We start from the raw sequence: 84,460 nt of genomic DNA, 5'->3' as shown, positions 1-84,460 counted from the left end.
AAGATGGGGGCGATCAAACTCTAGCTCGGCCCGGCATTCGCAAGAACGTCGACCTGCCATTTCACGATCCGTCCCCCATCGCCGGAGAAGGATGGCCGTCCTCTCCGGCGCTTCTTTATCTCAACAAGAAGCGTGGAAATCATAAGACAAGCTTTTCCGGGTTAGATTGAAGCATTCTGCCGGAGCAGGTTTTCGTCAGGGCGAAGGCGATTGGTGACGGGCATACCCCAGGTACGTCCGAGCCAATCGCCTTTGATCCTGGCGGAAACATGCCCGGCCCACCGGCCGCACCGCTTCGCCGTGGGCGAAGCGACAAGTGCGTCCGGCGATTCCAAGGTCTTGCAGATTTGCCAAGCAAATCTGCGGGAGGGTTGGCTGAAACGTGCCGGCTGATCGACCGGCCGGCTTGGCCGTAGAACTGGGCTACGACGCGCGCCGGCCGGTCGACCATCCGACTCCGTTTGAGCCAACAGAATGATTCAATCTAACCCGGAAAAGCTCTAGTGGCTGCCGGTTTAACGCGCCCCTGCCAAATCGGCACTCTCGAAATCACCGCTCTGCGAGCGCCGGTTCGCCCTTTTTCTCGCGCACCATGTTGACGAAGCGGCGGAAGAGATAGTGGCTGTCCTGCGGGCCGGGTGAGGCTTCCGGATGGTGCTGGACGGAGAAAACCTGCTTGCCGAGCACGCGCAGGCCGCAATTGGTGCCGTCGAAAAGCGAAATATGAGTCTCTTCAACGCCATCGGGCAGCGACTTCGAGTCGATCGCGAAGCCGTGATTCATCGAGACGATCTCGACCTTGCCCGTCGTGTGATCCTTGACCGGGTGATTGGCGCCGTGATGGCCCTGATGCATCTTTTCGGTCTTCGCGCCCAATGCGAGGCCGAGCATCTGGTGGCCGAGGCAGATGCCGAAGACCGGGATATCGGTCTTAACAAGCGTCTTGATGACAGGCACGGCATATTCGCCGGTTGCCGCTGGATCGCCGGGACCGTTCGACAGGAAGATACCGTCCGGCTGCAAGGCGAGCACGTCTTCGGCGCTCGTTGTTGCCGGCACGACGGTCACCTTGCAGTCGAGGCCGGCAAACAGGCGCAGGATGTTGCGCTTGACGCCGTAATCGAGGCAGACGACGTGATATTTCGCATCCGCCGCGCCGAGTTCGCCGTAACCTTCGTTCCAGACCCACGGCGTCTGCGCCCATTGTGAGGACTGGCCGGACGAGGCGATCTTGGCGAGATCGAGACCTTCCAAGCCGCTCCAGGCCTTGGCTTCGGCCTTCAGCGCCTCGATGTCGAAGACGCCGTTGGGGTCGTGGGCGATCACCGCGTTCGGAGCGCCGTTCTCGCGGATCCAGGCGGTGAGCGCACGCGTGTCGATGCCGCAAAGGCCGATGATACCGCGGGCCTTCAGCCACTGGTCGAGATGCTTGGCGGCGCGGTAGTTTGAGGGGTCGGTAATGTCGGCCTTGAAGATGACGCCGACGGCGCCGTGGCGGGCCGCAGGGGTCAGGTCCTCGATATCTTCGTCGTTGGTGCCGATATTGCCGATGTGGGGAAAGGTGAAGGTGACGATCTGGCCCAGATAGGAGGGGTCGGTCATAATCTCTTCGTAGCCGGTAAGCGCCGTGTTGAAGACGACTTCGGCCTGGACCTTGCCGGTGGCACCGATGCCCCTGCCTTCGATCACCGTGCCGTCGGCAAGAACGAGCAGGGCGGTCGGCTTTTCAGTTGTCCAGGGTGCTGTTGCGGTCATCTTCATCCCGTTTCCGGCGGCCGATGCGCCTAGCCGCGCTCGTCGCCATTTGATCTCGCAGGCGTGTGGGCACGGCAATGCCGCGCGCTTCAGGCCTGATCACGAATTTTGGTGCAGGTGGCGGTAAATAGCCACGCAATCGCTCAGCGTCAATCTTTGTAGCCGGGATTGCGGCCGTTTTCCTGCGCTTTATCGCGACGACGGCGCAATTTATTTGATCCGTCGCATCGGCGTGGTTTATGAAGCGGCATCAAAAAAGGAGTGAAGACATGCTGCGCGATCAACTCGCCACCCAGCTGAAAGAGGCGATGAAGGCCAAGGATTCGGAGCGGCTGTCGACCGTTCGGCTGATTCAGGCGGCCATCAAGGACCGCGACATTGCCAATCGCGGCGCCGGCAAGGAGCAGGCGAGTGACGACGAGATCCTGCAGATCCTCGCCAAGATGGTGAAGCAGCGCGACGAATCGGCAAAGATCTATGAGGAGAATTCCCGACCGGAGCTCGCTGCCAAGGAGCGTGCGGAAATCGCCGTCATTCAGGACTTCATGCCAAAGCAGCTTTCCGACGGCGAAGTGCGCGCCAATATCTCGGCGATCATCGCGGAGACGGGTGCCGCCGGCGTCAAGGACATAGGCAAGGTGATGGCGGCGCTCAAGGAGCGTTATGCCGGCCAAATGGATTTCGCCAAGGCATCGGCAACCGTCAAGGAGCTTTTGAACGGATAAGCATCAGATGGCCCGTCTCGCCTGCGGCTCTCGATGGACCGCAGGTCCGAGCACAGCCTCGGCGGCGGCATCGACGATGGCAAACTTCGCCGCCTGATAGTTCCAATATTCGAGGATGAAGCGGCGCGACAGCCAGAGGTCGCCCTTGCGCGAAGGTTCTGTCCAGCCGACGCTTTCCATGGTCGCGGCCTGGGTCAGAAGCCGCTTCAGGTGGGTATTGGAAATCATGAATTGTTCGCGGAGCTCCCGGAGCGACAGGGGACCGATAACGACGCGCTCGGCCGTGCGAGGAAATTGCGGAAGGCGGGAGATCAGGTAATCCATCACGAGTCCGCCGGAATTCGCCCGGTTGAAGAGGTTGAAGGTGGGGCCGGGATTGCGCACGGACTCACTGCCGATGATCGCCCTTGCGATCCGCGGCTGAATCGCAGCCATTGTTGCGGAGGGGGCGGCGGTGATCTGGTCGGCGCGTTCGCCGCCGTCGAGGCTGTCGAGGATCATCATATGGGTGACGAGCCATCGGGTGAAATGCTGTTCGGCAATTTCGGTCGGTTCCAGATAGCGTGTGCGCTTGTCAGGTCCGGGCACCACACGCAGGAAACGATAGGCCAGCATTTCCTGCATGAAGGCTGCGGCCGTGTTGCGGCTGGCAATGTCATTCTTGACTGCGAAATCGACAAAGCGGCCGGAATAGAGGCCGCCGCTCTGGCCGTCGTCGGGATGACCGTAATGAAGTGCGAAGCCGGCATGGGCCATCAGCCAGCGCTGCTGCGCGGCGAAAATCGATGCGATGCGCGGGCTCTCGCGATAGATCGCAAGCAGTTGATTGACGCACTGTAGGATCGCAGCGAGAAAGCGATCGTCTGCTGCAAGATTTTCCGCGGTGAAAGCCATTGGGGAAGGGTCCAGGGGTTCGGCGCATACATCTTTCATGCACGCGCCGTCTGTCAACGGTTTTGTCGATAAGCGGTTAATTTCAAAGGGAGAGTTGGCAAACAGAGCCTAAAATTTAAGAAGGCAGGAGCTGGGGGCGCTCCTGCCTTCTTGCTCTTTGCTCCCGCCGGCAATGCAGGGCTGAGGCCCAAGCCGGAGGGTATTTGCAAAGGCACCCTTGCGAAGCGGCGCCGGGGGTAGGGATGGTGCTTCGCTCGGGGATCGCTTTGTTGGGATCGAACCTATGGCGGTGCGGTTCTCCGTTCAAATTACAAAAAAATAATGATTGCCGGAAACGGCGCTTCGAGCGACCTTGAGGCGAAGGTTCGGTTGGCGCCGCGCGGATCAAGAGGCGCGATCGACCTTGGTGATAAAAGGCTGTTTTGAAACATTTTAATTCGATTTCGTGTTTCGCCAGCACTTATGTCGCAACTGTTGCGGTGGCCGACCCCAGGCTGTTCGGCGACTATAATGTCGCACCCCTGTCGCAGGGGTGGTCACGCGTTGTTGATTGGATAACCGACGCCGCCACCGTTGGATGCACTTGCCTGTGAATAGCGGGTTTTCCCGACGAGTTTCGTGGCATGGTGCGGCAAAGCAGCTTATATGGAGTTTGGCCAAGAGGGATAAATGCGCTTTTCCAACACCTTTCTCGATGAGATCCGCGACCGCGTTCCGATTTCGAACGTGATCGCGCGCCGCGTCAGCTGGGACAAGCGCAAGACCAATGTCTCGCGTGGCGACTACTGGGCCTGCTGCCCGTTCCATGGCGAGAAATCGCCGAGCTTCCACTGCGAGGACCGAAAGGGTCGGTATCACTGCTTCGGCTGCGGCGTCACCGGCGATCACTTCCGCTTCCTGACGGAGCTGGAGGGCTTGAGTTTTCCCGAGGCCGTGCAGCAGATTGCCGACATGGCGGGCATGCCGATGCCGCTTGTCGATGCCGCGATGGAGAAGCGCGAGAAGGAGCGCGGCTCGCTGATCGACGTCATGGAAATGGCGACCAGCTTCTTCCAGGACCAGCTGCAGACGGCCCATGGCGCAAAGGCGCGCGCCTATCTGCGCGATCGCGGGCTGACGGGGCGAACCATTGAGACCTTCCGTCTCGGTTATGCGCCTGACAGCCGCAATGCGCTGAAGGAATTCCTCGCCGGCAAGGGTGTTTCCAAGGAGCAGATCGAGGCCTGCGGCCTGGTCGTTCATGAAAACGTGCCGGTCTCCTACGACCGCTTCCGCGACCGCATCATGTTTCCGATCCTCTCGTCGCGGGAAAAGGTGATCGCCTTTGGCGGCCGCGCCATGTCATCAGATGCACCCGCGAAATATCTGAACTCCAACGAAACCGAGCTCTTCCACAAGGGCAATGTCCTTTACAATTTTGCCCGCGCGCGTCGCGCCATACAGGGGCTTGGCCGCGGCGATCAGGACGACAATGCGAGCGGCACCATCATCGCCGTCGAAGGTTATATGGACGTGATCGCGCTCTATCAGGCGGGCATCGAAAACGCCGTTGCGCCGCTCGGCACGGCGCTCACCGAAAACCAGCTCGAGCTGCTCTGGAAGATGGTGCCGCAGCCGGTGCTCTGCTTCGATGGCGACGGCGCCGGCATCCGCGCCGCCAATCGCGCCGCCGAACTGGCGCTGCCGCATCTGAAGCCCGGGCGCTCGGTCCGCTTCGCGCTTCTGCCCGACGGCAAGGACCCTGATGATCTCGTACGCGATGAGGGGCGCGCGCCGTTCGACAAGGTGATGAGCCAGGCAAAGCCGCTTTCGGAGATGTTGTGGAGCCGGGAGATCAACACCGGCAAGTTCGATACGCCCGAGGCGCGCGCCGAGCTCGAAGCGCGGCTGAAGCAGCTTGTGGCCGTCATCGCCGACGAAAATGTGCGCCGCCATTACCAGCAGGATATTCGCGACCGGCTGAACGCCTTCTTCCAGCCGCAGTTCCAGAACCGCAACAATGGCGAGCGGCGCGGTTTCAGCGGCAATTCCCGGAACGGCCGTGACAATGCGGCCAAGGCAGGACCGAAAAGCCCCAGCCTGATTTCCGACCGGCTCGCCCGCTCGGGCCCCGTGCGCGGACACCGGGACAATACGGCGCTGCGCGAGAGCGTGCTGGCGCTCACCATCGTCAATCATCCGGCCCTGATGATCGACGATTATGACGAGATCGCCGCGATTGAATATGACAGCCGGGAGCTGCAGCGGCTCTGGTCGGCGATGCTCGGCGCAGCCGCTGCCGTCGCCGGGCCGCATCTGACGCGCGAATATCTGACTGAACGGCTGGAATTCGAAGGCTTCGGTCCGCTTATCAAGAGCCTCGACCAGCAGGTGCGCAATGCGAGGCTGTGGACGGCGACCGAGGAGGCGGCGATGGAGGATGCCCGTGAGGGCTATCGTCAGGCGCTCGCCTTCCACAAACGGGCGAAGGCGCTGCGACGGCAGAAGATGGAACTCGAACGCGAGATCGCGCTGGCGACCGAAGCCGGCGACGGCGAGGCGATCGTTCAGCTGATACGGGCGCAGCAGGAAGTGCATCTTGAAGGCGTACGCCTCGAGAACCAGGAGGCGATCATCGACGGCTTCGGCGTGCTTTCCGGCCGTGTCAAAGGGGCGGCGAGCCACTGATGCCGCTCAGCGAACGCAATGAGCCAGGCTTTTCCGCTTCCGATGCGCTGTTTTCCGCCGGCCGCTCGCCGCTCGACGTCCTGAAGCAGGTCTATGGTTATTCCTCCTTCCGCGGCAAGCAGCAGCAGGTGGTCGAGCATATCGTTTCGGGCGGCGATGCCGTGGTGCTCTTTCCGACAGGTGCGGGAAAATCACTGTGTTTCCAGATTCCGGCGCTTTGCCGCGACGGCGTCGGCATCGTCGTCTCGCCGCTGATTGCGTTGATGCGCGATCAGGTGGAGGCGATGAAGCAGCTCGGCATCAGGGCTGCGGCACTCAATTCGTCGCTGTCGCGCGAGGAGTTCGTCGAGGTTCGCCGGGCGCTTTCGGCGGGAAAGCTCGACCTCCTCTACGTGACGCCCGAGCGCATCCTGACGGACGGTTTCCGCGAGCTGATCGCCAGTGAGAAGATCGCGCTGTTTGCGATCGACGAAGCCCACTGCGTCTCGCAATGGGGCCATGATTTCCGGCCGGAATATCGCGAGCTCGGCCGCCTCGCCGAGCAGTATCCTGATGTGCCCCGCGTGGCGCTGACGGCAACGGCGGACCCGCATACGCGTGACGATATCATCGAGCGGCTGGGGCTCGGCAATGCCGAAATCTTCACAACCAGCTTCGACCGGGCGAATATTGCCTATGAAATCGTCGAGCGCGACCAGCCGCGCCAGCAGCTCCTGCGTTTCCTCTCCGGCCACAAGGGCAACAGCGGCATCGTCTATTGCCTGTCGCGCGCCAAGGTCGAGGATACGGCCGACTGGCTGAACGGGCAGGGCATCCGTGCGCTGCCCTATCACGCCGGCATGGACCGGGCGCTGCGCGACGCCAATCAGGATGCTTTCCTCAAAGAAGAGAACCTCTGCCTGGTCGCCACAGTCGCCTTCGGCATGGGCATCGACAAGCCGAATGTGCGCTATGTCGCCCATCTCGACCTGCCGGGTTCGGTGGAGGCCTATTATCAGGAAACCGGGCGCGCCGGCCGAGACGGGCTGCCGTCCGAGGTCTGGATGGCCTATGGCATGGCCGACGTCATCCAGCGCCGCCGCATGATCGACGAGGGCAATGCCGCAGACGAGATCAAGCGGATCGAGCGCGCCAAGCTCAACGCTTTGCTCGCGATCTGCGAAACCGCCTCCTGCCGCCGGCAGGCGATCCTTGCCCATTTCGGCGAGGCGCATGCCGGCCAATGCGGCAATTGCGACACCTGCCTGAAGCCGGTCGAGACCTGGGAAGGCACGGATGCGGCGATCAAGGCGCTCGCCGCCGTCTACCGCACCGGCGAGCGTTTCGGCGCCGGTCATGTCATCGATGTGCTGGTCGGTAACATCAACGAAAAGACCGAGCGTTTCGGCCATGTGAATATGCCGGTCTTCGGCGCCGGCAAGGACATTCCGGCGCGCACCTGGCAATCCGTCTACCGCCAGCTGCTCGCCATGGGGCTGATCCGTATCGATCATGAGGCCTATGGGGCGCTGAAGCTGGAGCCGGAGGCGCGCGCCGTCTTCAAGCATGAACGGCAGGTTTTCTTCCGCAAGGATCGGCCGGCCTCGGAACGGCGCACGAAGAAGGCCGAGCGCAGCGAGCGCAAATCGGGCCTGACGGGCGCCGACGGGACGCTTTTCGAGGCGCTGAGAGCCGAGCGCATGGCGATCGCCAAATCGCTCGGCGTGCCGCCTTATGTCGTCTTTCCCGATACGACGCTCATTGCCTTTGCGACGGAGCGGCCGCGCAGCCGCAAGGAATTGCTCGGCATATCCGGCGTCGGGCAATCGAAGCTCGAGCGTTATGGCGACGCTTTCCTGGAGATCATTCTTTCGCATGACACGGATTGAACGGACCTGCTGATTTTGGTGCAGCGAGAAGACAAGCAAGCAGCGATATGCTAACCCGATTGCTATAAAAAACGTCAGGAAGGGCCGCCCATGACCTCGCCATTTCTTTCCCATCTCCGGGCCGAAATTTCGGCGCTCAGGGATGCCGGCCTCTACAAGTCAGAGAGGGTCATCAGTTCCAAGCAGGCGGGCGAGATTGCGATTTCCACCGGCGAGCGGGTGCTGAATTTCTGCGCCAACAACTATCTCGGCCTTGCCGACAACGAGGAACTGGCCGAGGCCGGCAAGAAGGCGCTCGACCGCTACGGCTACGGCATGGCTTCGGTGCGCTTCATCTGCGGCACGCAGGAGGAGCATAAGCAACTCGAAGCCCGCATTTCCTCCTTCCTCGGCATGGAGGATACGATCCTCTATTCCTCCTGCTTCGATGCCAATGGCGGCCTGTTCGAGACGCTGCTTGGCGAAGAGGATGCGATCATTTCCGACGCGCTGAACCATGCCTCGATCATCGATGGCGTGCGGCTCTCCAAGGCCAAGCGCTTCCGTTACGCCAACAACGACATGACGGCGCTGGAAGAGGAGCTGAAAAAGGCCGAAGGCAGCCGCTTCAAGCTGATTGCCACCGACGGCGTCTTCTCCATGGACGGCATCATCGCCAATCTCGGTGGCGTCTGCGATCTCGCCGAGAAATACGGCGCCATGGTCATGGTCGACGACAGCCATGCGGTTGGTTTCGTCGGCAGGAACGGTCGCGGCTCGCCGGAACATTGCGGCGTCGAGGGCCGGATCGATATCATCACCGGAACGCTCGGCAAGGCGCTCGGCGGCGCGTCCGGCGGTTACACTTCGGCGAGAGCCGAAGTCGTCGAATGGCTGCGGCAGCGTTCGCGGCCCTATCTGTTCTCGAACACGCTGGCCCCCGTCATCGCTGCCGCCTCGCTCAAAGTATTCGACCTGATCGAAAACGGCGATGCTCTACGCAAGCGCCTTGCCGACAATGCCGATCTCTTCCGCAACGAGATGACGAAGCTTGGCTTCACCCTTGCCGGCGAAGGCCATCCGATCATTCCGGTCATGTTGGGTAATGCAAAGCTCGCCCAGGACATGGCGGGTCTGATGCTGAAGAAGGGGATCTATGTCATCGGCTTCTCCTTCCCCGTCGTGCCGAAGGGCCAAGCCCGCATCCGCACACAGATGTCGGCGGCGCATTCGAAGGCGGATGTGGAACGGGCGATCGCGGCCTTTGCGGAAGCTGGGCGGGAACTGGGTGTGATTTGAGGAGGCTTCTTCTCCCTTCTCCCCACCGGGGAGAAGAAGTCCGTCAGGACAGATGAGGGGGCGAGCGAAGCGAGGTTTCGAGCGGTAAGCGAGAAACAATATTGGATTTGGGCGGCGTGCCGTGTGGCCCCTACGGGCACCTTCTCCCCGCTGGGGAGAAGAGGGAATAGCGAAGTCTGCGCCAAGCAAAGGTGGGGTAGTTGAATGTCGAACATGATGAAGGCGCTGGTCAAGTCGAGGCCCGAGGTCGGGCTCTGGATGGAGAATGTGCCGGTGCCGGAGGTCGGGCCGAACGATGTGCTGATCCGGGTGAAGAAATCGGCGATCTGCGGCACCGACGTTCATATCTGGAATTGGGACCAGTGGGCGCAGAAGACTATTCCGGTGCCGATGGTCGTCGGTCATGAATTCTCCGGTGAGATCGCCGAGGTCGGTTCGGCGGTCACCCGCTATCATGTCGGCGAGCGGGTCTCCGGCGAGGGGCATATCGTCTGCGGCAAGTGCCGCAATTGCCGCGCGGGCAGGGGGCATCTCTGCCGCAACACGCTGGGGGTCGGCGTCAACCGGCCGGGTTCCTTTGGCGAATTCGTCTGCATTCCCGAAAGCAATGTCGTGCCGATCCCGGACGATATATCCGACGAGATCGCCGCGATCTTCGACCCCTTCGGCAATGCCGTGCATACCGCGCTTTCCTTCGATCTCGTCGGCGAGGACGTGCTCGTCACCGGCGCCGGCCCGATCGGCATCATGGGGGCGCTCGTCGCCAAGCGTTCCGGCGCTCGCAAGGTCGTCATCACCGATATCAATCCGCATCGTCTGGACCTGGCGCGCAAGCTCGGTATCGACCATGTCGTCGACGCATCGAAAGAAAATCTCGCCGACGTGATGAAGGCGATCGGCATGACGGAAGGGTTCGACGTGGGGCTCGAAATGTCGGGCGCAGCACCCGCCTTCCGCGATATGATCGACAAGATGAACAATGGCGGCAAGATCGCCATTCTCGGCATTGCACCGGCCGGGTTCGAGATCGACTGGAACAAGGTGATCTTCAAGATGCTCAATCTCAAGGGCATCTATGGCCGTGAGATGTTCGAGACCTGGTACAAGATGATTGCCTTCGTCCAGGGCGGCCTCGATCTTTCGCCGATCATTACCCATCGCATCAAGATCGATGATTTCCGCGACGGTTTCGAGGCGATGCGGTCGGGCAATTCAGGCAAGGTCGTGATGGATTGGATGTGAGGAGGACGACATGCTCTATGGAAGCTGTCATTGCGGTCAACAGGCACGTCATCCGGCATCATTTCTGCGCCAAATGCGGCATCGCACCCTTCGGCGAGGGCGTGGCCCCTAATGGCTCGGCGATGGCTTCGATCAATCTGCGCTGCATTCCCGCTGTCGATCTCGGCGCACTGAAGGTGACGCCCTATGATGGCGCTGCGCATTAGCCCGCCGATACCCGCCCGGAAAGAGGGAAATATATCCCCGTCGCAACTGCGTCAAAAAGCTGAAACAACGGGCGCGGCGAGCAAAATCTCGGCCGCCCTTGTCTTTTGTTTGCTGCTTCTTAAATAAGGTTCGCAATCGCAGCCGCGGTTCAAAGCCTGTGGATAAGGCTTTTTCCGAGTTTTCGCGGGCTTTTTTGCTGGAAAAGCTTGACGAGAACAAAAAATGTGGGAATCACCGTTCGACTTGTTGAAGCGGTGAACAGGGTCAAGGCGGATCGCGCAACCATGGCCGGAAATCCAAAGGCAAGAAAACTTTGCTGTCCGGTGCCGGCGATCGTGGTTAATCAGACTTTAAATGTCATCCCGTTAGGTGGGCTCAGGTGATTGAAGGGCGACGCGAGCGGCGCGTCAGGCCCTGAGACGGCCCATTCACCGTAGCGAGATTGGATAGCGTCAGGAAGGCGACGATATAAATGGCAACCAAGGTCAAAGAGAACGAAGACGCGGAAGTCGAACGCGACGGCGCAAGCGACGGCCCTCTTCTCGATCTTTCCGACGACGCGGTCAAGAAGATGATCAAGGCCGCCAAGAAGCGCGGCTATGTGACGATGGACGAGCTGAACGCCGTCCTGCCGTCCGAGGAAGTGACCTCCGAGCAGATCGAAGACACGATGTCGATGCTGTCGGACATGGGCATCAACGTTATCGAGGACGAGGAAGCCGAAGAGGCTGGTGCTTCCGGCAGCGGCGATGACGATGACGCCGGCGGCGATGAGGACAGCGAAGGCGGCGAACTCGCGCCTTCGGCTGGCACCGCGCTGGCGACCGCCAAGAAGAAAGAGCCGACCGACCGTACCGATGATCCGGTGCGCATGTATCTGCGCGAGATGGGCTCGGTGGAGCTTCTGTCGCGCGAGGGCGAAATCGCGATCGCCAAGCGCATCGAAGCCGGCCGCGAGACGATGATCGCCGGTCTCTGTGAGAGCCCGCTGACCTTCCAGGCCCTGATCATCTGGCGCGACGAACTCAACGAAGGCACGACGCTGCTGCGCGAGATCATCGATCTCGAGACGACCTATTCCGGTCCGGAAGCCAAGGCCGCGCCGCAGTTCCAGAGCCCCGAGAAGATCGAGGCCGACCGCAAGGCGGCGGAAGAGAAGGAAAAGACCCGGCGCGCCCGCTCCGGTGACGACGACATTACCGATGTCGGCGGCGAAGGCCTGCCTCCTGAAGAGGAGGAAGAAGACGAGGACGAGTCCAACCTCTCTCTCGCCGCGATGGAAGCCGAGCTGCGCCCGCAGGTCATGGAAACGCTCGACATCATCGCCGAGACTTACAAGAAGCTGCGCAAGCTGCAGGACCAGCAGGTGGAGCAGCGCCTCGCGGCCACCGGCACGTTGTCTTCCGCCCAGGAGCGCCGCTACAAGGAGCTCAAGGACGAGCTGATCAAGGCGGTCAAGTCGCTGTCGCTCAACCAGAACCGCATCGACGCGCTGGTCGAGCAGCTCTACGACATCAACAAGCGCCTCGTGCAGAACGAAGGCCGCCTGCTGCGCCTGGCCGAATCGTACGGCGTCAAGCGCGACTCATTCCTCGAGCAATATCAGGGCGCCGAGCTCGATCCGAACTGGATGAAGTCGATCGGCAATCTGGCCGCCCGCGGCTGGAAGGAATTCGCCAAGTCCGAGAATACGACGATCCGCGACATCCGCCAGGAGATCCAGAATCTGGCGACGGAAACCGGTATTTCGATCTCGGAATTCCGCCGCATCGTGCATATGGTGCAGAAGGGCGAGCGCGAAGCTCGCATCGCCAAGAAGGAAATGGTCGAAGCGAACCTTCGCCTCGTCATCTCGATCGCCAAGAAGTACACGAACCGCGGTCTGCAGTTCCTCGACCTCATCCAGGAAGGCAATATCGGCCTGATGAAGGCGGTCGACAAGTTCGAATACCGTCGCGGCTACAAGTTCTCGACCTATGCGACGTGGTGGATCCGTCAGGCGATCACCCGCTCGATCGCCGACCAGGCCCGCACGATCCGCATTCCGGTGCACATGATCGAGACGATCAACAAGATCGTCCGGACCTCGCGTCAGATGCTGCACGAGATCGGCCGTGAGCCGACGCCGGAAGAACTGGCCGAAAAGCTCGCCATGCCGCTCGAAAAGGTCCGCAAGGTCCTGAAGATCGCCAAGGAGCCGATCTCGCTCGAAACCCCGGTCGGCGACGAAGAGGATTCACACCTCGGCGATTTCATCGAGGACAAGAATGCGCTGCTGCCCATCGACGCCGCCATCCAGGCGAACCTGCGTGAGACGACGACCCGCGTTCTCGCCTCGCTGACGCCGCGCGAAGAGCGCGTGCTGCGCATGCGCTTCGGCATCGGCATGAACACCGACCACACGCTGGAAGAAGTCGGCCAACAGTTCTCGGTCACCCGCGAACGTATCCGCCAGATCGAAGCGAAGGCGCTGCGCAAGCTGAAGCATCCGAGCCGCTCGAGAAAGCTGCGCTCCTTCCTCGACAGCTGACGCTTCGACAATGCCGTCATGAATTGGAAAAGCCGGGTTTTACGCCCGGCTTTTGCTTTTATGATTAGTACCAATGATCCCGGCGGCTTCTTGTCGCCTGGTGGTGACAAGCCTATAATCCGGCCGCGGGGGAAGGATCGATCGCAACGTGCGAGGGGCGACATCTGCCTGCATGGCCAACTTCCGTCGGGTCCAGATGATTGCAGGCCTTGCCGGCCTGAAATCCGAATCCGGATCTCATCCAGGAGAGAGCATGATGTCGTCTGCTCACCTTTTCGGCACCACGCTCTGGGAGGTGCGATATGACCACTTATATTCTTTTGATCGATTGGACGGACCAGGGCATCCGCAATGTCCGAGACTCGCCGAAACGGCTGGACGCGGCGAAGAAATTGCTCGCCAGCGTCGGCGGCTCCTTCAACCAGTTTTTTCTGACAATGGGCGGGCACGACATGGTCGCCGTCTGCGAGGCGCCCGATGATGCCGTCATGGCGCATTTCACCCTGTCTCTGTCCATGGGCGGCAATGTCCGGACCGAGACGCTGAAGGCCTTTCCGGAGGCGGCCTATCGGGATCTGATAGGTTCGATCAGCTAGACCGAGCCACAATCAGGTGGCGACAACGGCCCCGCCGGCCCATCAGCCGGGCGGCGATCACGAGGTTTTTTGCTTTTGCGGCTTGATGCTGCCGGCTTTAAAGGCCACATCGCTGCTGTGACAGACGAAGTGGACCTGGCAGAGACGACTCACGAGACGGTAAAACGGCGGCCCGAAATCCGCTGGGGGATCGGTGTGTCCGTGCTTCTGCATGTCCCCATCGTTGCGCTCCTGATTTTCGGCCTGCCGAAAATCGAGCCGAAGCCGCCGGAGGACGAGAGCGTGAAGGTGGAGCTCGTCCCGCCGCCGGAGGAAAAGAAGCCGGAAGAGAAGAAGCCCAAGGAAAAGCCGCCGGAGCCGAAGCCGCCCCAAGAGGCTAAGAAGGCGCCTCCGCCACCACCACCGCCACCTCCGCCGGCAAAGAAAGCTGTCGAGCCAGCCAAGCCGAAGCCCATGCCAACCCTCAATCCCGTTACCGAATTTGGAATTAGGAATAGCGGTCCTGACAAAGCCTTGGCAGGGAATTCTTCTCAAGGTGAAAAGAAAGCTGCAACAACTCTACCCCGGCACGATGATGCATCGGCGCAGAAGTCGACGCAGACGGTAGTGGCAGAACCAAAAACTGAGGAGCCGCCATCCAAACCCGTGCCAGAGGATGTGAAACTGCCCGAGGTGGCTGCGATGGACGTTTCTCCGAAGCCCACAGGGCTGCCGACGGAAGCCTCCGGCGAAGCCAATACGACGATCGAGCCGGCCAAACCGCCTGAGCAGAACATTGCCGATAAGCCGACAACCCTGCCTGAAACAAAGGTTCTCCCCGAGGCGAAAACGCTGTTTTCTCGGGCGGCGGATAGCAGTTTATTTGCGCAAACGGCGATGGACGGCCTTTCGCGCAAACAGCGAGTGGCGACGCTTTGCACCACCGAGCTGCAGGGCCAGCTTGTTCACGGCTCGCCGCCGTATTTCCCCTCCGCATTGCCGAGTTTCGGCTTGCGGGCGGGTACGATTCTCGACGTGAAGGATGCAGCCTTTGGCACAGCCAAAGGCTGGTTCCAGGTTCGTTTCCGTTGCGAGGTGGATGAGGGAGCGACCAAGGTGGTGTCCTTTGCTCACCAGGTGGGTGGACGAGTCCCCCGCAGCCAGTACCCGAAATATGATATCGATGACTAAAGCGCGCCGCGATCTTCGTCGTCTCGCAACCAGCCACGCGCAAGGAACCCTGCCTAACCTCTCCTCGTTGGCCGTGATGGTACGGTGAAGAAGGGACAATGATATGTCGAACGAGATCGAGCGTTTTCTTGAGCGTCAGGATGAAGCCATCAGCGCGCTGTTCCTGGAAAACAAGGGTGACGAGCTGACCGATATCCTGGTGGCGGCGCTCGAAGAGGCGTTCGAGATCCTGCTCGAAGCAGCCCCCGCCGAAACGCTGCATTGACATCTTTCGAGAGATTGCCACGTCGGCTTGCTGCCCAGCTGGCCCGCTACCGGATGGAGCGGGCTGCGCTCGGCCGTTCGGCGGCGAGCGTCTTTCGCCTGGAAGGCGAGGGGCTGCCGGCGCTTTATCTGAAGGTCGAGGCGGCGGGGCCGTTCGGCGAACTTGCCGACGAGGCGGCCCGGCTCTCCTGGCTCAAGGCTTGCCGCCTGCCATGCCCGCAGGTGATCGCCCGGGAAAGCGACGGCGAGCACAATTGGCTGCTGGTGAGCGCGCTGCCGGGAAGCGACCTTGCCTGCGCCTCGGCGCTGACGCCGCTTGCGCGCGTCGAATTACTGGCGGAGGCACTGCTCGATCTTCATCGCCTGCCGATCACCTCCTGTCCGTTCGACCACCGCCTGGAAAAACGCCTGCCGGTAGCCAAGGCGCGCATGGAAGCGGGAATCGTCGATGAAGAGGATTTCGATGCGGCCCGGCTTGGCAAGAGCGCTGCCGAACTTTTCGCTGAGCTTGAGAGCTTAAAGCCGGGCAGCGCGGATCTCGTCGTCACCCATGGCGACGCCTGCCTGCCGAATTTCGTCGCCTCCGATGGCCAATTCTCAGGCTATATCGACTGCAGCCGCCTCGGCGTCGCCGATCGCTATCAGGATATCGCGCTCGCCTGCCGCAGCATCGCCTATAATTTCGGCGAGGCGCTGGTTCAGCCCTTTCTCGATCGTTACGGCCTGCCGGCGCCTGATCCGGCAAGGCTCCATTACTATCAGCTGCTCGACGAGTTCTTCTAAAGCATGTCGCGCAAAAGTGTGCAGCGGTTTTGCGAGAACGACATGCGTAAAAACAAAGACCTAAAGCGCGGAGAGCGAATCTGAAAGATTGCGACGCACTTTAGACGGTTGCGTCATCAAGGCGCGGCTGGCAGAGTTGCCGGCATCGGACCTGCGGGTGTGAAATGCCGAAAAACCAGTTCAGGATGCTGCGCTCTGCGTTTCCAGGTGTCGAAGCGGTGGAAGCCGAAACGCCTCACAGTTTCGCCAGGCACACGCATGAGCAGTTCGGCATCGGCCTCGTGTCATCGGGGGCGCAGAAATCGCTGAGCGGGCGCGGCGTGGTGGAGGCCGAGGCCGGCGATATCATCACCGTCAATCCGAACGAGGTGCATGACGGCGCGCCGCTCGGCGAGCGTCGGTCGTGGCGCATCCTCTATTTCGATCCCGAGATCGTCACCGGCCTCTCGCAAGAGATCGGGCCAGGGCGCTCGGAAATCCCGCATCCCGTCATTCGCGATGCGGCGATCGCCGCCCGCTTCGAAACGCTGTTTCGCGCGGCGACCGCGAGTGCTGCCGACGGGCTGCTTTGCGAGGAACTGCTTCTTCAACTCGTCGCCGATGTCATGCGGGAAGGCGGCGACCGCGAGGAGAGGCCGCCGGTGCCGGCATCCATCCGCGCGGCGCGGGACCTGATCGATGACGATCCTCTTGCCGCCGTCTCGCTTGCCGATCTTTCCAGGGAAAGCGGCCTCAGCCGCTTCCAGGTGCTGCGCGGCTTCGCCAGGGCGACGGGACTGACGCCGCATGCCTACCTCGTGCAGGCCCGCATTCATATCGCCCGGCGGCTGATCGCACAGCGCACGCCGCTTGCGGAAGCCGCCTTTGCCAGCGGCTTTGCCGACCAGAGCCACATGACGCGTGTCTTCGTGCGCAAATACGGCCTGTCGCCGCGGCTTTACGCCGGCGCTTTTCTCTGAGCGGTGAGACCCAGCCACCGGCCGTCGTCCTTCGAGGTGCTTCGGCCTGCGCGCCTCAGAGGACTGGTCGTGGGTGCCGCGGCCCGCGACCTCACTCCAGCCTTATCCTGAGGTGCCCTGCAAGGGGCCTCGAAGGACGGGGCTGGCCACCTTGCTTTGGTTCGTACGCCTGCAATTTCGTTCAAGACCCCGACCGGTCGCTGCTGTTTCCTCGGCGCATCCAATCGGAGGCACAGAATGTCGAGACAGGTTCAAGGTTATTTCTATCTGGCGCTGGCCATGCTGACGGTCGGCAGCACTGTCATTGCGAGCAAGATCATCGCGTCAGGACTGCCGCCCTTCACCGCCACCGGCTTGCGCTTCGCCTTCGCTCTTCCCGTCTTTTTCCTGCTGATGCGGGCAAGCGGTGCGCGGTTGCCGAAGCTCTCCGGGCATGACCGTCTCATTCTCGTCATTCAGGCCGGCGCCGGCAGTGTCGGGTATACGACGCTGCTGATATCGGGTCTCAGCCTGACCTCGGCCGCCGATGCCGGCGTCATTATCGGCACGCTGCCGGTGGTCTCGGCGGCGGTTTCGATCCTGCTGCTGCGCGAACGGCCGGGTCGCGCCCTGCTGCTGGCGGTCGCGCTGGCAAGCGCCGGCCTGTTTTCGATCGCCTTCACGCCGGGGGCGACCGGCGGCTCGCTTGCCGGCAATCTGCTGATTTTCCTCGCGGTCATCTGCGAGGGCTTGTTCATTCTCTTGAACAAGCGGCTGACGGCCGAGATCCCGCCCGTTGCCCAGTCGATGCTGATGACCGGCATCGGCTTCGTCGTCTCGATCGTTCCGGCGATTTTCGAGGCGCCCCTTCATGGGTTTTCCGCAAGCGCTGCCGCTGCCGTCGTCTATTACGCCCTGGTGCCGACCGTCGGCGGCTTCCTGCTGTGGTATGCAGGGGCAGAGAGGGTGAGCGGCATGGAAGCCGCGCTCTTCACCGCGCTTGCGCCCGTTTCGGCCGTCATGCTCGCTTTCGTCATTCTCGGCGAGCAGGTCGGCTTCAGCCAGATTGCCGGCATCGCCTGCGTGCTGGCGGCCGTGTTCGGGCTCGCCTTTGTAGGAAACCACAGGAAATTCATCGAAGGAAAATGATCATGCAGTTCAGCCATTCCAACGCGATTTGGCAGGCTTTTCCGCAGCTTCGCGCCGGAGCGCTTTATGCCGAAGGCATTCATGCGTCGGCAGACGTCGAAGAGGCGGTCGCAAGTTTCAGCGCGATTGCCGATGCTCGCCTCGCTGAAGCCCAGGAAAGCGAGTTCCCGGAGATCCAGGCCTGGCGGCGCGGCTTTTCCCGCATGGGCTTGAAGCCGACGCAGTATCGCTCGGCCTCCGAGGCGCTGCTGCGCCGCTTCCGTCAGGAGCGCGCGCTGCCGCGCCTTCATCCGCTCGTCGATCTCTGCAATGCGATTTCACTCGCCTTTGCCATTCCTGTCGCCGTCTTCGACACGGAAAAAATTGTCGGCGATCTGCAGGTGCGGCACGCAACGGGACATGAGACCTATCTCACTTTCGGCGGTCAAAGCGAACATCCGGAGCCTGACGAAGTGATCTTCGCGGATAGCGAAGGCAGAGCGCATGCGCGCCGCTGGACGAACCGGCAGAGCGGGCTTTCGGCGGTGCGGGCGAGGACGCGCTCGGTGCTGGTCGTCGCCGAGGCGCTGCACGCCGGCGCCGGCGAGGAAAGCGCCAGGCTGGTTGCGACGCTCGCGGATGCGCTCGCGCGTCACTGGTCGGTGACAGTGGCGACCGCCGCCCTCAGCCACGCATCACCGCGTTTCGAATTCCAGGCATGAGGGGAGGAAAGGTCAGGGGCTTGGGCCGGCGGCATGCGCGCCCTATCTCAGGGGCATCGCCATCTTCTGGAGACGAACCCGATGTTGGACAAGTCGATCAAGATTCCGGGGCCGGACCATCCGATCACCGTTGAGCACAATCCCTGCCGCGTTGTCATCACCGTCGGCGGCCGGACGATTGCCGATAGCCGCAACGCGCTGACGCTGCGCGAGGCTTCCTATCCGCCGGTCCACTATATTCCGCGCAGGGATATCGACATGTCGCTGCTTCAGCGCACCGATCACGCCACACATTGCCCCTACAAGGGCGATGCCTCCTATTATAGCATTGCTCTGGGTGGCGAACGCTCCGAGAACGCGGTGTGGACCTACGAAGCCCCGCATGCCGCCGTCAGCAACATCAAGGACCATCTCGCCTTTTATCCCGACCGTGTCGACGCAATCGAGGAATTGGCTTCGCCCGAGGCCGGCGCCTTCTGAGGATTGCCGGACGGCGGGCGCTGAAAATCGTTCGGGCGGAACCTGTCGCCTCCAGCATCGTTAGGGGCATCATCGAAGGAGCATGCCGTGCCGAAATTCCACTTCCAGCTCTTCGATCGCGATGGTGTCGGCACCGAGACCGGATACGAATTCGAATCCGTCGAGGCTGCCAAGGCAGAGGCGCGAAGGGTCCTCGCGGAAATGGCAGCCGAAGGCCTGCCGACTGCGCCTTTGAACATGCTTTCGGTCGAACTTTTCGACGAAAGCCGCAAACCGCTTGCCGAAATTCGGCTGATTCTGGAAGAGATCGCGAAATAGAAGCGATCGGAATTCGACAGGAGGAATGGCTGTCGACGCCTCCCGGGCAATCGCGGAACTATGTCAAATTTAATTGCCGCCTGCCGGCGCGGGGTCTTAATGCATGTCGCACGGAAGTGTGCGGATGACGACATGCATGAAAGCAAGGAGCTAGAGCGCATTTATCGACCGAGTCGATGTGATGCCTATAGGGGACCCGGCGGCAACCAGAGGCCGTCATCGGATGACGTCGAGCCATTCATTGCTGAAGACGAGACTGGCGACTGTGACAGGATCGCCGCGCTCGTCGCGGACCGTGACGGCAATCGTCATGCGGTCACCTGCGGGCAACTCGTCTCGGGCCACGTCCAGCAGGATGCGGGTCACCTCTTTGGGGATGTCTTCACGAGATTTGAGCTCGGTGCCGTGCTCGTCGCGGGTCGGACCTTCCCCGTTATGTAGATCGAAATAGTAGCGAGCCATGTTCTTTCCTGCGCGTCAGAGAAGAAATAACCAATGAAGACAATTGTTCCCGAGGCTAGACGTTGATTTTTATAGAAAATACAGGTCGCACCGAGAGGGTCCCGAGCCATCGCGATAGCGGGAGACAGGACCGTGATTGAGTCCCTGTTGCTGAACCTTGGAAGCCGTGATGTGCTGTCGAGCGAAGAGGAAAACCTTCTTCGGTCGATCCTCGTCAAGGACAGGCAATTCGCCGTCGGAGAAGATCTCGTTTCCCAAGGCAGCCGGCCGCCCTTCAGCACGCTGCTGCTCGATGGGTTCGCCGCGCGCTACAAGGTGATGGCGGACGGCAGCCGGCAGATCACCGCTCTTCATGTTGCCGGCGACTTTGTTGACCTTCATGCTTTTCCCGTCAAGGTAATGGATCATGGCATCGTTGCGCTCTCACCCTGCCACGTCGCCTTGGCCGATCATGCCGACTTGAGGGCGATCACCGAGCGCATGCCGCATTTGACGCGGCTGCTTTGGCTCGACACGCTGGTCGATGGCGCTATTCACCGGGAATGGATCGTCGCCATGGGGCGGCGCTCCAAACGCGCCCAGATCGCCCATCTCGTCTGCGAACTCTTCATGCGGCTGAAGGTCGTCAGGCGGACCCAGGGCGAAAGCTTTCAGTTTCCGCTGACGCAGATCGAGATGGCTGACGTGCTCGGCATATCGGTGGTCCACCTCAACAAGACGCTGCAGGCGCTCAGGCGCGAGGGCGTCTTCACCTGGGAGAACCGAACGATCACCATCGTCGATTGGGAACGTCTGCAGGAGATCGCCGAATTCGACCCCGCCTATCTCAGCATCTCCCGGGAGCCGCGCTGATATCACCGGCATCGCATGCGCGTTGAAAGGGAGGAACGGCGCCGTTAGGCTGGCGGAAATCACTTGATGGGGCGGTGCGTGACGAAGACTTTTCTACCCTACGTATTGGCGGCGGTTTTCGCGGCGGGACCGGCTGCGGCGCAGACCGAATGGCAGGCGGTCGAGGAGGTGCGGCCTTATTCGATTTCAGGCAAGACCGGTGCCGAACTGTATGAATCGATCGGGGCACAGGGCCCCAAGGCCGGCGATACCGGCAGGGTCATTGCGCATACGACGTTCAAGCTTACCTGGACCCGCAAATACGAGCCGCAGGGCAATGCCTGCGTCATCGTCACCAACCGGCCGAAGCTCATCATCACCTACACGCTGCCGAAGCCTTCAGCCGCGCTGCCGGCAGACGTCAAGAGCAACTGGGATGGCTTCATTTCAGGCGTTGCCGCACATGAGCGGGTGCATGGCGAAACCATCAAGGACATGGTTAGGGAAATCGAGGCGATGAGCGTCGGCCTCACGGTCGCCGACGATCCGGATTGCCAGAAGATCAGGGTCGAGCTGACGCGGCGGCTCGGCGAGATTTCCGCAAGGCAGCGCCAGCGCGGCCGCGACTTCGACAAGGTCGAAATGGGCGACGGCGGCAATATCCAGCAGCTCATTCTCAAGCTGGTGAATGGACCCTGAGAGGGTGGCGGGCATGGATCCCCACACGAGCATGCGCCTGCCCCATGAGGCCATTGACTTGGCAGTCATGGGGCACCAACTCGCGGGGATGTCATTGCGAGACGGAGAGCGCCCGTGCCCCAGACAATCCTCACCGTGTCCACACGCGGCCAGGGACTTTACGAATTCACCAATCAGGCGGGGGCCTTCGTCAGCGCCTCGGGACGGGAGGAGGGGCTTCTCACCGTCTTCGTGCGCCACACATCCTGTTCGCTGCTGATCCAGGAAAATGCCGATCCCGACGTGCGCAGCGACCTTCTCACCTTCTTCCGCCGCCTCGTACTGCCGACCTCGGATCCGTCGATGGGCTGGGTCCTGCACAGGGCCGAGGGGCCGGACGACATGCCGGCGCACATCAAGGCGGCGCTGACGCAGGTGTCGATCGGCATTCCCGTCGCCAGGGGGCGTCTGACGCTCGGCATCTGGCAGGGCCTCTATCTCTTCGAACATCGCGACCAGCCGCACCGGCGCGAAATCGTGCTGCATCTCGGGAGCTGAGAGCGCCCCGCGCCCTCGCCGAGGCTATGGCATATCGATCAACCCACCAGCCACACGGCATACCGATAAGCCCTCATCCTGAGACGCCTAGGCCATAGGCCGCAGCATCGAAGGACGGGGGCGGATGATGAACGGTCTCCCACGGACGGAGATCATGCGAATCCCGATCGGAAGGAGAGCCGTCGAAAACCGCTCATCTTCTTGTGAATGCAAACTGAATGACCGGTTTGAACAGCATTCAGCTTGCCGCGTTTAGTGTCGAGGCAATCCCTGAAGGGAGAGCTTAAAAGACCAATCGACGGAGACACTCCATGACGCATTTCCTCGCCAAGGCTTGCCTTGCCGCAGTGCTCGCCCTCTCATCCATTCCGGCCACTGTTTCCACGGCGGAAGCCGCGGGGCCGCAGACGAACTTCATCGTCGAGGCGCAATATTATCGTCCAATCCGCGGCTGCTCGCCGATGCACGCCGTGAACAAGGCGCGCGATTTCGGCCTGCGCCGAGCCCATATCACCCGCATGTCGCCACGTGTCGTCGTCGTCGCCGGGCGCGACCGGCGCGGCTGGGACAGGATGGTCTTCGCCAATGTTCGCGGTTGCCCGCTGATCCGGCGCTGACGATGATGCGGCAGGCACCGACGGCGCTTGCCGCCCCTTTTGCCTTGACGGCGGCACTTTCAGCCGTCTCTTCTCAGGTTTGTCTAAGTGATTCCACTGACGCTTCGGCGTGATGCGGAGAGTGGGGAAAGCGGCTCGACCGCAACCGACTATAGAACGAAAGGTTTTTCGACGATGCAGTTTCTGGCAAAGGCGGGCCTTGCCGCCATGCTGATCGCCGGCACACTTGCCGGCACGGTGGTCCCGGCGGCCGCCCAGTTTAGTATCATTATCGGCGATCAGGATCGTGATCCGCCGCGCGATTATCGCCGTCCGCCTCCGCCGCCGGGCTTCGGCCGGCGCCCGCGCGGCTGCGACCCGCGTCTGGCGGAAGATCTCGCCCGCGATTGGGGTTTCCGCCGCGCGCGCGTCGTCGACATCACCCCGCGCCGCGTCATCGTCCAGGGCTGGACCCGCCGTGGCCCCGATGAAATGAGCTTCGCCAACGTCCGCGGCTGCCCCGCTTTGCGCCGCTGATCGTCCAGCGCCCGTCTCGCTGAACCGGCACGGGCGGTTTCTTTGTGAGATTCCAAAGCCGCGCGCCTGGAAGGACGTGCGGCTTTCAGTTTAATGGCAGGAGCTCCCTTTCCTGGGCCTTGTGCCGCGGCTGTCCTGCCGATGAAAATAACAAGACCAGCCCCTCATCCGCCTGCCGGCACCTTCTCCGCGCTCTGGCGGGAGAGAGGGTTAGGGTGAGGCGCAGCAGTCGGCGCTCGCAGGCGACGCCAGCAGTCAGCATGCCGCGCGCCTCTAAAAAAGACGCGCGGCGCTTCCGTTTACTGCTCGATGGCGAAGGTCACGGTGACGCTGACAGTGTAATTGTTCTCGCCGCCCTGGACGGGAACGGCAGCGTCGGCTTCCTTCATCATCGTGGCGCGATAAGCGGGCTGCGGCAGCGGACGCGGCTCATTCTCGTTGATTTCGATGATACGGCCGAGCTTGACGCCGGCGGCTTCGCTCAGCGTTTTCGCCTTCTTGACGGCTTCGGCGACGGCGTTCTTGCGCGCCTCTTCGAGCGCCGCCTCCGGCTTGTCGTTGGTGAACTGGATGTCGCCGCCCTGGTTGATGCCGAGGGTAACGGATTGGTCGATCACCTGGCCGAGCTTGGAAAGGTCGCGCAGGCGCACGGTAACCGAGTTGATCGTCTGGTAGCCGATCAGCTGCGGCTGCTGCTGCTGGCCGTCGACCGGCTGCGGATAATTGAACTGCGGCTGGATGGAGAAGCCTGAGGTCTGCAGATCGCGCTCGGCGATTCCGCCGTCCTTCAGCGCCTTCAGCACGTCGTTCATCGCCTTGTTGTTCTCATCGAGCGCTTCACGGGCGGTCTTCGCCTGCTTGACGACGGCGAGGTTGACGACCGCCATGTCCGGCGCCAAGGACGATTCGCCATCGCCAGTCACCGAAATCACCGCCTCACGCGGCTTTGCCTCCTGCGCCAATACAGGCGCGGCGCTGCCGAGCGGCAGAGCAAGAAGGGCAGTCATCACAAGTGTCTTGGAAAAAATCGGCGCCATGTTTCATTCCCTAGTTGTCGTTTCCCGATGAGCTTTCTGTCGGTTGATTGTGAAGCTATTGCGGCGGAAGGGAGGAGCGGTGGCGGAACGGGAGAAAAATGTGAGGGTGCGGGAGGAGAGGGGTGCTGCCCCGGCCCCGCTAGGGTCTCGCCCCGTCATTAGGTTCCTCATGGGGAGGTTGGTTGGGGTGAAGGTCCCCTCCTTCTCATCCCTCATTCCTGACGAGCACAGGAATGAGGGAGGTTGAGGGTGACGCGCTGATCAATCGCCGATGGCTCGGCTTTCCGGCTCCGAAGCAACCTTCGGGCCGATGATTGGCGCAACACCGTTGAAGAACGGCATGACGATCTGCCGACATATGGCGCCCGCCTCCAGGACCGAGACCGGCACGAACTTTGTGGGCCTGGTCGGCAGTTCCACGATTTCTGAGGACAATCGGCGGTTCTCTTCATCGGCAATCTATGGGTCACGCAATCTGAACGGCCCAACGGCATCGGCACGAAGCTGATGGCGGCGGCGGAGGAGGGGCGCCGCCGCGCCGCAGTCGTGGCCTGCGTCGACACGCTCTCGACCCAGGCGCCGAGCTTCTATCCGAAGCTCGGCTATATCGAATTCGGCAGGATTGGCGGCTACGCCGAAGGCCGGCCGATCGACAGAATCTGGTTCAGGAAGGAGTTATCCGCCGCTTGAAAAGATTGGTCAGCGGCGGCTTTGCGCCGCGCGTCAGGCGCCGAAATCATCCATGAAGGAGGGATGAATCGCGGGCTTGCGCTCTTCGCGCGCTTCGCGAATGCGCTGGGGAACCGCACCGAGACCGGCGACAAAACGGGTCAGGAGGTTGCGGTTGAAAAGTTTCTGTAGGCTCATGGCAGTTCACTCATTGTTTTTTTTGTTAGCTGGCGGCATATATTTTGCGCAGGCTGCCTTAACAACGGGCAATTTTGCATGACAGTTATGTGACAGCGCATAGTCTTGAAAAGATGGGCTGAAAGGCGATCACTTTAGCGTGACAAGAACCTACCGGAGGCAGTCGATTGCCGCAGATCAATGCTCTCTGCACCGCGGCGTGTAAATTGTACGGCTTGGGTTGAAGCCATGCCCGAAGGAGAAGCTCAGATGAACCGATTTTTCGCATTGATCGCGACCGGAACGCTGATCAGCCTTGCCACGCTCATTTCGGCCTGCACATCATCAGGATACATCGACCAGACTTCGTCGATCGACGGCGGTTACTACTACGAGAGTCAGCCGCTCAATCCGGCCTGCGGTGGTGGGTTCAGGCCAAGCGATGGGCGTTCATGCAGTTATTAGAGGGTGCGCTACTTGCCATGACCGCTTCGGCGGATATGTTCTCTACCGTGCAGTTATGCGAGTGTGTCTTTGGCGTTACAGCTATTTGTTGAACTAGGCTGTACCCTCCAGTTGTGTTGCAAGACATGGGGTCACGAACATGAAGCTCACGATCGCCACAACTTTTCTAGCACTTGCCGCAACGACCGCCTTTGCAGCGGATGCCGTGCAGGATGTCCCGACCGCACCTGTTGCGGCTGCGCCAGTTTTCACCTGGTCGGGCCCGTATCTCGGAATCGATGGCGGCGCCAGTTGGCTAAACGGTGACTTCAGCGCCGGCGGCGCCAGCGATTCCCAGGATTTCAACGGTGGCGTCTTCGGTGCATTTGCGGGTTACAATTTCCAGTTCGACAACAACATCGTAGTCGGCATCGAGGGCAACCTCGAATACAACTGGAACGAAGAGGAAGCGCTGGGGGCGGATGTCGGCACCGATTGGGCCGGTGCAGTTCGTGGTCGTGTCGGCTACGCCTTTGACAGAGCGCTGCTTTATGGCGCGGCCGGTTGGACCGCTGCGCGTGGATACGTTGACCTGCCGGGATTCGATAAGGAAACGGAGACCTTCAACGGCTACACTGTCGGCGCTGGCGTCGACTTTGCCATCACCAACAACATCTTCGCCCGTGGCGAGTATCGGTATAATGACTTCGGCGAGAAAGACATTCTCGGCGTTGATGTCGACCTCAACCAGCACGAACTCAAGTTCGGAATCGGTGTAAAATTCTAAGGACTGCCGTTGGATCAGCCGTAGGAGAGTCCCGCCAAGCTTAATCTCGGCCACAGGCTTCCGCGCAGTCCAATTTGCTCAGATATTCACCCGGCGTCACTTGGCGAGGTTGCCGATGCCCTTGTCGCGGCCTGGCCGACAGACGACAGCAAGGAATACATCGCCGCCGCAAAAACATGCCTGTGCCGTTCAGGGCAATATCCCCGCAAAGACAGCGCGTGCCGCCCTCATTCGCGCTGCAGAGGAAGCGGAATTCCTGTGATTGCTATCGTCCACTGACGGGATGCCTGGCGTGACGTGGCGCCATGCCGGCGTCGCGGAGCGCTTCGGTCCAAACTGATCAAACCTCATCGCAACGCAAACGGGAGGGAGGGGTTAGCACTTCCTTTCAGATAATCTTCTTCCGGATGGCTGGCATACCTATCCCTTCTACGAAAGTAGAGGGGGCTACGTCAGACCAAAGTCCGTTGCGCCCGCAGATCAAAGTTGGAGAGTAGGCGTTTAAGGCGATCGTCTAAAGATGTCGGCGGCTGAGATTTTCCCGCTTCCGAAGTGAATGTAGAAGAACGCCGGAAATCAATAATGCAGTTCCTTCATCCGTACGAAAGTATCTTTGTCGTTGACGTGGCGAGAGATCTGCAATGCTGTCATGTACAGAGGAGGATCGACGAGGGACCACTAATTCTGACCAGCCCTTGGTCTCTGTGGTCATCCCGGCCTTCAACGCTTCCACCTATATTGAGCGCACGCTTCGGTCCGCCCTGCGCCAGACCTACACTGTCCTGGAGATTATTGTCGTCAACGACGGCTCCACAGACGACACGGCAAAACTCGTCGCGCAGATAGCGATGTCGGATTCGCGGATCCGCCTCCTGTCCACGCCTAACCGCGGTGTCGCGGCCGCAAGGAATACGGGCATCGAGGCATCATCAGGTCGATTTGTGGCATTCCTCGACGCCGACGATCTCTGGCACCGGACGAAAATCGAAAAACAGGTGAACGCTCTCAACCGGTTGTCCTCGCGGTGGGCTGCGGTCTACGCGCAGCATTGCCTCATCAACGAGGACGACGAAATTATTCGCCCTGGCACTTCCCATGTCGCAAGAGGATATATCTATGCCCGGCATCTGTCTTTTAAGTACGTGGGCAATGGAAGCGCGCTTCTCGTCCGGCGAAACGTTGCGCTTGAGATTGGTGGATTTGATAGCTCATATGCAGCAACGGGTATCGGAGGCTGCGAAGACCTTGATTTCGAGCTCAGGCTCGCGGCACGCTACTGCATCGAAGTCGTTCCCGAGCAGCTGGTGGGATACCGACAGCATCCCGGCAGCATGTCTTCCAATCACCTGCGAATGGGCAAAGGTGCTCTGGAAGTCGTCAGGCGTTCGCTGGCCGCAAATCCGCACCTCCCCCGATACGTGGTTCGAAGTGCAATCGACGCCACGCAAAAATTTGCGTTCTGGGAATTCCGACAAGATCGGAGAACATATCTGTCACTCGTGACCATTGGAGTGATTTTACGAATCGACCCCTGTTACGTGGTTCGGCTCGTGCTTCAGAAGGGTCTGCGCGGGATACAACACTGTCTTCGTCTCCGGACGAGCACCGCAGGCGGTGAAGATCCACCGCGAAGGAACAGGTCGAAATTCGACGAACAAATTGTCCCTTCGTTTCTTGAATGCACAAAGGAGACGCCGCGGTTAAGACGTCACCTGACGCGGCTGACCGCGGTGGATGTAATTCTGAATCAACTGTTTGCCCCGAGCGAACGGAGCCTGACGCGGACGAAGGTGGAATGATAGAGGAATCGCGGGCCTTGGAACCGGGCCCGCGATGCTTTCAGCTTATTGGATGACCTCGATCACCGCGCGGGCCTTCGGATTGACGAGCACACGACAACATAGCCGTAATCAGGTTGATCTGGGATTGTGGATCTCGACTGTGTCAGGAAGGGTCGTTCCGACTGCAACGTCACCTTCAAGCGTGACAGCGAACTAGAAAAATGGTGGGCCCGGAGGGACTCGAACCCCCAACCAAGCGGTTATGAGCCGCCGGCTCTAACCATTGAGCTACAGGCCCTCAGCGTCGGATGTCCGACGCCTGGTTGCCGGGGCAATGGTTCCCACGGCATCGGTTCGCTCTAGCTCATATTGCAGGGAGCCACAAGCGGGCAGGGCAACATCTGTGGATGATGCATATTTCATGGGCAGAGGCACTGGAACCTTCGCATGGCGGATACACTTATTCGAATCATATTTCGCACGGAAAGGGCGATTGCAGATGACTTCGAACAGTGCCGTGGTGCTCATCGTGGAGGATGAGCCGCTGATCCGGTTCAATATCCTCGATGTGCTGGAGGACGTCGGTCATGTGGCGCTGGAGGCGGCGAATGCGGATGAGGCGCTGGTGGTGCTGAAGGGGCGGCAGGATATCGATATCCTGTTCACTGACGTCAACATGGCCGGTTCGATGGATGGCATCCAGCTTGCCAAGCGGGTGAGGGCGATGCGGCCGAATATCGGCATCATTATCACCTCCGGCATGGTGCGGCTCGATCCGATGGCGCTGCCCGCCAATACCGCCTTCCTGCCCAAGCCCTATCTGCACGACACGCTGATTGCGACGATCGATTCCCTGATGGCATAAATGTCCTCCCCGATGAGGTGACGACCTCGGCTAACCGGGGCGCGCGGCCGCAAAACGGGGACAGGTTTTGCGGCCGCGCGAGGCGCTGCGAGGCGAGCCCCTCTTCAGGCGCGGCGGAGGGGACCGCACCCTCAGCCGAAGCTGCTCTTCAGCGCCTCATTCTCATGCTGAGCCTTCTTTTCGTAGATTGTGAACAGCGCCATCGAAAGCAGATAGGAGAGGAACGGATCCCCTATCTGCGTGGCGATGTCGCGGGATGCGAGGACATGGCGCTCCAGGGCGGAGATGTCTTTCGGTGTTGCGGTTTCAACGAGGCGTTTCATGCTGCCATCTCCAGGAATTGCGTCACGACCGAGCGGGCCGGAACATGTCTGACATAAAGGGGTAGGGTCAGGCCGAGGGCGGCGCGCATCTTGCGCAGCACGCGGTCCGACACTTCGAAGGCGCCGCAGCAGACGGGATACTTGCCGTAGCCGTCGGCGCGGCCGAGTTCTTCCACTTCGGCGCCTGCGCGTTTGTAGACGCGCTTGAGATAGGGTTCGTAGTTGGAAATCATCGTATGGATGCCGTGGTCGAGCGCGCATTCGCACAGCGCCAGCAGCATCATCGAGAAGGCGCGCCCGGCATCGATATTGGGGAAATCCTTGGCGATCGCCTCCTCGTCGATGCACATGCGCGTGCCTTCCCAGATGCCCGGGGCGACGAGATCGGCGGCAGCTGGAAAGGTCTCACGGAAGACGTCGTAGAGAAGCGTCGGACCGGTCGTCGGCATCAGCCGCATGCCGCCATAAAGGCGGGTGCGGCTGTCGTTGCACCAGACGAGGTAGGCCGGTGAAAGCGAATCGTAGCTGTCGCGTTCGTAAGGGCCGATGACAGGAACGTCCCAGCCGAGCTGGTCGGCGAAGACCTTCTTTCGCAGGCGGAACATCTGCTCGAGTACGGCGGCGTGTTTCTGATACTCATGTGCCTGAATGATAACGAACATTTTGCCCTCCAGCGTTTGCAGTTCGTGGAGAGCACAATGGTTCAGGCGGGCCGGATCGGAAATTCCCTCAGATGGGCCCCCTCAGATGGGGGGATTAGCCCAAAAGTATCAGGATTGGGTGGCAACGGGCAAAGACGAGGCGCGGCCGGGAAGGATCGCGATCCTCCGGCTGTTGAATCAACACGTATTTTCGGAAATCGATTCCGATTCTCAGGGATTGATGATGCGCAATTGCACGGCCCGCGAGGCCGCGGCCGAAATCGTGGCGCAGCCGAGCTTGAAGCGGGCAGTTTTCAGGTAGTCGCGCGTCGTGTGCTCCGATATGCCCAATATGACCGAGATATCCTTGTAATCCTTGCCGAGCGCCGTCCAGTGCAGGCACTCGATCTCGCGCGGCGACAATGTCGGCACCGGATCGTTCTCGCCATGCAGCTCATAAACGGCCTTGCGGTGGATCAGATGGGCGATCTCAATCCATTCATTGCGGCAGCGGCGCACGAGCTCGGCCCAGTCGTCGGCCGGAATGCGGGCGTTCAGCGACAGGAGCGCGCGGCGCTGCGCCTTGTCGGCGACGGGAATGGAATAGCCGTTGCCGCCGATGCCGTGCTTCTGGGCGTCGACCAGCATGGCATAGGCTTCCGGCGTCGGCTCGACCTCGCTCCAATCGAAGGGCAGCTGGCGCTCGAAGCCCTGCTTGACGATCGGATCGACCTTCACATAGCTGTTCAAGAGGTAGCGGGAGACCCAGGCATCCGGATAGGTGGTGCGCACGAAGGGGGAATCGATCTTGCTCGCGATCGTCTGGGCGAGATGGTAAGTCACGAAATCGAGGCCATATTCCGCCTGGAGAATACGGATGGCGGCATCCACATTGGTTGCGGCCTTGATCTGTTCGAAAGCGGGTTCGAACTTGTCGCTGTAGGTATTCTCGATCATTTCCGTTGTCCCAGTTCCCTCAATCCTACCGTGAGGACCGTCATAAATACAAGGCATCCCCACATATGCGGGGAATGACAATCCGGCCGCCGCCTGCTAGCGCCTTCATGAGGAGACCTCATATGGACAGCAAGAGACCGTTCGAGATTGCCGAATGCCGACAGGCCGCCAAAGGCCTGAAATCCAGCTGGCAGGACATGGCAGGTTCCGAAGCGTTGATCCGCGCCCTTGTTGCCGAGCGCAACGGCGACACCCCGCTGGCACTGTTCTGGACCGAGGTCCACCGGGCGCTTTGCCAGGAAAACAACGCCTTCTGACATGGCCCGCCCCGGCGGGCGGCGTGAGGCTTCCCCGACATGAGAGGCTCGGCCGGGCATCAATCAGCGCCGCGGCCGGATGGAACCACGCTTCGCGCATGCGCAGTTTTTCATCCCCGTTCCGTTTCCGATTTTGCGAGGAGAGTGTCGAGGGGCAATGTCGGGGGCGGGTGAAAGAAAAACCCGTACTCCGTGGATTTGTGCCAATATGCTTGACGAAGTGTTTCAAGCGGAAACAGCGGCGTTCGGGGAAGGAGGTTGGACTGTGCCATTTATTGACGCTCCGCCGTGCGCCGTTCTCCGGTGAGCCAAACCGCGCCCTCTATCCGCCCTCGGCTGAGGCACCGCATCCCTCTCTCCGCCATCCGTGAGGCAAGCTGCCCCTCTCTCCGCCCTCATCCTTGTCCGTTGCCGTTGGTGTATAAACGGGTTGCGCGACGGGGATACGGTCATAGGTTTCGGTAAAGACGAGGTCGACCGGGAGGCGCTTGGCAGTGTAGCCGGCATGGGTCCCGGCATTGTGCTCCACACGCGTGCCTCGATCTCCTGCTTGGTCAGCCCGGTATAATGGGAGGCGTCGCTGCAGTGTAGGATACAGACGGTGACTTCCCTGGCGGCAGGCTAGCATGGCGAGCGCAGCGCGCCGGCGCCAGGGTGCTCCCGCGCCGGTGAGGCAAGCCGCACCCTATCTCCGCCCATATCCTGATGTGCCCCGTCGCGGCTCGAAGAGCGAGGGCATCGGCATCCGGGGATGCAGTGCAATTGAACGGCGCCGTGCAAAATCTCGCGGCTGGCCGCTGGGGTCAACCGGCCTTGGCCGGCGGGGTGAGCCAGCCGTCGCGCGGCAGTTCCGGCCGTGGCGGCTTCGGGCGAAACTTCACCAGCACTTCACGTCCGTCGACGGAGGCCTGGGTGCGTTCCAGCGCGTCCCGCTCGGCGACCGCCTGGCGCCAATGTTCGCTATCCCGGCCGTCAGGGCGGCCCTGTTCCTCCCAGATCGCATAGGCCCGCTTGCTAATCCATTCGTGGCGTCTGTCGCTCATCCGTCGGTTCCGTCCGTGAAAGGCGTTATTCGGCAATTCTGTCCGGCAGAACAGGCGCGCGGCGCTTGGCTGCCATCAGCAAATCGAGTTCGATCGAGGAAGGCCCGAAACGGGTAAACAGGCTCTCGGCCTGGTCGCTGCGCAGGCCATATTTTGAGGCGAATTCATCAAGGCTGTAAGGACGGCCGCGCAGGACTCTGGCCCGCCGCTCCGGTTCACGGATTTGCGTCATTGCTGGTAACCCCATCTGCTTTTGCGAAGTGCGCGAACAAAACAGATTACAGCCGCAAAAGTTCCGTGATTTTTCAGGGTTTTTCCGCCTCCCGCACCATGCTCACGCGGCTGGCATGGATTTTCATGAACGCGGCGTACTGAGAAAATTTCGCCTAAAACATGCAGGAATTTCATGCGTTTAGGAAAACGGGTGCCACCTCGGCCGAGAAATGGGCTTTATTCACGAAAGGTTACTCTATAGAATCAATCGTGTTATTCGGTCCGCAGGGGCAAAAAAGACGCTGTGTTCCCCGCGTTCATGCCGACCGATCCAGGAGGATTTTGGCTTAATCCATCAAGAGGAGACAGACATGATGAATGCCCTGCCGCCACTTCATAACGGCCACGCGCCGTTTACCCTCCAGCAGCTGTTTCGCGAAGCACTTTACGCCTTCGAGGAGTGGGACAGCGAATTGACCGAACCGATCGTGACCCATGAAGGAAGGGTCATCCCGATAAGCTTCGTTTTCGAAGCCATGCGCGAATGCACCGATATCGTGCCGATGAATATCGTCGGCGCCGTCACCGAGCGGCTGACCAAGCCGTGGGAGGGCGAAGGTCCGCTCGACCAGATGACCTTCTCGACGGCGGCACGCGTCATGCGCGTGCTGGTGCGCAAACGCCTCCTTGCGAACGGCACAGCGGACCTCGTGGCCGTCTCGGCGCATGCGGCCGAGGACCAGAGCCGCGATTGACGGGAAAGAAATCGCGGCCAAAGCATGTCGCGCAAAAGTGTGCTGCGGTTTTGCGATAAGGACATGCGTCAAACAAAGACCTAAAGCGCAAGAAGCGAATCTGAAAGATCGCGTTGCGCTTTAGGAGCTGCGATCCTTTTCCGCTTCGTCGGAACCTCCCCCAATTCCAGCCGTTTACTGCATGATCCCAGTTCGTATCGGATTTGGGAATTATTCAGTTATTCAGCGCGTTACAGCGTTCTTGCTCGTCTTGAAATACGCGGCCGCTGGAATGCGCAGTCACAGCCCGTGAGATGACGGCGAGGAATAGCACCATGCTGAGATCCATCGTTCATGAAATCATCGGCACACCGCGACGTGAGCCGGAACTCCCGCAATCGCTCGAGCAGTTTCGAGGCAGCAAACGGGTGCTGATCATCTTCGCCGATGCGCAGGACGACCGCCCAGCAATCCAGGACGAATGGTTGCGGAACGCACAGATGCGCCTCATCGAGGAAGACGTCGAAGTTTTCATCATCGCCGGCGGCGGCGCCTTCTCGCTGTTCGACGATGCTTGGGAGCTTGATGCGGACGATATTCGCGAGCGGCTGCAGGGACCGCCTTACAGCGAGTTCGGGCTGATCCTGATCGGGCGTGACGGCTCGGTGAAGCTGCGTTCGGGCGAGCCGCGCACGGTGGAAGAAATTTTCGCCGCGCTGGACAAGCTGCCGAAGAAGGCGTCGTGATAGCTGCGGGCGACGTGCGCCCACCCGTTCAGAGTTCGAAGGCTTCCTTGAGACCGAGGCTCTTGCGTTCGCGCAGGTCAAGATCGGACTCGATATGGGCGATGTGATGCAGCATCAGCCGACAGGCGCGGTCGAGTTCGTTGCCTTCGATCGCCGAGATGATGTCGCCATGTTCGGAATGGCCGCAACTGGAAGCGGTCGACTGGCCGTAGAGCGCGATGACGAGGGATGAGCGGGCGACGAGCTCCTCCATGAAACGCTGCATGATGGCGTTGCCCGAAATTTCCGCCAGCATCAGGTGGAAATCGCCGGATGCCTTGATCTCGGCGCGCCGCGCCGTCTGGCCGCGCTCGTTCATCAGGCGGCCTTCTTCCTGCAAAAGCTCTCGCAGATTCCTGATGTCATCGGGGGTGATCCGCGCCGCCGCCTCGCGCAATATGCCGGGCTCGACGAGGCGCCGGGCGGAAAAGATCTGCCGCGCCTCATCAGGGGAGGGATAGGCGACGAAGGCGCCGCGGTTCTTTTCGACGCTGACGAGGCCCTCATAGGAAAGCGCCTGCAGCGCCGCGCGGGCAAGTGTGCGGCTGACGTTGAAAAGTTTGCCGACATCGCCTTCGGAAAGCTTGGTGCCGGGGGAAAGCCTGCGCTCGACGATTGCCTCGCGAATGGCGTCGCGGATCTGGTGCGCGCCGGTTTCGGCGACTTCTTCGGCCTGGATGGCCTTGGCGGCGGATTTCATGAAGACTATTCCCTGATGGCGGGCAAACCATACCCGGCTTCGCGGCAAAAGTTAAACGGAATTTGTCATCGAAACGCCGGTTAAATTGTATACGATTTTCTGCGTAAATTGCAGACGATAGCCTAAATGATGTGCAGACGATGCGGTGCCCATAAAATGTGCCTGCACGGTCTCGAGTATTAAAATCCTTTCCTGTTAATAGCTTAGTCGAGGTTGGATGCGATTGGCACGGCAGATGCATCGTCTTTCCCGAACAAGGGGAAGGCATGATGTCGAAAGCGGCAGAGATCGATATAGTATCCGTTTCGAAGGTTTACGGAACGACGACGGCCGTGCATGGGATCAGCCTGAAGATTCCGGCCGGTTCCTATTGCTGCTTCCTCGGCCCGTCGGGCTGCGGCAAGACCTCGACGCTGCGAATGATCGCCGGCCATGAGAGCATTTCTTCGGGCGACATCAGGCTCGGCAAAACAGTCGTCACCGATCTTCCGCCAGCCAGGCGCGGCACGGCGATGATGTTCCAGTCCTACGCGCTTTTCCCGCATCTTGACCTGGTCGACAATGTCGCTTTCAGCCTCAAGATGAAGGGCGTCGACAAGCCTCAGCGGCGGGCCAAGGCGCTCGAGATGCTGAAGTTGATGCAGATGGAGCCCTATGCCAACCGGCGTCCGGCTCAGCTTTCCGGCGGCCAGCAGCAGCGTGTGGCGCTGGCCCGCGCCTTGATTACCGATCCGGAGGCGCTGTTGCTCGACGAGCCGCTGTCGGCGCTCGATCCGTTCCTGAAGATCCGCATGCGCGCCGAACTGAAGAAGCTGCAGAAGTCGCTCGGCATCACCTTCGTCCACGTCACCCACAGCCAGGAAGAGGCGATGGCGCTCGCCGACGTCATCGTCATCATGAATGACGGCCGGATCGAGCAGGCGGCGGCACCCCGCGAGGTTTTCGAGAAGCCGGCAACCGCCTTCGTCGCCCGCTTCATGGGTGATCACAACGTCTTGTCCGGCCGGGTGACGTCGAGCGCGGACGGCATGCTCGTCATGACCGTGCCGGAGGGGCAGAGCTTTTCCGTGCGGGGCGAGGGCAGGGAAGTCGGCGAGCCGGTCGATATCGGCATCCGCACCGATCGCGTGCGCCTGCAGGTGGCGACTGAGTGGACACTCGGCTTCAACGGCATCGTCGCTAACGTCGAATATCGCGGCTCCTCGGTGAAGATCACCGTTCTCGGCGCCGGCAGCGACGACTTCACCGTCATATCTGACGATAGCGACTATTTCGCCCGCCCGGTCGCCGTCGGTGACGCGGTCTCACTCAGCTGGGAACGTGAGGATGCGGTGCTTCTCGGCCGCGCCTCTGCATGAGCAATCAAAAACATCAACTTCCACATCAAGAAAAGGGGAACTGACATGACGACTGAAACGACATCGACCAAGGCGGAAAAGGGTCTTTCCCGCCGCACGCTCTTGAAGACGGGTGCTGCCGCCGTCGGCGCCATCGCCGGCTCCGGAGCTATCTCCGGCTTTCCCACCATCTGGGCGAAGACGAACATCACGCTTCGCCAGTTCGGCACCGGCGTTTCCAACATCAATGCCATCGCTGAAAAGTGCAAAGCCGACCTCGGCATCACGCTGGAGATGACGGCGACTGATTCCGACGCCGCGGCCCAGCGTGCCGTCACCCAGCCCGACAGCTACGATATCGCCGACATCGAATACTGGATCGCCAAGAAGGTGTTTCCAACAGGCGTGCTGCAGCCGATGGACGTCAAGAAGCTCAAATATTACGACAAGATCGTGCCGCTGTTCATCAACGGCAAGCTGAAGCCGGACAGCGTCATCGCCCAGGGCACTGCGCCACATACGGTCGGCTGCGTCGAGGCGCAGGGCGCCAAAAAGTTCGCCAAGGAGCCGACGCAGTGGATGACGATGGTTCCCACCATCTACAATGCCGACACGCTCGGCATCCGCCCCGATCTCGTCGGCCGAGACATTACCAGCTGGGCCGACATCATGGATCCGAAGTTCAAGGGCAAGACTTCGATCCTCAACATCCCGTCGATCGGCATCATGGATGCGGCGATGATCATGGAAGCCATGGGCAACATCAAATATGCCGACAAGGGCAACATGACCAAGGAGGAGATCGACAAGACGATCGAATTCCTGATCAAGGCCAAAGGCGACGGCCAGTTCCGCGCCTTCTGGAAGAGCTTCGACGAGTCGGTCAACCTCATGGCCTCGGGCGAAGTCGTCATCCAGTCGATGTGGTCGCCGGCCGTCGCCGCCGTCCGCTCCAAGGGCATCGCCTGCAAGTATCAGCCGCTCAAGGAAGGTTACCGCGCCTGGGGCGGCGGCCTCGGCCTCGCCTCGCATCTCAAGGGGGCACAACTCGATGCGGCGTACGAATATATCAACTGGTATACGTCGGGCTGGGTCGGTGGCTACCTCAATCGCCAGGGCTACTATTCTGCCTGCATGGAGACGGCCAAGAACTTCATGACGGCAGACGAATGGGGTTACTGGATCGAAGGCAAGCCGGCACAGGGCGATATCCTCTCGCCCGAAGGCAAGGTCATGGAGAAGGCCGGCGCTGTGCGCGACGGCGGCTCCTTCGAAGCCCGCATGGGCGCGGTCGCCTGCTGGAACTCGGTCATGGACGAAGACCGCTACATGGTCCGCCGCTGGAACGAGTTCATCGCGGCGTAAGCGGTTGCCGCTTTCCCCTCCCCAACCCTCCGCACAAGGGGAGGAGTCCGGAGGTGGCGCGGCACAGAAACTCCCTCCCCTTGTGGGGAGGATTGGGGAGGGGTCTTTCGAGCCCTCCCATGCGGATGATGAATGACTTCCGAAAGGGCAAGGAATGGCGACGATCGTTTCAGAGCAGACGGATCAGGCTTCGCGGCCGGCGAACCGCCATACCTTCCGCGTCTCCCCCTCGGCCATCTCCTATCTCCAGGCGACGCCGCTCATCGCCATCCTCGGTTTCTTCTTCCTGCTACCGATCGCAATGATCGCTGTCGTCAGCTTCTGGGACTACGACTTCGCCGGCCTCTATCCCGCTTTCCTCACCATGAACTACACCGACACGCTCGGTTCATGGGTGACTTGGAAGACCTATCTCAACACGCTGAAATTCACCGCCATCGTCTGGGCGCTGACGCTGGTCATCGGCTTCTGGGTCGCCTATTTCCTGGCCTTCCACATCCGCAAGACCTCGACGCAGATGATCCTCTTCCTCGTCTGCACGGTGCCGTTCATGACCTCGAACATCATCCGCATGATCTCCTGGATCCCGGTGCTCGGGCGCAATGGCCTGGTCAATTCGGCGCTGATCAAGATGGGCATCGTTCCGCAGCCGATCGAATGGCTGCTCTATTCCGATTTCGCCGTCGTGCTCGCCATGGTGCATCTCTATACGCTGTTCATGGTGACGCCGATCTTCAACACGCTGATGCGTATCGACCGGTCGCTGTTCGAGGCGGCCCGCGATGCCGGCGCCTCCGGCTGGCAGGTGCTCTGGAACGTGGTCATTCCGCTTGCCAAGCCCGGCATGGCGATCGGCACGATCTTCGTGGTCACGTTGGTGATGGCCGACTTCTCGACGGTGCAGGTGATGTCCGGCGGCCAGAGCGCCTCGGTGGCGCTGATGATGAAGAACCAGATGTCGTTGCTGCAATATCCGGCCGCCGCCGCCAATGCCGTGGTGCTGCTTGCGGTGGTGCTCATGATGGTCGCCGCCATCCTGCGTGTCGTCGATATCCGCAAGGAGCTTTGAGATGAACCACGAAAAACGCGGCCTCGAATTCTATCTGCTGGCGACCTTCTTCGTCCTCTTCGTGCTGTTCCTCTACGGCCCGCTCTCGGCGATCCTGATCCTCTCCTTCCAGGGACCGGACGGCGGCCTGACCTTCCCGATGAACGGGATTTCCACCCATTGGTTCTTCAACCTGTTCGAAAAGCAGGCGGTCGGCGATTTCGGCGCCTCGTTCCGTCGCTCCTTCACCCTCGGGCTGATGGTGATGGTGGTAACCGTCGTCGTGTCGCTGCTGGCCGGCCTTGCCTTCCGCCGCCGTTTCCGCGGATCGACGGCGCTGTTCTACGCCACGGTCGCAAGCCTCGTCGTGCCGTCGATCATCATTTCGCTCGGCATCGGCGTCGTCTTTCAGGAGGGCGGTCTCAAGCCCGCATGGTATTCCTCGGCCTTCGGGGCGCATCTGACCTGGACGCTGCCCTTCGGCGTGCTGATCATGTTTGCCGTCTTCAACCGTTTCTCGCCCGCTTACGAGGAAGCGGCCCGCGATCTTGGCGCCACCTCCTGGCAGACGTTCCGGCATGTCGTGCTGCCGATGATCGCCCCGAGCCTGATCGGCGTCGGGCTGTTCGGCTTCACGCTTTCCTATGACGAATTCGCGCGCACATTGATGACGTCGGGCAGCTACAATACGCTGCCGCTCGAAATCTACGGCATGACGACCAATGTCACGACGCCGGTGCTCTATGCACTCGGCACGGTGACGACGCTGTTTTCCTTCACCATCATTCTCATTGCGCTCGGCATCATGACGATGCTGGGGCGGCGGCAGGCAAAGATAGACTGATATGCGCATCCTCATCGTCAATCCGAATACCACGGCCTCCATGACCGAGAAGGCTGCGGCCGCCGCGCGGGTGGTCGCAGCATCCGGCACCGAGATCATCGCCGCGACATCCACCATGGGGCCGGTCTCCATCGAGGGGCATTACGATGGGGCGCTGGCGATCCCCGGCCTGCTTTCCGAACTCCACGCGCGGCAGGCGGCGGGCTACGATGCAGCCGTCATCGCCTGCTTCGACGACACCGGGCTCGACGCGGCACGGAACTTCGCCGATGTGCCGATCCTCGGGCTTTGCGAATCCGCCGTGTTCACGGCGGGCTTCCTGGCGCAGCGCTTTACCGTGGTGACGACGCTGGAGCGGTCGCGGGTGCTGATCGACAATCTGGTGCGCCGCTACGGCATGGGCGAGCGCGCCAAGGTGCGCGCCTCCGACATCCCGGTACTGGAGTTGGAAAATGCGGCCTCGGGCGCGATCGGCAAGCTGAGGGCCGAGATCGAGCGGGCGCTTGCCGAAGACGGCGCCGAGGCGATCGTGCTTGGCTGTGCCGGCATGACGGATCTGGCCAGGCAATTGCAGGAGATGTACGGCGTGCCCGTCGTTGACGGAGTGGCGGCCGCCGTCAAGCAGGCCGAGGCGCTGGTGTCGCTCGGGCTTTCCACCAGCAAGCGCGGCTCCTACGCCTCGCCGCTGCCGAAACCCTTTATGGGCGCGATGAGCGGTTTCTCGCCGGCCCCGGAAATCGGCTAACCCATGGCCGTCTCCTTCGATTTCAAAGAGCTTTCGGAGCGCGAGCGTTACAAGCTGATGATCGGCACGATCATCCCGCGGCCGATCGCGCTGGTGACGACGGTCGACGAGCATGGCCGGATCAACGCGGCGCCCTTCAGCTTCTTCAACTGCCTGTCGGCCGAACCGCCGATCCTGGCGATCGGCGTCGAGAACAATGCGGATATGTCGTTCAAGGATACCGGGCACAATATCCGCATGACCGAAGTCTTCACGGTCAACATCGTCTCCTTCGCCATCGCCGAGGCAATGCATGTCTGCGGCAGCAGTTATCCGCGCGGCATCGACGAGTTGAAGGAAGCCGGGTTGACGGCGGTGCCGGGCGAGAAGGTGGCGTCGCCGTTCATCGCCGAGGCACCGGCCGCCTTCGAATGCCGGCGGCATGTGACGCTGGAGCTTGGCCGCTCGCGGCAGATCGTCATGGGCGAAATCCTCTACGCGCATTATCGTGACGGCGTCGTCGATCCCGAGAGGCTGCATGTCGATCCTGCGGCGGTCGATGCCATTGCGCGATTGGGCGGCGATACCTGCGCCACCATCCGCGACCGTTTCGAGATGCTGACGCCGAAGCTCTGATAGACCCAAGTTTTGCTTTACTTTTTCTCTTCTGATGAGAATGGTCTGCAGCGGATCATTGCAGGAGAGGAGCGCCTATCATGACAATCGACAACGATCTCAGTCGGATCGCCGAGCAGGAAAAGGCGCTGAGCTTCGACGCCTTCGATCTCACCACTGCCTGGCAGCTCGGCAAGCTTCTGCAGGAACTCGCCAGCGAGCGCGGCCTCGGGATCGCGATCGACGTGACGCTGCATTCGATGCCGGTCTTCTACGCAGCATTGCCGGGCGTGACGCCTGACAACGTCAACTGGGTCCGCCGCAAGCGCAACATGGTTCTGCGCTATTTCCGCAGCAGCTATGCCTCCGGCCTGAAGCTCAGCAAGGATGGCAAGACCGTCGAGGACAACGGGCTTGATGGCGCCGATTATGCGCCGCATGGCGGCAGTTTTCCGATCAACGTCAAAGGCACCGGCTGCATCGGCGCCGTGACCGTTTCCGGCCTGCCGCAGCGCGACGACCACAATCTTGTGGTCGAGGCCTTAGCGCTGATGCTGGCGAAAGATCTGGATACGTTGCGGCTCGCTCCGCTCTGAGGTGGCGCGCGCCGCCCTAATTTCGACAGAAAAAAGCCATGAAAAATGCAAAATCGCGCCGCCGCTCCGGTGACGCGGCCTTGTCCTGCAGTTAAGGTGCGGCATCCGCCCTCCTTAACCTTCCCGGGACGCTATGATCCGCTTGTTCTTTGCGCTTGCCGCCGCCATCGGTTTCGGTCTTTTGCTTGCCTCCTGCAATACGCTGTCCAAGGAGGAATGTGTTGCCGCCGACTGGCGGGTGATCGGCGAGAGCGACGGGGCCGCAGGCTATGAGCCGCAGCAGCGTTTCGCCGCGCATGCGAAATCCTGCGAACGCGTGAAGATCGTGCCGGATCAAACGATCTGGTTCCAGGGATACCAGTCCGGCCTGGTGCGTTACTGCACGCCCCTCAGCGGTCTGGCGCGCGGCCAGGCGGGCAGTGGCTACGCCAATGTCTGCCCGCCCGAAACGGCATCCGCCTTCCTGCGCGGCTTCAACCTCGGCAGCAAGCAGCACGGGCTACAGGAGCGACTCAATTCGATGCAGAACGATTACAGCTCCAAGGAGGCTGAAATCGACGAGCTGTCCGACAGGCTGAAGGATGCGAAGGACGGCGACAGGTCGGAGTTACGCCGGCGGATCGAGGATCTCGAAGACGACATGCACGACATTCGTCGCGACCAGCGCGACGTGCAGGACGAACTCGACCGTGTAAACGAGGATGTCGAGTGGTTCCAGCGCAACCCCACCGCAGAGTTGAGGGCACCGGGCTATTGAAGTTTGCAGCCCAGCGCGTCTTTTCAGACGCGCTGGGGGGACGGTGAACTTTGGATCGATGTCTCAGAGCCTGCCGCCGACGTCGGCAATGCCCTTCGTCAGGCTGCCGGTTGCCGGAAAGAGCGGGATGAGGCAGGCCTGCAGGGCGTGGTAGATATCGCCCTTACCTGGGAAAAGCGAGTGCGACGGGATGAGATCCTCCGTCAGTTCCTCATGCCAGCCGCCGTTCCTGTGATCGATGAAGGCGCGCTCGATAACGTTCCAGATCTTGCGGTAGCATTCCTCGTGGTAGTCGCTCGGCAGGTGCTCGTTGAGGAAGTGTGCGGCGGCAGCACCTTCGCAGGCCGGCCACCAGAGCTTGTTGCGCTTGGCCGGTTTATCCGCCCAGTCGAGGGTGTAGAAGAAGCCGCCCTTGTCGTTGTCCCAGCCGAGGACCATGGATTGCTCGAAAAGGGCTTTCGCCGCATCCGGCATCCATTCGATGCGTTTGCCGCCGAGCGCCCAGAGCTGCAGGATGAGGCGGGCCCATTCCAGCCAATGGCCGGGCGTCGTGCCGGCCGGACGGAACATTTCGTTCGGATGATAGTAATCCTTATCGAGGTTCCATTCGGCATCGAAATGTTCGGCGACGCGCCAGTCGACCGAACCGGCCGCGCGGCGGATGACGAGATCGGCGATGCTTTCGGCCTTGGCGAGGTATTCCTTGTCACCGGTGGCTTCGAAGGCGGCCATCAGCGCCTCGGTCAGGTGCATGTTGGAGTTCTGGCCGCGATAGGCGCCGCCCTCGAGCGGCTGCCAGTCGGCGGTGAATTCCTCGGCGATGGCGCCGTGGCGCGGCTCCCAGAACCTGGTGTTCAGGATCTCGGTGATATCGGCGAGCATGCCGTCGGCAAGCGGATGGCCGATCGTCTTGGCCGACGAGGCGGCGAGCAGCACGAAAGCATGACCGTAACCCTGCTTGTTGGAATCGACCGGACCATTATTGTCGAGCGACCAGAAATAGCCGCCATTCTTGCGGTCACGATGGTGGTTCCAGAGATAGTCCATGCCGTGGTCGACGACATTGGAGGCGCCGGGACGGCCGAGCAGGGCGCCGATCGAAAAACAATGGACCGCGCGCGCCGCGATATGGATGCCGCGCACCTGGCCCTCGGCATCGAGGGGCCGGCCGGCGTCGTCGAGATCGTAGAAGCCGCCCTTGGGATTGATCGAATCATGCTGGAAGAAATCGAAGAGACCATTAGCCTGCGCCAGCAGCCAGCTGCGGTGATAGGCGCGGCTTGTCCAGTTTCCAAGCGCGGCGTTGCCGGTTGCGGGTGCCATGATACTCCTCCGATTTCGTGCACAAGCCTGGCAAATGCCTATATAGGGCTCGGGCGAGCCTGTCATCGGCGAAGCTTTGCGAAGCACGAAATCGATAGTCATATATTGACATAAAGATATCTTTATGTGATCTGGAAGTCTGGTCTTACGACGTCAAGGAGCCCGCCCGTGTTTGACAATCTCTTTGGTCCGGAAACGGGCAAGCGTGACGGCAGTGAAGTTTTCGCCGCTTTGAAAAAGGCCGCGAGCGAGCGCATCCTTGTTCTCGACGGCGCCATGGGCACGCAGATCCAGGGGCTCGGCTATGACGAAGACCAGTTCCGCGGAACCCGCTTCATCGGCTGCGCCTGCCATCAGAAGGGCAATAACGACCTTCTGATCCTGAGCCAGCCGGATGCGATCGAAGAAATCCATTACAAATACGCCAAGGCCGGCGCCGATATCCTCGAGACCAACACCTTCTCCTCGACTCGCATCGCCCAGGCCGATTACCAGATGGAAGGCGAGGTCTATGCGCTGAACAAGGAAGGTGCGGAGATCGTCCGCCGCGCGGCGATCCGCGCCGAACGCGAGGACGGCCGCCGTCGTTTCGTCGCCGGCGCCATCGGTCCAACCAACCGCACCGCCTCGATCTCGCCCGACGTCAACAATCCTGGCTTCCGCGCCGTCACCTTCGACGACCTCAGGGAAGCCTATGGCGAGCAGATCGACGGGCTGATCGACGGCGGCGCCGACATCATCCTGATCGAGACGATCTTCGACACCCTGAATGCCAAGGCCGCGATCTTCGCCTGCGAGGAGCGTTTCGAGGCCAAGGGCGTGCGCCTGCCGGTGATGATCTCCGGCACGATCACCGACCTTTCCGGCCGCACGCTCTCCGGCCAGACGCCGTCGGCTTTCTGGAACTCGGTGCGCCACGCCAATCCTTTCACGATCGGTCTCAACTGCGCGCTCGGGGCTAACGCGATGCGCCCGCACCTGCAGGAGCTTTCGGGCGTCGCCGATACCTTTATCTGCGCCTATCCGAATGCCGGCCTGCCGAACGAGTTCGGCCAGTACGACGAAACGCCGGAGCTGATGGCGGCACAGATCGACAGCTTCGCGCGTGAAGGCCTGGTCAATATCGTCGGCGGCTGCTGCGGCTCGACGCCGGAACATATCAGGGCGATTGCCGAGACCGTTGCGAAATACAAGCCGCGCCCGATCCCGGAGCATCGCCCCTTCATGTCGCTGTCGGGTCTCGAACCCTTCGAGCTGACCAAGGACATTCCTTTCGTCAATGTCGGCGAGCGCACCAACGTCACCGGCTCGGCGAAGTTCCGCAAGCTGATTACCAATGCCGATTACACGGCGGCACTCGACGTCGCCCGCGACCAGGTCGAAAACGGCGCGCAGGTGATCGACATCAACATGGACGAGGGCCTGATCGATTCCGAGAAGGCGATGGTCGAGTTCCTCAACCTGATCGCCGCCGAGCCCGACATTGCCCGCGTGCCTGTCATGATCGACTCGTCGAAATTCTCGATCATCGAATCCGGCCTGAAGCGGGTGCAGGGCAAGCCGATCGTCAACTCGATCTCGCTGAAGGAAGGCGAGGAGAACTTTCTCGCCCAAGCGCGGCTCCTGCGCAATTACGGCGCTGCCGTCGTCGTCATGGCCTTCGACGAAACCGGGCAGGCCGACAATTACGACCGCAAGGTCGAGATCTGCACGCGCGCTTACAAGCTGTTGACCGAGAAGATCGGTTTTCCGCCCGAGGACATCATCTTCGACCCGAACATCTTTGCGGTCGCGACCGGCATCGAAGAGCACAATAATTACGGCGTCGACTTCATAGAGGCGACGCGGACGATCCGTGAGCGCATGCCGCTCGTGCATATCTCTGGCGGCGTCTCAAACCTGTCCTTCTCGTTCCGCGGCAACGAGCCGGTGCGCGAGGCGATGCATGCGGTGTTTCTCTACCACGCCATCCAGGCCGGCATGGACATGGGCATCGTCAATGCCGGCCAGCTCGCCGTCTACGACAACATCGATCCCGAGCTGCGCGAGGCCTGCGAGGACGTGGTGCTCAACCGCCGCGCCGACAGCACCGAGCGGCTGCTCGAAGTGGCCGAGCGTTTCCGCGGCGCCGGGGCAAAGGAGGGTCGTGTCCAGGATCTCTCTTGGCGCGAATGGAGCGTCGAGAAGCGTCTCGAACATGCGCTGGTCAACGGCATCACCGAATATATCGAGGCCGATACGGAAGAGGCGCGCCGGCAGGCCGCCCGGCCGCTGCACGTCATCGAAGGACCGCTGATGGCCGGCATGAACGTCGTCGGCGACCTGTTCGGTTCGGGCAAGATGTTCCTGCCGCAGGTGGTCAAGTCGGCGCGCGTCATGAAGCAGGCGGTCGCCATACTGCTGCCCTACATGGAAGAGGAAAAGCGCCTCAACGGCGGCGAGGAACGGCGGTCGGCAGGCAAGATCCTGATGGCGACGGTCAAGGGTGATGTGCACGATATCGGCAAGAACATCGTCGGCGTCGTGCTCGCCTGCAACAATTACGAGATCGTCGACCTCGGCGTCATGGTGCCGGCGACGAAGATCCTCGAAACAGCGATCGCCGAAAAGGTCGATATCATCGGCCTTTCCGGCCTGATCACGCCGTCGCTCGACGAGATGGTGCATGTCGCGGCCGAAATGGAGCGGCAGGGCTTCGAGATCCCGCTGCTGATCGGCGGTGCCACGACCAGCCGCGTGCATACCGCCGTGAAGATCCATCCCGGCTACGACAAGGGACAGGCGATCTACGTGACCGATGCGAGCCGCGCCGTCGGCGTCGTCTCGGCGCTGCTCTCGCCAGAAACGCGGCAGGGTTACGTCGACGACGTAAGAGCCGAATATGCCAAGGTGGCCGCCGCTCATGCCCGCAGCGAAGCGGAGAAGGTGCGCTTGCCGCTGGCACGAGCCCGCGAGAATGCGCATAAGGTCGACTGGTCGGCCTACAAGCCGACGAGGCCTGAGTTCTTCGGCACGCGGGTGTTCGAGGATTACGATCTGGCCGAGCTTGCCAGATATATCGACTGGACGCCGTTCTTCCAGACCTGGGAATTGCGCGGCCGTTTCCCGGCCATTCTCGAAGACGAGAAGCAGGGCGAGGCGGCGCGTGCGCTCTGGGCCGATGCGCAGGCCATGCTGAAGAAGATCATCGGCGAGAAGTGGTTCCGCCCGCGCGCCGTCATCGGCTTCTGGCCGGCCGGCGCTGTCGGCGACGATATCCGCCTCTTCACGGATGAAAGCCGCAGCAAGGAGCTTGCCACTTTCTACACGCTTCGCCAGCAGCTTTCGAAGCGGGACGGGCGGGCGAACGTGGCGCTTTCGGACTTCGTGGCGCCTGTCACCAGCGGCGTTCAGGACTATGTCGGCGGCTTCGTGGTAACGGCCGGCATCGAGGAAATCGCCATTGCCGAACGGTTCGAGCGGTCGAACGACGACTATTCCTCAATCCTCGTCAAGGCGCTGGCCGACCGCTTCGCCGAAGCCTTTGCCGAGCGCATGCATGAGCAGGTGCGGCGCGAATATTGGGGCTATGCAAGAGATGAGCACCTCAGCAACGAGGATCTGATCGGCGAAGCCTATGCCGGCATCCGTCCGGCGCCCGGTTATCCCGCCCAGCCCGACCACACGGAAAAGGCAACGCTCTTCAAGTTGCTCGATGCGGAAAAAGCCGCCGGAGTGAAACTGACTGAAAGCTATGCGATGTGGCCCGGCTCCTCCGTATCCGGCATCTATATCGGCCACCCCGACTCCTATTATTTCGGCGTCGCCAAGGTCGAGCGCGATCAGGTGGAGGACTATGCCAAGCGCAAGGGCATGGAGGTTTCCGATGTCGAGCGTTGGCTCGGGCCGGTACTGAATTATGTGCCGCGCAAGGCGGATGAGGAGATTGAGGACGCGGCGTAGAGACGTTCGCCGCCGCTGTTAATACAATGAATCAAGAGACGATGAAGCCGGCAAGTGATTCAGTTTCCGGCGCCATGCCTCTGAAATTGAACGTGAAAGCTATGCCGCAGCTTTGATTTTGCCGCATGTCGTCCCTCGAAAGCCGCTCTTGAGCGATAGGCATCAGCGGCGGACGGGATCGCTCTTCCTGGCTTGGGCAAGATCAAGAAATTTCCCTTTGATCGTTGCGAACAGACCGGGCGGAATGAAGCCGTAGGCGAATATTCCCTCGCTGCCCGGTACGGGCGAAAGCCCGCCATTCGGCCATTCATCGATATTATGTTCGGAGACGATGACCCAACTCGGCGCGTCGTCCAGACCGATTGCCTGCTTCACTTTCGGCGGGATTTCTATTCCGACCGTGTCGCCGGATGGCGGCGTATGCGTGATCGGCAGCAGAACGACGTAGCGCGGATTGGCGAGGCTTTCGCTTGCCGCGACGAGGCAGGCGGGCCTGTCCTTGCCTTGGTCGCGACCCGCCGATGCTTCGCGCGACCAGAGGTAATCATAGCGCACGACGAGGCCGGGCTTAGGTTCGGGAATTGCGGCCATGCGGCTTTATTTCAGCAGTTCATCGAGAGGGGCATGCGCGGCATCCATCTCCGCTCTTTCGACGGCATCGATGACGACGGACAAGGCGTCGGCTGTGACGTGCGTCCGCTGCGCGGCGGCCCTCAGCCAATCATAGTGCTCGGCCGACATCAGCACGAATTCGCGGCGGCCATGACGGGTGATTTCGACAGGCTCGCGCTGTGCCTGATGCTGAAACTCACCGAATTTTCGCTGAAACTCCAGAGACGTGGTTCGAGTCATGACAGATTCCAAACTTCAATACGCGGATTATACGTATAATTTGGATAAGCTCAAGCCGTCAGCTCACCCCGATCGTCAGCTCGGCCACGAAGTCGTAGGCATCGCCGCGATAGAGCGAGCGGGTGAACTCCACGGCACGGCCGGAGCCGAGATAGGAGATGCGTTCGATCGACAGGCCGGCCGCACCCACGGAGACGCCGAGAAGCTGGGCGTCGGCTTCCTTCATATTGGTCGCCGAAATGCGCTGGACGGCGCGCACCGGACGGACGTTGAGGCGTTCGAGTTCGGCGTAGAGCGAATTGGTGACGGAGGAGGGATCGGGGAGGAATTCGCCGGAGACGCTGGCATTCTCGATTGCCAGCGGCTGGTCGTCGGCGATCCGCAGGCGCGAGAGGCGCGAAACCTTCACGCCCGCGGCGAGGCCAAGGATCATCATCTCGTCGGGCGAGGGGGTATGGATGCCCTTATGCAGCCATTCCGAGCGGGAGGACATGCCGCGGCGTGCCATGTCTTCGGTGAAAGAGGTGAGCTGCGACAGGCGCTGCTCGACCTTGGAGACCGGCTTGGCGACAAAGGTGCCCGAGCCGTGGCGGCGCACCAACAGGCCGTCGGCGACGAGTTCGTCGATCGCCTTGCGCACGGTGACCCGGCTGACGGCGGCAAGTTCGGCGATGTCGCGCTCCGGCGGCAGCGCGTCGCCGTGACCAAGCGTGCCGGCGCGCACGGCCTCTTCGAGCGTGCGGCGCAGCTTGACGTAGAGCGGGCCGGTGCCGGCCGCCTGCAGGCGTTCCAGGGAGAGGATTGTGGCGAGATCATCGGTCATGCCGCACCTCTCTGTCGCTCATTCAGGAGCTTGACCGCAAGTTCCACCGCGCCTTGAAGGGCATCGTTTTTCGGTTTGGCAAGCAGCGGCCTGTAGCGTTGGGGAAGCCAGGGCTCATAGGCTACCGCAAGACCGCCAAGCAGGCAGATTGACGGGCATCCGGGCCAGAGCAGCGCTTCAAGGCTTTCGCCGATCGCCGTTGCCGCGTCCGTGACGATGGCGACCGCGACCGTATCGCCCCTCGTTGCATGTTCGAAGACTGCAGGCGCGTAACGGGCAAAATCCGTCGGTCTTGCCGAATGCGCAAATTCGACAATGCGCTCGGGATCATTGCCGTATTCGGCCATGACCGCTTCGGTGATCGCGGAAGCCGGGCGCACGCCGTCATGGGCGAGCAGCGATCGTTCCATGAGGTCGCGGCCCAGGCGGGCGCCGCTTGCCTGGTCGCCGACGACGAAGCCCCAGCCGCCGATGCCGTTCAGCCGACCGTCTTTCCGGGCGTTATAGACCGAGCCGGTGCCGAAAGCACCGACAATGCCGTCGCCATCGCCGAGCGCGCCCTGGAGCGCGATCAGCGCGTCGGTAACAACGCGGCCTTCGGCAAAGGGCAGGGCCTTTTCGATTCGCTGGCCATAATCCGTGACGTTGGCGCCAGCGACGCCGACGACCGCTGCGACGGAGGAAATTGTTTCCGCGGCGAGCCCGGCATCGCGCAAAGCCTGCCGGGCGGAGTCGACGATATTGAGAAGAGAATTGTCCAGATCGGACAGGATATTGGCAGGCCCCGATTTGCCGCGGCCGATGATAGTGCCGTTTCTGTCCGCGACCGCGGCCCGGCAGCTCGTTCCGCCGCCATCTATGCCGATTGCAAGCTCTGTCATCGGACCTCCGAATACGCCGTTCCCACCTGTTTTTCCTACAATACCAAAAAAATACCATTTACCAAGTGGGAATGGCTGAGAAATTGCGCCTTTTTATCTATTTGATTTTACTTGATAAAAATTTTTAATGAAGCCGTGGAGGCCAAAAAGTTAAAATTCGTCTGGACAATTGGTATTTTTTTGGCCTTAATTCGACAAAAGGGAACAGCGTTTCGAAGCCCACGAAAACCGGCAGCAGAGCCAAGCCGGAACCGCTTCGAGGATGATTGCCAGAATGCCAGCGGCCCTGTTGGTCCGGCGATGGAATTCAGGCATCCATTGGCTTTCCCATGATTTTCGGCGCGTCCGGTGCAGTCACCGAAAAGCGCGCAGTCCGGCCGCAGGCGATCCGCCTTCGTGTCCGTCGAGCTTTCGGGACCGGCAGCCGCTGGCGGTCCTCCAAGGGGCGTTGGGTGTTTCCTCATACACGCCAATTGCTTGTTTCAGATCGAAAACGGCGCTTTCCGGCGCTAAAAACAGGAGAGGGAAATGAAAAACACTGCTCTGAAAAGCCTGCTGCTTGCCTCAAGCCTGCTGACGTCGGCAGGTCTCGTCCATGCCGCCGATGTCACGCTGACCGTCGAAAGCTGGCGTAACGACGACCTGCAGATCTGGCAGGAAAAGATCATTCCGGCGTTCGAAGCGAAAAACCCCGGTATCAAAGTCGTCTTCTCGCCGACCGCGCCGACTGAATACAACGCTTCGCTGAACGCCAAGCTCGATGCCGGTTCCGCAGGCGATATCATCACCTGCCGTCCATTCGATGCCTCGCTCGAACTCTTCAATAAGAAGCAGCTCGTCGATATCACCAGCCTGCCGGGCATGGAGAATTTCTCGCCGGTCGCCAAGGCCGCCTGGACGACCGACGACGGCAAGTCGACCTTCTGCGTGCCGATGGCTTCGGTCATCCACGGCTTCATCTACAACAAGGATGCCTTCGACAAGCTCGGCATCTCCGTGCCGAAGACGCAGGACGAGTTCTACGCAGCCCTCGATAAGATCAAGGCCGATGGCACCTATATTCCGCTTGCCATGGGCACGAAGGATCTCTGGGAAGCCGCCACCATGGGCTACCAGAACATCGGCCCGAACTACTGGAAGGGTGAAGAGGGCCGCGAAGCCCTGATCGCGGGCAAGCAGAAGCTGACCGATCCGGAGTGGGTCAAACCGTTTGAGGAGCTTGCCAAGTGGAAGCCTTATCTCGGTGACGGTTTCGAAGCCCAGACCTATTCGGACAGCCAGAACCTCTTCACGCTCGGCCGCGCCGCGATCTATCCGGCTGGTTCCTGGGAAATTGCGCTCTTCAACACGCAGGCGCAGTTCAAGATGGGCGCCTTCCCGCCGCCGGTTCCGAAGGCCGGTGACCAGGGCTACATCTCCGACCATCCCGATATCGGCGTCGCCTTGAACGCGAAGAGCACGCATGCCGAGGAAGCCAAGAAGTTCCTCAGCTGGGTCGCTTCGCCTGAGTTCGCCGATATCTACGCCAATGCACTGCCGGGCTTCTTCAGCCTGAACTCCAACCCGGTGAAGATGTCCGATCCGCTTGCTCAGGAATTCGTCTCCTGGCGCGGCCCGTACAAGTCGACCGTGCGTTCGACCTACCAGATCCTGTCGCGCGGCACGCCGAACCTTGAAAACGAGACCTGGGTCGAATCGGCCAATGTGATCAACGGCACGGATACGCCGAAGGTCGCCGCCGAGAAGCTGCAGAAGGGCCTCGACAGCTGGTACAAGCCGGCCAAGTGATGTGATACCCCTCCCCAACCCCTCCCTACAAGGGGAGGGGTTTAGCCTGCCGCAAATAAGCGGTTCCGGCAGGGAGGGAATCGCTCCGCGAGTCTTCTTCCCCCTTGTGGGGAAGATGGCCGGAAGGCCAGAAGGGGTCTTTCGTCACGCAGAGGCATGGCGGTTCGCCTAGCGAAGAAGCACCCTGACGGTGCATAAAAGTCCAGCTTCCCGGCTCCAAGATCTATCTAGCAACAAGGCAAAAGCCATGAGCGAAACCCACAACGCGGCCGAAATCGTCCCGATCAAGCGCCCGGTGCGCTGGCACATCTTCGTCTTCATGCTGCCCGCCGTGATCGTTTATTCCGCCGTCATGGTGCTGCCGCTCATCGAGACGCTCAGGCTGTCGCTTTACAACACGGTCGACGGGCAATCAGCTTTTGTCGGACTTGCGAATTTCAAGGTTCTGTTCGGCGATCCGCGCTGGGCGCATGATTTCTGGAACGCGCTCGTCAACAATCTGATCTTCTTCGCCATCCATATGTGCGTGCAGAACCCGATCGGCATTGCGCTCGCAGCCCTGCTTTCGGTGCCGAAGCTGCGCGGTGTCGCCTTCTACCGCACGGCGATGTTCCTGCCGACGCTGCTCTCCTTCGTCATCGTCGGTTTCATCTGGAAGCTGATCCTTTCACCGATCTGGGGTGTCGCGCCCTGGATGCTCGATCTCATCGGCCTGAAATTCCTGTTCGCACCTTGGCTCGGCAAGCCGGGTTCGGCGCTGATCGCCGTGTCGCTGATCTCCAACTGGCAATATATCGGCATTCCCATGATGCTGATCTATGCAGCGCTTCTCAGCATCCCCGAAGAGGTGATCGAGGCTGCCGAATGCGACGGCGTCACCGGCTGGGCGCAGTTCTGGAAGATCAAGCTGCCGCTCATCCTGCCGGCGATCGGCATCATCTCTATCCTCACCTTCGTCGGCAATTTCAACGCATTCGACCTGATCTACACCGTGCAGGGGGCGCTTGCCGGGCCTGACATGTCGACCGACATTCTCGGCACGCTGCTCTACCGCACCTTCTTCGGTTTCCAGCTGCAGCTCGGCGACCGCTCGATGGGTGCGACGATCGCCACCGTGATGTTCCTCATCATTCTCGCCGGCGTCTCGCTTTATCTGTTCGTCATCCAGCGGCGCATGCGTCGCTACCAGTTCTGAGGAGCGCGCATGTCCAAGGCACGCACATCTCCCATCCGCACCGGCCTCGTGCACCTGGCGCTCAGCACCTATACGCTGGTCGCGCTGTTTCCGGTATTTCTGACGATCGTCAACTCGTTCAAGGATCGCGCCTCGATCTTCCGTGAGCCGCTGATGATCCCGACGCCGTCGACCTTCAGCCTCGTCGGCTATCAGACGGTGCTGGGGCAAGGCGATTTCGCCACCTATTTCCAGAACAGCTTCGTCGTCACGATCGTCTCGATCCTCTTGGTGCTGCTCTTCGGCGCCATGGCGGCCTTTGCGCTGTCGGAATACCGCTTTCGCGGCAACTTGCTGCTCGGGCTCTATATGGCGATCGGCATCATGATCCCGATCCGCCTCGGCACGGTGGCGATCCTGCAGGGTATGGTGGCGGCCGGCCTGGTCAATACGCTGACGGCGCTGATCCTCGTCTACACCGCGCAGGGCATACCGCTGGCGATCTTCATCCTGTCGGAATTCATGCGCACGGTTTCGGACGATCTCAAGAATGCCGGGCGTATCGACGGGCTTTCCGAATATGCGATCTTCTTCCGCCTGGTGCTGCCGCTGGTGCGCCCGGCCATGGCGACGGTCGCCGTCTTCACCATGATCCCGATCTGGAACGACCTCTGGTTCCCGCTGATCCTGGCGCCTGCGGAAAGCACCAAGACGGTGACGCTCGGTTCGCAGATCTTCATCGGCCAGTTCGTCACCAACTGGAATGCGGTGCTGGCGGCCTTGTCGCTCGCGATCCTGCCTATCCTCGTCCTTTACGTCATCTTCTCGCGGCAACTGATCCGCGGCATCACCTCGGGAGCCGTCAAATGAGCCAGGAGAAACCGATCCGCGTCCTCGTTGCCGGCCTCGGCAATATGGGCCGCAGCCATGCGCTTGCCTATCACAACAATCCCGGCTTCGAAATCGTCGGTCTCGTCAATCGCTCGACACCGGAGCTGGAGCCCGCGCTGCAGGGCTATGCTGTTCATCCTGACTTCACGACGGCCCTTGCCGAGCTGAAGCCGGACCTCTGCTCGATCAATACCTATTCCGACAGCCATGCCGATTATGCCGTCGCCGCCTTCGAGGCCGGCTGTCATGTCTTCGTGGAAAAGCCGCTGGCGACCACCGTCGCCGACGCGGAGCGGGTCGTCGCAGCAGCTGAGAAGGCGGGACGCAAGCTGGTGATCGGCTATATCCTCCGCCATCACCCATCCTGGGTGAAGCTGATCGAGGAGGCGCGCAAGCTCGGGCCGCCTTACGTCTTCCGCATGAATCTCAACCAGCAGTCCAACGGCCCGACCTGGGCGACGCACAAGTCGCTGATGCGCACGACTTCACCGATCGTCGATTGCGGCGTGCATTATGTCGATGTCATGTGCCAGATCACCGATGCGAGAGCCGTCGAGGTACGCGGCATGGGGTTGCGTCTCTCGGACGAGATTGCCGCCGGCATGTATAATTATGGCCATCTGCAGGTGTTCTTCGAGGATGGTTCGGTCGGCTGGTACGAGGCCGGCTGGGGGCCGATGATTTCGGAGACCGCCTTCTTCGTCAAGGACGTGATGTCGCCGAACGGCGCGGTGTCGATCGTCATGGATCCGAACGCCAAGTCCGACGATATCGACACCCACACCAAGACGTCGGTGATCCGTCTGCACACGGCCGAGACCGGCCCCGACGGCAAATTCATCCGGCCAGACCAGGACATGAGGATGACGGGCGAGCCTGGTCATCAGGCGCTCTGCGACCTGGAACAGGCCTTCATGCTGAGGGCGATCCGTGAGGATCTGAACCTCGACCGCCATATGGCGGATGCGGTGGCGTCACTGCGCATCTGCCTTGCCGCCGACGAGAGCGTGCGCACCGGCCAGCCGGTCAGATTGTAAGGGAAAGACAGTGGGATCACTTCAACTCAAATCCATCCGCAAGACCTATGGCACGCATGAGGTGCTGAAAGGCATCGACCTCGAAGTCAGGGACGGCGAATTCGTCATCTTTGTCGGGCCGTCGGGCTGTGGGAAATCGACGCTGCTGCGCAGCATTGCGGGCCTTGAGGATGTCACCTCGGGCGCCGTGGTCATCAACGGCCGCGACGAAACGCTGACGCCGCCGGCCAAACGCGGCATCGCCATGGTGTTCCAGTCCTATGCGCTCTATCCGCACCTGACGGTCAAGGACAATATGGGCCTCGGCCTCAAGCAGGCCGGCACCTCCAGAGAGGAGATCGACAAACGCGTCGGCAAGGCGTCCGGCATGTTATCGCTGGCACCTTATCTCGCACGTCGGCCGGCAGAGCTTTCCGGCGGCCAGCGCCAGCGCGTCGCGATCGGCCGCGCCATCGTGCGCGAACCGGAACTCTTCCTGTTCGATGAGCCGCTGTCGAACCTCGATGCGGCGCTACGCGTGCAGACTCGCCTGGAAATCGCTCGGCTGCATCGTAGCCTGAAGGCGACGATGATCTACGTCACCCACGACCAGGTCGAGGCGATGACGCTTGCCGACAAGATCGTCGTGTTGAATGCCGGCGCGATCGAACAGATCGGCTCGCCGATGGAACTCTATAATCGCCCGGCCAACGTCTTCGTTGCCGGTTTCATCGGCTCGCCTCAGATGAATTTCATCCCGGGCGAGAAGGTCGGCGATCACAGCGCCAAGACGATCGGGGTGCGCCCCGAACACATGACGCTGTCGCGCGAGCAGGGGAGCTGGGCTGCGAAGGTCGTGCATGTCGAGCATCTCGGCGCCGACACGATCATCTATCTGGAATCCGACCAGTGTGGCCTGCTGACGGCGCGCCTCTTCGGCGAGCACCAGTATGAGCCCGACGAAATCGTCTATGCGACGCCGGACCAGGCGCGCGTGCATCGCTTCGATGCCGACGACCGGGCGATCCGCTGAGCGGTTGACGGAACGAATAGCCCCGCCAGCGTGCGGGGCTTTTTGCTTCCAGTCGGCGCGGGCTCGATCAGCCGAGGACGGGCCGCATGAAGCTGCGCTCATAGCTGACGATGCTGCGGTTTCGCTTGGCGAGTTCGAAAGCCGCCTGACATTCCGGATCGCTTGCCATGCGCGTGCGGTAGTCCTCGTAGGTGGCAAGGCTTGAGAAGGAAAACAATGCTACGGCAATGTTGTTGGCGCCTTCAGAGGGCAGGAAATAACCGTGATGGGTGCCGCCCATCCTATTGACGATCGGAATCCAGAGCCGGGCATATTCCTCGAATTCGGCAAGCTTGTATGGATCGATCACATAGCGCAGGTGGCAGGTAATCATTGAAATATCCCCTCGCGCAAAATACCGGGCCGCGGGCTGCCCGGCTCGTTTGGTTTATTCAACTTCTGGCACGAAGCTGGGAGAGTTCAAGCGCTTTGTCGTGATGGCTGCATCACCTTTTCTGACAGTTCGGGCGGCCTGAAATGAAAAAGGCGCTGCGTCGGCGGCGCCTTTCGCACGAGTTGCGTTTCCGGATCAGTCGCGGATGATCAGCAGGTCGGCTGCCATGAAGCGCAGCGTCACGGTTTCGCCGGCCTGCGGTGGCGTGGTGCCGGGGCTGTTGAACATGTCGAAGGAGATGACGTTGCCGCCGACATCCATTCGGGTGCGGATGACCGAGCCTAAGAAGTGAGCCGAGACGACTTGGCCCGTCAGCGCGGTGTCGCTTCTGGCGCTGTCGGAGAGGGAGCCGGCTTCCGGGCGCAGCGCCAGCGAGATGGTTTCGCCGGCCTTGTTGGCTGCGACCGACTGCTTCAGCGTGATCTTCTGATCGCCGATCTGGATGAGGTTGGCATCGGGATCGACGACCTTGGCCTCAATGAGGTTCAATGTGCCGACGAAGGAGGCGACGAAGCGCGTGGCTGGCGTGTTGTAGATCTCGAAGGGCGAACCGATCTGATCGGCCTTGCCGGCATTCATGACGACGATGCGATCGGAGATCGACAGCGCCTCTTCCTGATCGTGGGTGACGAAAACAGTGGTGATGCCGAGCTGTTGCTGGATCTGGCGGATTTCCTCGCGCAGCGACACGCGGATCTTGGCGTCGAGTGCGGAGAGCGGCTCGTCGAGCAACAGCACCTGCGGCTTGACGGCAAGCGCGCGGGCGAGCGCCACGCGCTGCTGCTGGCCGCCCGACATCTGGTAAGGGAAGCGATCGGCAAGGTGATCGAGCTTAATGAGGCCGAGCATTTCCTTGACGCGGGCGTCGATCTCGGGCTTGGCGGCGCCGGCGACCTTGAGGCCGAAGGCGACATTGTCGTGCACCGTCATGTTCGGGAACAACGCGTAGGCCTGGAAGACCATGCCGATATTGCGCTGGTTCGGCTTCAGCGAGCTCTGGTCCTTGCCGTTGATGGTCAGCGTGCCGCCGGTCGGTGTTTCAAAGCCGGCGATCATGCGCAAAACGGTCGTCTTGCCGCAGCCCGACGGTCCGAGGAAGGAGACGAATTCACCCTTCTCGATGTTCATGTTGAAGTTCTTGACGACCTGGACCGGGCCGAAGGATTTCTGAATGTTGTTCAGTGCGAGAAAGGACATGAGCCAGTTACCTTAAGCCTTTGCCGGGCGGGCTTTGCCGAAGCGGGAAACGAGGTTGAGCAGGCCCATGCTGAGCCAGGTGATCGAGAAGGCGATGACGGCGAGCGCCGAAGGCTCGTAGGCCTTGTTGGCGCCGACGAGCTGCAGGTACGGACCGAAGGCCGGGCGGTTGAGCAGCGCGGCGAAGGTGAATTCGCCCATGACGATCGCCAGCGTGATGAAGGCGCCGGAGAGTACGCCGCTCATCACGTTCGGGAAGATGCAGCGGAACATGATGGTCGTCCAGCGGGCGCCGAGGCTTTCGGCCGCCTCCGTCAGCGTGCGGACATCGATGGCGCGCATGGCGGTATCGACGGCGCGGTACATGTAGGGCAGGGACAGCGTGATATAGGAGAAGACCAGCAGGGCGTTAGTCCCTGTCGTCGAACCCGTCAGCGGCAAGTAGGATGACGAATTGTACATTCTGAGGTAGCCAAAGACAATGACGATCGCCGGAATGACGAGCGGCAGCAGCGTGATGAACTCGACGACCGGACGCATCTGCGGCAGGCGCAGCCGCACCCAATAGGCCGTCGGCACCACGAGCAGCATGCCGAAGACGATGGTGAGCAACGCCATCAGCATGGAATAGCCGAAGGTCTCGCGGAACTGAATGTCCGAGAAAACCGACTGATAGGCGTCGAGGCTGTATTCGCCGCGGCGCATGCGCAGCGAAAATTCGACGGTGCCGATCAGTGGGATGATGAAATAGGATGCGCCGAGAATGATGGCAGCCCAGGCTCCGAGACGTTGTGTTTTCATTTCTGCCACCGCTCGGCGCGCATGCGCAGCATGAGATAAAGGATGTTGGATACGCCTGTGATGACAATCATGCCGAGAGCGATGGCGTAACCGAGGTTGGCATTGTGCAGAACGTCTCCGCGGATCTGCGCGTAGAGCAGGATCGGCACGATGTTCAGCGAACTGCCGGTCAGCGCGAAGGCGGTGGCGATGGCGCCGAAGGCGTTGGCGAAGAGCAGCAGAGTCGTGCCGAGCAGGCTCGGCCAGAGGATCGGCAGGGCGACCATCGTCCAGTATTGGCGGTTGGTGGCGCCGAGGATTTGCGATGCTTCGCGCCATTCCTTCTTCATGCCGTCGAGCGCCGGCGTCAGGATCAGCACCATCAGCGGGATCTGGAAATACATGTAGGTGATAGTGAGGCCGAGGAAAGACAGCAGGTTGAAGCCTGTGCCATAGAGATTGAAGCCGAACCATTCCCGCAGGAAAACCGTCACGAGCCCGGTGCGGCCAAGTGTTGCGAGAAAGGCGAAGGCGAGCGGCACGCCGGCGAAATTCGAGGCGACGCCGGAGAAGGTCAGAAGCGTCGAGCGCACCGAGGCGGGCAGGCCGCCGAGCACGACGGCCCAGGCGAGGAAGAAGCCGATCAGCGCGCCGCCGAGAGCGGAGGCGACGGACACGCGAATACTGATCCAGTAGGCGCTGATAATGGATGGAGTGAAGAGATCGCCGATATTCTTCAGCGTGAAATCGCCCTCGGGCGTCAGGAACGCGCCGGCCACGAGATAAAGCGTGGGGATGATCAGGAACAGCAGGGAAAAAATAATGAAGGGTGCAATACCCAGCCAGTCGATCACGCGGTCTTTGTTGATCAAGGGGGCGCTGCTTACCATCGGTGTTGAAACGGTACTCATGGAAAGCTCATCCTGGGGCGTCGGAGTGAGAAAGCCTCCCCGCCTTTTGGGCGGGGAGGCCGGATCGGAGATTACTTGACGGCTGCGCCGACGACGGAATCCCAGTTCTTGGTGATGGCTTCCTTGCCGGCAGCCTGTTCTTCGAGCGTCGGGAAGACAGCCTTTTCATAGGCTGCTGCCGGCGGCAGCTTGTCGAGCAGGTCCTTCGGGATCTTGTTGTTCTTGGCAAGATCGTTGAAGCGGATCGGGTGGCAATAGCCCTTCAGCCAGCCGAGCTGACCTTCGTCGGAGTAGAGGTATTCCATCCAGAGCTTGGCAGCGTTCGGGTGCGGAGCGAAGGCGGAGATCGCCTGCACATAGACGCCGGCAACGACGCCGGTCTTCGGAACGACGACTTCGAACGGAGGATTGCCCTTCAGGCTTTCACCCCACGAAAGTGCGTTGTAGTCCCAGGCGACGATGATCGGCGTGGAGCCCTGCGCGAAGGGGGCAGCCTTGCCGACGACCGGCACGAAGTTGCCGGCCTTGTTGAGTTCGGCGAAGAACTTCAGGCCTTCTTCGCCTGCCTTGGCTGCATCACCGCCGGACGCGGAAAGGCCAGCGGCATACACGCCCTGGACGGCCTGGTTGGCCGTGCGCGGGTCGCCGGCGAGTGCGACGGTGTTTGCATAGTCGCTCTTCTTCAGGTCTGCCCAGTCTGCCGGCGATTCCTTGACGAGATCCTTGTTCACGAGGAACGAGAGAACGCCGTAATAGTCGCCGTACCAGTAGCCTTCGGAATCTTTTGCGGAATCCGGGATCGAGTCCCAGGTGGAGACCTTGTAGGGCTGGATCAGGCCGTCCTTCTTGGCGGACGGGCCGAAGGAGAGGCCGACGTCGATGACATCGGGAGCCTGCGGGCCGGTGTTGCCCTTGTTGGCCTTGATGGCTTCGATTTCGTCGCCCGAACCGGCATCCGGGTTCAGTTCGTTGACTTCGAGACCATACTTGGCCTTGAAGCCGGCAATGACGTCGCCGTAGCCGCACCAGTCATGCGGAAGGGCGATCGTGGTCAGCGTGCCTTCCTTCTTGGCGGCGGCGATGAGTTCAGCGCTCGGTTCTGCGGCAGCAATCGCGGTCGAAGCCACGATCATCGCAGTAGAAAGCGACAGGAGTCGAGAAAGATTAGAGATCACTGTTGTTCTCCTTCGGGTTTTCAGTGTCTGGCGATGCTGTTAATCAGCTTACATGAAGCTTGTGTGACGGTTGGATGACGTTAATTTTGCCGGGATAGCAGGCGCTTGCGACAGATGTTTCGATTGCGACTGCATCGCTCACTTCCGCCAAATCCGTCATTGTTTTTCCTCTCCTTTAGTCTTGTCCTCCTAACCGAGTTTGCGGAAAAGCGTGGTCTGCTCGAACAAGCCCTCCAGGGTCTTCATGCGTTCCTTCGTCTCATCCCAGGTGGAATTCTGAATGGCCTCGATCAGCGCCTCGACGATGAAAAGAGTAACGACGGACGAATCCCAGGCTGAGGGCGCCTCGATCCGCACACGGAAGGCATGCCTGGCCAGCTTGGCGGCGGGCGAGCCCCACTGGTCGGTGAAGACGACGATTTCGGCGCCGCGCTTTCGGGCGGCGGTTGCCAGGCTCACCATCTCCTGTTCGTAACGGCGGATATCGAAGATGATCAGGATATCGCCGGCATTCATGTTGAGGACATATTGCGGCCAGCTGCTGGAATTGGAGGACAGCAGCGTCGTGGCAGGCCGGATGACCTGCATATGCGTGAAGAAATATTCGGCAAGGGCGCCGGTGATGCGGCCGCCGACGAAGTAGAGGCCGCGCTTGCGGTCCGACAGCAGCGAGGCGACGCTGTCGAAGGTCGCGGTGTCGAGATCGGTCAGCGTCTGGCGCAGATTGCCCATGATGGCATCGGCGAAACGGTTGAGGATATGGGTTCCCGGTGCATTCTGCGCCCAGCGATCATGCTTGGCAATTGGGTTGGAGATCGTCGCTTCGACCTCCAGATGCAGGTGCGCCTGAAAATCCGGATAGCCTTTGAAGCCGAGCTTTTGCACCATGCGCACGACGGTCGGCGTGGACACGCCGGCATTCTCGGCGATGGTGGTAATACTGCCGAGGCCGGACACCGGATAATTGTCGAGAAGGCTTTCAGCCAATTGTTTTTCGGCGCGCGTCAACAGCCCGAAATGCGAGTGTATGACGTCCGAAACCGTCTTTGACGCAACTGTCACCTAATCTTGCTCCCCGGGATGGTCTAGCGCCACTTTCCCAACCAAAGTTAACAACGCTGTCATAATCCATGTCAACCGGTGTCATGAAAAGAATTTTTCAGAGGATGCTTGACAGTGATGGAAACCTGAAGAATTCTTTTCTTATAACATTTTATTAATGGATAGGAGTGGCGCCTTTGGTGCTGGCCCGGCCGAAAATCCTCAGCGAAGCGGACGGCAACTGCGTCGGGATCGAGCGCGTCGGCGGCCAGAGCCCGGTGTTGCTCGTCTGCGAGCACGCTTCCAATGCGCTTCCTGCCTGCTTCAGCGATCTCGGTTTGCCGAGCGAAGCGCTGTCGAGCCATATTGCGTGGGACCCCGGCGCGCTCGCCGTTGCCCGCGCCATATCGCAAGCACTCGACGCAACGCTCGTCTACCAGCGCTTCTCCCGACTCATCTACGACTGCAACCGGCCGCCGAGTTCACCGGGCGCCATGCCGGAGACCAGCGAAATCTATGCCATTCCCGGCAACAAAGATTTGACCGCCGAAGAACGCCTGGCGCGCACCGATGCGCTCTACGTGCCATTTCACGACGCCATTCGCGAGCTGATCCGCGATCGCAGGGCGAGGGGGCAAGACAGCATTATCGTGACGATGCACAGCTTCACGCCGGTCTATCACGGCCGGCAACGCGCCGTCGAACTTGGCATACTGCACGACGAAGATAGCCGGCTGGCCGACCGCATGATGGATGCTGCTGCTGAAGCGCCGCTTTACAGGACTGAACGCAACCAGCCTTATGGGCCGGAGGACGGCGTGACCCACACGCTGATCCTGCACGGGCTTTCGAACGGCTTGCGCAATGTGATGATCGAGGTCCGCAACGACCTCGTCGCAGACGATGGCGGCCAAAGGGTCATGGCCGACTATCTGACAGGGCTTCTCCAGCGCAGCCTGGAAGCCTGAATAAAAAAAGACCCGAGGGAGCAGTTTATCTGCGGACGTCCGCACGGCGAAAATGCCGCGGGCAATTGGCACTGAACCGGCCTGCAATCCCGCGGCCGGTTCGTCAACAGGGGGAAGTCATGTCGGACTACACCGAACTGGACAAGAAGCAGGATGTGCACATCCTGCATTCCATGGGCTATGCCCAGGAACTCGAACGGCGAATGAGCTCATTCTCGAATTTCGCCGTCTCATTCTCCATCATCTGCATTCTCTCCGGCGGCATCAATTCGCTGGCGCAGGCGACTTCGGGCGCCGGCGGAGCGGCGATCGGCATCGGCTGGCCCGTGGGATGCTTCATCTCGCTCGTTTTCGCCGTCGCCATGGCGCAGATCAGCTCCGCCTATCCGACGGCGGGCGGACTCTATCACTGGGGCTCGATCCTCGGCAACCGCTTCACCGGCTGGCTGACAGCCTGGTTCAATCTGCTCGGTCTCGTCACCGTTCTCGGCGCCATCAACGTCGGTACCTATTACTTCTTCATGGGCTCCTTCGGCACCACTTATCTCGGGCTGACGGACACGATCACGGTGCGGATCATTTTCCTCGTCATAATTACCGGCGCGCAGGCGCTGGTAAACCACATGGGGATTGGCTTGACCGCGAAGCTCACGGACTTCTCGGGCTACCTGATCTTCGCAACCTCGATCGCGCTGGCGGCCGTCTGCCTTATCGCGGCCCCTTCCTATGAGTTCGGCCGCCTCTTCACGTTCGCCAACTATTCCGGCGAAGTCGGCGGTAGCGTATGGCCGTCGACCTCGGGCGCCTGGGTCTTCCTTCTCGGCCTGTTGTTGCCGATCTACACCATCACCGGCTATGACGCCTCGGCGCATACGTCGGAGGAGACGGTCAAGGCCGCCCATTCGGTGCCGCGCGGCATGGTCGCCTCGGTCCTGTGGTCGGCGCTGTTCGGTTATATCATGCTGTGCGCCTTTGTGCTCATGCTGCCGAACATGGACGACGCGGCCAAACAGGGCTGGAACGTGTTCTTCTGGGCGATGGACAGCCAGGTAAACCCCGTCGTCAAGGACATCCTCTATCTAGCGATCTTCGTCAGCCAGTGGCTGTGCGGCCTTGCGACCGTCACCTCGGTCTCGCGCATGATCTTCGCCTTCTCGCGTGACGGTGGCCTTCCGGCCGCCAAGGCGCTGTCGAAGGTCAGCCCGCAATACCGCACTCCGGTGGCCGCGATCTGGACGGGATCGATCCTGTCGGTTCTGTTCGTTTGGTTCACCTCACTCGACTTCGTGAAAATCGGCGATACGCCGGTTTACACGATCGTAGTTTCGTGCACGGTCATCTTCCTGTTCTTCTCCTTTGCGATCCCGATAACGCTCGGCCTCTTCGCCTGGGGTACGTCTAAGTGGGACAAGATGGGCCCGTGGAACCTCGGCGAAGGCCTCTTCAAGCTCTTTGCCGTGCTCTCGATCATCGCGATGGTCCTGATCTTCGTTCTCGGAGTCCAGCCGCCGAACGGTGCTGCGCTTTACGTTACCGTCGGGTTCCTCTTGCTGACGGCGATCGTCTGGTTCGGCTTCGAGAGCCGGCGCTTCAAGGGGCCGCCGATCGGCGCCGAAGTGGCGAAGCGCCAGGCCGAAATCGCGGCGGCAGAAGCGGCCGTCGGCGAAAGCGGCGAACGTTAAGCAACGAGGCTTCCCTCTCAAATGGCGGGGCCGCTCCTGCGGCCCCATCACCGGTTCAACGAAAAGGCATCGGGCCGCCACACTAGGCCGGGCGCATGCGATTTTGTTGCCCCGATTTTTTCAATCCCAATTTCAGGCGGATCACTCATGAGCAGCAGCTATACAATCGACGATCTCAGGAAGGATGTTGCCGAAGGGCGCATCGACACCGTTCTGGCCTGCCAGGTGGACATGCAGGGGCGGCTGATGGGCAAGCGCTTCCAGGCCGAATATTTTGTCGAAAGCGCCTGGAAGGAAACGCACAGCTGCAACTACCTGCAAGCCACCGACATGGAGATGGAGACCGTCTCCGGCTACAAGGCGACGAGCTGGGAGAAGGGTTACGGCGATTATACGATGAAGCCGGATCTTGCGACGCTGCGCCGCATTCCCTGGCTCGAGGGCACGGCGCTCGTACTCTGCGACGTGCTCGACCATCACACGCATGAGGAAGTCGCCCATTCGCCGCGTGCGATCCTGAAGAAGCAGGTGAAGCGCCTCGAAGACATGGGCATGAAGGCCTATATGGCCTCCGAGCTGGAATTCTTTCTGTTCGACCAGAGCTACGAGGCGGCGCATGCCTCGGGTTACCGCAACCTGAAGCTCGCCAGCGCCTACAACGAGGACTACCACATCTTCCAGACCACGAAGGAAGAAGAGGTGATGCGGGCGATCCGCACCGGGCTGCAGGGCGCCGGCATTCCGGTCGAGAACTCCAAGGGCGAGGCTTCCGCCGGTCAGGAGGAGATCAACGTGCGCTATGCCGACGCGCTCGCCATGGCCGACCGGCATGCGATCATCAAAAACGGCTGCAAGGAGATCGCCTGGTCGAAGGGCAAGGCCATCACCTTCCTCGCCAAGTGGAACTACAATGCCGCCGGCAGCTCCTCGCATATCCACCAGTCGCTCTGGAGCCTCGAGGAAAAGCCGCTGTTCTTCGATCACACCGGCAAATACGGCATGTCGCCGCTAATGCACAATTACATCGCCGGGCTTCTCGCCCATGCGAGCGAGATCACCTATTTCCTGGCGCCCTACATTAATTCCTACAAGCGCTTCATGGCCGGCACCTTCGCACCGACCAAGGCGATCTGGAGCAAGGACAACCGCACTGCCGGCTACCGCCTCTGCGGCGAGGAGACCAAGGGAATCCGTATCGAATGCCGCGTCGGAGGCTCCGATCTCAATCCTTATCTCGCCTTCGCCGCGCTGCTTGCCGCCGGTATCGACGGCATCGAGAACAAGCTGGAGCTCGAAGCTCCGTTCGTCGGTGACGCCTATGGCGGCAAGGACATTCGCGAAATTCCGCGCACGCTGCGCGCGGCAACGACTGAAATGACGGAATCGGCGATGCTGCGCAAAGCCTTCGGCGACGACGTCATCGACCATTACACCCGTGCTGCCGAATGGGAGCAGGAAGAATACGATCGCCGCATCACCGATTGGGAAGTGGCGCGGGGTTTCGAAAGAGCTTAATACGGATTTCGCGGGATTGCTCCTCACCCTAACCCTCCCCCCGTAGAAACGGGGAGGGGACGTGCCCTTGCGGGGCTGGCGGTTGAGGAAAACGGTGCTGCATATCCCTTCTCCCCGTAAGCGGGGAGAAGGTGCCGGCAGGCGGATGAGGGGCTGCGGCCTCACTCAATTTTTGATGAATACGAGGACAGGAAATCGATCATGGCAATGATCCAATGCATTTCACCGGTCGACGGATCGGTTTACGCGGAGCGCCCGGCACTTTCGCTCGACGCCGCCAAGGACGTGGTGGCGCGCGCCCGCAAGGCGCAGAAGGCCTGGGCGAGGCGACCGCTTGAAGAGCGTGTCCAGCTTGTCCTGAAAGGCGCCGCACGGCTGAACGAAATGTCCGACGTCGTCGTGCCGGAGCTTGCCTGGCAGATGGGCCGGCCGATCAAATACGGCGGTGAATACAAGGGCTTCAACGAGCGCTCCAATTATGTCGCGTCGATTGCGGCGGGTGCGCTGGCACCTGTTGTCGTCGAGGAGAGCGACCGTTTCGAGCGCCGTATCGAACGCGAAGCGCATGGCGTCGTCTTCGTCGTTGCACCCTGGAACTACCCCTATATGACGGCGATCAACACGATCGCGCCGGCGCTGATGGCCGGCAATACGGTGGTGCTGAAACATGCCTCGCAGACATTGCTCGTCGGCGAACGGCTGGTGCAGGCCTTTATCGAGGCCGGTGTTCCCGAGGATGTGTTCCAGAACGTCTTCCTCGACCATGAGACGACCTCGGCGCTGATTGCCGCCGGCAGCTTCAATTTCGTCAACTTTACCGGATCGGTCGAAGGCGGGCGGTCGATGGAGCGGGCCGCCGCCGGCACCTTCACGGGCCTCGGCCTCGAACTCGGCGGCAAGGATCCGGGCTACGTCATGGAAGACGCCGATCTCGATGCGGCCGTCGACACGTTGATGGACGGCGCGACCTATAATTCCGGCCAGTGCTGCTGCGGCATCGAGCGCATCTATGTGCATGAGTCTCTTTACGATGCCTTCGTCGAGAAATCGGTCGCCTGGGTGTCGAACTACAAGCTCGGCAATCCGCTCGATCCTGAGACTTCGCTCGGGCCGATGGCGAACAAGCGCTTCGCCAAGGTCGTGCGCGAGCAGATCGCCGATGCGGTTTCCAAGGGCGCCAAGGCGCTTGTCGACCCCAAGCTTTTCCCACAGGATGACGGCGGCGCCTATCTCGCGCCGCAGGTCCTCGTCGATGTCGACCATTCCATGGCCTTCATGCGCGAGGAGACCTTCGGCCCGGCGGTCGGCATCATGAAGGTGAAGAGCGACGAAGAGGCACTGGCCTTGATGAACGACAGCCAGTACGGGCTGACCGCTTCGCTATGGACCAAGGATGTCGAGCGGGCGGCGCGGCTTGGCCGCGAGATCGAAACCGGCACCGTCTTCATGAACCGCGCCGACTATCTCGATCCGGCGCTCTGCTGGACCGGTGTCAAGGAGACCGGCCGCGGCGGTTCGCTCTCGATCATCGGTTTCCAGAATCTGACTCGCCCGAAATCCTTCCACCTGAAGAAAGTCACAGCATGAGCAGCAACATCACTGCAAACTGGAGCTATCCGACATCGGTCAAGCTCGGCCGGGGCCGCATCAAGGAACTGGCCGACGCCTGCAAGAGCCTTGGCATCAAAAAGCCGCTGCTCGTCACCGACCGAGGCCTCGCCTCGATGGCGATCACCAAGAACGCGCTCGATATCCTCGAAGATGCCGGTCTCGGCCGGGCGATCTTTGCCGATGTCGATCCGAACCCGAACGAGAAGAACCTCGAGGCCGGCGTCAAGGCTTTCAAGGATGGCGGCCATGACGGTGTCGTCGCCTTTGGCGGCGGCTCCGGTCTCGATCTCGGCAAGTGCGTCGCCTTCATGGCCGGCCAGAGCCGGCCAGTCTGGGATTTCGAGGATATCGGCGACTGGTGGACACGCGCGAGCCTCGAAGGCATCGCCCCGATCGTCGCCGTGCCGACGACGGCCGGCACCGGCTCGGAAGTCGGGCGCGCCAGCGTCATCACCAATTCCGTCACACATGTGAAGAAGATCATCTTCCATCCGAAGTTCCTGCCAGGCGTCGTCATCTCCGATCCGGAACTGACGGTCGGCATGCCGAAGATCATCACCGCCGGCACCGGCATGGATGCCTTCGCCCATTGCCTGGAGGCCTATTCCTCGCCCTTCTATCACCCGATGTCGGCCGGCATCGCGCTCGAAGGCATGCGCCTCGTCAAGGAATTCCTGCCGCGCGCCTATAGAGAAGGGACCGATCTCGAAGCCCGCGCCAACATGATGGCCGCCGCCGCCATGGGCGCGGTCGCTTTCCAGAAGGGGCTCGGCGCCATCCATGCGCTGTCGCACCCGATCGGCGCGGTCTACAACACCCATCACGGCATGACCAATGCGGTTGTCATGCCGGCGGTGCTGCGCTTCAACCGCGCTGTCATCGAGGAGAAGATCGGCCGGGCGGCCGCCTATCTCGGCATTTCGGGCGGTTTCGACGGCTTCTACGATTATGTGCTGAAGCTCCGTTCCGATCTCGGTGTGCCGGATACGCTGACGGCAATGGGAATCGCGCCCGACCGCATCGACGAATTGTCGGCCATGGCGATCGAAGATCCGAGCGCCGGGGGCAATCCGGTTGCCATGACGCTCGAAAACACCAAGGCGCTTTTCAGGGACTGCTTCTGATAAGATCAGCTGGACCTGCAGATTGGCCCGGAAAGCTCTTGCTTCCGGGCTTTTTCATTTTGGAGGCATCCTGAATTTTAGGGATGTGAAAAATACCGCCTGCAATTTCGCCGCGCGCGTTCGCAATTTGTTAACCATGATTGTAAAGGATGGGTTAACCGCACGATGCTCCGACAGTGCGCACAAGAGCGATGCCGGCTCGCGCCATTTCCTCCGAGGACCGAACATGCCAGTCATTACATTCGCAAATACCAAGGGCGGCGCCGGCAAGACGACCGCTGTTCTCTTGCTCGCGACCGAGCTTGCCCGTCAGGGCTATCGCGTGACCATTCTGGATGCCGATCCGCAGCATTGGATTTCACGTTGGCACGAGATATCGGGGCACGTGCCTAATATTTCAGTGATCGATTTCGTGACGACCGCCTCGCTGCCGCAGCATATCAGCGAAAACAAGCATAATACCGACTATTTCATCGTCGACCTGCCGGGCGCGCGCAATCCGCTGCTTGCCACCGCCGTCGGTCTTTCCGACCATGTACTGATCCCGATCCAGGGCTGTGCCATGGATGCGCGCGGCGGCGCGCAGGTGCTCGAACTGCTGCAGTATCTGGACGAGAAGGCAGGCATCAAGATCGGCCATTCGGTGGTGCTGACCCGCGTCAGCTCGATGGTGACGACCCGGGCGCTGCAACTCGTCAAGTCGCTGCTCAGCGAGCGGCACGTGCCGGTGCTGGACACGGCGATTATCGAACGTTCGGCCTTCCGCGACATCTTCGACTGTGGCGGCACGCTGCAGACCATGGACCCCACGCGCGTCAGCAATCTCGACAAGGCGCGTGAGAACGCCGCCTGTTTCGCCCAGGAAATCATGCGCAAGGTGCCTGTTCGGTTGACAGCCTCGGCTCGCATGGCGACGGCGGCCTGAATACCCAAGCATTGAAACAGAAAGGCCGTCGGGGCGATCCGGCGGCCTTATCGTTGGTGACCAGTTTGGCTTTGGCTCAGTCGACGAACTCGACCGTCACACCGGGCTTGACCATTTTCGCAAGCTCGGTTGCATCCCAGTTGGTCAGGCGAATGCAGCCGTGGCTCTGGGTGCGGCCGATCTTGGAGGGCTCCGGCGTGCCGTGGATGCCGTAAGTCGGCCTGGAAAGCGCCATCCAGACGGTGCCGACCGGGCCGTTCGGGCCTGGGGGAATGTTGAGGATCTTGTCGTTGGCGCCCTGCTGAAAGTTGATCTTCGGGTTGTAGGTATAACCGGGATTGAACGCGACGCGCTCGACCGTCACCGTGCCGGACGGGGAGGGGGTGTCGGTTGAGCCGATCGAAGCCGGGTAGGCGGCGATAAGATTGCCGGCGCCGTCATAGGCGAAAACCTGTTTGCGCCCCTTGTCGGCGATGATGCGGGCGACCTCGCCGGTCTTCATCTCGCCGGGATTGACGACCTTGATCACCGTGCCGGGAACACTGAAATCGGCGCCGGGATTCATCTCCTTGAGGAAGGCCTCGTCCATATGGAAACGCTCGGCCAGCATTTCAGTGGTCGAGGTATAGGCGAGCGACGGCAGCAGCGCCTTATGCGAATAATCTTCCGGGATCTCCGCGACGAAGGGGCCGGCGGCATCGGCCGGCGTGATCGTATAGCTGACGACGGGCAGGCCGCCGTTCATGCGCAGCTCTTCCAGAATGGCATCGGTGTCGTTGGGGTCGAGCTTTGACCCCGTCATCTGGTCGTAAGCATAAATGCCCTTGGTGACGTTCGAGCCCATGTGCCCGTCGATGACGCCGGGAGAGATGCCGGCGCGGTCGAGGAAGACCTGCAGCGCGACGATCTCGGGCTTCGATTTGTTCTTCAGCGTGATCACGGGCTCGTCGGGTGCTGCCTTCGGCGCATCGGCGGGCGGGATCTGCTGATCGGGATCGATCGAAGCGTAATCGTCGCCCGATTGCGGATTGCCAATGCTGTTGTCGTTCGGATAGGGCTCCTCGCCGAGCGGCAGGCGCTCGATTGCAGCGTCGCGCGGAATGCCACCGGTGACGGCGCCGCGTTCGGAATAACGCGTATCGCCATAGGAATTGTCGTCGGCATAATAGGGATCGTTGCCACCCTGGTCGGTATAAACCTCGCGCGGGCCGGGCCGTGGTGGATAGTAGCCGCGGGCGCGCATTTCGGTGGCGACGACGTTGCCGTAGGCGTCGATCAGCACGCGGTTGCCGCTGCGGTCGCGGGCATAGGCAAAGCCGCGCGGGACATAATCGAGGATTTCGCCGTTCGGCGTGACCAGCACGACATCGCTCTGGCGACGGTCACGAAACTGCTGCGCGCCGGCCTGCGGTGCTGCAGCCGCAACGGCTGCCAGCACGGCCGCAAGCGAAAATGCCGACTTCAAAAAGCGATTCACGTCTCACACCTCGAACAGTGACTGGGCCGACACACACCCGCGAATTTTGACGCTAGTGTGGAATTTATGAAAGCGTGCTGAACAAAATATGAAAATCCCTAAGATTTCCTTTTACTCATAAACGTTTGCATCCTTGTGTCCGTTCCGCAAAATCCACGGTTGCGGCAAAAGCGCAAGAGGAGAACGGCGCGATTGACGAAAGAGGGCGCGAAACTTAGAGCTTTTCCGGGTTAGACTGCGGCATTCTGCCGGAGCAGGTTTTCGTCAGGGCAAAGGCGATTGGCGAAGGGCATACCCCAAGGTACGTCCGAGCCGATCGCCTCTGATCCTGGCGGAAACATGCCCGGCCCACCGGCCGCACCGCTTCGCCGTGGCGTAGCGATGTGCGTCCGGCGATTCCAAAGTCTTGCAGATTTGCCAGCCAAATTTGCGGGAGGGTTGGCTGAAACAGGGCGGCTGATCGACCGGCCGGCTTGGCCGTAGAGCTTGGCTACGACGCGCGCCGGCCGGTCGACCATCCGACCGTTTGAGCCAACAGAATGCTGCAATCTAACCCGGAAAAGCTCTAACGCTACGGCGGCCGCTAACCTTGAGGAGACCGAGATGATCGAATTTGCCGCTGCAAGCGGGCCGCGCCTGATGCTGGATGAAACATCGGTGCTCGATATCGGCGGATGCATTGTCGACGGCGTCGATATTGCGCCAAAGCGTGCCATTCCGGACGATGGCGATCCGCGAATCGATCACTCGCTCGAAGGTTTCCTCTTCACCTGCGGCCCGGACCATATCCGCCATCGCCAGCCGATCGCCGGCCGTGCCGACGGCAAGGTCTATCCGCTGCACGGATCGGCCTCCGGCCACGCCGCCAAGATCCTGTGGACGAAACACGAGAATGGCAATGCCGAATGCCGCGCCGATATCGACATTACCACGGTCGAGGGACTGCCGCAGCGCATCGAGCGGCTGTGGCGGATCGACGGCGCGAACGGCGAGGTGCGGCTCGAAGACCGGGTTATCAATACCAGCGATCAGGCGGTGCCGACCTTCCTGATGTACCATATGAATGTCGGCGGCAAATGGCTGGACGACGGCACGCGGCTCGAAGGCCGGATGCTGGAGAATGGCGGCTTCCCCTGGACATTCGGCGAGGAGCCCGGCGGCATCTTCTGTGTGCCGGCGACGGCGACGGAGGAGGGCTCGGCGGAAGTCCGGCTCGGGCCGATCGCCGCAATTGGCGGCAGGACGCTCAACGTGCGCTTCCGCGCCGATACGCTGCCTTATCTGCAGGTTTGGCGGAACCAGAAGGCGCCCGCTCATATTATCGGCATCGAGCCGGTGTCGCATCGCTGGGTATTGCGCGACGAGCTTCATGCGGCCGGTGAATTCAACATGCTCGCCCCGGGCGAAAGCCGCAGCTATGCGCTGACCTTTGCCTTCCTGTGAGTGAAGTGTTGTTGACGCTTGCGGGCCTCCCGTCGTAGACCTTCAGCCCACGATCTTTGAGGAGACAAGACGATGGATATTCGCCAGATCGACGATGAATATTCGGTTTCGGGACAGATCACGCTTGAGGACCTCGATGAGATCAAGGCGTTGGGCTTCAAATCGATCGTCTGCCATCGCCCCGACCATGAAAGCCACGACCAGGCGTCGTTTTCCGTCATCGAGGCGCGTGCCAAAGAGCTCGGACTCGACATCGCTCATGTGCCGGTTGGACCGATGGGCGTGACCGAAGAGGCAGTGCAGGGCATGGTCGACGCGCTCGACGAATTCCCGCGGCCAATGCTTGGCTATTGCCGCTCGGGCGCGCGCTCGACGGCGATCTATCAGAAAACTCAGCATATCCGCAATTAACCGCCCTTTCCGGGCTCCTACTTCCGGCGTTGAACCTCAGCGCCGGCACCTTTCATTGATGCAGGAGACGATAATGAGCATTAAGCGTATCGACGTCGGCGCGCGCATGAGCGGCGCCGTCATTCACGGCAACACGGTCTACCTCGCAGGCCAGGTGGGTGAGGGCGAAAGCGTCACCGATCAGTGCAAGTCTGCGCTCGCCGAAGTCGACCGTCTGCTGGCGGCCGCCGGCAGCAACAAGTCGAAGATCCTGCAGACCCTCGTCTATCTTTCCGACATCGCTTATTTCGGCGAGATGAACGCAGCCTGGGAAGCCTGGATCGATCCGGCCAATCCGCCGGCACGCGCCACCAGCGAAGCCAAGCTCGCCGCGCCGAAATACAAGGTCGAGTTCATCGTTACGGCTGCGCTCGACTAAGTTCGCCGCAGTTCCGTCTCTCAAAGCCGGTGGGGCGCCCTTACCGGCTTTTTGTTTGCGCGATTTCCGAAAGCGTTCTGGTCGGTGTGATCGCTTCCGGATCGAGCTTCACCTCGATGATCGCCGGTTTGCCGCTTCTTCGCGCGCGCTCGAAAGCCGGGGCGAATTCCTCCGTGCTTTCCACCGTCTCGCCGTGGCCGCCATAGGCGCGGGCAAGGGCCGCGAAGTCGGGGTTGGTGAGATCGGTGCTGCTGACGCGGCCGGGATATTCGCGCTCCTGATGCATGCGGATCGTGCCGTACATGCCGTTGTTGACGACGATTGCGATGATCGGCAGACCGTAGCGGATGGCGGTGGCGAATTCCTGGCCATGCATCAGGAAACAGCCGTCGCCGGCAAAACAGATGACCTCACGCTCGGGAAAAAGCCGCTTGGCGGCCACCGCGGCGGGCAACCCGTAACCCATCGAGCCGGAGGTGGGCGCGGCCTGGGTGTTGAAGCGGCGGAAACGATGGAAGCGATGCAGCCAGGTGGCATAGTTGCCGGCGCCGTTGGTGAAGATTGCGTCCTGCCTGGTATTCGCCTCCAGCCACTCCATGATCGGTCCCATATGGACAGCGCCAGGACCTATCGCTGGCGGCTTCGACCAGGCGAGATAGGCTTGGTGCATGCGCTCCGTGCGCTCCGCCCAGTGCGGCTCGGTCGGCGCTTTCAGATCGGTAAGTGCAGCGACGAAATCGGCCGGTGCCGCGCAGATCGCCAGATCCGGGCGATAGATACGGCCGAGTTCGGACGCATCGGGATAGACGTGGACCAGCGATTGCTGGGGGTAGGGGATGTCGATCAGCGTGTAGGACGACGAGGGCATTTCCGACATGCGGGCGCCGAGCAGGATCACCAGGTCGCTCTCCTTGATCTCCTTGGCGAGCGCCGGATTGATGCCGATGCCGACATCGCCGGCATAGCAGGGATGAAGGTGATCGAACAGCATCTGCCGGCGGAAGGAGCAGCCGACCGGCAATTGGAAACGCTCGGCGAAGATTGCAAAATCGGCGACGGCATCGGCATCCCAGCGCGTGCCGCCGAGGATCACCACCGGTCGCTCAGCTTTGAGCAGACGCAGATAGAGATCGTCGATCTGGCTGGGGCCGGGATGCGCCTCGACGTTGGCATAACGCCTGGCGAGGGGCGCCTCGACCTCGTCGCGCAGCATGTCTTCCGGCAGCGTCAGCACCACGGGGCCGGGACGGCCGGAGGTTGCGATCGCAAAGGCGCGGGTGACGAATTCGGGAATTCGGGCGGCATCGTCGATTTCACCCACCCATTTGGCGAATTCGGTGAAGGCGCGGCGGAATTCGACCTCCTGGAAGGCCTCGCGCTCACGTGCATCACGCTGCACCTGGCCGATGAAGAGGATCATCGGGATCGAATCCTGCCTTGATATATGCAGGCCGGCGGAGGCGTTGGTGGCGCCGGGGCCGCGGGTCACCATGCAGATGCCGGGTTCGCCGGTGAGCCTGCCCCAGCAATCCGCCATCATCGCCGCCCCGCCTTCCTGCCGGCAGACGAGGACGTCGATATCGCTGTCACGCAAGGCGTCGAGCACGGCGAGGAAACTCTCGCCGGGCACGCAGGAGAGGCGTTTGACACCGTTCGCCTTCAGCGCCTCGACGATCAGTTCCCCGCCCGTTTGTTTCATAATGATACCTTCTTCATGACGATGTCTTCCTCTCAAGCTCGGCGAGTTCCGCCAGAATTTCTTCCCTGTGTTCGCCGAGACGCGGGCTCGGCCTGACGTAGCGCAATGGTGTTTCCGACAGCCCCACCGGCGTCCTGACCCCGGGGATGACGGTGCCGGCGGCATCGGCAAGGTCGATGCGCAGACCGCGAGCCTTCACTTGCGGGTCGGCGAACATTTCCTCGATCGTGTTGATCGCGCCCGATGGAACCGCGTTCTGCTCGCAGGCCTTCAGGAGATCCGCCTTCTGCCATTTCAGCGTCTCGGTGGAGATCAGGCGGCGCACCTCGCCGCGGTTGGCGACGCGGGCCTTGTTGGTGGAGAAACGCTCGTCATCCGCGATCGTCTCCAGGCCGAGGATGGCAGAGAGGCGGCGGAACTGGCCGTCATTGCCGACGGCCAGGATGAGATAACCGTCGGCCGTCGGTACGACCTCATAGGGCGAGATGTTCGGATGGGCGTTGCCGAGGCGGGTCGGTGCGGCGCCGGAGATGAGGTAATTCATGTTCTGATTGGCGAGGACGGCCGATTGCACGTCGAGCAGGGCCATGTCGATCAACTGGCCTTGTCCGGTTTTCAGGGCATGGATCAGGGCGGCCTCGATCGCCGAGACGGCATAGATGCCGGTGAAGATGTCGGCGATCGCCACGCCCGCCTTCATCGGTTGGCCGTCCGGCTCGCCTGTTATCGACATGAAGCCGGACATGCCCTGGACGATGTAATCGTAGCCGGCGAGGCCGGCATAGGGGCCGGTCTGGCCGAAGCCGGTGATCGAGCAATAGACGAGCCTCGGGTTCTGCTTGCGCAGGCTGTCGTAATCGAGCCCGTATTTGACGAGGCCTCCGACCTTGAAATTCTCGATCACTACATCGGCTGTGGCTGTGAGGCGACGAACGAGATCCTGGCCCTCAGAGCTCTTGAGGTCGGCGGTGATTGAGCGCTTGCCGCGATTGGCGGCGTGGTAATAGGCGGCCGAGAGATTTTCGCCGTCGGCACCTTCGACGAAGGGCGGTCCCCATTGGCGGGTGTCGTCGCCACCGTCGGGATTTTCCACCTTGATGACGTCGGCGCCGAGATCGGCAAGCATCTGGCCCGCCCAGGGGCCGGCGAGCACGCGGGCAAGCTCGATCACCCGGATGCCGGCAAGCGGCGGCATGTTCGTCGCGGTCTCGGTCATGTTCCTCCCGTCGGTGTCTACGGCGCCAGCGTCACCTCAGATGTATCGGATACCGGCTTTGAAGCAAAGCGGCGCTCGCGCCAGAGGATGTAGAAGCCCGACGCCATAATGATCGTGATGCCGAGCCATTTGATCGCATCCGGAAAATCGCCGAAAACAAGCCAGGCGAAGATCGTTGCCGAAACGATCTCGAAATATTGCAGCGGCGCCAGCGTCGACGCCGGTGCCGCACGAAAGGCATAGACGCCGAGGATGCCGGCGATCGCGGCCATGGCGCCGACGCCGGCCACGTAGAACCAGGCGCTGCCTGCAGGCATGACGGGATCGAAGAGATCGGAGCCGCTTCCTTCGCCGACAAAAAGCAGGAAAGCGCAGAAGAGCAAGCCCCAGATGCCCATCTGGAACTGCATCGACCAGGGGTCCTCCCGGTGCGAGAGGACGCGGGTCATCAACACGAAGATCGCAATGCAGAGCGCGCTGACGACAGGCAGGAGCGCGATGGAGCCGACCTCCTCGAAACTGGGCTGGATGATCAGCATCGCCCCGAAGAAGCCGACGCCGCAGGCGGTATAGCGCCGCCAGCCGATCGTCTCCTTGAGGATAATGCCGCCGAGGATCGTCACGATGATCGGCTCGATAAAGAAGATCGCGATCGCGTCGGCGACCGCCATATATTTCAGCGTGGTGACGAAAGAGATCATCGAGACGGTGATGACGAAGCCGCGGATGGCGTGGAACAGGCTCTGGCGCCACGAGAAATCGGTAAAGCTGCGTCGCCATAGCACGATCGGCAGCATGCAGAGCGCCTGCACGAGGAAGCGGCCGGCGGTGATCTCGGCGGAGGGGACGGTGACGACGGCAAGCTTGGCGAAGATGTCGATGAGCGGCGAGAACATCACCGAAAGAAACATCAGCGCAAGCCCCGTCGTCACTTCGGAGGCGGACGAAGCGGGCCGGGCGGAGGTGCTGCTCATGATGGGATCTCTCTGGCTCAGGATCTTGCGAGTGCCTCGTCGCACCAGTCCGCGAAGGCGGCGGTCGCCGCTTCGGCGTCGATCTCGTTCAGCGTTTCATGCCGCATATCCTGATATATCCGAGTGCTGATACGAGAGAAGCCTTGCGCTTTCAAATGGTTTGACAGCCAGAGGATGGCTTTTCCACGCCCCGTCGCCGGATCCTCGCCGCCGCCGACCAGATGGATCGGCATGTCGCGCGGCAGCCGGTCGAGATGGAGCTTCTGCGGTGCGCGAAACGTCAGTTCGAAGAGATCGAGCCAGAGCGAGACCGAAGCATCGAAGCCGCAGAGCGGATCGCCGATATATTTGTCGACTTCATCGGCATGGCGGGACAGCCAGTCGAACTCGGTGCGGCGGTCCGGGATCGATTTTCCCCAAGCTCCGAAGGTGAGCTTCGGCAAGAGGCCGCTCGGCACGTCGGAGCCCTTCAGCATCCGCTCGGCAAGCAAGATCGCCTGGGCGGCTCGGCCGGCAAGGCCGACGGCGAAATTCGAATTCCAGACGGCGACAGCGTCGAAGTCGCCCGGAGCGGTGACGGCGACATTGAGCGCCACGAGACCGCCCATCGAATGGCCGAAGAGGATCACCTTCAGGCCGGGATGGCGCGAGGCCGCATGGGCGCGCACGGCATGGACATCGCCGATCACCCGGTCGACGCCATCCCGGCCGGCGAAGCGGCCAATCGGCGCGTCGGGCGCCGTCGTCTCGCCGTGGCCGCGGTGATCATGGGCATAGACGTGGTAGCCGCGCGCCGCCATCGCCGCGGCAAAGCGGCCGTACCGCTTCGAATGCTCCGCCAGGCCGTGCGATATCAACAGGACGCCGCGCGCCGGGTGGGTAGCCTCGGCATGGTGATAGGCCAGAGACGCTTCCCCTATCGCGAGTCTTTGCGTATCAGAAAACATCCGGATCCTCCCCGCCCCAGCAGAGCAGATCGCTACTGCATAATTCCTTAAAGCGGAATCGATTTAAGCGAATATGCTGCAACTATAAGTGCGACACGGTGCTCGCGTAACTCTAAGACAGTGAGGTCCCCGCAATAGTCAGCTGTTTCCGGCGACGCGCAGTCGATAACAAATTTCGGCACGGCTGCGATTCAGGGTTGCTGCCGTTTACTCTTTGTGCTTATCTGTTCCTGCATTGTTCTTCTTTGGGGGTTGAAATGAGCAGCATGCAGTTGCGTACCTTTACGTTCGCCTTGTCGATGATCCTTGCCGGCGCTGCCGTGGCGCAGGAGGCCGATGGCCGTACCCTTTTCATTCTTGCTGCGAGCTGGCAGCCCGCCTTCTGCCAGACGAACCAGAAGAAGCCCGAATGCGCCAGCCAGACCGGCGAGCGCCATGACGCGACGAATTTCTCGCTGCACGGCCTGTGGCCGATGCGGCAGGATTATTGCGGCGTCAGTGAGGACCAGAAGGCTGCCGACAAGGACGGCAAATGGGATACATTGCCCGCGGTTGCGCTTTCGGCCGAGACGCAGGCGTCGCTTGCAAAGGCAATGCCCGGCACCCAGTCCGGCCTTGAACGGCACGAATGGATAAAGCATGGCACCTGCACGAAAATGAGCGTTGAGGATTATTTCGGCGTCGGCGTCCATTTAGTGGATGCGCTCAATACATCGGCCGTGCGCGATCTCTTTGCCGCCAATATCGGCAAGGCGGTCAAGGCCGAGGCGATCAAGGCTGCTTTCGACAAGAGCTTCGGGCCGGGTGCGGGCGAGCGCGTCAAGATGAGCTGCCGGCGAGCCGGCAATGTCAGGGTGATCAGCGAGTTGACGATCGGCCTGTCTGCGGATGCGGGAACGGCATCGGCAAAAAGCGCGGGCCTTGCCGATCTGATCCAGGGAGCGGGAAAAACCACGTTCGGCTGTGACGAGGGCGTTGTCGATGCGGCGGGCTTCTGACCGGAATCCGGCGTAAACGGGTTTCGGCGTTGCTCACAGGCGCTGTTTCGCCTACATAGCGGCACGAAACGAAGTTTCCCGCCCGGAGCAGCGCAGCATGGCACGTCAATTCATCTATCATATGTCCGGCCTCAACAAGGCTTATGGCAACAAGAAGATCCTGGAGAACATCCACCTTTCCTTCTACCCGGATGCCAAGATCGGCATCCTCGGACCGAACGGCGCCGGTAAATCCACTGTGCTGCGCATCATCGCCGGCCAGGACAAGGAGTATACCGGCGAAGCCTGGCTCGCCGAGGGGGCCACGGTCGGCTATCTCGAGCAGGAGCCGAAACTCGACCCCACCAAGACGGTTTTCGAGAACGTCATGGAAGGTGTTGCCGCGAAGACGGCGATCGTCGATCGTTACAACGAATTGATGATGAACTACTCGGACGAGACCGCGGAAGAGGGGGCGAAGCTCCAGGACATCATCGACAGCCAGAACCTCTGGGATCTGGAAAGTCAGGTCGAGATGGCGATGGAAGCCCTGCGCTGCCCGCCGCGCGATGCCGATGTCACCAATCTTTCCGGTGGTGAGCGCCGCCGCGTCGCGCTCTGCCGTCTGCTGCTGTCGCAGCCGGATCTGCTGCTGCTCGACGAACCGACCAACCATCTGGATGCCGAAACCATCGCCTGGCTCGAAAAGCACCTGCGCGACTATCCCGGCGCCGTGATGATGATTACCCACGACCGCTACTTCCTGGACAACGTCACCGGCTGGATCCTCGAACTCGATCGCGGCCGCGGCATCCCTTATGAAGGCAACTACTCCGCCTATCTGCAGGCCAAGGCCAAGCGCATGCTGCAGGAAAACCGCGAAGAGGCATCACGCCAGAAGGCGATCAGCCGCGAGCAGGAATGGATTGCTTCCAGCCCGAAGGCTCGCCAGGCCAAGTCGAAGGCGCGTATCAAATCCTACGAGCAGTTGGTGGAGGCGGCCGAGAAGCAGCGTCCCGGCGACGCGCAGATCATCATCCCGGTGAGCGAGCGCCTCGGTCAGGTGGTCATCGAGATGGAGGGCATCACCAAGGGCTTCGACGGCCGCACGCTGGTCAACGACCTGTCGCTGAAGCTGCCGCCGGGGGGCATTGTCGGCATCATCGGTCCGAACGGCGCCGGAAAGACGACGCTGTTCAAGATGATCACCGGCCAGGAAACGCCGGATGGTGGTACGATCCGGATCGGCGAAACCGTGCACCTCAGCTATGTCGACCAGAGCCGCGATGCGCTCGATCCCAACAAGACCGTCTGGGAAGAAATCTCCGGCGGCGCCGAAGTGATCAAGCTCGGCAAGTTCGACATGAACTCCCGTGCTTATTGCGGCGCCTTCAACTTCAAGGGCGGCGATCAGCAGCAGAAGGTCGGCAGTCTCTCGGGCGGCCAGCGTAACCGCGTTCACCTCGCCAAGATGTTGAAATCCGGCGGCAACGTTCTGCTGCTCGACGAGCCGACCAACGACCTTGATACGGAAACGCTTGGCGCCCTTGAGAACGCGCTTGAGAATTTTGCCGGTTGCGCCATCGTCATCAGCCACGATCGCATGTTCCTCGACCGCCTGGCGACGCATATCCTGGCTTTTGAGGGCGAGGGCCATGTCGAATGGTTCGAAGGCAACTTCGAGGATTATGAGGAGGACAAGGTCCGTCGCCTCGGCCCGGATGCGCTCAATCCGGGCAGCCAGGCCCATAAGCGCCTGACACGCTGATCCCTGCTTCATTTCTGCTTCCGAAGCCCCGGTTCGACCGGGGCTTTTTCGTGTCAGACCCCGTCGCAATTTGCGCAGGCAATTTCGCGAACAGTGCGAATTGCCGCTTGCCACCGCTTTTCAAATCACATAAAGATATCTTTATATCTTGATTGGGCCAATGATGAGCGAACCTTTGAAGCTGGGACTGGATGGGCTGGTGGACGTCTTGAAGGCGGCCGGAGAACCCACGCGTCTGCGTCTTCTGGCGCTTCTCGACGGCGGCGACCTGACGGTGACCGATCTTACTGAAATCCTCGGCCAGTCGCAGCCGCGCATCTCCCGCCACCTGAAGCTGCTCGGCGAGGCCGAACTGATCGAACGCTATCAGGAAGGCGCCTGGGCCTATTTTCGCCTCAAGCAGGACGGCAAGGCGGCCATGCTGGTGCGGGCGCTGCTGAAACATGTCTCCGAGAACGACCCGACCATCCTTCGTGACGGCGAGCGTCTTTCGGCTGTCAAGCGCCAGCGGGCCGAGCGGGCGCAAGCCTATTTCAGCCGCAATGCCGCGGAATGGGACGAGCTTCGCCGCCTGCACGCGGCGGATGAGGAGGTCGACGCCGCCGTCATTCGGCTGCTCGGCAACCAGCCGATCGATTCGCTGCTGGATCTCGGCACCGGCACCGGCCGCATCCTCGAACTCCTGTCCGGACTTTACCGCCGTGCTGTCGGTGTCGACGCCAGTCGCGACATGCTGAGCGTGGCGCGCGCCAATCTCGACAAGTCCCGCATCACCAAGGCGACGGTGCGCCACGCCGATATCTTGAACCTTCCGTTCGAGGGGCAGGATTTCGACCTTGTGACGATCCATCAGGTGCTGCATTTCTTCGATCAGCCGGAGATTGCGATCGCGGAAGCGGCGCGCATGCTGCGGCCGGGCGGGCGGCTCGTGGTCATCGACCTCGCGCCGCACACGCTCGAATATCTCAGAGACGAACATGCCCATGTCCGTCTCGGCTTTTCGCACCAGGCGATGTCCGACTGGTTGCGCAAGGCCGGGCTCGACGTCGAGCAGGTCGTCGATCTTCATCCGGGTCAGCAGGGCGGGCAGGGGTTGACGGTCACCGTCTGGCTCGCGCGCGATCCGAGGCGCCTCATGGCTTCGCAAACGAGCGAAGGCGCCGAACCCACATTTGCCGGGAGAGTATGACATGGCTTTGAAAAGCGAAGGACGCGGGCGCAACTTCGGGATCTCCTTCGAATTTTTTCCGCCGAAATCGGAGGAAATGGAAGGGCAGCTCTGGGATACTGTCAGCAAGCTGCAGGATTGGGATCCGGATTTCGTGTCGGTGACCTACGGCGCCGGCGGCACCACCAAGGCGCCGACGCTGTCTGCTGTTACGCGTTTCCTGTCGCAGACGCCGCTTGCCACCGCCTCGCACCTGACCTGCGTTGGTGCGACGAAGGAGGAAACGCATCATATGATCGATACGTTTCGCAAGGTCGGCGTAAAGCATTTCGTGGCTTTGCGCGGTGATGCGCCCGGCGGCGTCGGCGCGCCCTATCAGCCGCATCCCGGCGGTTACGCCAATGCGGCAGAACTGGTGGCAGGCCTCAAGTCGGTCGGTGATTTCGAGATTTCGGTCTCCGCCTATCCGGAAAAGCACCCGGAAAGCCGTGATACGGCCGCCGATATCGACATGCTGAAGCGCAAGGCCGATAACGGCGCCGACCGGGCGCTGACGCAGTTCTTCTTCGACAATGACAATTTCGAGCGCTACCTGGAGCGGGTGCGCGCCGCCGGCATCTCGATCCCGATCGTGCCAGGTATCATGCCGATCCAGAACCTGACGCAGTTGAAGCGTTTCGCCGGCGCCTGTGGCGCGGTCATCCCTGGCTTCCTCGACGAGCGTTTCGCGGGCCTCGACGATAAGCCCGAGGACCGGGCGAAGGTCGCGGCCGAAGTTGCCGCCGAGCAGATCGAGGATCTCGTCCGGCGCGGCATCGGTGATTTCCATCTCTATACGATGAATCGCGCGCCGCTGGTTTCCGCGGTGCTTGACAATCTCGGCTTTGCCCGCCGAACGACAAAGAGCGCGGGAGCCGCCGCCTGATCCTTGCAGACGTTCAAAAGTGAAAAAGCGCATGTCGGGCGGGACATGCGCTTTTTCGTTGGCGGATTGATCAGGGGAGTTTAGGCACTATCAGCATTCCGCCTCCGTCATTCCGGCTCAAATGAAGAGCATGGATAAGACGAAAGCAAACGCTGCACTGACCAACAGAACATTCAAGGATTGCGTGAGTCCCATGTCTGTCTCCTCGCGTTAGCCGTCGGATATTATGTCTGAAATATGTCGGTTGGGAAGCGGATTTTATGCTGCGCTGCCGAAACGGCCAGTGGACAAGTCGAACATCATTTTCCTAAGGCCATGAGATAAAACGATAATTTCGAGAAAATTTTTCTTCACACATTTTAACACGGCGTTAAATCAGGCGACTGCGAATTTACCTATGCGCCCGAAACTTGGCGAAGCCGCAACTGGTTGAAAACATACGAAAAATGCAACCTGAGGTCAGGCGGGCTTGGCCAGCAGGCGATAGGCGCGCCCGTCGAGGATGACGAGGCCGAAACCGATCAACGCCATGCCGGCGAATTCGCTCAGGCTGAGCCTTTCGCGGAGGAAGAGCACGCCGAGAAGGATGGCGCTCGGCGGCACCAGCAGCGTGACGAGCGAGGCGTTGGTGGCGCCGGCGGTCGCGATGACCCTGAAATAGAGAATATAGGCGAAGGCGGTCGAAAGCAGCGCCAGCGCCAGGATGGCAAGCAGCACTTCGAGCGGCGGTATGGTCAGTGCCCAGGGTCGATCGGCCAGCAGCGACAATGGCAGAGCGATCAGTGAGGATGCGGTCAACTGGCCGGCGGCGGTGACCGCGGCAGGGACGCCCTTGAAACGTTTGCCGTAGGTGGCGGCAAAACCGTAGGAGACGGCGGCGAGCACCGGAAACAGCAGCGCCCAGAGCGGGGCTTCGCTGCCGGTGGAGATGCCGGGGCCGACCAGCACGATCGTCCCGAGGAGACCCACGAGGCAGCCTGCGATCTTGGCCGAGCTCAACTTCTCGTCCGAGGTGAGGTAATTGGCGATGAGCACCGTCCAGATCGGCGTCGTCGCGTTCAGGATCGCCGCAAGGCCGGCGCCGATGCGGGTCTGGCCGAAGAAGATCAGGGCATGCGGCAGGACATTGTTGATGACGCCGAGGATCAGGAACTCGCGCCAGCGGGCCTTGAAGATCGAATAGATGTCAAGACGCCCGGCAATATAGACATGCAGCGCGAGCGCGGCGAGCAACAGCCTGAGGAAGACGAGGGTCAGCGGTGGCACGTGCTGGACGGCGATGCGGGCAAAGAAAAAGGAGCCGCCCCAGATCAGGCCGAGCAGGACCAGCAGCCCCCAAGTCCAGGCATTCATCTTGCTGTCCATGCCGCTTCCTCCACCGCAAGCGAACCGTCCGCAACCGGCACCGGTTCTTCATCAGGAAGCTTTAGCCCAAGCGGCAAATGCCGCCACCCGTTTCTTGCAAAACGGGTGGCGGTAAACGTCAGCGGCGATCAGAGAGCGTTGAGAAGGGCAGGCGTCGCCCAGCCGTCGGCCGGTATCCCCAAGCGCTGCTGTTCCTTCTGGATCGCGATACGCGTGCCGGAACCGAGAATGCCGTCGATCTCTCCGACATCGTGGCCGAGCGACTGCAGCTTGGTCTGCAGCGTCTTCATCTGGTCGTTGGCAAGCCCTTGTTCCGGCGCGCCCTTGAGATAGGTCGGGGCGCCGGAAAGGCGGGTCGCGAAATAGGCGGCCGAGGTCGTGTAGATGAAAGACTTGTTCCATTCGAGATATATCTTGAAATTCGGGTAGGCGATGAAGGCCGGTCCCATGCGGCCCTGCGGCAGGACCAGATCGCCCTCGAGCTCACCGAAGGCCGTATTGCCGTCGCGCGGCTTGACGCCGAGCGCGAACCACTCGCTGGCCTTCATTGCGCCGCCAAGGCCGGATTTCTCCCAAGGCAGGTTGTCGGGCAGGGTGACTT

The 84,460-nt window shown here is 61.2% G+C and carries 85 protein-coding genes, 1 tRNA gene and 5 pseudogenes (1 of these 91 running past the window's edge); 57 read left to right on the top strand and 34 right to left on the bottom strand.

The window, feature by feature from the left end; translation table 11 throughout:
* Positions 1-549: 549 nt before the first annotated feature.
* Positions 550-1,755, bottom strand: a complete 1,206-nt coding sequence (gene carA / locus HJC00_RS11365) for a glutamine-hydrolyzing carbamoyl-phosphate synthase small subunit (protein WP_210631588.1) — start codon at positions 1,753-1,755, stop codon at positions 550-552.
* Between the two features lie 269 nt (positions 1,756-2,024).
* Here carA and HJC00_RS11360 point away from each other — a divergent pair, with 269 nt between their 5' ends.
* On the top strand, positions 2,025-2,480 hold the full coding sequence (locus tag HJC00_RS11360; RefSeq protein ID WP_210630528.1) for a GatB/YqeY domain-containing protein: 456 nt from the start codon (positions 2,025-2,027) through the stop codon (positions 2,478-2,480).
* Between the two features lie 3 nt (positions 2,481-2,483).
* Here HJC00_RS11360 and HJC00_RS11355 read toward each other — a convergent pair whose 3' ends face one another.
* A complete protein-coding gene (locus tag HJC00_RS11355) occupies positions 2,484-3,374 on the bottom strand; it encodes a hypothetical protein (RefSeq protein WP_221164024.1) in 891 nt (296 codons plus the stop codon).
* 669 nt (positions 3,375-4,043) lie between these two features.
* On the opposite strand from HJC00_RS11355, the gene dnaG reads away from it, so the two are divergent.
* The 15 genes and pseudogenes from dnaG to HJC00_RS11280 all read left to right on the top strand — a co-directional run bounded on the left by dnaG (position 4,044) and on the right by HJC00_RS11280 (position 19,565).
* Positions 4,044-6,041 carry a DNA primase gene (gene dnaG, locus HJC00_RS11350; protein ID WP_221145652.1) on the top strand — a complete coding sequence of 666 codons (1,998 nt, stop codon included), beginning with the start codon at positions 4,044-4,046 and terminating at the stop codon, positions 6,039-6,041.
* Positions 6,041-7,909: a DNA helicase RecQ gene (gene recQ / locus HJC00_RS11345; protein WP_221164023.1), complete on the top strand. Its 1,869-nt coding sequence runs from the start codon at positions 6,041-6,043 to the stop codon at positions 7,907-7,909. The genes dnaG and recQ overlap by 1 nt, the downstream gene beginning before the upstream one ends.
* A 90-nt stretch (positions 7,910-7,999) precedes the next feature.
* Entirely contained in the window at positions 8,000-9,187 is a 1,188-nt protein-coding gene (locus HJC00_RS11340; protein ID WP_210630532.1) for a glycine C-acetyltransferase, read from the top strand.
* A 204-nt stretch (positions 9,188-9,391) separates the two neighbouring features.
* A complete protein-coding gene (gene tdh / locus HJC00_RS11335) occupies positions 9,392-10,429 on the top strand; it encodes an L-threonine 3-dehydrogenase (protein ID WP_210630533.1) in 1,038 nt (345 codons plus the stop codon).
* Positions 10,430-10,467: 38 nt separating this feature from the next.
* Positions 10,468-10,635: pseudogene (locus tag HJC00_RS11330) on the top strand (GFA family protein); the annotation flags it as partial.
* A 473-nt stretch (positions 10,636-11,108) separates the two neighbouring features.
* Positions 11,109-13,166, top strand: coding sequence for an RNA polymerase sigma factor RpoD (gene rpoD, locus HJC00_RS11325; protein WP_210630535.1), 2,058 nt, complete (start codon positions 11,109-11,111; stop codon positions 13,164-13,166).
* Positions 13,167-13,468: 302 nt separating this feature from the next.
* On the top strand, positions 13,469-13,762 hold the full coding sequence (locus HJC00_RS11320) for a GYD domain-containing protein (protein ID WP_221156790.1): 294 nt from the start codon (positions 13,469-13,471) through the stop codon (positions 13,760-13,762).
* 75 nt (positions 13,763-13,837) lie between these two features.
* Positions 13,838-14,932 (top strand): DUF930 domain-containing protein, encoded by a 1,095-nt coding sequence (locus tag HJC00_RS11315; protein ID WP_221164033.1) that lies wholly within the window; start codon positions 13,838-13,840, stop codon positions 14,930-14,932.
* A gap of 103 nt (positions 14,933-15,035) precedes the next feature.
* Complete coding sequence (locus HJC00_RS11310) at positions 15,036-15,197, top strand: hypothetical protein (RefSeq protein WP_221124041.1); 162 nt, start codon at positions 15,036-15,038, stop codon at positions 15,195-15,197.
* Complete coding sequence (locus tag HJC00_RS11305) at positions 15,194-15,979, top strand: APH(3')-II family aminoglycoside O-phosphotransferase (RefSeq protein ID WP_259672227.1); 786 nt, start codon at positions 15,194-15,196, stop codon at positions 15,977-15,979. The genes HJC00_RS11310 and HJC00_RS11305 overlap by 4 nt, the downstream gene beginning before the upstream one ends.
* Positions 15,980-16,143: 164 nt before the next feature.
* Entirely contained in the window at positions 16,144-16,938 is a 795-nt protein-coding gene (locus tag HJC00_RS11300; protein WP_221164022.1) for an AraC family transcriptional regulator, read from the top strand.
* Positions 16,939-17,175: 237 nt separating this feature from the next.
* Entirely contained in the window at positions 17,176-18,066 is an 891-nt protein-coding gene (locus HJC00_RS11295; RefSeq protein ID WP_221156786.1) for a DMT family transporter, read from the top strand.
* Positions 18,067-18,068: 2 nt separating this feature from the next.
* Entirely contained in the window at positions 18,069-18,767 is a 699-nt protein-coding gene (locus tag HJC00_RS11290) for a B3/4 domain-containing protein (protein ID WP_221124044.1), read from the top strand.
* Between the two features lie 81 nt (positions 18,768-18,848).
* Positions 18,849-19,247 (top strand): DUF427 domain-containing protein, encoded by a 399-nt coding sequence (locus HJC00_RS11285; RefSeq protein ID WP_221145642.1) that lies wholly within the window; start codon positions 18,849-18,851, stop codon positions 19,245-19,247.
* Positions 19,248-19,334: 87 nt separating this feature from the next.
* Positions 19,335-19,565 carry a DUF6894 family protein gene (locus HJC00_RS11280; protein WP_020921849.1) on the top strand — a complete coding sequence of 77 codons (231 nt, stop codon included), beginning with the start codon at positions 19,335-19,337 and terminating at the stop codon, positions 19,563-19,565.
* A gap of 216 nt (positions 19,566-19,781) precedes the next feature.
* Here HJC00_RS11280 and HJC00_RS11275 read toward each other — a convergent pair whose 3' ends face one another.
* Positions 19,782-20,027: a DUF6894 family protein gene (locus HJC00_RS11275; RefSeq protein WP_085778853.1), complete on the bottom strand. Its 246-nt coding sequence runs from the start codon at positions 20,025-20,027 to the stop codon at positions 19,782-19,784.
* Positions 20,028-20,159: 132 nt separating this feature from the next.
* On the opposite strand from HJC00_RS11275, the gene HJC00_RS11270 reads away from it, so the two are divergent.
* From HJC00_RS11270 to HJC00_RS11250, 5 genes are all read left to right on the top strand, one after another.
* A complete protein-coding gene (locus HJC00_RS11270) occupies positions 20,160-20,879 on the top strand; it encodes a Crp/Fnr family transcriptional regulator (protein ID WP_221156784.1) in 720 nt (239 codons plus the stop codon).
* Between the two features lie 66 nt (positions 20,880-20,945).
* Positions 20,946-21,557 carry a DUF922 domain-containing Zn-dependent protease gene (locus HJC00_RS11265; RefSeq protein WP_259669986.1) on the top strand — a complete coding sequence of 204 codons (612 nt, stop codon included), beginning with the start codon at positions 20,946-20,948 and terminating at the stop codon, positions 21,555-21,557.
* 114 nt (positions 21,558-21,671) lie between these two features.
* The gene (locus HJC00_RS11260) at positions 21,672-22,094 is read left to right on the top strand and encodes a secondary thiamine-phosphate synthase enzyme YjbQ (RefSeq protein WP_221164021.1); all 423 of its coding nucleotides are present in this window, start codon (positions 21,672-21,674) and stop codon (positions 22,092-22,094) included.
* Positions 22,095-22,405: 311 nt separating this feature from the next.
* Positions 22,406-22,711, top strand: a complete 306-nt coding sequence (locus HJC00_RS11255; RefSeq protein ID WP_221124047.1) for a hypothetical protein — start codon at positions 22,406-22,408, stop codon at positions 22,709-22,711.
* Positions 22,712-22,885: 174 nt separating this feature from the next.
* Positions 22,886-23,227, top strand: coding sequence for a hypothetical protein (locus HJC00_RS11250; RefSeq protein WP_221145630.1), 342 nt, complete (start codon positions 22,886-22,888; stop codon positions 23,225-23,227).
* Between the two features lie 299 nt (positions 23,228-23,526).
* On the opposite strand, the gene HJC00_RS11245 is transcribed toward HJC00_RS11250, so the two are convergent.
* Positions 23,527-24,264 (bottom strand): SIMPL domain-containing protein, encoded by a 738-nt coding sequence (locus HJC00_RS11245; RefSeq protein WP_221145628.1) that lies wholly within the window; start codon positions 24,262-24,264, stop codon positions 23,527-23,529.
* Between the two features lie 261 nt (positions 24,265-24,525).
* Positions 24,526-24,699, bottom strand: coding sequence for a hypothetical protein (locus HJC00_RS11240; protein WP_210630546.1), 174 nt, complete (start codon positions 24,697-24,699; stop codon positions 24,526-24,528).
* Positions 24,700-24,702: 3 nt separating this feature from the next.
* Here HJC00_RS11240 and HJC00_RS11235 point away from each other — a divergent pair.
* Positions 24,703-24,954: pseudogene (locus HJC00_RS11235) on the top strand (GNAT family N-acetyltransferase); the annotation flags it as partial.
* A gap of 33 nt (positions 24,955-24,987) precedes the next feature.
* On the opposite strand, the gene HJC00_RS11230 reads toward HJC00_RS11235, so the two are convergent.
* Positions 24,988-25,131: a hypothetical protein gene (locus tag HJC00_RS11230; protein ID WP_168296739.1), complete on the bottom strand. Its 144-nt coding sequence runs from the start codon at positions 25,129-25,131 to the stop codon at positions 24,988-24,990.
* A 249-nt stretch (positions 25,132-25,380) separates the two neighbouring features.
* Between HJC00_RS11230 and HJC00_RS11225 the strand changes: the two genes are divergently transcribed.
* From HJC00_RS11225 to HJC00_RS11215, 4 genes and pseudogenes are all read left to right on the top strand, one after another.
* Entirely contained in the window at positions 25,381-25,575 is a 195-nt protein-coding gene (locus HJC00_RS11225) for a hypothetical protein (protein WP_085778846.1), read from the top strand.
* Between the two features lie 139 nt (positions 25,576-25,714).
* Positions 25,715-26,341: an outer membrane protein gene (locus tag HJC00_RS11220; RefSeq protein ID WP_210630547.1), complete on the top strand. Its 627-nt coding sequence runs from the start codon at positions 25,715-25,717 to the stop codon at positions 26,339-26,341.
* Positions 26,342-26,413: 72 nt separating this feature from the next.
* Positions 26,414-26,620: pseudogene (locus HJC00_RS32435) on the top strand (DUF982 domain-containing protein).
* 362 nt (positions 26,621-26,982) lie between these two features.
* The gene (locus tag HJC00_RS11215) at positions 26,983-28,140 is read left to right on the top strand and encodes a glycosyltransferase family A protein (RefSeq protein WP_221153406.1); all 1,158 of its coding nucleotides are present in this window, start codon (positions 26,983-26,985) and stop codon (positions 28,138-28,140) included.
* A 45-nt stretch (positions 28,141-28,185) separates the two neighbouring features.
* Here HJC00_RS11215 and HJC00_RS33000 read toward each other — a convergent pair.
* Both HJC00_RS33000 and HJC00_RS11210 read right to left on the bottom strand, forming a co-directional pair.
* A pseudogene (locus HJC00_RS33000) lies at positions 28,186-28,332 on the bottom strand (DUF1236 domain-containing protein); the annotation flags it as partial.
* Positions 28,333-28,344: 12 nt separating this feature from the next.
* A tRNA-Ile gene (locus tag HJC00_RS11210) sits at positions 28,345-28,420 on the bottom strand.
* A gap of 201 nt (positions 28,421-28,621) precedes the next feature.
* Between HJC00_RS11210 and HJC00_RS11205 the strand changes: the two genes are divergently transcribed.
* Entirely contained in the window at positions 28,622-28,987 is a 366-nt protein-coding gene (locus HJC00_RS11205; RefSeq protein ID WP_221145624.1) for a response regulator, read from the top strand.
* A gap of 131 nt (positions 28,988-29,118) precedes the next feature.
* Here the strand turns inward: HJC00_RS11205 and HJC00_RS11200 are convergent, their stop codons facing one another.
* The 3 genes from HJC00_RS11200 to HJC00_RS11190 all read right to left on the bottom strand — a co-directional run bounded on the left by HJC00_RS11200 (position 29,119) and on the right by HJC00_RS11190 (position 30,908).
* The gene (locus HJC00_RS11200) at positions 29,119-29,310 is read right to left on the bottom strand and encodes a hypothetical protein (protein WP_020921840.1); all 192 of its coding nucleotides are present in this window, start codon (positions 29,308-29,310) and stop codon (positions 29,119-29,121) included.
* Positions 29,307-29,972, bottom strand: coding sequence for an acyl-homoserine-lactone synthase (locus HJC00_RS11195; RefSeq protein ID WP_210630550.1), 666 nt, complete (start codon positions 29,970-29,972; stop codon positions 29,307-29,309). The genes HJC00_RS11200 and HJC00_RS11195 overlap by 4 nt, the downstream gene beginning before the upstream one ends.
* A 210-nt stretch (positions 29,973-30,182) precedes the next feature.
* Positions 30,183-30,908: a LuxR family transcriptional regulator gene (locus HJC00_RS11190; protein WP_210630551.1), complete on the bottom strand. Its 726-nt coding sequence runs from the start codon at positions 30,906-30,908 to the stop codon at positions 30,183-30,185.
* Between the two features lie 122 nt (positions 30,909-31,030).
* Here HJC00_RS11190 and HJC00_RS11185 point away from each other — a divergent pair, with 122 nt between their 5' ends.
* The gene (locus HJC00_RS11185; protein ID WP_020921837.1) at positions 31,031-31,225 is read left to right on the top strand and encodes a hypothetical protein; all 195 of its coding nucleotides are present in this window, start codon (positions 31,031-31,033) and stop codon (positions 31,223-31,225) included.
* Between the two features lie 442 nt (positions 31,226-31,667).
* Here the strand turns inward: HJC00_RS11185 and HJC00_RS32430 are convergent.
* The 3 genes and pseudogenes from HJC00_RS32430 to HJC00_RS11175 all read right to left on the bottom strand — a co-directional run.
* Positions 31,668-31,819 (bottom strand): annotated as a pseudogene (locus tag HJC00_RS32430) (GIY-YIG nuclease family protein); the annotation flags it as partial.
* Between the two features lie 209 nt (positions 31,820-32,028).
* Positions 32,029-32,268, bottom strand: coding sequence for a DUF2934 domain-containing protein (locus tag HJC00_RS11180; RefSeq protein WP_210630552.1), 240 nt, complete (start codon positions 32,266-32,268; stop codon positions 32,029-32,031).
* 25 nt (positions 32,269-32,293) lie between these two features.
* Positions 32,294-32,500 (bottom strand): hypothetical protein, encoded by a 207-nt coding sequence (locus tag HJC00_RS11175; RefSeq protein WP_210631590.1) that lies wholly within the window; start codon positions 32,498-32,500, stop codon positions 32,294-32,296.
* Positions 32,501-32,852: 352 nt separating this feature from the next.
* Here HJC00_RS11175 and HJC00_RS11170 point away from each other — a divergent pair, with 352 nt between their 5' ends.
* Positions 32,853-33,236, top strand: coding sequence for a hypothetical protein (locus HJC00_RS11170; RefSeq protein ID WP_038690240.1), 384 nt, complete (start codon positions 32,853-32,855; stop codon positions 33,234-33,236).
* A gap of 314 nt (positions 33,237-33,550) precedes the next feature.
* Entirely contained in the window at positions 33,551-33,961 is a 411-nt protein-coding gene (locus HJC00_RS11165) for a DUF4174 domain-containing protein (protein ID WP_210630553.1), read from the top strand.
* Positions 33,962-33,989: 28 nt separating this feature from the next.
* Here HJC00_RS11165 and HJC00_RS11160 read toward each other — a convergent pair whose 3' ends face one another.
* A complete protein-coding gene (locus tag HJC00_RS11160; protein ID WP_210630554.1) occupies positions 33,990-34,700 on the bottom strand; it encodes a GntR family transcriptional regulator in 711 nt (236 codons plus the stop codon).
* Between the two features lie 269 nt (positions 34,701-34,969).
* On the opposite strand from HJC00_RS11160, the gene HJC00_RS11155 reads away from it, so the two are divergent.
* The 8 genes from HJC00_RS11155 (at position 34,970) to HJC00_RS11120 (ending at position 41,986) form a co-directional block, all read left to right on the top strand.
* Positions 34,970-36,058 carry an ABC transporter ATP-binding protein gene (locus HJC00_RS11155; protein WP_210630555.1) on the top strand — a complete coding sequence of 363 codons (1,089 nt, stop codon included), beginning with the start codon at positions 34,970-34,972 and terminating at the stop codon, positions 36,056-36,058.
* 45 nt (positions 36,059-36,103) lie between these two features.
* Complete coding sequence (locus HJC00_RS11150; protein ID WP_221164020.1) at positions 36,104-37,402, top strand: PotD/PotF family extracellular solute-binding protein; 1,299 nt, start codon at positions 36,104-36,106, stop codon at positions 37,400-37,402.
* 154 nt (positions 37,403-37,556) lie between these two features.
* Complete coding sequence (locus HJC00_RS11145) at positions 37,557-38,471, top strand: ABC transporter permease (RefSeq protein ID WP_221164019.1); 915 nt, start codon at positions 37,557-37,559, stop codon at positions 38,469-38,471.
* 1 nt (position 38,472) lies between these two features.
* A complete protein-coding gene (locus HJC00_RS11140; protein ID WP_210630558.1) occupies positions 38,473-39,294 on the top strand; it encodes an ABC transporter permease in 822 nt (273 codons plus the stop codon).
* Between the two features lies 1 nt (position 39,295).
* Positions 39,296-40,039 (top strand): aspartate/glutamate racemase family protein, encoded by a 744-nt coding sequence (locus HJC00_RS11135; RefSeq protein WP_221164018.1) that lies wholly within the window; start codon positions 39,296-39,298, stop codon positions 40,037-40,039.
* A gap of 3 nt (positions 40,040-40,042) precedes the next feature.
* Positions 40,043-40,654 carry a flavin reductase family protein gene (locus HJC00_RS11130; RefSeq protein WP_221164017.1) on the top strand — a complete coding sequence of 204 codons (612 nt, stop codon included), beginning with the start codon at positions 40,043-40,045 and terminating at the stop codon, positions 40,652-40,654.
* Between the two features lie 80 nt (positions 40,655-40,734).
* Entirely contained in the window at positions 40,735-41,229 is a 495-nt protein-coding gene (locus HJC00_RS11125) for a heme-degrading domain-containing protein (protein WP_064803906.1), read from the top strand.
* A 133-nt stretch (positions 41,230-41,362) separates the two neighbouring features.
* Positions 41,363-41,986 carry a DUF2799 domain-containing protein gene (locus HJC00_RS11120; protein ID WP_221124053.1) on the top strand — a complete coding sequence of 208 codons (624 nt, stop codon included), beginning with the start codon at positions 41,363-41,365 and terminating at the stop codon, positions 41,984-41,986.
* A 63-nt stretch (positions 41,987-42,049) separates the two neighbouring features.
* Here the strand turns inward: HJC00_RS11120 and HJC00_RS11115 are convergent, their stop codons facing one another.
* The gene (locus HJC00_RS11115; protein ID WP_221153409.1) at positions 42,050-43,309 is read right to left on the bottom strand and encodes an AGE family epimerase/isomerase; all 1,260 of its coding nucleotides are present in this window, start codon (positions 43,307-43,309) and stop codon (positions 42,050-42,052) included.
* A gap of 168 nt (positions 43,310-43,477) precedes the next feature.
* Between HJC00_RS11115 and metH the strand changes: the two genes are divergently transcribed.
* Positions 43,478-47,251, top strand: a complete 3,774-nt coding sequence (gene metH / locus HJC00_RS11110; RefSeq protein ID WP_221164016.1) for a methionine synthase — start codon at positions 43,478-43,480, stop codon at positions 47,249-47,251.
* A 162-nt stretch (positions 47,252-47,413) separates the two neighbouring features.
* Here metH and HJC00_RS11105 read toward each other — a convergent pair whose 3' ends face one another.
* From HJC00_RS11105 to HJC00_RS11090, 4 genes are read right to left on the bottom strand one after another with little or no spacing between them, the layout of a single operon-like run.
* Positions 47,414-47,842, bottom strand: coding sequence for a hypothetical protein (locus tag HJC00_RS11105; protein WP_221164015.1), 429 nt, complete (start codon positions 47,840-47,842; stop codon positions 47,414-47,416).
* 6 nt (positions 47,843-47,848) lie between these two features.
* Positions 47,849-48,103, bottom strand: a complete 255-nt coding sequence (locus tag HJC00_RS11100) for a type II toxin-antitoxin system prevent-host-death family antitoxin (protein ID WP_210630565.1) — start codon at positions 48,101-48,103, stop codon at positions 47,849-47,851.
* 58 nt (positions 48,104-48,161) lie between these two features.
* Positions 48,162-48,926: a GntR family transcriptional regulator gene (locus HJC00_RS11095; protein WP_210630566.1), complete on the bottom strand. Its 765-nt coding sequence runs from the start codon at positions 48,924-48,926 to the stop codon at positions 48,162-48,164.
* Positions 48,923-49,807 carry an N-acetylglucosamine kinase gene (locus HJC00_RS11090; RefSeq protein ID WP_210630567.1) on the bottom strand — a complete coding sequence of 295 codons (885 nt, stop codon included), beginning with the start codon at positions 49,805-49,807 and terminating at the stop codon, positions 48,923-48,925. The genes HJC00_RS11095 and HJC00_RS11090 overlap by 4 nt, the downstream gene beginning before the upstream one ends.
* 528 nt (positions 49,808-50,335) lie before the next feature.
* Here HJC00_RS11090 and HJC00_RS11085 point away from each other — a divergent pair.
* The 5 genes from HJC00_RS11085 to HJC00_RS11065 all read left to right on the top strand — a co-directional run bounded on the left by HJC00_RS11085 (position 50,336) and on the right by HJC00_RS11065 (position 55,709).
* Positions 50,336-51,595: an ABC transporter substrate-binding protein gene (locus HJC00_RS11085; protein WP_210630568.1), complete on the top strand. Its 1,260-nt coding sequence runs from the start codon at positions 50,336-50,338 to the stop codon at positions 51,593-51,595.
* Between the two features lie 247 nt (positions 51,596-51,842).
* Positions 51,843-52,790 carry a carbohydrate ABC transporter permease gene (locus HJC00_RS11080; protein ID WP_210630569.1) on the top strand — a complete coding sequence of 316 codons (948 nt, stop codon included), beginning with the start codon at positions 51,843-51,845 and terminating at the stop codon, positions 52,788-52,790.
* Positions 52,791-52,799: 9 nt separating this feature from the next.
* Positions 52,800-53,639, top strand: coding sequence for a carbohydrate ABC transporter permease (locus HJC00_RS11075; protein ID WP_210630570.1), 840 nt, complete (start codon positions 52,800-52,802; stop codon positions 53,637-53,639).
* Positions 53,636-54,697 (top strand): Gfo/Idh/MocA family protein, encoded by a 1,062-nt coding sequence (locus tag HJC00_RS11070; RefSeq protein WP_221164014.1) that lies wholly within the window; start codon positions 53,636-53,638, stop codon positions 54,695-54,697. Before HJC00_RS11075 ends, HJC00_RS11070 begins: the two co-directional genes overlap by 4 nt.
* 10 nt (positions 54,698-54,707) lie before the next feature.
* A complete protein-coding gene (locus HJC00_RS11065; RefSeq protein WP_210630572.1) occupies positions 54,708-55,709 on the top strand; it encodes an ABC transporter ATP-binding protein in 1,002 nt (333 codons plus the stop codon).
* Between the two features lie 67 nt (positions 55,710-55,776).
* Here the strand turns inward: HJC00_RS11065 and HJC00_RS11060 are convergent, their stop codons facing one another.
* The 6 genes from HJC00_RS11060 to HJC00_RS11035 form a co-directional block, all read right to left on the bottom strand.
* On the bottom strand, positions 55,777-56,082 hold the full coding sequence (locus tag HJC00_RS11060; RefSeq protein WP_221164013.1) for an NIPSNAP family protein: 306 nt from the start codon (positions 56,080-56,082) through the stop codon (positions 55,777-55,779).
* 195 nt (positions 56,083-56,277) lie between these two features.
* Positions 56,278-57,339, bottom strand: a complete 1,062-nt coding sequence (locus tag HJC00_RS11055) for an ABC transporter ATP-binding protein (RefSeq protein ID WP_210630574.1) — start codon at positions 57,337-57,339, stop codon at positions 56,278-56,280.
* Between the two features lie 12 nt (positions 57,340-57,351).
* Positions 57,352-58,140 (bottom strand): ABC transporter permease, encoded by a 789-nt coding sequence (locus HJC00_RS11050; RefSeq protein WP_210630575.1) that lies wholly within the window; start codon positions 58,138-58,140, stop codon positions 57,352-57,354.
* Complete coding sequence (locus tag HJC00_RS11045; protein ID WP_184459279.1) at positions 58,137-59,030, bottom strand: ABC transporter permease subunit; 894 nt, start codon at positions 59,028-59,030, stop codon at positions 58,137-58,139. The genes HJC00_RS11050 and HJC00_RS11045 overlap by 4 nt, the downstream gene beginning before the upstream one ends.
* Before the next feature lie 71 nt (positions 59,031-59,101).
* Complete coding sequence (locus HJC00_RS11040; RefSeq protein WP_210630576.1) at positions 59,102-60,205, bottom strand: ABC transporter substrate-binding protein; 1,104 nt, start codon at positions 60,203-60,205, stop codon at positions 59,102-59,104.
* 189 nt (positions 60,206-60,394) lie between these two features.
* Positions 60,395-61,267: a MurR/RpiR family transcriptional regulator gene (locus tag HJC00_RS11035; RefSeq protein ID WP_221164012.1), complete on the bottom strand. Its 873-nt coding sequence runs from the start codon at positions 61,265-61,267 to the stop codon at positions 60,395-60,397.
* 176 nt (positions 61,268-61,443) lie between these two features.
* Between HJC00_RS11035 and HJC00_RS11030 the strand changes: the two genes are divergently transcribed.
* From HJC00_RS11030 to HJC00_RS11005, 6 genes are all read left to right on the top strand, one after another.
* The gene (locus HJC00_RS11030; protein ID WP_210630578.1) at positions 61,444-62,214 is read left to right on the top strand and encodes an N-formylglutamate amidohydrolase; all 771 of its coding nucleotides are present in this window, start codon (positions 61,444-61,446) and stop codon (positions 62,212-62,214) included.
* 119 nt (positions 62,215-62,333) lie between these two features.
* Positions 62,334-63,896, top strand: a complete 1,563-nt coding sequence (locus tag HJC00_RS11025) for an amino acid permease (protein WP_221153413.1) — start codon at positions 62,334-62,336, stop codon at positions 63,894-63,896.
* Between the two features lie 147 nt (positions 63,897-64,043).
* Complete coding sequence (locus HJC00_RS11020; RefSeq protein WP_210630580.1) at positions 64,044-65,411, top strand: glutamine synthetase family protein; 1,368 nt, start codon at positions 64,044-64,046, stop codon at positions 65,409-65,411.
* 201 nt (positions 65,412-65,612) lie between these two features.
* A complete protein-coding gene (locus tag HJC00_RS11015; RefSeq protein ID WP_221164011.1) occupies positions 65,613-66,998 on the top strand; it encodes an aldehyde dehydrogenase family protein in 1,386 nt (461 codons plus the stop codon).
* On the top strand, positions 66,995-68,146 hold the full coding sequence (locus HJC00_RS11010; RefSeq protein WP_221153415.1) for an iron-containing alcohol dehydrogenase: 1,152 nt from the start codon (positions 66,995-66,997) through the stop codon (positions 68,144-68,146). The genes HJC00_RS11015 and HJC00_RS11010 overlap by 4 nt, the downstream gene beginning before the upstream one ends.
* Before the next feature lie 226 nt (positions 68,147-68,372).
* Positions 68,373-69,071 carry a ParA family protein gene (locus HJC00_RS11005; protein WP_221102473.1) on the top strand — a complete coding sequence of 233 codons (699 nt, stop codon included), beginning with the start codon at positions 68,373-68,375 and terminating at the stop codon, positions 69,069-69,071.
* A 76-nt stretch (positions 69,072-69,147) separates the two neighbouring features.
* Here the strand turns inward: HJC00_RS11005 and HJC00_RS11000 are convergent, their stop codons facing one another.
* Positions 69,148-70,548, bottom strand: a complete 1,401-nt coding sequence (locus tag HJC00_RS11000) for a L,D-transpeptidase (RefSeq protein WP_221145591.1) — start codon at positions 70,546-70,548, stop codon at positions 69,148-69,150.
* Between the two features lie 230 nt (positions 70,549-70,778).
* Positions 70,779-71,066, bottom strand: a complete 288-nt coding sequence (locus tag HJC00_RS33120; protein ID WP_405047650.1) for a hypothetical protein — start codon at positions 71,064-71,066, stop codon at positions 70,779-70,781.
* Positions 71,067-71,151: 85 nt separating this feature from the next.
* Between HJC00_RS33120 and HJC00_RS10995 the strand changes: the two genes are divergently transcribed.
* From HJC00_RS10995 to HJC00_RS10985, 3 genes are all read left to right on the top strand, one after another.
* Complete coding sequence (locus HJC00_RS10995; RefSeq protein WP_221122651.1) at positions 71,152-71,991, top strand: DUF4432 family protein; 840 nt, start codon at positions 71,152-71,154, stop codon at positions 71,989-71,991.
* Between the two features lie 72 nt (positions 71,992-72,063).
* Complete coding sequence (locus HJC00_RS10990; protein ID WP_221153416.1) at positions 72,064-72,402, top strand: TIGR01244 family sulfur transferase; 339 nt, start codon at positions 72,064-72,066, stop codon at positions 72,400-72,402.
* Between the two features lie 73 nt (positions 72,403-72,475).
* Positions 72,476-72,820, top strand: coding sequence for a RidA family protein (locus HJC00_RS10985; RefSeq protein ID WP_097593761.1), 345 nt, complete (start codon positions 72,476-72,478; stop codon positions 72,818-72,820).
* Between the two features lie 40 nt (positions 72,821-72,860).
* Here HJC00_RS10985 and HJC00_RS10980 read toward each other — a convergent pair whose 3' ends face one another.
* Genes HJC00_RS10980 through HJC00_RS10965 form a run of 4 tightly spaced genes read right to left on the bottom strand, consistent with a single transcriptional unit; the run spans position 72,861 to position 77,656 of the window.
* Complete coding sequence (locus HJC00_RS10980) at positions 72,861-74,519, bottom strand: thiamine pyrophosphate-binding protein (protein ID WP_221122652.1); 1,659 nt, start codon at positions 74,517-74,519, stop codon at positions 72,861-72,863.
* A gap of 13 nt (positions 74,520-74,532) precedes the next feature.
* Positions 74,533-75,735, bottom strand: coding sequence for a CaiB/BaiF CoA-transferase family protein (locus HJC00_RS10975; protein ID WP_221122653.1), 1,203 nt, complete (start codon positions 75,733-75,735; stop codon positions 74,533-74,535).
* A 17-nt stretch (positions 75,736-75,752) separates the two neighbouring features.
* Entirely contained in the window at positions 75,753-76,709 is a 957-nt protein-coding gene (locus tag HJC00_RS10970; protein WP_221122654.1) for a DMT family transporter, read from the bottom strand.
* A gap of 17 nt (positions 76,710-76,726) precedes the next feature.
* On the bottom strand, positions 76,727-77,656 hold the full coding sequence (locus tag HJC00_RS10965; RefSeq protein WP_221145586.1) for an alpha/beta fold hydrolase: 930 nt from the start codon (positions 77,654-77,656) through the stop codon (positions 76,727-76,729).
* A 257-nt stretch (positions 77,657-77,913) separates the two neighbouring features.
* On the opposite strand from HJC00_RS10965, the gene HJC00_RS10960 reads away from it, so the two are divergent.
* The 4 genes from HJC00_RS10960 (at position 77,914) to metF (ending at position 82,494) form a co-directional block, all read left to right on the top strand.
* Entirely contained in the window at positions 77,914-78,654 is a 741-nt protein-coding gene (locus HJC00_RS10960; protein ID WP_221164010.1) for a ribonuclease T2 family protein, read from the top strand.
* A 97-nt stretch (positions 78,655-78,751) separates the two neighbouring features.
* Positions 78,752-80,401 carry an energy-dependent translational throttle protein EttA gene (ettA, locus tag HJC00_RS10955; protein ID WP_210630592.1) on the top strand — a complete coding sequence of 550 codons (1,650 nt, stop codon included), beginning with the start codon at positions 78,752-78,754 and terminating at the stop codon, positions 80,399-80,401.
* A gap of 163 nt (positions 80,402-80,564) precedes the next feature.
* Positions 80,565-81,590 (top strand): metalloregulator ArsR/SmtB family transcription factor, encoded by a 1,026-nt coding sequence (locus HJC00_RS10950; RefSeq protein ID WP_210630593.1) that lies wholly within the window; start codon positions 80,565-80,567, stop codon positions 81,588-81,590.
* 1 nt (position 81,591) lies between these two features.
* Positions 81,592-82,494 carry a methylenetetrahydrofolate reductase [NAD(P)H] gene (metF, locus tag HJC00_RS10945; protein WP_210630594.1) on the top strand — a complete coding sequence of 301 codons (903 nt, stop codon included), beginning with the start codon at positions 81,592-81,594 and terminating at the stop codon, positions 82,492-82,494.
* 459 nt (positions 82,495-82,953) lie between these two features.
* Here the strand turns inward: metF and HJC00_RS10940 are convergent, their stop codons facing one another.
* Entirely contained in the window at positions 82,954-83,859 is a 906-nt protein-coding gene (locus HJC00_RS10940) for a DMT family transporter (protein WP_221145582.1), read from the bottom strand.
* Positions 83,860-83,987: 128 nt separating this feature from the next.
* Positions 83,988-84,460, bottom strand: partial view of a lytic murein transglycosylase gene (locus HJC00_RS10935; protein ID WP_210630596.1) — the 3' portion only. The gene runs 748 nt beyond the window's last position; 473 of the gene's 1,221 nt are visible here — the last part of the coding sequence; its start codon lies off the right edge, out of view; it ends in the stop codon at positions 83,988-83,990.

Source organism: Rhizobium sp. NLR22b, assembly GCF_019685295.1.
In the GTDB taxonomy this organism is placed as follows: Bacteria; Pseudomonadota; Alphaproteobacteria; order Rhizobiales; family Rhizobiaceae; genus Rhizobium.
The sequence above is the reverse complement of the archived record's forward strand: the minus strand, read 5'-3'. Positions and strand labels throughout refer to the sequence as shown.

Coding starts and splice junctions, on each gene's coding strand:
- carA (WP_210631588.1), bottom strand. CDS start 1,755: ATGACCGCAACAGCACCCTGGACAACTGAAAAGCCGACCGCCCTGCTC.
- HJC00_RS11360 (WP_210630528.1), top strand. CDS start 2,025: ATGCTGCGCGATCAACTCGCCACCCAGCTGAAAGAGGCGATGAAGGCC.
- HJC00_RS11355 (WP_221164024.1), bottom strand. CDS start 3,374: ATGGCTTTCACCGCGGAAAATCTTGCAGCAGACGATCGCTTTCTCGCT.
- dnaG (WP_221145652.1), top strand. CDS start 4,044: ATGCGCTTTTCCAACACCTTTCTCGATGAGATCCGCGACCGCGTTCCG.
- recQ (WP_221164023.1), top strand. CDS start 6,041: ATGCCGCTCAGCGAACGCAATGAGCCAGGCTTTTCCGCTTCCGATGCG.
- HJC00_RS11340 (WP_210630532.1), top strand. CDS start 8,000: ATGACCTCGCCATTTCTTTCCCATCTCCGGGCCGAAATTTCGGCGCTC.
- tdh (WP_210630533.1), top strand. CDS start 9,392: ATGTCGAACATGATGAAGGCGCTGGTCAAGTCGAGGCCCGAGGTCGGG.
- rpoD (WP_210630535.1), top strand. CDS start 11,109: ATGGCAACCAAGGTCAAAGAGAACGAAGACGCGGAAGTCGAACGCGAC.
- HJC00_RS11320 (WP_221156790.1), top strand. CDS start 13,469: ATGACCACTTATATTCTTTTGATCGATTGGACGGACCAGGGCATCCGC.
- HJC00_RS11310 (WP_221124041.1), top strand. CDS start 15,036: ATGTCGAACGAGATCGAGCGTTTTCTTGAGCGTCAGGATGAAGCCATC.
- HJC00_RS11300 (WP_221164022.1), top strand. CDS start 16,144: ATGCCGAAAAACCAGTTCAGGATGCTGCGCTCTGCGTTTCCAGGTGTC.
- HJC00_RS11295 (WP_221156786.1), top strand. CDS start 17,176: ATGTCGAGACAGGTTCAAGGTTATTTCTATCTGGCGCTGGCCATGCTG.
- HJC00_RS11290 (WP_221124044.1), top strand. CDS start 18,069: ATGCAGTTCAGCCATTCCAACGCGATTTGGCAGGCTTTTCCGCAGCTT.
- HJC00_RS11285 (WP_221145642.1), top strand. CDS start 18,849: ATGTTGGACAAGTCGATCAAGATTCCGGGGCCGGACCATCCGATCACC.
- HJC00_RS11275 (WP_085778853.1), bottom strand. CDS start 20,027: ATGGCTCGCTACTATTTCGATCTACATAACGGGGAAGGTCCGACCCGC.
- HJC00_RS11265 (WP_259669986.1), top strand. CDS start 20,946: ATGGGGCGGTGCGTGACGAAGACTTTTCTACCCTACGTATTGGCGGCG.
- HJC00_RS11255 (WP_221124047.1), top strand. CDS start 22,406: ATGACGCATTTCCTCGCCAAGGCTTGCCTTGCCGCAGTGCTCGCCCTC.
- HJC00_RS11250 (WP_221145630.1), top strand. CDS start 22,886: ATGCAGTTTCTGGCAAAGGCGGGCCTTGCCGCCATGCTGATCGCCGGC.
- HJC00_RS11245 (WP_221145628.1), bottom strand. CDS start 24,264: ATGGCGCCGATTTTTTCCAAGACACTTGTGATGACTGCCCTTCTTGCT.
- HJC00_RS11230 (WP_168296739.1), bottom strand. CDS start 25,131: ATGAGCCTACAGAAACTTTTCAACCGCAACCTCCTGACCCGTTTTGTC.
- HJC00_RS11225 (WP_085778846.1), top strand. CDS start 25,381: ATGAACCGATTTTTCGCATTGATCGCGACCGGAACGCTGATCAGCCTT.
- HJC00_RS11220 (WP_210630547.1), top strand. CDS start 25,715: ATGAAGCTCACGATCGCCACAACTTTTCTAGCACTTGCCGCAACGACC.
- HJC00_RS11215 (WP_221153406.1), top strand. CDS start 26,983: ATGCTGTCATGTACAGAGGAGGATCGACGAGGGACCACTAATTCTGAC.
- HJC00_RS11205 (WP_221145624.1), top strand. CDS start 28,622: ATGACTTCGAACAGTGCCGTGGTGCTCATCGTGGAGGATGAGCCGCTG.
- HJC00_RS11200 (WP_020921840.1), bottom strand. CDS start 29,310: ATGAAACGCCTCGTTGAAACCGCAACACCGAAAGACATCTCCGCCCTG.
- HJC00_RS11195 (WP_210630550.1), bottom strand. CDS start 29,972: ATGTTCGTTATCATTCAGGCACATGAGTATCAGAAACACGCCGCCGTA.
- HJC00_RS11190 (WP_210630551.1), bottom strand. CDS start 30,908: ATGATCGAGAATACCTACAGCGACAAGTTCGAACCCGCTTTCGAACAG.
- HJC00_RS11185 (WP_020921837.1), top strand. CDS start 31,031: ATGGACAGCAAGAGACCGTTCGAGATTGCCGAATGCCGACAGGCCGCC.
- HJC00_RS11180 (WP_210630552.1), bottom strand. CDS start 32,268: ATGAGCGACAGACGCCACGAATGGATTAGCAAGCGGGCCTATGCGATC.
- HJC00_RS11175 (WP_210631590.1), bottom strand. CDS start 32,500: ATGACGCAAATCCGTGAACCGGAGCGGCGGGCCAGAGTCCTGCGCGGC.
- HJC00_RS11170 (WP_038690240.1), top strand. CDS start 32,853: ATGATGAATGCCCTGCCGCCACTTCATAACGGCCACGCGCCGTTTACC.
- HJC00_RS11165 (WP_210630553.1), top strand. CDS start 33,551: ATGCTGAGATCCATCGTTCATGAAATCATCGGCACACCGCGACGTGAG.
- HJC00_RS11160 (WP_210630554.1), bottom strand. CDS start 34,700: ATGAAATCCGCCGCCAAGGCCATCCAGGCCGAAGAAGTCGCCGAAACC.
- HJC00_RS11155 (WP_210630555.1), top strand. CDS start 34,970: ATGTCGAAAGCGGCAGAGATCGATATAGTATCCGTTTCGAAGGTTTAC.
- HJC00_RS11150 (WP_221164020.1), top strand. CDS start 36,104: ATGACGACTGAAACGACATCGACCAAGGCGGAAAAGGGTCTTTCCCGC.
- HJC00_RS11145 (WP_221164019.1), top strand. CDS start 37,557: ATGGCGACGATCGTTTCAGAGCAGACGGATCAGGCTTCGCGGCCGGCG.
- HJC00_RS11140 (WP_210630558.1), top strand. CDS start 38,473: ATGAACCACGAAAAACGCGGCCTCGAATTCTATCTGCTGGCGACCTTC.
- HJC00_RS11135 (WP_221164018.1), top strand. CDS start 39,296: ATGCGCATCCTCATCGTCAATCCGAATACCACGGCCTCCATGACCGAG.
- HJC00_RS11130 (WP_221164017.1), top strand. CDS start 40,043: ATGGCCGTCTCCTTCGATTTCAAAGAGCTTTCGGAGCGCGAGCGTTAC.
- HJC00_RS11125 (WP_064803906.1), top strand. CDS start 40,735: ATGACAATCGACAACGATCTCAGTCGGATCGCCGAGCAGGAAAAGGCG.
- HJC00_RS11120 (WP_221124053.1), top strand. CDS start 41,363: ATGATCCGCTTGTTCTTTGCGCTTGCCGCCGCCATCGGTTTCGGTCTT.
- HJC00_RS11115 (WP_221153409.1), bottom strand. CDS start 43,309: ATGGCACCCGCAACCGGCAACGCCGCGCTTGGAAACTGGACAAGCCGC.
- HJC00_RS11105 (WP_221164015.1), bottom strand. CDS start 47,842: ATGGCCGCAATTCCCGAACCTAAGCCCGGCCTCGTCGTGCGCTATGAT.
- HJC00_RS11100 (WP_210630565.1), bottom strand. CDS start 48,103: ATGACTCGAACCACGTCTCTGGAGTTTCAGCGAAAATTCGGTGAGTTT.
- HJC00_RS11095 (WP_210630566.1), bottom strand. CDS start 48,926: ATGACCGATGATCTCGCCACAATCCTCTCCCTGGAACGCCTGCAGGCG.
- HJC00_RS11090 (WP_210630567.1), bottom strand. CDS start 49,807: ATGACAGAGCTTGCAATCGGCATAGATGGCGGCGGAACGAGCTGCCGG.
- HJC00_RS11085 (WP_210630568.1), top strand. CDS start 50,336: ATGAAAAACACTGCTCTGAAAAGCCTGCTGCTTGCCTCAAGCCTGCTG.
- HJC00_RS11080 (WP_210630569.1), top strand. CDS start 51,843: ATGAGCGAAACCCACAACGCGGCCGAAATCGTCCCGATCAAGCGCCCG.
- HJC00_RS11075 (WP_210630570.1), top strand. CDS start 52,800: ATGTCCAAGGCACGCACATCTCCCATCCGCACCGGCCTCGTGCACCTG.
- HJC00_RS11070 (WP_221164014.1), top strand. CDS start 53,636: ATGAGCCAGGAGAAACCGATCCGCGTCCTCGTTGCCGGCCTCGGCAAT.
- HJC00_RS11060 (WP_221164013.1), bottom strand. CDS start 56,082: ATGATTACCTGCCACCTGCGCTATGTGATCGATCCATACAAGCTTGCC.
- HJC00_RS11055 (WP_210630574.1), bottom strand. CDS start 57,339: ATGTCCTTTCTCGCACTGAACAACATTCAGAAATCCTTCGGCCCGGTC.
- HJC00_RS11050 (WP_210630575.1), bottom strand. CDS start 58,140: ATGAAAACACAACGTCTCGGAGCCTGGGCTGCCATCATTCTCGGCGCA.
- HJC00_RS11045 (WP_184459279.1), bottom strand. CDS start 59,030: ATGAGTACCGTTTCAACACCGATGGTAAGCAGCGCCCCCTTGATCAAC.
- HJC00_RS11025 (WP_221153413.1), top strand. CDS start 62,334: ATGTCGGACTACACCGAACTGGACAAGAAGCAGGATGTGCACATCCTG.
- HJC00_RS11020 (WP_210630580.1), top strand. CDS start 64,044: ATGAGCAGCAGCTATACAATCGACGATCTCAGGAAGGATGTTGCCGAA.
- HJC00_RS11015 (WP_221164011.1), top strand. CDS start 65,613: ATGGCAATGATCCAATGCATTTCACCGGTCGACGGATCGGTTTACGCG.
- HJC00_RS11010 (WP_221153415.1), top strand. CDS start 66,995: ATGAGCAGCAACATCACTGCAAACTGGAGCTATCCGACATCGGTCAAG.
- HJC00_RS11005 (WP_221102473.1), top strand. CDS start 68,373: ATGCCAGTCATTACATTCGCAAATACCAAGGGCGGCGCCGGCAAGACG.
- HJC00_RS33120 (WP_405047650.1), bottom strand. CDS start 71,066: ATGGTCGACCGGCCGGCGCGCGTCGTAGCCAAGCTCTACGGCCAAGCC.
- HJC00_RS10995 (WP_221122651.1), top strand. CDS start 71,152: ATGATCGAATTTGCCGCTGCAAGCGGGCCGCGCCTGATGCTGGATGAA.
- HJC00_RS10990 (WP_221153416.1), top strand. CDS start 72,064: ATGGATATTCGCCAGATCGACGATGAATATTCGGTTTCGGGACAGATC.
- HJC00_RS10985 (WP_097593761.1), top strand. CDS start 72,476: ATGAGCATTAAGCGTATCGACGTCGGCGCGCGCATGAGCGGCGCCGTC.
- HJC00_RS10980 (WP_221122652.1), bottom strand. CDS start 74,519: ATGAAACAAACGGGCGGGGAACTGATCGTCGAGGCGCTGAAGGCGAAC.
- HJC00_RS10975 (WP_221122653.1), bottom strand. CDS start 75,735: ATGACCGAGACCGCGACGAACATGCCGCCGCTTGCCGGCATCCGGGTG.
- HJC00_RS10970 (WP_221122654.1), bottom strand. CDS start 76,709: ATGAGCAGCACCTCCGCCCGGCCCGCTTCGTCCGCCTCCGAAGTGACG.
- HJC00_RS10965 (WP_221145586.1), bottom strand. CDS start 77,656: ATGTTTTCTGATACGCAAAGACTCGCGATAGGGGAAGCGTCTCTGGCC.
- HJC00_RS10960 (WP_221164010.1), top strand. CDS start 77,914: ATGAGCAGCATGCAGTTGCGTACCTTTACGTTCGCCTTGTCGATGATC.
- ettA (WP_210630592.1), top strand. CDS start 78,752: ATGGCACGTCAATTCATCTATCATATGTCCGGCCTCAACAAGGCTTAT.
- HJC00_RS10950 (WP_210630593.1), top strand. CDS start 80,565: ATGAGCGAACCTTTGAAGCTGGGACTGGATGGGCTGGTGGACGTCTTG.
- metF (WP_210630594.1), top strand. CDS start 81,592: ATGGCTTTGAAAAGCGAAGGACGCGGGCGCAACTTCGGGATCTCCTTC.
- HJC00_RS10940 (WP_221145582.1), bottom strand. CDS start 83,859: ATGGACAGCAAGATGAATGCCTGGACTTGGGGGCTGCTGGTCCTGCTC.